This is a genomic window from Paracoccus lichenicola (assembly GCF_009708075.1).
In the GTDB taxonomy this organism is placed as follows: domain Bacteria; phylum Pseudomonadota; class Alphaproteobacteria; order Rhodobacterales; family Rhodobacteraceae; genus Paracoccus; species Paracoccus lichenicola.
On the sequence record NZ_WMBT01000009.1, the window covers coordinates 56,295 to 158,043 of the forward strand.

Here is a 101,749-nt window from a genome sequence, read left to right on the forward strand (position 1 = left end):
GCGGCGATGCCCAAGGGGCGGCGATCACGGCGCCTGCCGGGGACGATCCGGCGGCGGCCCTGCGCGCGATGCTGGCGCCAGGGGCTGCCATCGACGTGATCGCGTCGGGCTGGCCGGGGTCCGCGCCGGTGCGGGTGCCCTGCCCGCCCCCGCCGCCCCTGCCTGCTCTGGCACTTGATCCCCGTGTCACGCTGCACGCGCTTCCGGGCCTGGTGCAGGACCGCCCGGCGGATCTGATCGGCGCACAGGCAACCCGCATCGCCGGGCATCTGGCCCGCCATCCCGACTTTGACGGCGTGCTGTGCCTGCCGGGCCAGCAGACAGTCTGGGCGCATCTCAGCGCGGGCGAGGTCGTCAGCTTTCGCAGCTTTCTGACGGGCGAGTTGCTGTCGGCGCTGACCGCCTCGATGCCGGACGGTGCAAGCGCAGGCTTTGCCGAAGCCGTGCAGGACGCACTGTCCCGCCCGGCGGGGCTTGCGGCGGAACTGTCCTCGGCCCGGGCGCGGCTGGCGATGGGGCTGACGACCCCGCCTGCGGCCCACGCGCAGATGGCGGGCCTGCTGATCGGGGCCGAGCTTGCGGCGGCCCGGCCTTGGTGGCTGGGCCAGCCGGTCACCGTCATCGGCCACGGCTGGCTGGCCGACCGCTATGCCGAGGCTTTGGTGACGCAGGGCCTTGCGCCCGCCATGGCCGACCCGACCCGCGCGCTGCTGGACGGCTTTCGCGCCGCGCGCCGGGCGCTCTGACCGGAACCCGCGCCGCCCCTTGCCGTTCTGTTGCCGACACCCAAGGCCAGGAGCGCCGCGATGACCGAGACCACGCCCGACCTGTCCTGCGACGTGGCGATCATCGGGGCGGGGACCGCGGGGCTTGCGGCGGAACGCGCGGCGCGGGCCGCAGGGGCCAGGACGCTGCTGATCGACGACGGCTTCCGGGGGACATTGTGCGCCAGCGCCGGCTGCATGCCGTCCAAGCTGCTGATCGCGGCGGCGCGCGCCCATGCCGGCCTGGACAGGGCGCGCATGATGGGCATCGACATTCCGGCTGCGCGGGTGGATGGCCGCCGCGTGATGGAACGCCTGCGGACCGAACGCGACCGCTTCGTGCAGGGGGTCAAGGACAGCTATCGCGACCTGCCCCCGGGCACCTGCCTCGACGCCCGCGCCCGCTTCGCCGCGCCCGACCGGCTGGACCTGGACGACGGGCGGCAGGTCGCGGCGCGGGCGGTGGTGATCGCCACAGGCTCGGCGCCCGTGATCCCCAAGCCCTATCGCGACCTCGGACCGCGCGTGCTGACCAGCGATTCGCTGTTCGAGCTTGAGGATCTGCCACGAAGCCTGGCCGTGATCGGCGCGGGACCGCTGGGCGCGGAACTGGCGCAGGCCATGGGCCGATTGGGCGTCCGGGTGGCGATGTTCGACAAAGGCGACAGGCTGGCCGGGATCCGCTGCGACCGGGTTCATGACGCCTTTCGCGAGATCTACGGCATGGATGTCGCCCTGCATCTTGGCTGCGCGCCCCGGCCTTCGGTCCAGGGGGACACGATCCGATTGGAGTGGGACGGCGGGACCGAGGCGTTCAGCCATGTTCTTGTGGCGACAGGCCGCGCCCCGGCGCTGGATGGCCTGAACCTGGAGGCCACGGGCTTGTCCCTGGACGACAGAGGCGTGCCGGATTTCGACCGAATGACCATGCAGTGCAGCGACACGGCCATCTTCATGGCGGGCGATGCGGATGGCGATGCGCCCGTGCTGCACGAGGCCCGGCTGGACGGCACCATCGCCGGGACCAACGCCGCCCTCTGGCCCAAGGTCCAGCCCGCCGACCGCCCGCCCCTGTTCACCATCACCTTCACCGATCCGCCCCTTGCCGCCATCGGCGCGCCGCCCGACGAATGCGCCCTGAACGCCCATGCCAGCTATGCCGACCAGGGCCGTGCGCGGGTCGAGGGTAAGGCCGCCGGACTGCTGCGCCTTGGGGCCGACAAGACGGGCCGGCTGATCGGCGCGGACCTGGCGGTGCCGGGGGGCGATCACATGGCGCATCTTCTGGTCCTGGCGATCATTCGGGGCGCCAGCGCGGCGGATGTCCTGGACATGCCCTTCTATCACCCCACCTTGGAGGAAGGGCTGAAACCCGCCTTGCGCGATTTGTGCCGCCGGGCCAACCTGACGCTGCGCGACGACGGCAATCCCCCGGGGGCATGATGGCGGAACGACTGATCGACTTGGGCAACGGCTTCTGGAACATTCGCGGCACCCTGCGAATCGGCGGGCTGGTGAATGTAGGCACGCACAGTTCGCTGGTGCGGCTGTCCTCGGGGCGGTTCGTGTTCCTGGATTCCTATGGCTTCGGTCCCGACATCGCCCGGCAGGTCATGGCCTTGACCGACGAGGGCCGCGCGGTCGAGGCGGTGCTGAACCTGCATCCCTTCCACACCCTGCATTGCCAGGCGATGCACGCCATGTTCCCGCAGGCGCAGCTGTTCGGATCGGACCGCCACCGCCGCAAGTGGCCGGATTTGCCCTGGCAACCTGATCTGGTCGAATCGCCCGAAGTCGCCGCGCGCTTTCCTGACCTGCGCTTTTCGCTGCCGGACGGGATCGACTACATCTGCCAGAACGAACGCGTCCATGCCGGATCGCTGCTGGCCTTTCATCCCGCCAGCGGCAGCCTGCACGTGGACGACACGCTGAACGTGCTGCCGGTCCCCGGCCTGCTGCGCCGCCTGCTGCGGCTGCCCCGCGTCAGCTTTCACCCGACCCTGGGGCAGGCCCTCCAGGACCGCCCCGGCGCCGCGCAGGATTTCCGGAACTGGGCCGTGCGGATCGCCGAGGACTGGCGCGACACCCGCACCCTTTGCGCCGCCCATTCGGACACCTTGGCGATCCAACCGGGCAGCTTTCCCGACCATGTCCGCAAGGCGCTGGCCCGCGCCGAACCCGCCCTGAAACGGGCCGAGGCGAAGGGCCGCTAGTCCAGCCGCGCGATCAGCGACGAGGTGTCCCAGCGGCCCCCGCCCATCCGCTGCACGTCCTTGTAGAACTGATCGACCAGCGCGGTGACGGGCAGCGAGGCCCCGACCTCGTCGGCGGCGGCCAGGCAGATCGCCAGATCCTTGCGCATCCAGTCCACGGCAAAGCCATGCTCGAACTGGCCCTGGTCCATGGTCTTGTGGCGGTTGACCATCTGCCAGCTTCCGGCGGCGCCCTGGCTGATCACCTCGACCACCTGTTCGACCTCCAGCCCTGATTTCTTCGCAAAGGCCAGCGATTCCGACAGGGCCTGCACCAGCCCGGCAATGGCGATCTGGTTGCACATCTTGGTGATCTGGCCCGCGCCCACGTTGCCCATGCGGCGGCAGATCCTGGCATAAGCGTCGATCACCGGCGCGGCGCTGTCAAAATCCACCTGCGTCCCGCCGCACATCACCGACAGCTGGCCATTCTCGGCCCCCGCCTGCCCGCCTGAGACCGGCGCATCCACATAGCCAATCCCCACCACCTGCGCGGCCTGCGCCAGTTCCCGCGTCACCGCTGCCGATACGGTCGTGTGGTCCACGAAGACCGCGCCCGGCGCCATGCCGGCAAAAGCGCCGTCCGGGCCAAGGCAGACGGAGCGCAGGTCGTCGTCATTGCCCACGCAGGCCATCACCAGATCGGCCCCGGATGCCGCCTCGCGCGGGGTGGCGGCGCAGGACCCGCCATGGCGGGCCACCCAGGCCTCGGCCTTGGCGCGGGTGCGGTTGAACACCGTCACCTGATGCCCGGCGGCTTGCAGATGCCCCGCCATCGGCGCGCCCATCACGCCCATTCCCAGAAATGCCAGCCTTGCCATGTTCCCCTCGATCCATCATGCGGCGCGATCCGCCATCCGTTGAACTGGCCCCGCGCCTCGATTATGCAGCAACCCAACATTCCGGCGCGCCGTGGTCAAGCGCATCGGCACCCCCACAAGGACAGGCAGCGGACCGGCCCATGGATCATCTTCCGACATGCTGACCCTTTTCCGCTGGCTTCTGCGGCTGACCATCGGCCTGATCGTGCTGCTGGTCGCGGCGGTGATCCTGGCCTGGTATTTCGCCGTCCGGTCGCTTCCCGACTATGACGCCACGCTGCAGGTCCAGGGGATCTCGGCCCCGGTCGAGATCGTGCGATCGACCGAGAACGTGCCCCATATCTTCGGCCAGACGGACGAGGACGTGTTCTTCGCCCTGGGCCTGGCCCATGCCCAGGACCGGCTGTTCCAGATGACGCTGCTGCGCCGCGCGGCCCAGGGCCGCCTGGCCGAGGTCTATGGCGCGGGCGCCTTTCCCGCCGACGATCTGGCCCGGCGGCTGGAGCTTTACCGCAACGCGAGCGCCTCGCTCGATTCCCAGGACCAGGCGACGCAGGCGGCGCTGCGGGCCTATTCCGACGGGGTGAACCAGTGGATCGCCCAGGTCAACAAGGGCGCGCTTGGCCGCGGCGCGCCCGAGTTCTTCGTGCTGCCCCAGGACATCGCCTATTGGCAGCCCGCCGATTCGCTGGCCATCCTGAAGCTGCTGGCCGCCGCCGCCAGCAATTCGGCCGCCGAGGAGATCCTGCGCGCCCGGCTGTCGCTGACCTGGCCGGAACGCGGGACGGACCTGCTGGTCGGCGAGGGGAATACCCCCGCCATCCTCCTGCCCCGCTATGCCGACCTGTTCCCCGGCGCCCGCCTGGCCCCGCCCGAGGCGCGCCGCGGCCCGGCCCCCGACCGCGATGCCACGGATTTCCTACGCCCGGGCAGCGGGCTTGGCGCCAACGGCTTTGCCGCCGCGGCGGACCGGACGGCGGCGGGCGGCGCGCTGTTGGCCAATGATCCGCAGGCGCCGCTGGTTGCGCCTTCGATGTATTACCTCGCGCGGCTGCAACTGACCTCGGGCGGGGTGATTGGGGCGACCGTTCCCGGGATGCCAGTGGTGTTTTCCGGGCGCAATCCGCAACTGGCCTGGGGCATCGCGCCTGCCGCCATGGACGACGCCGACATCGCCATCGAGGAAATCCAGCCCGGCCGCGCTGACCGCTATCGCGGCGCGGGCGGCTGGACGGAATTCGCCACCCGGCGCGAGGTGATCCGCGTGCTGGACGAGCCGAACCGCGCCATCACCCTGCGCAGCAGCCGCAACGGCCCGCTTGTGCCGCTGCTGGATCCGGGGCTGGCGGATGTCACGCCCCTGGGCCATGTCGCGGCGCTGCGCTGGACAGGCCTGTCGGGCACCGACACCACGATGTCGGCGCTGATCGGGGTGATGCGGGCGACCGATACGGGCAGCGCGGCGACCGCGCTTGGCCGGGTCGTTGCCCCCGCCATGGCCGTGACGCTGGCCGGCAGCGACGGCATCCGCCAGGTGACGGTGGGCGCCATGCCGCAGCGGGCGGCCAACCACCCGACCGGCGGCGCGATGCCCGTGCCCGGCTGGCTGGCCGAGGGGGAATGGCAGGGCCTCGTTCCCGTGTCCGAGGACAGCCCGACCGAAGAAGGGCTGGCCTTCGCGACCGAGGAACGCGGCCCCCTGGCCCTGCGCCGCACCCGGCTTGCGCATCTGCTGAAGGACCGCGAGGTCCATTCCCGCGACAGCTTCATCGCGGCCCAACTGGATGTCGTCAGCCCGGCGGCCCGCGCGCTGCTGCCCCTGGTGGGGGCGGATCTGTGGTTCACGGGCGAACCCGCCGCCCCCGGCACGCCGGAACGCCAGCGCCAGGACGCACTGAACCTGCTGGCCGAATGGGACGGCGCCATGAGCGAGCACCTGCCCGAGCCGCTGATCTATGCCGCCTGGATGGGTGCGCTACAGGACCGCCTGATCCGGGACGAGCTTGGTCCGGTGGCCGACGACATCCGCAGGCTGCATCCGGGCTTTGTCGATTCCGTGTTCCGCAATCGGAGCGGCGCGGGCGCCTGGTGCGACATCGTGCAAAGCGCCCCGGCCGAGGATTGCACCACCATCGCCCGCCAGGCGCTGGACCGGGCCATCCTGGACCTGACGCAACGCTATGGCCCGGATGTGACCAGCTGGCGGTGGGGCGATGCGCATCAGGCGCGGCACGTGCATCCGGGACTGGGCCAGATCGGGGTGCTGGGCTGGATCGTGAACCTGCCGCAAGCGATCTCGGGCGGGACTTTCACGCTGTCCTCCACCACCATGCTGGGCACCGGCCCGAACCCGTTCGAGGCGGCAACCGGTCCCGGCTATCGCGGCGTCTATGACCTGGCCGATCCCGACAGTTCGGTGTTCATCATCTCGACCGGGCAGTCGGGCCATCCGCTGTCGCGGCATTACGACGATCTGGCGGGGCTGTGGCGGCGGGGCGAATACATCGGCATGTCGCTGGACCCGCAACTGGCGCGCGCGGCGGCAACGGGAATCATGACCCTGCAACCTGCGGCCCCGTAAGGGTCAGGAGGGCGCGATCCGGCGCCATCGGTGAAACAGGTCCGGCCCGATCCGGCGCGTCTCGGCCAGGGCAAAGCGGGGCGCGTCAGACAGCCTGTCAAGCCGCATCGGTCCCACGGCGGGCAACCCGTCGCCGCCCAGGGTGATGCCCGCCGTATAGCCGACGACCTGGTCCACAAGCCCCGCCCGCAGCAGGGAGGCGGCAAGCAGTCCGCCCCCTTCGCAGAAGACCCGGGTGATCCCCGCTTCGGCAAGCTGCGCCAAGGCATCGGCAGGCGGCGCGTCGATCCGCCACAGCGGCCCGTGCATCACCCCCTCGGGCGGCAGATCGGGCAGCGGACGCGAGGACAGCACCACCCGCACCGGCTGGCGCGGCGTCGTCAGGCCGCGGACGTTCAGCGACGGGCGGTCCGCATGGGCCGTGTTCCCCCCCACCATGACCGCGTCATGGGCCATGCGCATCGTGTGGACATGCAGCCGCGCTTGCGGTCCGGTGATCCACTGGCTTTCCCCGCCCGCCGTGGCGATGCGCCCGTCGAAACTGGTCGCCAGCTTCAGCGTCACGAAGGGCCGCCCCTGCTGGATGCGGGACAGGAAACCCGCCTGCAATTCGCGGGCCTCGGCCTCTCTCACGCCCTCGGTCACGGCAAGGCCCGCGTCGCGCAGGATGCGGTGGCCGCGCCCGGCCACGCGGGGATCGGGATCGGTCATGGCCGAAACGACGCGCGCGATGCCGGCGGCAACCAGTCCTTCGGCGCAGGGCGGCGTCCGTCCGTGATGGGCGCAGGGTTCCAGCGTCACATAGGCGGTGGCACCCCGCGCCAGCACCCCTGCCTGATCCAGGGCCATCCGTTCGGCATGGGGACGCCCGCCCGGCTGCGTCCAGCCCCGGCCGACGATGCGGCCCGCTTGCACGATCACGCAGCCGACAGCGGGGTTCGGCCAGACATTGCCCAGACCCCGCCGCGCCAGGCGCAGGGCATGGGCCATGTGGCGCAGGTCTTCCGGGGGCGTCACGGCTCAGTCGCCGGTCGGGGCGGGCCGCAGTTCGGACACGAACTTGTCGAAATCGCCCGCGTCCTGGAAGTTCTTGTAAACGCTGGCAAACCGGACATAGCCGACATTGTCGATGCGCGACAGCGCCTCCATGACGATCTCGCCGATCATCTTCGAGGGGATGTCGGTCTCGCCCGTGCTTTCCAGGCGGCGGACGATGCCGCTGATCATCTGCTCGATCCGTTCGGGTTCGACCGGGCGCTTCTGCATGGCGATGCGGATCGACCGGGCCAGCTTGTCGCGGTCGAAATCCTCGCGCCGGCCGCTGGACTTGACGACGACCAGATCGCGCAACTGCACCCGTTCATAGGTCGTGAAGCGCCCCCCGCAGGCGGGACAGAAGCGGCGGCGGCGAATGGCGACGTTGTCTTCGGCAGGGCGCGAATCCTTGACCTGCGTATCGACGTTTCCGCAAAACGGGCAGCGCATCCGGTTGTCCCCTTCGGTGCTCGGTCGTCCACTAGTATAGGCGGGCAAGCAGGGCTTGGGTAGCATTATCCAACGGACACAAGATGTTCCCTGCCCCGTCTGTGACCGGAATGCCGCGCCGTCACCCGGCCTGAAAGACCGCCGCCACCTCGCGTCGATGGGGCGCGCGGCGGTGTTCCACCAGATAGAGGCCCTGCCAGGTGCCCAGCATCATCCGGCCCCCGGCCACGGGGATTTGCAGGCTGACCGGCAGCACGGCGGCCTTCAGATGGGCGGGCATGTCGTCGGGGCCTTCGTCGCGGTGGCGCAGCCAGGACATGGACGGATGATCGGCGGGCGGCGCGATGCAGTCCAGCCAACCCAGCAGGTCGGTCTGAACGTCGGGATCGGCGTTTTCCTGGATCAGCAGCGAACAGGATGTGTGGCGCACCATCAGCGTCAGCAGCCCGTCCCCAGCCTGCAAGACGGACAGCCAGGCCGCCACGTCGCGGGTGAAGTCGTGGCAGGCCGGGCCGCGCGTCTGGATGGCGAAGACGCGGTTCATTCGGCAGCCTCGGGCGGGTCCAGCATCAGGGCGTCGCCGCCGTCGTGATCGGTGGCGATGCGCTTTTGCGTCCGCGCGCCCAGTTCGCGCAGCATCTCCACCTGGCGGATCACGTTGCCCGATCCCCGGCACAGCCGGTCCATGGCTTGCGTGTGCGCCCGCCCCGCCTGATCCAGGGCGCGGCCCACGGCGTCCATGGATTCGACGAAGCCCGCCACCTTGTCGTAAAGCTGGCCCGCGCGCTTGGCGATCTCGGTCGCGTTGGCCTCGCGCCGTTCGACGGCCCAGATATGCTCGATGGTGCGCAGGGTCAGCATCAGGGTCGTGGGCGTGGTCAGGCCCACGCGGCGCTCCATGGCGAAGCTGGCCAGGGTCGGATCGGCCCGCAGCGCCTCGGAGAACGCACCCTCGATGGGGATGAACATCAGGACGTAATCCACCGATCCGTCGTCCATCCGGTGATAGCCCTTCTCGCCCAGGGTCACGACATGGTTGCGCACGGCGGCGACATGGCGGCGCAGGGCGGCCTGAACCTCGGCCGGATCCTCGGCATTGACCGAGATCTCATAGTCCACCAGCGACACCTTGCTGTCGATCACCATGACCTTGGCGCGCGGCATCCTGACCACCATGTCGGGACGCCACCGCTTGCCGTCCTCGTCGGTCCAGCTGGACTGGGTGTCGTAATGCGTGCCCGCGATCAGGCCCGAATCCTCCAGCAGGCGCTCTAGCACCATCTCGCCCCAGGCACCCTGGCGCTGCTTGTCGCCTTTCAGCGCACGGGTCAGGTTCACCGCCTCGCGAGAGATGTCTTCGGACCGTTGGTGCAGGAATGCGATCTGTTCGCGCAGTCTCGCACCTTCCTCGTCCAGGATCTTGTTCCTGGCCTGCAATTCCGTCTGGAACCGATGCACCTGTTCGCGGAACGGGTTAAGCAGCGCGGACAGTTGGTCCCCCTGCGCCTTTTGCAGGTCGCCTTGCTGCACGCGCAGGGTTTCCGCCGCCAGCAGCTTGAATTGCCCGGTCATTTCCGCGCGCAATTCGCGCAGGGTCTGGATTTCGCGCGCGGCGGATTCGGCGTCCTTTTCGGCGCGCAGCCGCGCCTCGGCCAGTTCGGTGCGGGACGCGGCCAGCAGTTGGCGCGCCTGGTGCAGGGCGTCGGCAAGGCCGTCACGTTCCTCGGACAGTTCGGACAGGCGGGCGGTCTGGCCGTCCAGCCGCGCCTCGTGCTGGCCCGCGCGCAGGGCCAGGGCGCGGGATTCCTCGCCGAGATGAGAAAGCTGCGAGGCGAGATCCTTGGCGCGGGCTTCGGCAAGCCCGCACGCCTTGCGCCAGCCTGCGGCAAGGACCGCCAGGGCCGCAAGCGCCGCCAGGGCGGCGATCAGCAGGAGGCGAAGGGCGGCGGGATCTTCCAGAAGGCTTGGCATCGGCTCTCCACGAACAACTGGGGATAGTGTTCATGGTTTGTGCCGAACTTGCAAGCGGTTCGGCCCACGGTCCCGCCATAAGGACGGGGCCGTGGGATATGGGTCACTGGTCCAGGAAGGACCGCAGCTTGCGCGAACGCGACGGATGCTTCAGCTTGCGCAGCGCCTTGGCCTCGATCTGGCGGATGCGTTCGCGGGTCACGCTGAACTGCTGGCCCACCTCCTCCAGCGTGTGGTCGGTGTTCATGCCGATGCCGAAACGCATCCGCAGCACCCGTTCCTCTCGCGGGGTCAGGCTGGCCAGAACGCGGGTCGTGGTTTCCTTCAGGTTTTCCTGAATGGCGGAATCCAGCGGCAGGACGGCGTTCTTGTCCTCGATGAAATCGCCAAGCTGGCTGTCCTCCTCGTCCCCGATGGGGGTTTCGAGGCTGATCGGCTCCTTGGCGATCTTCATCACCTTGCGGACCTTTTCCAACGGCATCTGCAGCTTTTCGGCCAGTTCCTCGGGCGTGGGTTCCCGGCCGATCTCGTGCAGCATCTGGCGGCCGGTGCGGACCAGCTTGTTGATCGTCTCGATCATGTGGACCGGGATGCGGATCGTGCGGGCCTGGTCGGCGATGGACCGGGTGATGGCCTGGCGGATCCACCAGGTCGCATAGGTGCTGAACTTGTAGCCGCGCCGATACTCGAACTTGTCCACGGCCTTCATCAGTCCGATGTTGCCTTCCTGGATCAGGTCCAGGAATTGCAGGCCCCTGTTCGTGTATTTCTTGGCGATCGAGATGACCAGCCGCAGGTTCGCCTCGACCATTTCCTTCTTGGCCTGGCGCGCTTCCTTCTCGCCGCGCTGGACCTGAGACACGATGCGGCGGAATTCCTCGATATCGACGCCGACATACTGGCCGACCTGCGCCATCTCGTTGCGCAGCTCCTCGACCTTGTCGCGGGACCGTTCGAACAGCGCCTGCCAGCCGCGCCCCGCCTGCTGGGACATGCGGTCCACCCAGGTCGGGTCCAGTTCCGTGCCGCGATAGGCGTCGATGAATTCGCGGCGGTTGATGCGCGCGGCGTCGGCCAGCTTGACCATGCCGCTGTCGATGGTCACGATCCGGCGGTTGATGCCGTAAAGCTGATCGACCAGCGCCTCGATCCGGCTGCTGTTCAGGTGCAGTTCGTTGACCAGCCCGACGATGCGGGACCGCAGCACCTGGTAATCGGTTTCCGCGCTGGCCGAGAAGCTGTTGTCCTCGTTCAGCGTGGCCGACATGCGCTGGTCCTGCATCGCGGCCAGGGCTTCATAGTCGTTGGCAATCAGTTCCAGCGTTTCCAGGACCTTGGGCTTGAGGCTGGCTTCCATCGCGGCAAGCGACAGGCTGGCGCCGTCTTCCTCGTCCTCGTCATCCTCGGAGCGCATGGGGTTGCCGTCGGCGTCCAGCTCCTCGCGCTTTTGCGCGGAGTCGGACTGCACGCTATCCTCGGACAGTTCCTCCTCGTCCGCTTCCTCGTCGTCGAGCGACTGGCCGAAGGTCGTTTCCAGGTCGATCACGTCGCGCAGCAGGATCTCCTCGTCCAGAAGCTCCTCGCGCCACATGGTGATGGCCTTGAAGGTCAGCGGGCTTTCGCACAGGCCCGCAATCATCGTGTTGCGGCCGGCCTCGATCCGCTTGGCGATGGCGATCTCGCCCTCGCGCGACAGCAGTTCGACCGAACCCATCTCGCGCAGATACATGCGCACGGGGTCGTCGGTGCGGTCCAGCTTTTCGGTTTCCGAGGTGGACACCGCCACCTCGCGCGAGGTCGAGCCGACGACGGCCACGGCGCCACCCTCGGGTTCCTCGGCCGCATCGTCGTCCTCGATCACGTTGATGCCCATCTCGGACAGCATCGACATGACATCCTCGATCTGCTCGGACGAGGCGTGTTCGGGCGGCAGGGCCGCGTTCAGCTGGTCATAGGTGATATAGCCGCGTTCGCGCGCCTCGGCGATCATGCGCTTGACGGCCGCCTGGCTCATGTCCAGCGAATGCGCATTGTCGTCCTTGTCGGTCTTGTCGTGATCGTCGTCCTTGGCGGCCATCAACGGCTCCCTTCATCAGGCAGTGATTCGCGGAAACGGCGAATCACTGAACATATGGTCCATATTTAGCGCGGCGCATCTCCGAATCAAAGGGCGCGCGATGCGGCTGATTCGCGAAACCCGCGAATCACTTGCGGGTGGTCAGCGGCGCGGCGGTTTGCGCCAGATCTGGCCATCGACGAACTGGGACAGTTGGTCGGACAAGGCCTTCTGGTCCTTGTCCATGTCCTTCGCATCGTCGTCGTCGAACCGTTCGATCCGGTGACGGGCTTGTCCTATCTGACGAAAGCGCCATGTCAGCCCTTCGTCGGCCTCGCCGCTTATTTCATTCTCGGCCCGCAGGATTTCCTTTTCCGAAATCTTCCTGGCTTCCAGACGGTCCAGGGCCTCGTGCAGATAGGCGGACGCTTCGCCCGCGGTTTTCTCGGCTATCTGCATCGGGATCAAGTTGGGATCGGCTCGCAGCGTTTCAAGCCCCCGCCTGCCCAGGACGCTTCGGGTATTGCTCAGCAGATCGAACAGCAGGGCGGCCCGGTCGGGATGTTGCGGCGCAAGGCGTTCCAGGCGCGTTTCCACCTGTTCGATCAGTTCGGGATGCAGCGCGCAGATCAGCAGGCTGGCCCCCTCCAGCAGGGTGCTGGCGGCCTGGGGATCGGCGGCGGCGGGAATGGGCAGGACAGGACGCGGAGGTTTCGCCGTCCCGCCGCGCTTGCCGGGCTTCCAGTCCCCCCGCCGGGACGCGGTGCCGAACAGGTCCCACTGCTTGTTGCGCAGTTCCTTGGCGTAATGGTTGCGGGTCAACTCGTCGGGGATCTTCGCGACGGCATCGGCCAGCCGCTTTTCCAGCGCGGCCTTGCGTTCGGGGCTGTCGAAGTTCTGGCCTTCGGTTTCGCGCGCCCACAGCAGATCGACCAGCGGACGCGCCCCGTCCAGCAGCGCGCCCATCGCGCCCGGTCCCGCCCCCTTGATGAGATCGTCGGGATCCTGGCCCGCGGGCAGGATGACGAAGCGCAGCGCCTGCCCCGGCCCGGTCAGAGGCAGGGCCAGGTCGATCAGCCGCTGGGCCGCGCGCTGTCCCGCCGCATCGCCGTCAAGCGCGATCACGGGTTCGGGGCTGACGCGCCACATAAGGCGCAACTGATCCTCGGTGATGGCGGTGCCCAAGGGAGCCACCGCGCCCTCGAACCCCGCGCGGGCCAGGGCGATCACGTCCATGTAGCCTTCGGCCACGACCAGCCGCTGCCCCTTGGCGACGGCGGCGCGGGCGGGACCGAGGTTGTAAAGGTTGCGGCCCTTGTCGAACAGCGGCGTTTCCGGACTGTTGAGGTACTTGGCCCGCGCGTTCGGATCCATGGCCCGTCCGCCGAAACCGATGCAGCGGCCCTGCCCGTCCCGGATCGGAAAGATGATGCGGCCCCGGAACCGGTCATAGGCCGCACCGCCATCGTCAGGCTTGGCCGACATGCCGGATTCGACGATCAGCCCTTCGTCAAAGCCCTTGTCGCGCAACGCCTGGGTCAACGCCGTGCGGCTGTCGGGGGCAAAGCCGATCTCGAACCGGTCGAGCGCCGCCTGGTCCAGGCCACGGCGGGTCAGGTAATCGCGCGCCTCGGCAGCGGCACCGGTTTGCAATTGCAGGCGGAACCAGCGGCAGGCGGCCTCGGTCACGTCCAGCAGGCGGGTGCGGCGGTCGGTCTTTTCGCGGGCGCGGGGATCGGGTTCGGGCATCTGCAAGCCGGCCTCGGCGGCCAGCAGCTTGACGGCGTCGATGAACTCCATCCCGTCGGCCTCGCGCAGGAACCTGATGGCGTCGCCCTTGGCCTGGCAGCCGAAGCAGTAATAATAGCCCTTCTGGTCATCGCAATGAAAACTGGCGGATTTTTCCTGGTGGAACGGGCACGGCGCCCACCAGTCGCCCCGCCCCTGGTTCGACTTGCGCAGATCCCAAACCACCTTCTTCCCGATCACGCGGCTGATCGGGACGCGGTTGCGAATCTCGTCAAGGAAGCCGGGGGGCAGACTCATGGGGTGATTATCGCGCCGCGGGCGGCGTCAAGGAAAGGGGGTATTTGGGCAAGAAAGAAGCGGCAGTCAATGCGCCCCCACCGCGCCGCGCGCCAGGCCCCAGTAGATGTCGCCGATGCGCTGTCGGTCCAGCCGCCCGCCTTCGCGGTACCAGTTGGTCACCCCGGTCAGCATCGCGATCAGCGCCATCGTCGCCAAGCGCGGGTCGTCGATGCGCATGGCGCCCGCCGCCATCCCGTCGCGCAGGATGGTTTCCAGGGCGGATTCGTATTCGCCGCGCAGGGCGGCAATGCGGGCGAAGTTTTCCGGCGTCAGGTTGCGCAGCTCCATATAGGACAGGAAGACCGCATCGGCGTGATCCAGGCTGGTGTCGATGTGAAAGCGCACGAAGCGTTCCAGCCGCGCCAGGGGATCGCCCGCAACGTCGGACCAGGCGCCCAGCAGTTCCTGCATGTGGCTTTCCAGCAGGTCGAACAGCAGCGCCTGCTTGTCGGGGGTATAGGCATAAAGCGCCCCCGCCTGCACCCCCACGGCGGACGCGATCTGGCGCATCGACACGGCCGCGTAACCCTGCCGCGCGAACAGGCGGCGGGCATGGGTGCGGATCAGGGGGCCGGTGATCTCGGCGCGGGAACCTTGGGTGCGGGCCATGGGGGTCTTCTAGCGCGCGGTCCCGCCCCGGGAAAGCCCGTTGCCCCCCCGGATGGCGTATCCTAGGCTGCGGGTCATGAAAAATGCCCTGACCCTGATCGCCTGCGCCGCCCTTCTGTCCGGCTGCGGCGACGAGCCTTATCCAAGCCTGCTGCCGACCGACCGGATCCTGGCGGAACCCGTCCTGCCCGACCACGCGCCAGCCGCCACGTCCCCCGCCGCAGTCGATGCCGAGGCCGAGGCCCGCGCAGCCGCGCTTCGCAGGCGGGCCGATGCCCTGCGCGGCCCGGTGATCGAACCCGATGCGCTGGCGCGGATGCGGCCGCGGGATTGATTGCCCTTTGCCGCGTCTTCTGGTAAAAAAATTTGACCAAGCTGCGGAGGAGTTTCATGCCCGTCATCACCTCGATCGAAGATCTGAAGCGGATGCACCGCGCGCGCACCCCCAAGATGTTCTATGATTACGCGGAATCGGGCAGCTATACCGAACAGACCTTCCGCGAGAACACGACCGACTTCGCGCGCCTCAAGCTGCGCCAGAAGGTGGCGGTGGACATGTCGAACCGCAGCACGGCGTCCGACATCGTGGGCCTGCCCGCGGCGATGCCGGTGGCGCTGGCCCCGGTGGGCATGACGGGGATGCAGCACGCCGACGGTGAAATCCATGCCGCCCGCGCGGCGGAAAAGTTCGGCCTGCCCTTCTGCCTGTCCACGATGTCGATCTGTTCGCTGGAAGATGTCGCGGAACATACCGCCAAGCCCTTCATGTTCCAGCTTTACGTGATGAAGGACCAGGATTTCCTGGCCACCATCATCGAACGGGCGAAAAAGGTCAAATGCAGTGCCCTGGTGCTGACGCTGGACCTGCAAATCCTGGGCCAGCGGCACAAGGATCTGAAGAACGGGCTGTCCGCGCCCCCCAAGCTGACCCTGCCCACGCTGCTGGATCTGGCGACGCGCTGGCGGTGGGGCATGGGGATGCTGCAAACAAGGCGCCGCTTCTTCGGCAATATCGTGGGCCATGCCAAGGGCGTGGGCGATCCCTCCAGCCTGATGAGCTGGACGGCCGAGCAGTTCGACGAAAAGCTGGACTGGGACAAGATCTCCCGGATCCGCGACCTGTGGGGCGGCAAGCTGATCCTGAAGGGCGTGCTGGACCCCGAGGACGCCCGCATCGCCGCCGATTTCGGCGCGGACGCGATCATCGTCAGCAACCACGGCGGGCGGCAGCTGGACGGGGCGCTGTCATCCATCAGGATGCTGCCGCATATCGTCAAGGCGGTGGGCCACCGGGTGGAAATCCACATGGACAGCGGCATCCGATCAGGCCAGGACGTGCTGAAGGCCCTGGCCCTTGGGGCGCATTCGACCTGGATCGGGCGGGCCTGGCTGCATGGCCTGGGCGCCATGGGCGAGGCGGGCGTGACGAAGGCGCTGGAGATCATCCGCAAGGAACTGGACATCAGCATGGCGCTGTGCGGCGAACGCGACATCCGGGACATCGGGCCGCAGAACGTGATGATCCCGCGCGGCTTCCTGGACGAATACGACATCCCGCAGCCGATGGGGGCTTCACAAATCGCCCCCGTTGCCGTATAGGCCGCCACCTGCCGCCATGCACCCTTGGAGGATGGCGGCGTCCACCAACTGAGTTAGGAACATATCATGGCCAAAGAGATCCCTGATCTGGTGGCCGAGCCGCGCGCGGGGTCAGGCAAGGGGGCCGCCCGCCAAGCTCGCCGCGACGGCAAGGTGCCGGGTGTCGTTTACGGTGACCACAAGGATCCGGTGAACGTCCAGTTCGACTTCAACAAGCTGCTGACGCAACTGCGCGCCGGGCGGTTCATGTCCACGCTGTTCAACCTTCAGGTCGAAGGCCAGGACGATGTCCGCGTCATCTGCCGCGGCGTGCAAAAGGATGTCGTCAAGGATCTGCCGATCCACATCGACTTCATGCGCCTGCGCCGCACGTCCAAGGTGAACCTGTTCATCCACGTGGACTTCATCAACCACGACAAATGCCCCGGCCTCAAGCGCGGCGGCACGTTGGTGACGGTGCGCCCCGAGGTCGAGCTGGTCGTGACGGCGGGCGACATCCCCGATCACATCACCGTCGATCTGGAAGGCCTGAACGTCGGCGACACGATCCACATCAACGACGTGAAGCTGCCCGAAGGCGTGAAGCCCACCATCGACCGCAACTTCGTGATCGCCAACATCGCCGCGCCGTCCGCGCTGCGTTCGGGCGGCGACGACGAACCGGCCGAGGCTGCCGCCGCGGAGGAGTGATCCCCGCCGCCTTGCGCGACCCTTGGGGCGGTGCCGCTGGCGCCGCCCTTTCCGTTTTGCTAGTCGCTTTCCGCAGGAGGTCACATGGAACCAGTCCATATCATCGGCGCGGGCCTTGCCGGATCCGAGGCCGCCTGGCAGATCGCCCGCGCAGGCGTGCCGGTGATCCTGCACGAGATGCGCCCCGCCAAGGGCACCTTCGCCCACAAGACCGGCAACTGCGCGGAAATGGTCTGTTCCAACAGCTTCCGGTCGGACGACGACATGATGAACGCGGTGGGCCAGTTGCATTGGGAAATGCGCACGGCAGGCGGGCTGATCATGGCCATGGCCGACCGCCACAAGCTGCCCGCCGGGGGTGCGTTAGCCGTGGACCGCGAGGCCTTTTCCGCCGCCGTGACCGAGACGTTGCAGGCCGAGCCGCTGATCCGGATCGTGCCGGGCGAGATCACAGACCTGCCCCAGGACGGCAACTGGATCGTGGCGACCGGTCCGCTGACCTCGGACGCGCTGGCGCAGGCGATCCGGGCCGTGACGGGCACCGATGCCCTGGCCTTTTTCGACGCCATCGCCCCCATCGTCCATGCCGACACCATCGACATGTCGGTGGCATGGGAACAAAGCCGCTATGACAAGGGCGAAACCGAGGCCGAACAGCGCGCCTATATCAACTGCCCGATGACGCGCGAGCAATACGAGGCCTTTATCGACGCCCTTTTGGCCGCCGAGAAGACCGAGTTCCACGAGGGCGAGACCGCTGGCTATTTCGACGGCTGCCTGCCGATCGAGGTGATGGCCGAACGCGGGCGCGAAACCCTGCGCCATGGGCCGATGAAACCGGTGGGACTGACGAACGCGCACAAGCCGGACGAAAAAGCTTATGCAGTGGTTCAACTTCGCCGGGATAACGCCATGGGAACGCTGTACAACATCGTCGGCTTCCAGACCAAGATGAAATACGGCGCGCAGACCCAGGTGTTCCGCATGATCCCCGGTCTGGAGAACGCCAGCTTCGCGCGCCTTGGCGGCATCCACCGCAATTCTTTCCTGAACTCGCCCACGCTGCTGGACGACCGGATGCGCCTGCGCCAGCGCCCGAACCTGCGCTTCGCGGGCCAGGTCACGGGCGTCGAAGGCTATGTCGAAAGCGCCGCAATGGGCCTGCTGGCGGGACGCATGGCCGCCGCGCAGGCGCAGGGCCGCGACCTGCCGCCGCCTGCGCCGACGACCGCCATGGGCGCTCTGGTCCACCACATCACCGGCGGGGCCGAGGCCAGGACCTTCCAACCGATGAACGTGAACTTCGGCCTGTTCCCCCCGCTGGACGAGGCGCGCAGTGGCCGCAAGGGGCGCAAGGACCGATACCCCGCCTACACCCAGCGGGCCAAGGACGATTTCAGCGCATGGCTGGCAACGCAGTAACGCGGTTCGCGCCCTCGCCCACCGGGCTGCTGCATCTGGGCCATGCCTATGCCGCGCTTGTGGCGGAACGCGAAGCCAGCCCCGGCCAGTTCCTGCTGCGGATCGAGGACATCGACCGCGACCGCTGCCGCGCGGAATACGAGGAAGCCATCTACGAGGATCTGGCCTGGCTGGGCCTTGACTGGCAGCGCCCCGTGATGCGTCAATCCGACCGGATGGCGGCCTATCGCACTGCGCTGGTCCGGCTTGCGCCGCTGACCTATCCCTGCCGCTGCCGCCGCGGCGACATCCGCGCGGCGCTGTCGGCCCCGCAGGAAGGCGTGCTGCCCGCTGGTCCCGATGGGCTGGTCTATCCCGGCACCTGCCGGACGCGAAGCCTGACTGATGCCGGCCCGGACGACGTGATCCGCCTGGACGCGGCCCGCGCCTTCGACGCCCTGGGCATTGACCGCGTCGGCTTTCGCGACCAGGCGATCATGCCCGGCCACGACCACATCCTGACCCGTGACCAGTTCCTAAATGGCATCGGCGACGTGATCCTGTCGCGGCGCGGCATGGGCACGTCCTATCATCTTGCCGTGGTCGTGGACGATGCCGCGCAAGGGATCACCCTGGTCACGCGCGGAAAAGACCTCTTCGATTCAACATACATCCACGTTCTTCTTCAGAAGCTGCTTCAGCTTCCGACGCCGCTCTACCACCACCACCGCCTGATCCGCGACGATGCGGGCAAGCGGCTGGCCAAGCGCGACGACGCCCGCGCGATCCGCCATTACCGCGAGGACGGTGCGACCCCGCAGGACCTCCGCCGGATGCTCGCCCTCTGACCTGCTTTGGACCTCAAATATCCCGGGGGAGTCGCGCATGGCGCGACGGGGGCAGCGCCCCCTATTCCACCGGTTCCATGATCTCGACCTCTGCCCCCTCGCGGACGGCCGTGTAAAAGCAGCTGCGCCGGTTGGTATGGCAGGCGGGACCGGTCTGGCGCACCAGGACCAGCAGGCAATCGCGGTCGCAATCGACGCGCAGCTCGACCAGTTCCTGCACATGGCCCGAGCTTTCGCCCTTGACCCAGAACGCCTGCCGCGACCGCGACCAATAGGTGACGCGTCCGGTTTTCAGCGTCCGCGCCACGCTTTCGGCATTCATCCAGGCCATCATCAGGACCTCGCCGCTGTCCGCGTCCTGCGCGATGGCCGGGATCAGGCCGCTCGCGTCGTATTTCAGGCTGGCGGGGTCGAACATCGGGTTTCCTTTCGTCGGTCGCGTTCCTATCTAGGGCCAAGGCAACGCGTGGGAAAGACCGATGGCGGACAGCGACCTGATGCAGCTCTACTCGCGCAGGATCCTTGCGCTGACGACGACCATCCCGCATCTGGGCGTGCTGCCCGATTTCGACGGCAAGGCCATGCGCCGGTCGCCGCAATGCGGATCCTCGGTCACGGCCTATGTCGCGATGGACGGCGACCGGATCGCCGATTTCGCGCAAGAGGTGCGGGCCTGCGCGCTCGGCCAGGCCTCGGCCTCGGTCCTGGGACAGGCGGTCATCGGCCGCAGCCGGGACGAGATCGCGGCCGCCCGCGATACCCTGCGCGCCATGCTGAAAGCCGGCGGCAATCCGCCCCCCGCGCCCTTTGCGGATCTCGAGGCGCTGTTGCCCGCCCGTGACTATCCGAACCGCCATGCCTCGATCCTGCTGGCCTGGGACGCAACGCTTGAAGCGATCGACCACGCCGCCGCATGAAAAAGCCGGCCCCCGAAAGGGCCGGCAGGTGCGCGTGCAGGACATTTGACGAGCGCACAGGCGAAGCGCCGTCATCGCAACGCGGGGCAGAGTTCAGGCCTGCAGGATGGCAGGCAGCCACAAGACGATCACGGTCGTGGTGGCAAGGGCAATCACGCCCAACAGATCAGAAGCGAATTCACGGGACATCGGCAACTCCTGTTTTGTTGCCTGTTTGTTCTCATATTCGCGCCCTTCTGTAAAGAACATTTTAAGAACTTCCTAACCGACCGAGATCAGCCGGATCGCCTCGTCCTGGCTCATCAGCCACATCAACATGCGGACGGCCTGCCCGCGCGGGCTTTCCAGCGCCGGATCCCGGTCCAGCAGCGCCCGCGCATCCTGCCGCGCCACGGCCATCAGCCCGGCCTGATGTTCCAGATCGGCGATTCGGAACCGCGGCAGGCCCGATTGCGCCGTGCCGATCACGTCGCCCGCGCCGCGCATCTCCAGATCCACCTCGGCGATGCGAAAACCGTCCTCGGTATCGCGCAGGGTGGTCAGGCGCCGGGCGCCCGATTCGTTCAGCGGCGGGTGATACATCAGCAGGCAGGTCGAGGCGCCCGTCCCCCGCCCGACCCGTCCCCGAAGCTGGTGCAGCTGGGCCAGGCCAAAGCTTTCGGCGCGCTCGATCACCATGATCGTCGCCTGGGGCACGTCCACGCCCACCTCGATCACGGTGGTCGCGACCAGCAGTTGCGCGCGGCCCTGGGCGAAATCGGCCATGGCCGCATCCCGCTGGTCGGGCGGCATCTGGCCGTGGACCAGGCGCACCGCCTCGCCGAACTGCGCGCGCAGCGACTGGAACCGCGCCTCGGCGGCGGTCAGGTCGCTGTTCTCGCTTTCCTCGACCAGCGGGCAGACCCAATAGGCGCGCGCGCCCTGATCCAGCACCCGGCGCAGCCGCGCCGTCACCTCGTCCAGCCGCTGGTCGCTGATCATCACCGTGGTGATCGGCTGCCGCCCTGGCGGCTTTTCGTCCAGGACCGAGATGTCCAGATCGCCATACTGCGTCAGCGCCAACGACCGGGGGATCGGCGTCGCGGTCATGATCAGCATGTCGGGCGGCACCTGGCCCTTGGCCGACAGTTCCAGCCGCTGCGCCACGCCGAAGCGGTGCTGTTCGTCGATGATCGCCAGCCGCAGGTCGTGGAAATGCACGTCCTTCTGGAACACGGCATGGGTGCCCACCAGGATGTCGATGCGCCCTTGTGCCAGATCCTCGAGGATCTGCGCGCGCAGGTCGCCCTTGTCGCGGCCCGTCAGCGCAGCCAGCCGGATGCCCGCCGCCCGGGCCAGAGGCTCCAGCGCGCGGGCGTGCTGGCGGGCCAGGATCTCGGTGGGCGCCATCAGCACCGCCTGCCCGCCCGCCTCGACCGCGACAAGGGCGGCCAGCATCGCCACCAGCGTCTTGCCCGAGCCGACATCACCCTGCAGCAGCCGGTTCATGCGCCGGTCGCTGGCCAGGTCGGCGGCGATCTCCCCGATGGCGCGGCGCTGCGCGCCCGTGGGCGGCCAGGGCAGGCTGTCCAGGACCGCGCGCCGCAGCCGGCCATCGCCCCGGCTCGGCCGCCCCTTCAGGCGCCGCTTTTCCCGGCGCACGAGGGCCAGCGTCATCTGATGGGCCAGGAATTCGTCATAGGCCAGCCGCGCCCGTGCGGGGACATCGGGCGACAGGTCGCGCATCGCCTGCGGGTCATGCGCCTGCCGCAGCGCGGTCGCCAGGTCGGGCCAGCCGCGCTGCGCCATCAGCTGCGGGTCGATCCATTCCCCGACAGGCGGCAGGCGGGTCAGCGCGGCCTCGACCGTCTTGGCCATGACCTTGCGCGTCAGGCCGGCCGTCAGGGGATAAACCGCCTCGAACTCGGGCAAGGGCGGCTCGTCCTCTCGCAGGATGTGGTCGGGATGGACCATCTGCGCCAAGCCGTCGAACAGTTCGATCTTGCCGCTGACGATGCGGCGCGCGCCGGTGGGAAGCTGCGCTTCGATCCATTCCTTGCGGGGATGGAAGAAGACCAGCGTCAGGTCGCCCACGCCGTCGCCGCAATGGACGCGCCATGGCCGGCCCTTGACGGTCGGCGGGTGATGGCGGCCCACGGTGACGGCGACCGTCACGACCTCGGGCGCGCGGGCGTCGCTGATGCGGGCGATCCGGCGGCGGGTGATGCCGCTGGCCGGCAGGGTCAGGATCAGGTCGCGGGGCCGTTCGATCCCCATCTGCGACAGCGCCGCGCGGCTTTTCGGGCCGATCCCCGGCAGGGTATCGACATCGGAAAACAGCGGGAACAGCGCCGGGGGGCGGCCCTTGGGCTGCGTCATGCGCTGCCCGCGATGCGCAGCCACTCATCCTCGTCGATCACCTTGACGCCCAGGTCGGCGGCCTTTGCGGCCTTGGATCCGGCGCCCGGGCCGGCGATCAGCAGGTCGGTCCTGGCGCTGACCGATCCGGCGACCTTGGCGCCCATGGCCTCGGCCCGGGCCTTGGCCTCGGCACGGGTCATCCGCTCCAGCGTGCCGGTGAAGACCAGGGTCTTGCCGCTGATGGGGGTTTCCCGGGTCTGGCGCGATTCGGCGGGGACCACCTCGATCTGCGCGATCAGGCGGTCGATGCTGGCGCGCTCGGCCTCTTGCGTCAGGGTGGTGACGAGGGACTGGACCAGCACGGAACCGATGCCGTTGATGGCGGTCAGCTCGGACCAGTGGGGGCTGTCGGCCATGACCGTGCGGCGGGTCTTGTCGTCCGCCGCATGGGCAGGTTCGCGCGCCGCGGCATCGACGGCGGCGATGAGCGCGTCCCAGGTGCCGAAATGCCGGGCGAGGATCCCCGCCGCGACCTCGCCCACATGGCGGATGCCCAAGGCGAAGATCAGGCGTTCCAAGGGGATGTGGCGCTTGTCCTCGATCGCGGCGAACAGCTTCTCAGTGGACCTTGCGCCGAAGCCCTCGCGGTTCTTCAGTCTGGCGAGGTTGCGCGCGTCGCGTGCGGCCAGGGTGAAGATGTCGGCGGGTTCGCGGATCGGCAGGGTGGCGTCGGTGAAGAACATCTCGATCTGCTTGGCGCCAAGGCCCTCGATGTCGAAGGCGGCGCGGCTGACGAAGTGCTTCAGCTTCTCGACCGCCTGGGCGGGGCAGGCCATGCCGCCCGTGCAGCGGCGCACCGAATCGCCCGGTTCGCGGATCGCGGCGGATCCGCATTGCGGGCAGGTTTCGGGGAATTGATAGGGCTGGCTGCCCCCGGGCCTGCGCGACAGATCCACATCGGCGATCTTGGGAATGACATCGCCCGCGCGATAGACCTTAACCCAATCGCCTTCGCGGATGTCGCGCCCTTCTCGGATCGGGGCACCGGTGCTGTCGCGGCCTGCGATGTAATCCTCGTTGTGCAGCGTCGCGTTCGAGACCACGACCCCGCCCACCGTCACCGGCTCCAACCGCGCGATAGGCGACAGCGCGCCGGTGCGGCCCACCTGGATGTCGATCCGGTCCAGCCGGGTCCAGGCCGTTTCGGCCGGAAACTTGTGCGCGAGCGCCCATCGCGGCGTGGTCGAGCGATAGCCCAAGCGCGTCTGAAAGGACAGGTCGTTAACCTTATAGACCACGCCGTCGATGTCATAGCCCAGCGTGGCGCGCTGCTGCTCGATCCCGGCCCAGACGGCGATCATCCCGTCGGCATCATGGCACAGCCGCGTCAGGGGATTGGTCTGGAAGCCAAGCGCCGCCAGCCGCTGGACGGCGCCGATCTGCGTATCGGACAGCGGCTCGCTGAGCTGCCCCCAGCCATAGGCGAAGAACCGCAGCGGGCGTGAGGCGGTGACCGCCGGGTCGATCTGGCGCAGCGATCCTGCGGCAGCGTTGCGGGGATTGGCAAAGACGCGGCCGCCCTCGGTCGCGTTCAACCGCTGGAAATCGGTGTGGGTCATATAGACCTCGCCCCGCACCTCGAGCAGGGCGGGCGCGTCGCCCGTCAGCCGGTGGGGAATGTCGGCGATGGTGCGGGCATTGGCGGTGACGTTCTCGCCCACGGCGCCGTCCCCGCGCGTGGCGGCCTGGACCAGCACGCCGTTCTCGTATCGGAGGGACAGCGACAGCCCGTCGATCTTGGGTTCGGCGGTGAAGGCGGGCGTGTCCCGCAGCCCCAGGAAACTGCGGACGCGGGCCACGAAGTCGGTCACGTCCTCGGCGCTGAAGCCGTTTTCCAGCGACATCATGCGCTGCGCATGAACGACCTTGCCAAAGCCTTCGGCCGGCGCGCCGCCGACCTTCTGCGTGGGGCTGTCGGGCCGGGCAAGCTGCGGGAAGGCGTGTTCAAGGGCCAGCAGCCGCCGCTTCAGGGCGTCGTATTCGGCATCCGACAGGACCGGGGCGTCGAGGGTATGATACTCCTCGTTCGCCTGGGCGATTCGGGCCGAGAGATCGGCGATTTCGTCGGCGGCGCGCCCTTCGTCCAGCGTGGCCATGTCCACGCCGCCATCATGATCGGTGTCCGTCATCGCTGCCTCCGCCTTCCGTCTGTGCGTTCTATACGACGTTCGGCGAGGGGTTTTACAGGGGCCACGGCAGGCCGCCGCAGCCCGCCAGGGTCAGGCGCCGATCGCCAGACGTTCCACGCTGGGCGAAGGCTCGCGCAGGACATAGCCCCTGCCCCAGACCGTCTCGATATGGCTGTCGCCGCCGATCGCCTCGGACAGCTTCTTGCGCAGCTTGCAGATGAAGACATCGATGATCTTCAGTTCCGGCTCGTCCATGCCGCCGTAAAGATGGTTCAGGAACATCTCCTTGGTCAGCGTCGTGCCCTTGCGCAGGCTGAGAAGTTCGAGGATCTGGTATTCCTTGCCCGTCAGGTTCACGGTCTTGCCCTTGACCTGCACGGAACGCGCGTCCAGGTTCACCACGATCTCGCCCGTCTTGATGATGGCCTGGCTGTGGCCCTTGGACCGGCGGATGATCGCCTGGATGCGGGCCTGCAATTCCTCGCGGTTGAAGGGCTTGGTCATGTAGTCGTCGGCGCCGAAGCCGAAGCCCCGCAGCTTGCTTTCGGTGTCGTCCGAACCGGTCAGGATCAGGATCGGCGTATCGACGCGGGCCAGGCGCAGATGGCGCAGAACCTCCATCCCGTGCATGTCGGGCAGATCCAGGTCCAGCAGGATCAGATCATAGTCATAAAGCTTGGCGAGATCGATTCCCTCCTCGCCCATGTCCGTCCGAAAGACGTTGTAGCTTGCGGCGGTCAGCATCAGTTCGATGGCGCGTGCCGTACTGGGATCGTCTTCAACCAACAGAATACGCATAAAAGTTTACCCCGATTCGTGTCTAACCTGACCCAACCATCGGATCATAAGGTTAACATGTGGTTACCTTATGTTTAAATTGCAGAGATGCAATCTAAGGTTGCCGGAAACGCTGGATCGCGGTTATCTTCAATGCGGCCCGGCCGTGTTTCTGCATCGCCTTTGTCCAACCGTCGAGTTCCTCCTCGGACAGGCCATAGCGGCGCAGCGCCTCCTCCTTGCCGATCAGGCCGTGCAGGACGGCGTTCACGACCGTTTCCTTGCGGCTGGCGACCCATCGCGTGTCGTCCGGCGGCAGGTCGGCCACGGAGAGAACCCTGCCATCGGGCAGGATGACGGTTCGAGGGGCATCGGTTTTCTTCAAGAACATCCCACCTGTCCTATGTCGCGTGGGACGACAGTGACGGAAAGCCATTAATCCCGGATTGAGCATGGCAGCTTTTCAGGTCGTTCGGCGCTTGAGAATAGGCAGCATTTGCCTATATTTAGACGCAACCATTGCCCGAGACATGCCATGACGCTTCCCCACCGCGCCCCGGCGCGCGCTTCCGAATTGAACAGCCTGGGCTTTGCCAAGCCGCCTGCGCAGACGCGGGTGGTGGTGGCGATGTCGGGGGGCGTGGACAGTTCCGTCGTGGCGGCCAGGCTGAAGGCCGAGGGTTATGACGTGATCGGCGTCACCTTGCAGCTTTACGACCACGGCGCGGCGCTGGCCAAGAAGGGGGCCTGCTGCGCGGGGCAGGACATCCACGACGCGCGGCGCGTGGCGGAACGGATGGGTTTTCCCCACTATGTCCTCGATTACGAAAACAAGTTCCGCGAATCGGTGATCGACGAATTCGCCGACGCCTATCTGGCGGGCGCGACGCCGGTGCCCTGCATCCGCTGCAACGAGCGGGTCAAGTTCCGCGATCTTCTGGAAACCGCGCGCGACCTGGATGCCGATTGCATGGCGACCGGCCATTACATCCAGCGCAAGGACGGCCCGAACCGTGCCGAGCTGCACATGGCCGCCGATCCGAACCGCGACCAGAGCTATTTCCTGTTCTCGACCACGCAGGAACAGCTGGATTTCCTGCGTTTCCCCCTGGGGCACCTCGCCAGCAAGGCGGAAACGCGCGCATTGGCCGCCGAATACGGGCTGGCGGTGGCGGACAAGCCCGACAGCCAGGACATCTGCTTCGTGCCGAACGGCAACTATGCCGCCGTGATCGAGAAGCTGCGCCCCAATGCCGCCGAGCCGGGCGAGATCGTGGACATGGACGGCACGGTGCTGGGCCGGCATCGCGGCGTGATCCACTATACCATCGGCCAGCGGCGGGGGCTTGGCATCGGCGGCCTGGGCGATCCGCTGTATGTCGTGCGGCTGGACCCGGACCTGCGCCGCGTCGTGGTCGGACCGAAATCGGCGCTTGCCACGAGCGTGGTGCCCATCAGCGAGGTGAACTGGCTGGGCGATCAGCCCTTCGCGGGCGAGATCCCGGTGATGGTCCGCATCCGCTCCACCCGCCCCCCGCGTCCCGCGATCCTGCGACCCATCGACGCGACCCGGGCCGAGGTCGAGCTGCTGGACCCCGAGGAAGGCGTCAGCCCCGGCCAGGCTTGCGTGTTCTACGACCCCGACAGCACCCGCGTGCTGGGCGGCGGCTGGATCACGCTGCGTCGGCGGAAAGCTGCCTGATCCGCTGGATCATCGCGCGCAAGCCGTTCGACCGCTGCGAGGACAGGTGTTCGTCCAGGCCAAGCCGCGCCAGTGCGGCCTGCGCGTCGATCCGGTCCACCTCGGCCACCGGCACCCCGGAATAGAGCGCGTGCAGCACCGCGATTAGCCCGCGCACGATCATGGCGTCGCTGTCGCCCTGGAAGTCGAAACGGCCGTTCTCGATCCTGGGCATGATCCAGACCTGGCTGGCGCAACCCTCGACCTTGGTGGCGGGCACTTGCAGCGCCGGGTCCATGGGCGGCATGGCCCGGCCCAGTTCGATCACGTGGCGATAGCGTTCCTCCCAGTCGTCCAGGAAGTCGAAGGTCTCGGCGATGTCTTCAAAGGCTTGGGTTGCCATGGCGCGGTCCTTTTGTTTCCGTGGTTAGCGCGCCGCGCCCCCAAGGTCAAAGTGCCTTTATCCCCCTGCGGTTTTCGCCTAACAAACCGGAAACGCCCGAGGGATGGTGACATGAACAGACTGACCGCGCCCCTGCTGATCGCCGCGCTAGCCTTGTCCGGCTGCGGACGGCTTGGCGACAGCGGCTGGAACCCCCTGTCCTGGGGCAGCGCGCCGGCAAGGTCGCTTGAACCTAAGGGCGGCTATGCCGAGGTGTCGGACACCCGCCCCGACATCCCCCAGATCACCTCGGCCCGGTGGGAGCCGCTGAACGAAGGCCTCTTGCTGGTCGTGAACGGCTTTGCCCCGGTGCGCGGCTATTCCTCGGTCGCGCTGGTCACGGCGCGTCCGATGCCCGGCGACCGGATCTCGCCCGACGCGGATGGCGTGCTGCGGTTGCGGCTGGTGGGCGTCCCGCCCGCCCCCGGCAGCCCCGCCGCCCTGCCCGCCCGCCCCGGCGTGGACGAGATCACGGCGGCTATGGCGCTGTCGGCGGTGCAACTGTCGCGGATCGCGGCGGTCGAGATCGCAAGCGCAGGGAATGTGGTGACGCTGCGCCGGTAGGGTGCGTGATGTCACGCACCGTTTGCGGCGGAGTGGTGCGTGCGAGCACGCACCCTACGAAGGTCGAGGTAGGATGGGTTTTACCTCACCATTTCCAACGACGGTTCAGGACGCGGTGGGGTAGAACCCCACCCTACAGTTGCTATCTATTTTGCTAGGCGAACGGATTGATCGCGAGCAATCATTACGAATTTGGCTCGATCAGCAAATAATTTAGCAGAAAGTTCCTTGAACTTTTCTGGTGGTCGGCTTTCCTGAAAGGCTTCATATAGATATTTTAAGCAAGCAGCGTATGACCGGGAAAGTTCCTGTGCAGAAGTAACCAGTTCGATGGGCGCCCTCTGCATAATCAGGAGGTTTTCGTAATAGTTGACTCTCGCAAGCTTAGCACCAACTGATTGTAGTACATTTTCAGTTCGCACACCTGCGGGGTCTTCAATAATCGATGAACATGCTTCAGCGAGTTTGGCGCAAGTGCCCCTAATTTCTTCAGCAAGTTTGTATCGTGCATCAAGACGCTTCTGACGACCATAGACATAAACTGCAATGAACAGCGCTGTTAGAGACGCAATTGTGGCGGTGGCGACAGAAGCGACAGACTGAATAATCCTTGGGTCCAGTGAGAAGAACCAAGTAAGAAGTTTCACCTGCTCAGCCCACCCGCCACGCTCGGAACATCCCCCGCCGCGAACCCATAATGCCGCAGCCACCGCAAATCGCTCTCGAAGAACGCCCGCAAATCCGGGATCCCGTATTTCAGCATGGCGATGCGGTCGATGCCCATGCCGAAGGCGAAGCCCTGCCATTGGTCGGGGTCGATGCCGCCCGCGCGCAGGACCTTGGGATGGACCATGCCGGATCCGAGGATCTCCAGCCACGAATCTCCCTCGCCGATCTTCAACTGCCCGCCGGACCAGTCGCAGCGGATGTCCACCTCGGCGGACGGCTCGGTGAAGGGGAAATGGCTGGCGCGGAAGCGCAGTTCGACCTGGCCCACCTCGAAAAAGGCGCGGCAGAATTCCTCCAGCGTCCATTTCAATTGCGCCATGGAAATGTCGCGGTCGATGGCGAGGCCCTCGACCTGGTGGAACATCGGCGTGTGGGTCTGGTCCATGTCCATGCGATACACGCGGCCGGGGCAGATCACGCGGATCGGCGCGCCCTGGTCCTGCATGGCGCGGATCTGGACCGGGGACGTATGGGTGCGCAGCACATGCGGGGGGCGGTTGTCGCCGGGCGCGCGGTGCATGAAGAAGGTGTCGTGTTCCTGGCGCGCGGGGTGTTCGGGCGCGATGTTCAGCGCGTCGAAGTTGTACCAGTCCGATTCGACCTGCGGGCCTTCGGCGACCGCGAATCCCATGTCGGCGAAGATCGCGGTCACTTCCTCGGTCACCTGGCTGATCGGGTGGATCGTGCCCTGCGGGCGCGGGCGGCCGGGCAGCGTCACGTCCAGCCATTCGCCCGCCAAACGGGCTTCCAACGCCGCATCCTCCAGCGACAGCTTGCGGGCGCGGAGCGCCGCGTCCAGTTCGTCGCGCAGCTCGTTCAGGGCGCGGCCAATGGTCTGGCGTTCCTCGGGCGTCATGCGGCCCAGTTCGCGCATCTTCAGGCTGATCTCGCCCTTCTTGCCCAGGGCGGCAAGGCGCACCTCCTCGATGGCGGCGGGATCGGTGGCGCCGTTGATGCGGTCAAGCCATTGCTGGCGCAGGGGGGTCAGGTCGTCCATCGTCATGCCTCGTCCTTGTCGGGCATGGCGTTAGCATCTGCGGGGCCAGGGGGGAAGCCTTCAGCGCGGCTTCACGTCCAGCCAGACCCCGCCATGCGGGCGCAGCGTCAGGATCATGCGGGGCTGCGGGTCGCGGCCCGGGATGGCCGTGAAGCGGAAGCGGGCCAGAAGCGTGGACAGGATGATGACGGCCTCGTGCAGGGCGAAGCTGGCGCCGATGCAGATGCGCGGCCCGGCGCCGAAGGGCAGGAAGGCGTAGCGGTCGGGGGTCGTCAGGAAACGGTCTGGATCGAAGGCGTCGGGGCGGTCCCACAGCATGTGGTGGCGGTGCAGCGCATAGATCGGCAGCATCACCGTGTCGCCGGGCAGGACCTCGCGCCCGCACAGCCGGTCCGCCACCTGGGCCGTGCGCGACAGGAAGGCCGCGGGGGGATACAGGCGCAGCGTCTCGTTCACGATGCGCTGGATCAGGGGCAGCGCGGGCAGGTCGGCGGCGGTGGCGGCGCGGTCGCCAAGAACGGCCTGCGCCTCGGCTGCCGCGCGGTCCTGGATGGCGGGATCGAAGGCGCACAGGTAAAGCGCCCAGGCCAGCGTCAGGGCGGTCGTCTCGTGTCCCGCCACGATGAAGGTCAGCAGGTTGTCGCGCAACTCGTCCCGCGTCATGGCGCGGCCGGTTTCGGGATCGGCGGCGTGCAGCAGCAGATCCAGCAGGTCGGGCGCCCCTTCGGCCCGGGGCGCGGCGGCGCGGGCGTCGATGGCGCGGTCCGCGATCTGCTTCATCCGGCCAAGGCCCGGGCGCGCGAACATCCGCCCCGGCCGCGGCACCCAGCTGGGCAGGCCCAGCACGTCCAGAAGCGAGACCTTGCCCGTCTGGGCGATATAGCCGTCGATGGCATGATGCACCGCGTCCCGGTCAAAGGCCTGGTCGCCCGACAGGGTCACGTCGGAAATCACCTCGAAGGTCGCGGCCACCGTTTCCTCGAACAGATCGACCGGGCCTCGGGCGGCGGACAGGCGGCGGCTGGAGGCCTCGGCCGCGGCGGTCATGACCGGGCCAAGCGCCTCGACATGGCGCAGGGCAAAGGCGGGGGCCACCGCGCGGCGCTGCCAGCGCCACTGGGCACCTTCGGCCACGAACAGGCTGTCGCCAATGGCGGGTTCAAGCATCAGCTTGGTGACGATGGACTTGGGATAATCCTCGACCCGGTCCTTGAGGATGTGGCGCAGCGTGGGCGGGTCCATGACCATGTGGAACCGCACCCCCGTCTTGCCCGAGACGATGGGCTGGCGCGTCGCGATGGCGGGGATCAGTTCCAGCAGGTTCCGCCGGGCGGTCAGGGCGGTGCCCAGGATGCCCAACGGCTGGCGGGCCAGCGCGACCTTGACGGGGTCGCGGGCGGGACGGCTGGTGAAGGTGTCGGGGGCGTGCATATCCCAAGGATAGGAAGCGCGCGGCCCCGAAACAACGGCACCCATGAAAAAGGCCGGCGCGTTCTGCACCGGCCCCTGTCGTTGTCGCTGTCCCGAAGGGATCAGGCGGCGGCCTTGGCCTGCGCCACGATCGCGCCGAACGCCTCGGGTTCGTTCACGGCCAGGTCGGCCAGAACCTTGCGGTCAACCTCGATCCCGGCTTTCGCCAGCAGGTTGATGAAGCGCGAATAGGTCATTTCCGCGTCCACCAGGCGGACGGCGGCGTTGATCCGCTGGATCCACAGCGCGCGGAAGTTGCGCTTGCGGGTCTTGCGGTCGCGGGTGGCGTACTGGTTCGCCTTGTCCACGGCCTGCGTGGCGGTGCGGAAGTTGCGCGACCGGTTGCCATAATATCCTTTCGCCGCGTCAAGAACCTTCTTGTGGCGGGCGTGGGTGACCTTGCCGGATTTAACTCGTGCCATTGTTCAGTCCTCGCGATCAGCGGTTGTAGGGCATGTATTTCTTGACGATCTTGGCGTCAGCGTCCGATAGGACGGTGGTGCCGCGGGCGTCGCGAATGAACTTGATCGTGCGCTTGATCATGCCGTGGCGCTTGCCGGCCTGGGCGGATTTCACCTTGCCCGAAGCCGTGAACGAGAACCGCTTCTTGGCGGCCGACTTGGTCTTCATCTTCGGCATTTTCATCTCCTTCATCAGAGTGAACGCGCGACTCGGCAATGCCATGGTGGCCGGACGCACGGATAGGAAGCGCGCCGTATAAGCGCGCGTCACGGGTTTGGCAAGGCCTCAGGGTGCGGTCGCGCCGCCGGTCACGCGCGCCCAGGCCTGCGGGATCTGCTCTAGGCCGAAGGGCTGCGGTCCCAGCCAGGCGGCGGCAAAGATCGCCGCGATCCCCAGGACCAGCAGGATCGCCGCGGCACGCGGGGGCCGGGTCTGCAACAGCTGCACGACGGCCACGACGACCGAGATCAGGCACAGCGCGATGCCGCCAAGCAGCAGAAGATCAGACATGGAAAATCCCCGTGATGGTTTGCCTGGGTCCGCGCTTATTCCGGATCAGAGGCGAAGATCAAGCGTTCGTCGCAGGGCGCGATGCGGACGATGTTCGTCGTCCCCGGCACGTTGAAGGGCACGCCCGCGATCACGACGATCTGGCGGGACTCGTCGGCAAAGTTGAACTCGCGCGCGGCGCGGGTGGCGTTGACCACCGCCTCCTTGAAGCGGCTCAGTTGCGGGGTGATGACGCAATGCGTGCCCCAGGTCAGGCACATGCGGCGCAGCACCGATTCGACATGGGTCAGCGCGATGATCGGCACGCGCGGGCGTTCGCGGGCCACCAGGCTGGCGGTCTTGCCCGACTGGCTGAAGGCGCAGATCGCCGCGATGTCGGTCGTCTCGGCAATCTCGCGCGCGGCGGTCACGATGGCGTCGGCCACGGTGTGCAGCTTGTTCTGGCGCGAAGCCTCGATGATGGCGCGATAGTTGCTGTCGGCCTCGACCGAGCGGGCGACGCTGTCCATCGTCCGTACGGCCTCGATGGGATAGGAACCGGCGGCGCTTTCGGCCGACAGCATCACCGCGTCCGCGCCCTCGTAGATGGCGTTGGCGACATCGCTGACCTCGGCCCGGGTGGGCATCGGGCTGTCGATCATGGATTCCAGCATCTGCGTGGCGACGATCACCGGCTTGGCGGCAGACCGGCACTTGCGGACCAGACGCTTCTGGATCGGCGGGACCGAGTGGATCGGCAGCTCCACCCCCAGATCGCCCCGCGCGACCATGATGCCGTCGGACGCGGCCAGGATTTCCTCGAAGGCATCGACCGCCGCCGGTTTCTCGATCTTGGACAGGATCGCCGCGCGGCCGCGGGCCAGGGCGCGCGCTTCCTCGACATCCGCCGCGCGCTGCACGAAGGACAGGGCCAGCCAGTCCACGCCCAGTTCGCAGGCGAATTCCAGGTCGGCGCGGTCCTTGTCGGACAGCGCGGCCAGGGGCAGAACCACGTCGGGCACGTTCACGCCCTTGCGGTCGCTGATGGTGCCGCCGACAGTCACGGTGCAATCGGCGAAATCGGGACCGCATTCCTCGACCCGCAGGCGGATCTTGCCGTCATTGACCAGCAGGTTGCTGCCGGGCACGAGGGCCGCGAAAATCTCGCGGTGGGGCAGTTGCACCCGGTGGGAATCGCCAAGCGCCGGGTCCAGGTCGAAGCGGAAGCGGTTGCCCTCCTCCAGGTCGCAGGCGCCCGCGGTGAACTGGCCCACGCGCAGCTTCGGCCCTTGCAGGTCGGCCAGGATGGCGATGGGTCGGCCCGTTTCGGCCTCGACCGCGCGGATGGCGTCGTGGCGGGCGCGGTGGTCTTCGTGGCTGCCATGGCTCATGTTCAGGCGGAACACGTCGGCGCCGGTGTCGAACAGCGCGCGGATCATGTCCTTGGTGCTGGACGCCGGTCCCAGCGTTGCCACGATCTTCACATTGCGATGTCGTCTCATTCCGGCCGCCCTTTTTCCGTTTGCGCTAACTATGGTCCAGATCGCCCGCGGCTGCAACTGGCGTCCGGCAACACCATGGCATAGACATCCGGCGACATGAAGGATGACCGACCGATGACAGAGCGTGCCTTCTGGACCGAGGGCGAGGATCGCCCGTCCCGCTGGCTGATCACATGCGACCACGCGACGAACCGGGTGCCCGACTGGGTCGGGGATGGAACCCTGGGCATCGCGCCCGCCGACATGGCCCGCCACATCGCCTATGACGTGGGCGCGGCGGGGCTGGCGTCGCGGTTGGCCGTGCTGATGGACGCGCCCGTGATCCTTTCGGATTTCTCGCGCCTGGTGATCGACCCCAACCGGGGCGAGGACGACCCGACCCTTCTGATGCGGCTTTACGACGGCACGGTGATCCCGGCGAACAGGGATGCCGATGCGGCCGAACGCGAGCGGCGGCTGGACCGGCTGCACCGCCCTTATCACGCGGCCCTGGCCCGGCTGGCGGGTGCCCATCCCGCCCGCTGCATCTGCGCGATCCACAGTTTCACCCCGCAACTGCGCGGTCGCCCGATGCGGCCCTGGCAGGTGGGGATCCTGTATTCCTGGCAGGACGTGCGGCTTGGCCCGCCGCTGGTCCAGGCCTGCCGCGAGGCGGGCTGGATCACGGGCGAGAACCAGCCCTATGACGGCCATCTGGAAGGCGATTCGATCGACCGCCATGCGTTGAGGCACGGGCGGCCCAATGTGCTGATCGAGGTGCGCAACGACCTGATCGCGGACCAGGAGGGTCAGGCGGAATGGGCCGCGCGGCTGGCGCCGGTGATCGAGGCGACGCTGGCTGCGGCAGGGTTGTGACATGGTGGGGTTTCACCCCACCGCACCCCCTATCCGCATTTTGAATGCCCGCAATTCGGGCAGGTCATGCAGCCCTCGTTCATGCGCATCCCGTATTGGCCGCAGTTCGGGCAGGCCGGGCCAAGCGGGCGTTCGCCGACCGCCACGGCCTCGATGCGCGGGTCGGATTTCAGGCCCATCCCCTCGCCCGCCAGAAAGCCGATGGCGATCATGTGGCGCTCGATGACGCCCCCGATGGCCGCGAGGATCGAGGGCACATAGCGCCCGTTCATCCAGGCCCCGCCGCGCGGGTCGAAGACGGCCTTCAGTTCCTCGACCACGAAGCTGACATCGCCGCCGCGCCGGAACACGGCGCTGATCATGCGGGTCAGGGCGACGGTCCAGGCGAAATGCTCCATGTTCTTGGAGTTGATGAAGATCTCGAACGGGCGGCGGTGGCCTGACTGCACGATGTCGTTGATCGTGATGTAGATGGCGTGTTCGCTGGCGGGCCATTTCAGCTTGTAGGTCGCGCCCTCCAGCGCGGCGGGCCTATCCAGCGGCTCGGTCAGATAGACCACGTCGGCGCCCGCATCGGCCTGGGGCGCGGCCTCGGCCTTTTCGCTGACCGACAGCACGCTGCCGGTCACGTCGTTCGGGCGATAGGTCGTGCAGCCCTTGCAGCCCAGATCCCAGGCGGACAGGTAAACGTCCTTGAAATCCTCGAAGGAAATATCCGCCGGGCAATTGATCGTCTTGGAAATGCTGCTGTCCACCCATTCCTGCGCCGCCGCCTGCATGGCGACGTGATCCTGCGGCGCCAGGGTCTGGGCGTTCACGAAGTGATCCGGCAAGGGCGCGTCGCCATGCATGTCGCGCCACATCCGGACGGCATAGTCCACGACCTCCTCCTCGCTGCGCGAGCCGTCCTTTTGCAGGACCTTGCGGGTGTAGGCATGGGCGAAGACCGGCTCGATCCCCGAACTGACGTTCCCGGCGTAAAGGCTGATGGTGCCAGTGGGCGCGATGGAGGTCAGCAGGGCGTTGCGGATGCCGTGGGTGGCCACGGCCTCGCGCACGTCCGCATCCATCCGCCGCATGAAGCCCGAGGCGAGGTAAGCGTCCCGGTCGAACAGCGGGAACGCCCCCTTTTCCCGCGCCAGATCGGCGCTGGCCAGATAGGCCGACCGCGCGATGGCGTGCATCCAGTTCCGCGTCCGGTCCACCGCGTCCGGCGCGCCATAGCGCAGGCCCAGCATCAGCAGCGCGTCGGCCAGTCCCGTCACGCCCAACCCGATGCGGCGCTTGGCCTGGGCCTCGGCGGCCTGCTGCGGCAGGGGGAATTTCGATGCATCGACCACGTTGTCCATCATCCGCACCGCCACGCGGACCAGATCGTCCAGTGCGGCCATGTCCAGCCGGGCTTGGGGCGTGAACGGGTCCGATACCAGCCGCGCCAGGTTCACCGACCCCAGCAGGCAGGCGCCATAGGGTGGCAAGGGCTGTTCGCCGCAGGGGTTCGTCGCCGCGATGGTTTCCGCGTAGTGCAGGTTGTTCTGCCGGTTGATGCGGTCGATGAAGATGACGCCGGGTTCGGCGTAATCATAGGTCGCGCGCATGATCCGGTTCCACAGATCGCGCGCGGGGACGGTGCGATAGACCTTGCCGCCGAACACCAGGTCCCACGGACCGTCGGCCTTCACGGCCTCCATGAAGGCATCCGTCACCAGCACCGACAGGTTGAACATGCGCAGCCGCGCGCTGTCCCGTTTCGCCTCGATGAAGTCGCCGATGTCGGGATGGTCGCAGCGCATCGTCGCCATCATCGCGCCGCGGCGGCTGCCCGCCGACATGATCGTGCGGCACATCGAATCCCACACGTCCATGAAGGACAGCGGCCCCGAGGCGTCGGCGGCCACGCCCTTCACCTCGGCCCCCTTGGGGCGCAGGGTGCTGAAATCATAACCGATGCCGCCGCCCTGCTGCATGGTCAGCGCGGCTTCCTTCAGCGCCTCGAAGATGCCTGCCATGCTGTCCTGGATGGTGCCCATGACGAAGCAGTTGAACAACGTGACGGACCGGCCCGTGCCCGCCCCCGCCAGGATGCGGCCCGCGGGCAGGAAGCGGAAATCCTGCAGCGCGGCGTAGAAGCGGTCTTCCCATGCGGCGGGGTCGGCCTCGACCTGGGCCAGATCGCGGGCGACGCGGCGCCAGCTGTCCTCGACCGTCATGTCGATGGGGCGGCCCTCGGCGTCCTTCAGGCGGTATTTCATGTCCCAGATCTGTTCGGCGATGGGCGCGGCAAAACGGGTCATGACGGATCCCTTGGGGTTGCGAAGGTTCACCCTACCAGATATGGGCCAAACGCCTGCGCGATCAAGCGACAAGGCCCCGGCGCACGGCGTCCTCGCAGGCCATGGCCAGCGTCTTGCGCGTTTGGCCCGCAACGGGGACGGGATCGTGCAGGATCACCGTGACGCGCCCCTGCCGCCGTGCCGCCAGCACGGCCAGCAGATGCGGTCCCAGGTCCATGTCGCCCCACCAGCCATAAAAGCGCGGATCGGTCCCGGCGGGCGCCTGATAGACGGCGCTGACCGGCTGGATCGCCAGCCCCTCGGGCAGCGCGGGATCCAGGAAGCCCTGGAACAGCGTCGGCTTGAAGGGCAACAGGCGCCGCCCGTCGGTCGAGGTGCCCTCGGGGAAGAACAGCAGCCGGTGGCCTGCCCGGACGCGTGCCGCGAATTCGTCGGCCTGGGCGCGGGCCAGCCGGGGGTCGCGGACCACGAAATGGGTGTCGGTGACGCGGGTCAGGATGTTGATGCCGGGCCAGTCTGCCACCTCGGCCTTGCTGACGAAAAAGACCGGCATGGCGGCGTTCAGGACCAGGATGTCGAGCCAGCTTGAATGATTGGCGACCACCGCGCCGAGGCCGCGCATCGGCTTGCCCATCCGCCGCCAACGGATTCCCATGCAGGCCAGGGTCAGGCGGCAGACCATCTGCACATGCGGCCCGGTCCAGGGACGGCGCCGACCGTGGAACAAACGCTCCGCCCCGCGCAGCGGCAGGATCAGCAGCACGCCCGCCAGCAGCACCAGGACCGCGCCCCCGCCCCGCCGCAGGACGCGCAGCCAGGCGCGTAGGCCATGGGGGCGGGCCACAGGCGGCGGCACCGTGTCGCGCCAGGTGGCCTCGCCGCGTCCGGGACTCGCGTTCATTGCGGCTGCCAGCGGCTTTCATAGAACTGCCGGTGCTTGTCGGACATCGCGGCGGTGTCCATCAGCAGAAACACGTCGGTGGTGTTGAAGGCGCGGTCGATGAACGCCCCCTCACCCACCATCCCGCCAAGGCGCAGGTAAGCCTTGATCAGCGCGGGCATGGCGACCAGCGCCGCGCGCCGGTCCAGCCGGTCGGCGGGGATCAGGTCCATGCGGTGAAAGCCGGGCGGCAGGGCCTTGGGCCGCAGGCCGGCGGGCGCCAGATGGTGATGGTGCAGCCAACTGAGCGATTGCGCCAGCACCGCGGTATCGGTGCCATGAAAGCTTGCCACCCCGAACAGGATCTCGATCCCGTGGTCCAGCACGTAATCGGCCAGCGCGTTCCACATCAGGAACATGCCCGACCCGCCACGGACGGCCGGATCGACGCAGGACCGGCCCAGTTCCAGCACCGGGCGGCCGCATTGGCGCAAGGGTGCCAGATCGTATTCGGCATCGCAGTAAAAGCGGCCAAACCGCGCCGCGCGGTCGCCCGGCAGCAGGCGATAGACGCCGACCACATGATCCAGATCCCGGGCCGAGCGGCGGTTGTCGATCAGGCACAGGTGATCGACCACAGGGTCGAATTCGTCGCATTCCAGCCGCCGGCGGTGATCGACCAGAGGACCGTCGCCGCCCAGTTCCTCGACAAAGACGCGATAGCGCAGGCGCTGCGCGGCCAGCAGATCCCCTTCCGACACGGCCAGGCGGATGTCGAAGACGGACGGATCGGATTTCATGCGGGCAGCAAGGGCGGTCATGGTCATCGCATCCTCTCTAGGCGGCAGGCACCGGCATTGCAACAGCAACGACCGCGAGTCACGGCTTGCGCGGAACAATCAAAGGTTGCAATCGTGGGGGACGAGCCGCCTCAGCCTCCCTGTGACCAGACGATATCCAGTGACACCCGTTTTCCGTCGATGACCTGCTTTCCCGCCTCGGAAAAATTCACGGTGATGCGATCGCCGATGCGCGATTGCACCTGCCCCTCGCCCCATTCGGGCGCGCCGGGGTGGCGGACGATCATTCCGGGTTCCAGGATCTCGTTCACGGCGGCCCCCTCGTGTCTCAATTGAAAGGTAACGTTCCATGGTCCCGGATACAACGCACATCACGTCGGGCGAGCTGTCGCAGCTTCTGGCGTCGCGGCTGTGCCACGACATCGTCTCGCCCCTGGGGGCCATCGGCAACGGGGTCGAGCTGCTGGAGATGTCGTCCGACTTTCCCGGCATCGCGGCCTGCCCGGAACTGAAGCTGATCGCGGAAAGCGTGGCGGCGGCGCGCGCCCGCATCCAGGTTTTCCGGGTAGCCTTCGGGCAGGTGCAAGGCGATCAGCGCATCTCTCGCAACGGGCTGGCACAGCTGCTTGACGGGTTCTCCGCGCAGGGCCGGATGCAGATCCGACTTGATGCCCAAGGGGATTTCGCGCGGACCGAGATGCGGATGGTGATGCTGGCCATGATGTGCCTGGAAAGCGCGATCCCCTGGGGCGGCACGGTCACGGTCCTGCACGGCCCCGCCGGCTGGCGCCTGGTGGCCGAGGCCGAGCGGACCCGGCAGGACGCGGCCCTGTGGGCCTGGCTGGGGGGCGATGCGCCGCGCAACCCCCTGCCCTCGGAAGTCCACTTTCCCCTGCTGGCCGAGGCCCTGGCGCGTGCAGGCTGCCGCGCCCGGTGGGAGGTCGATGCGCAAGGGGCCGAGATCGCCTTCTGACCCGGCCCTGCGGCATCACGCCCGGATCGTGCCGTCGCCCGTCACCAGATACTTGAAGCTGGTCAGCTGCTCGGCCCCCACGGGGCCGCGCGCGTGCAGCTTGCCGGTGGCGATGCCGATTTCCGCGCCCATGCCGAACTCGCCCCCATCGGCGAACTGGGTCGAGGCGTTGCGCATCAGGATCGCGCTGTCCAGCCCCGCGAAGAACCGCTGCGCGGTCGCGTCGTTTTCCGTCAGGATCGCTTCGGTGTGCTGGCTGCCATGGCGGCGGATATGGGCGATGGCCCCGTCCACGCCATCGACCAGCTTGACCGCGATGATCATGTCCAGGAACTCGCGCCCGAAATCGTCAGGCTCGGCCATGACGGTGCCGGGGATTTTCGCCAGATCGCCATCCGCCCGGACCTCGACGCCTGCCTCCAGCAGGGCCTGGATCAGGGCGGGACCGCCGCGATAGGCACGGTCGATCAGCAGGCATTCCGCCGCGCCGCAGATGCCGGTGCGCCGCGTCTTGGCATTCAGGACCACGCGCCGCGCCTTGTCGGGATCGGCGTCGCCATCGACATAAACGTGGCAGATCCCCTCAAGATGCGCAAAGACCGGCACGCGAGCCTCCTGCTGCACCAGCCCCACCAAGCCCTTGCCGCCGCGCGGGATGATCACGTCGATCAGCCCCTGGGCTTGCAGCATCGCGGTCACGGCGGCGCGGTCGCGGGTGGGAACCAGCTGGATCGCGGCCTCGGGCAGGCCCGCCTGGCGCAGCCCCTGGACCATGCAGGCGTGGATCGCCTGGCTGGAATGCAGGCTTTCCGACCCGCCGCGCAGGATCACGGCATTGCCGGACTTCAGCGCTAGGGCGCCCGCATCGGCGGTCACGTTCGGGCGGCTTTCATAGATCACGCCGATCACGCCGATGGGGGTGCGGACGCGCTGGATGTGCAGCCCGTTCGGACGGTCCCATTCGGCAACGACCTCGCCCACCGGATCGGGCTGTTCGGCCACCGCGCGCATCCCGTCCTCGATCCCGCGCAGGCGGTCCGCGTCCAGCCGCAGCCGGTCCAGCATCGAATCGGCCAGCCCCTTGTCACGCCCGAACTGCATGTCCTTGTCGTTCGCTTCCAGGATCCCGGCCTGATTGCGGCGCAGGGCCTCGGCCGCGCCGATCAGGGCCGCGCGCTTCTGTTCCGCCGTGGCCTGCGCCAGGTCCACCGCAGCAGCCCGTGCCGCCTCGCCCATGGTGGCGATCAGCGCCGTTGCATCGTCATGATCGGTCATCGCACTCACCCCGCCTTTGCGCGACCAGATGGCCCATCCTGGTCCAGGCTTCAACCCGCCCCTTCATCTTCGCAAAAATATCCCGGGGGAGTCCGAAGGACGGGGGCAGCGCCCCCAGCGACGCTTCGATCAGGGAAGGGGAATGAATGGCGCGGTTGACGGGGCTCGAACCCGCGACCCCCGGCGTGACAGGCCGGTACTCTAACCAACTGAGCTACAACCGCGCTATATCATGGGCGACTGGTGTGTGTGGCGCGGTTGACGGGGCTCGAACCCGCGACCCCCGGCGTGACAGGCCGGTACTCTAACCAACTGAGCTACAACCGCACACTCACCACCCCGATCGCATCGCCCGCCGGGGTGAGGGGCGGTTTACGCAGACCGATCGCCCCCGTCAAGGGCGTGTCGGAAAAAATCGGCGGGGGCCGCGCGGATGGCTGATGCGCCCGCCGCAGCAGGGCGCGGGAACGCCGGTCGTCGTCGGTCCCGAGGTCGGCAGACCCCGCATGACCCGCGCGGCCAGCCATCCGAAGGCCTGGGCTTCCAGCATGTCGCCGTCCAGTCCCGCGGCCTCGACCGGCTGCACCGCGCAGGGCAAGACCTGTGCCAGCCGCCCCATAATCGCCGGGTTGCGCCGCCCGCCGCCGCAGACCAGCACGGCGGCAGGGACGGACGGCAACCAGCGCAAGCCCGCCGCGACCGCGCCTGCCAGGGCCGCAACCAGGGTGGCGGCGGCATCGGCATCGGGCAAGGGTTCCACGGCGGCGGCCAGACCCCTGAACTGGTCGCGGTCCAGCGACTTGGGCGGCGGGCGGTCGAACCACGGGTGGCGCAGGAAGTCGGCGACGATGGCCTCATCCGCCCGGCCCGCCACCGCCAGCGCGCCGTCCTGATCGTGGCTGCGCCGCAGCCTGCGCCGCATCAGGTCGTTGAGGGGGGCGTTGGCCGGGCCGGTGTCGAAGGCCAGGCAGGCGCCCGGGGCCTCGGGGGCAGGCGCGGTCGGATCGACCCAGGTGATGTTGCCCACCCCGCCCAGGTTCAGGAAGGCCACCGGCTGCGGCGGCAGCTTGCCCTGCCCCACGGCCCACCCGGCGCAGGCCCAGTGGAAGAATGGCGCCAAGGGCGCGCCCTCGCCGCCCTGCCGCACGTCCTCGCGGCGGAAATCCCAGACCACGGGCCGATCCGTGGCCCGCGCCAAAGCCGCGCCAGCGCCCGCCTGATGCGTGCCCCTGCCCTGCGGATCATGCGCCAGCGTCTGACCGTGATAGCCGATCAGGTCTGCCTCGGGGAAATCGGCGGCCATCGCGGCATGGCTTGCGACCGAGATCGTCGCGGCGTCCTCTACCCCCGCTTCGCCTGGCCAGCGGCCAAGCGCCCCATGCAGCACGGCGGCTTCGTTGTCGCTGTAACCGCGGAACCCGCTGCGCCCGAAGCCGCCGATCCGCACCCCGTCGGTCTCGATCACCGCCGCGTCCACCCCGTCCATCGAGGTGCCCGACATCATTCCCAGAACCCGGATCATCGCGCTTTTCCTTCCCTGCCGCAGCCGGTATATCCGCGCCGACCAGAAGGAAAAAGCCGATGACCCACAGCCCCAAGTCCGATTTCCTGCGCGTGATGACCGAACGCGGCTATGTCGCCGACTGCACGGACTTCGCGGCGCTGGACGGGGCGCTGCTGGACGGCCCGGTCACGGCCTATATCGGCTATGACGCGACGGCGGCGTCGCTGCATGTCGGTCATCTGCTGAACATCATGATGCTGCGCTGGTTCCAGAAGACCGGCAACCGGCCCATCACGCTGATGGGCGGCGGCACGACCAAGGTGGGCGACCCCTCCTTCCGGTCCGAGGAACGGCCCCTGCTGGATCAGGCCGCGATCCAGTCCAACATCGACGGGATGGCCCAGGTCTTCGCGCGCTACCTGTCCTATGGGGACGACGCGGCCCTGATGCTGAACAACGCCGAATGGCTGGACGGGCTGAACTATCTGGAGTTCCTGCGCGACATTGGGCGGCATTTCAGCGTGAACCGGATGCTGTCCTTCGAGTCGGTGAAATCCCGGCTGGACCGCGAGCAATCGCTGTCCTTCCTGGAATTCAACTACATGATCCTGCAGGCCTATGACTTCCTGGAACTGCACCGCCGTTATGGCTGCCGGTTGCAGATGGGCGGGTCGGACCAGTGGGGCAACATCGTCAACGGCATCGACCTGACGCGGCGGGTGGACGACGCGGTGATCTGGGGGCTGACCTCGCCCCTGCTGACGACCAGCGACGGGCGCAAGATGGGCAAGTCTGCGGGCGGGGCGGTCTGGCTGAACGGGGCGATGCTGTCGCCCTATGACTTCTGGCAGTTCTGGCGCAACACCACCGATGCGGATGTGGGGCGTTTCCTGAAGCTGTACACCGAACTGCCGGTCGAGGAATGCGACCGCCTGGGCGCCCTGCAGGGGTCCGAGATCAACGAGGCCAAGGTCCGCCTGGCGAACGAAGTCACCACCCTGCTGCACGGCGCCGAGGCCGCCGCCAGGGCCGAGGCCACCGCGCGCGAGGTCTTCGAGCAAGGCGGCGCGGGCGGCGATCTGGAGGTCGCGACCGTCAGCGCCGAGGCGCTGTCGGGCGGGCTGACCGTGGCGCAACTGCTGGTCCAGACCGGGATCACCGCGTCGGGGAAAGAGGCCAAGCGCCTGATCGCCGAAGGCGGGCTGCGGCTGAACAACGAGGCGGTGTCGGACCCGCAGATGGCGGTGGATGCCGCGCTGATCGGGGACGGGCTGAAGGTGTCTGTAGGCAAGAAGAAGCACCGGATGGTGACCGTCGGCTGATGCACCCGCTGCATGGCAGCATTGCAGGGGCGATTCCGCAACGTCGCCCCGCTGGACACCCCGGCATACCGGCCCTATCTGTCGTTGCGGGAGGACTACTCCGACCGGAAGACAGGACAATGGCACAGAACACCGCACAACCCCTCAGCCTCAGCGCCCGCAAGTTGCAGGCCCAGGCTGATGCCGTGCTGGATCAGATGTTTGGCTACTTCACCCGCGAAGAAGCCCCGCGCGAGGCCGAAACCCGCCGCGCCGCCTGATCGCGACAGACCAGCACAGGATTTTCCGGGGGCGTTCGCGCCCCCTTTGCATGTCCGGACCTCAGCGCGCCACCGCCCGGGGATAACCGTTCGCCCGCAACCGCGTCAGTGCCGCCACCAGGGCCTGCCGATCCGCGAATGGCCCGGCCAGGATGGCTTTCGCGGCCTTGTCCTGCGAACGCTCGTGCCGCTGGGCGGTGCGGTATCCCATCCCGGACAAACGCCGCAGGGCGGCAAGGGCATTGGCCTCGTCGGCATAGATCCCGATCTGGACATAGCGTGCATGGGCGGGGATCATCTCGACTGATGCCGGGGCGGCGGTTTGCGCGGGTTCGGGGCGGCGGGCCACCACCGAGGCGGTCTTCGGAGGCTCGGTGCGCTGCGGACGAGACGCAGGCGGCTCAGCTTTCCGGGACAGCTTGGCGGGGCGTTCGGCGGGTGCCGGGACCGGAGCAGTCTGGGGCTGAACGGACGCGGTCTTAATCGCAGGTTCCAGCTCGGGCGCTATCATGCCGGGGCACAGGCCCTGCGTGACATCCCCGCCGATGATCGGCGCGGCGTCTTCCGCCGGGCGATAGCCCAAGCGCGCGCAAAGCCCATCGGGCGCGCGGCCTGCCAGGGCGCTGCGGATGCGGCCGTCCAGTTCGACCTGCCGGGCCAGCGTCCTGTCCAGCTGCGCCTGCGCGGGATCGGGCGCGACATCCCCCAGCGGCGCCGCCGCCGGGTTCGCCAGCAGGTCGCCGGACCGCAATCCTTCCGCCAGAACCGCCGTCAGAACCTCCTCGGGCGAAGGGGGATCGGCAGGCGCCTCGACCATCTCGGCGGGTTGGCTGGGGGGAAAGCCGCAGATCGGCGCGCCCTGCTTGTCCAGCCGGGGTTTCCAGTCCTCACCTTCTCGGACAAAGACACAGCCCGTGCGGTCGATATATTGCGCGCCCGGGAAATCCCCGGGCGGGGGCGGTTCGGGCATGGCCCAGACCCGCCCCGGCAGCAAGAGCACCAGCACCATCCAACCCAAGACCCGCATCCGCCACCCGCGATTCGACTTCATGCCCCAGCAATAGGGGCAAAGGCTGAACCCGCGGTTAACGGGCTATTTCGTCCCGAACATCCGGTCGCCCGCATCGCCCAGACCCGGCACGATATAGCCGTGATCGTCCAGCCGTTCGTCCAGCGCCGCCGTGAAGATCGGCACGTCGGGATGGGCCTGGCGCATCCGTTCCACCCCTTCGGGCGCAGCCAGCAGGCACAGGAAGCGCAGGTTGGTGGCCCCGCGCGCCTTGAGCATGTCGATGGCCGCGACGGACGAATTGCCGGTCGCCAGCATGGGATCGACGACGATGGTCAGGCGCGCGTCCAACTCCTTGGGAACCTTGCAGTAATATTCCACAGGTTGCAGCGTTTCGGGATCGCGGTACAGGCCCACGAAGCCCACGCGGGCGCCGGGGATCATCTCCAGGATGCCGTCCAGCAGCCCGTTCCCGGCGCGCAGGATCGAGATCAGCGCAAGCTTCTTTCCTTCCAGCGTGGGCGCGTCCATCTCGCACAGGGGGGTCTCGATGCGGGTAGTGGTCAGTTCCAGTTCGCGCGTGACCTCGTAGGCCAGCAGCAGGCTGATCTCTCGCAGCAGGCGGCGGAAACCGGCCGTGGACACGTCCTTCTGGCGCATGATCGTCAGCTTGTGCTGGACAAGCGGGTGGTCGATGACGGTCAGGTGCTGGCTCACGGGAACTCCTTCAAAAGCCGGTCGCGGGTCGCGGGGTCGCAGAAGGCGGCATCAGCGGCCCAGCGGTTGATCTGCGCGAATTCCGTATCGCCCCAACCGAAGGCATCGGCAAGCCGGTCGTATTCGCGGCGCATCGTCGTGTGGAAGAACGGCGGATCGTCGGTGGAGACGGTGACGCGCACGCCCGCATCGGCCAGCCGCGCGATGGGATGGGCGGACCAGGACGGATAGACGCCAAGCGCGACGTTGGATCCGGGGCAGACCTCCAGCGTGACGCCCTTGTCCGCCAGGTCGCGGACCAGGGCCGGATCCTCGATGGCGCCGACGCCGTGGCCGATGCGGGTGCAGCCAAGCGCCAGGGCGTCGCGGATGCTGTCCGGGCCGGCCCATTCGCCCGCGTGGCAGGTCAGGCCCAGGCCGGCTTCGCGCGCGCAATCGAAGGACCAAGCGTAATCGGTGGCGCGCCCCACGGTTTCGGCCCCGCCCATGCCGAAGCCCGTGACCCAATCGCCCGCCGTTTCCGCCACGCAGATGGCGGTTTTCCGGGCGCGGTCGGGGCCGAAATGGCGAATGGCGGTCAGGATGGCGCGGCTGTCGATGCCCTGGGCGCGCGCCTTGCCCGCGACCTCGGTCATCGCGGCCAGATGGTCGCGCCAAGCGGGCAAGTCGCCGCCGCCGCAGAACTCGGGCGAGACGAACAGCTCGGTATAGATCACGCCCTGTCCGGCAGACCGTTCCAGAACCTCGGCCAGCAGGCGGGCGTAATCCTGCGGGGTTTGCAGGACGCTGGTTGCGGCCTCGTAGCAGCGCAGGAAGCCGTCGAAGCCGTCATAGGCATAGTTGCCCTGCTCGTCGAAGACGCCGGTCAGGTCGGCGTGCTTTTCCGCCGCAAGGCCCCGGATGAAGGCGGGGGGCGCGGCGCCTTCCAGATGCAGGTGCAGCTCCAACGTCTTCACAGGAACGGCCTTCCATGATCGGGCGCAGGCAGGCCCAGATGCGCCAGGACCGAGGCGCCGATGTCGCTGAAGCCCACCAGACCCACCTGCCGCGCGCCGACGCCGTGCCCCAGGACCGGCACCCGCTCGCGCGTGTGGTCGGTGCCGTGCCAACTGGGGTCGTTGCCGTGATCGGCGGTGAAGATCGCCAGATCGCCGGGGTGCAGGGTCGCCAGGAACCGGCCCGCCACCCCGTCGAACCATTCCAGTTGCGCGGCATAGCCCGGAATATCGCGGCGGTGGCCGAAATTCGTGTCGAATTCGACGAAATTGGCGAAAGTCAGGCTGCCGGGTTCGGCCTGCGTCCCCAGGCGGATCAGGTGATCCGCCAGATCCGCGTCGGACTTGCCCTTGTGCAGATGGGTGATGCCGCGATGGCTGAAGATGTCGCCGATCTTGCCGATGGCATGGGTCACGCGGCCAGCGCCCTGGGCGATGTCCAGAATGGTGCGGCCCGGCGGCGCGATGGCGAAGTCGCGGCGGTTGCCGGTGCGGCGGAAGGTGCCGGGAGCCTCGCCTAGGAAAGGGCGCGCGATCACGCGGCCCACGCGCATCGCGTGCAGCGTGGGGGCCAGCGATTCGCACAGGCCGATCAGCCGGTCCAGGCCGAAGCGATCCTCGTGGGCGGCGATCTGCAAGACGCTGTCCACCGAAGTGTAGCAGATCGGCCAGCCGGTGCGCAGATGCTCGGCCCCGAAATCCTCGATCACCTGGGTGCCCGAGGCGTGGCAGTTACCCAGGATGCCGTCCGTCCCCGCCAGTTCGCAAATACGCGCGGTGACTTCGGGCGGAAAGGCGGGAATGGTGTCGGGAAAACAATGCCAGTCCCAGGGCACCGGAACGCCCGCGATTTCCCAATGGCCCGAGGGCGTGTCCTTGCCGCGGGAGATCTCGGTCGCTGCGCCCCAAAGCCCTTGCGGCGGCACCATCAGCCCGGGCGCGTCCTGCCCTGACGCCAACCGCACCGCCGCGCCCAGGCCAAGCCGCGCGAGGTTCGGCATGTGCAGCGCCCGCGCCTGCGCGATATGGGCGACGGTGTTGGCGCCGGTATCGGGCAGATCGCCGTTGAAGAACCCGTCCGCATCGGGCGCGCCGCCGATGCCCACGCTGTCCATCACGATCAGGAAGACGCGCCGGTCCGTCACGACGCGATCCGTTCGCGGACCAAGGGGCCGGGTTCAGTGCCCTCGCCCAGGCGATAGGCGGCGGTCACGGCGGCGATGGCGACCTCGGCTGCGGTGTCGTCGGCGGCGTGGACCAGGGCCAGGGGGCGGCCGGGACCGACCTCCTCGCCCAGCTTGGCTAGCATGGACAGGCCGACGCGGGGGTCGATCCCCTCGCCCGCCCGGACGCGGCCGCCGCCAAGCGCCACCACGGCGTGACCAAGCGCGGTCACGTCGATCTGGGCCACCGGCCCCTCGGGCGTGGGAACGGGGCGGATCACCGGGGCGGGCGTCAGGTGCGCATCGGGCCGGTCCAGCAGGTCGGCGGGGCCGCCCTGGGCCGCGACCATGCGGGCGAACACCTCGGCTGCCGCGCCGGAATCCAGCAGGTCCGCCAGGCCGCCGTCCCCCTGCCCTACCAGCCGCAGCACCTCGGACGCCAGCGCCAGCGTCAGGTCGCGCAGGGCGCCAGGTTCGCCCCGCAGCACGCGGATCGATTCGGCGATTTCCAGGGCGTTCCCGGCGCTGCGGGCCAGCGGCTGGTCCATGTCGGTGATCAGGGCTGATGTCGCGCAGCCCGCGCCGTTCGCGGTTTCCACCAGCGCCTGCGCCAGCCGTTGCGAGGATTCGGCCTTGCGCAGGAAGGCCCCCGACCCCGCCTTCACGTCCAGCACAAGCGCCTGCAACCCCGCCGCCAGCTTCTTGGACAGGATGGACGCGGTGATCAGGTCGATCGACTCCACCGTCGCCGATTCGTCACGGATCGCATACAGCCTGCGGTCGGCTGGGGCGAAATCACGGCTGGCCGCAACGATGGCGCAGCCCACGGTGCGGGTGATGCGGCGGAAATCATCCTCGGGCTGATCGACGCGGCATCCGGGGATCGCCTCCAGCTTGTCCAGGGTGCCGCCGGTATGGCCCAGGCCGCGGCCCGAGATCATGGGCACGAACATCCCCCGCGCCCCCAGCAGGGGGGCCAGCACCAGGCTGACCGCATCGCCGATGCCGCCCGTGGAATGCTTGTCCACCACCGGTCCCGGCAGATCCCAGTGCAGCACATGCCCCGAATCGCGCATCGCCCGCGTCAACGCCACACGGCCCGGCACACCGATGCCCTTGACCAGCACCGCCATGGCAAAGGCCCCGGCCTGCGCGTCGCTGATGGATCCGTTCGCCAGGCCCTGCGCGATCAGCGCCGCGCCCGGACCGTCCAGGCCGCGGCCGTCGCGGACCGCCGCGATGACGGGACGGGGATCGGTCATTCCGCCTTCGCCATGTGCCCGGCGTCGAAGCGCCCCGGCAGCAGTTCGCCAACCGTGGTGGCCAGCGTCGCGCCCTCGGTCGTGGCCAGCAGCACGGGCGTATCGTGCCGCCCGAACTCCGCCAGCTTCTGCCGACACCCCCCGCAGGGCGGCACGGGCGAAGGGCTGTCGGCGATCACCGCGACCTCGATCAGTTCCGTCTCGCCCCCAGCGACCATGGCGGCGATGGCCCCGGCCTCGGCACAGGTGCCTTCGGGATAGGCCACGTTTTCCACGTTGCAGCCGCGATAAACGGCGCCTGACGCCCCCCGGATGGCAGCGCCCACCTTGAAGCGGGAATACGGAACATAGGCCATTTCGCGCACTGCGCGGGCGGCATCCAGCAGCGACATCCGGTTCTCCTGTAATCGTTGCGACAGTTTCGCGCAGGGATGCGGCCGACGCAAGGTGATGGCTTCTGTTCCCTGCCTGCAGAATGGTTTAACGGTGAACCAGTTCGTACGCGAGGGGGCAAAGATGGAAGAACGCAGGCAGGACAACGCCCGGCAAGAGGCGCTGGATTATCACGAATTCCCGCGCCCGGGCAAACTGGAGATCCGCGCGACCAAGCCGTTGGCCAACGGCCGGGATCTCAGCCGCGCCTATTCCCCCGGCGTGGCCGAGGCCTGCCTGGAGATCAAGGCCGACCCCGCCACGGCCAGCCGATACACGTCGCGGGGCAACCTGGTCGCGGTCGTGTCGAACGGCACGGCGGTGCTGGGCCTAGGCAATATCGGCGCGGCGGCGTCCAAGCCCGTGATGGAAGGCAAGGCCGTCCTGTTCAAGAAGTTCGCCAACATCGACTGCTTCGACATCGAGGTGAACGAATCCGACCCCGAGCGTCTGGCCGACATCGTCTGCGCGCTGGAACCGACCTTCGGCGCGATCAACCTGGAAGACATCAAGGCGCCCGACTGCTTCATCGTGGAAAAGCTGTGCCGGGAACGGATGAACATCCCGGTCTTTCACGACGACCAGCACGGCACCGCCATCGTCGTGGGCGCGGCGGCCACCAACGCGCTGCATGTCGCGGGCAAGCGGTTTTCCGACATCAAGGTCGTCTCGACCGGCGGGGGCGCGGCAGGGATCGCCTGCCTCAACATGCTGCTGAAGCTGGGGGTCAAGCGCGAGAACGTCTGGCTCTGCGACATCCACGGCCTTGTCTACAAGGGCCGGGTCGAGGACATGACCGTCCAGAAGGCCGCCTTTGCCCAGGACACCGACGCCCGCACCCTGGCCGAGGTGATCGACGGCGCCGACCTGTTCCTGGGCCTCTCCGGTCCCGGCGTGCTGAAGCCCGAGATGGTGGCCCGGATGGCCCGACGCCCGATCGTCTTCGCGCTGGCCAACCCCACGCCCGAAATCCTGCCCGACGCCGTGCGCGCGGTCGCCCCCGATGCGATCATCGCCACGGGGCGCAGCGATTTCCCGAACCAGGTGAACAACGTCCTGTGCTTCCCCTTCATCTTCCGGGGCGCGCTGGACGTGGGCGCGACCACCATCAACGCCGAGATGGAACTGGCCTGCATCGAGGGCATCGCGGCCCTGGCCCGCGCCACTACCGCCGCCGAGGCCGCCGCCGCCTATCGCGGCGAGACGCTGACCTTTGGTCCCGAATACCTGATCCCCAAGCCCTTCGACCCGCGCCTGGTCGGCGTGGTCAGTTCCGCCGTGGCCCGCGCCGCGATGGAAACGGGCGTGGCGACGCGCCCCATCGCCGACCTGGAAGCCTACAAGCGCAAGCTGGACAGTTCGGTCTTCCGCTCCGCCCTCATCATGCGCCCGGTGTTCGAGGCCGCGGCCACCGCCACCCGCCGCATCGCCTTCGCCGAGGGCGAGGACGAACGCGTGCTGCGCGCCGCCAATGCGATGCTGGAGGAAACGACCGACGTGCCGATCCTGATCGGCCGCCCCGAGGTGATCGCCACGCGCGCCGAACGCGCCGGCCTGCCGATCCGCCCCGAACGCGACTTCGAGATCGTGAACCCCGAAAACGACCCCCGTTACCGCGATTACTGGGAAACCTATCACCAGCTGATGGCCCGGCGCGGGGTCAGCCCCGACATCGCCCGCGCGATCATGCGCACCAACACCACCGCCATCGCCGCCGTCATGGTGCATCGCGGAGAGGCCGACAGCCTGATCTGCGGCACCTTCGGGCAATACAGTTGGCACCTGCGCTATATCCGCGAGATCCTCGCCCGCGACGGGGTGGCCCCCATCGGCGCGCTGTCGATGATCATCCTGGAAGACGGGCCGCTGTTCGTCGCCGACACGCAATGCCACGACGACCCGACGCCGCAGCAGGTGATGGAGACGGTGATGGGCGCCGCCCGCCATGTCCGCCGCTTCGGCCTGACGCCCAAGATCGCGCTGTGCTGCCATTCGCAGTTCGGGAACCTGGACACCTATACCGGCCGCAAGATGCGAGAGGCCCTGGCCCTGCTGGACGCCCGCAAGCCCGACTTCATGTATGACGGCGAGATGCACGTGGACTCGGCCCTTAGCCCCGAACTGCGGGAACGGATCTTCCCCGGATCGCGGTTGGAAGGCGTGGCGAACGTGCTGGTCTTCGCGGGCACCGACGCGGCATCGGGCGTCAGGAACGCCCTGAAGATGCGCGCCAACGGGTTGGAGGTCGGGCCGATCCTGATGGGCATGGGCAACCGCGCCCATATCGTCACCCCCTCGATCACCACGCGCGGCCTGCTGAACATGAGCGTTCTCGCGGGAACCCCGGTCGCCCATTACAGTTGATCTTGCGCCGGGCGATTCGGCTTGAGGATCGCCCGCCTTGCCGCACTTGCATTGCCGCGTTTGCAAACCAAGCGGCCCCGCATGACCTGGTTTGCAGCCTTTTCCGGTTTGCAAAGGGTTCCGGCATCAATCTGCTACATTTTGCCACGCGCTTCTCACCTGTTCCGCTAACATCGTTGCGCGGACCCCTGCCGCTTGCGTAACACAGGCGGCAGGAGTGAGGAGACACCACCATGTCGTATCGCGACACCTATGCCGCCTGGCAGGCGGACCCCGAAGCCTTCTGGCTGGACGCCGCCCGCAAGATCGACTGGGACCGCCCGCCAAGCCGCGCCTTCTTCGACAGGGGACCGGCGGGGGAATGGTTTGCAGACGGCACGCTGAACGCCTGCTGGAACGCCGTGGACCGCCATGTCGAGGCCGGGCGCGGCGACCAGCTGGCCATCATCCACGACAGCCCGATCACCCGGTCCTATCGCGGCATCACCTACCGCGAACTGCGCGACCGGGTCGCCAGCCTTGCCGGCGCCCTGCGCGCCAAGGGCATCGAAAAGGGCGACCGGGTCATCATCTACATGCCCATGGTCCCCGAGGCGCTGGAGGCGATGCTGGCCTGCGCCCGCCTGGGCGCGATCCATTCCGTCGTCTTCGGCGGCTTCGCGGCCCACGAACTGGCCGTGCGCATCAACGACGCCACGCCCAAGGCGATCATCGCCGCATCCTGCGGGTTGGAGCCGGGGCGCATCGTTTCCTACAAGCCGCTTCTGGACCGCGCCATCGACGAGGCTGTTCACAAGCCCGATTTCTGCGTGATCTTTCAGCGCGAACAAGAGGTTGCGCATCTCATCGAAGGCCGCGACGTGGCCTGGCACAGCTTTCAATACGGCGTCGAACCGGCGGACTGCGTACCGGTCGAGGGCAATCATCCGGCCTATGTCCTCTATACCTCGGGGACGACAGGCCAGCCCAAGGGCGTGGTGCGCCACACCGGCGGGCATCTGGTCGCGCTCGCCTGGTCGATGAAGAACGTCTATGACATCGACGCGGGCGATGTGTTCTGGGCGGCGTCCGACGTGGGTTGGGTCGTGGGCCACAGCTATATCTGCTATGGCCCGCTGACCGTGGGCGCGACCACCATCGTGTTCGAGGGCAAGCCCGTGGGCACCCCCGACGCCGCCGCCTATTGGCGGGTGATCCAGAACCACCGCGTGAAAAGCGTCTTCAGCGCCCCCACCGCGATCCGCGCCATCCGCCGCGAAGACCCGGACGGCACGCTGATCGGCGACTATAACCTGCGCCATTTCAAGACGCTGTATCTGGCGGGCGAACGCGCCGACCCCGACACCATCCAATGGGCCGAGGAAAAGCTGCGCGTTCCCGTGATCGACCATTGGTGGCAGACCGAAACCGGCTGGCCCATCGTGTCGAACCCCGTGGGGATCGAACTGCTGCCGGTCAAGCATGGCAGCCCCTCGGTCCCGCTGCCGGGCTATGACGTGCAGGTGCTGGACGAGGCGGGCCACCCGGTGCCCCCCGGCACCCTGGGCGCGGTGGCGATCAAGCTGCCCCTGCCGCCGGGCACCCTGCCGACCCTGTGGAACGCCGAGGACCGGTTCACCAAGTCCTATCTGTCGCATTTCCCCGGCTATTACGAGACCGGCGACGCGGGCTACATCGACGAGGACGGATACCTCTACATCATGGCCCGCACAGACGACGTGATCAACGTCGCGGGCCACCGCCTGTCCACCGGCGCGATGGAGGAGGTTCTGTCCGCCCATCCCGCCGTTGCCGAATGCGCGGTCATCGGCGTGGCCGACAGCCTGAAGGGCCAGATGCCGGTCGGGTTCCTGTGCCTGAAGAAGGGCACGAACACCCCCGACACCCAGGTCGTGAAGGAAGTCGTCGGCATGGTCCGCGACCAGATCGGCCCGGTCGCGGCCTTCAGGACCGCTTGCGTCGTGGACCGCCTGCCCAAGACCCGTTCGGGCAAGATCCTGCGCGCCACGATGGTCAAGATCGCGGACGGCCAGCCCTTCAAGACCCCCGCAACCATCGACGATCCGGCCGTCCTGGACGAGATCGCCACCGCCCTGCGCGCCGTCGGATATCCGCAGCACGCCTAACAAAGATTTGCAGAACCAAGGCGCTGCCTCCGCGTTCAGGTGCCGGAGGCACGCATGACCGAAAAACACCTACCCGTCATCGATCACATCCATCTGCGCTCGGTGCATCTCGACCAGGCCATCCTGTTCTACCAGGCCGCTTTCGAGGCCCTGGGCCGGGGCGACGATGTCAGGATCGGCCGGGACTGGCTGGAACTTGACGGCTTCTATCTGGACCAGGCCGACGCCCATGCCCCGCCCAGCCGGATCCACCTGGCCTTCATCGCCCATTCGCGCGAGCAGGTTCAGGCCTTCCACGCCGCCGGGTTGAAGGCGGGGGGCAGGGACAACGGCGCGCCGGGCTTGCGCGACTATCACCCCGGCTATTATGCGGCCTATCTCTGCGATCCCGACGGCAACAATATCGAGGCGAAGTTCGACGAACGCGCCGCCTAGCCCAGATCCGCGCCCAGACCCTGCATCAGGGCCACGAAGTCCGGGAAGGACGTGGCGATGGGCGCGCCGTCGTCGATGGACACCGGTGCCTCGGCGGCAAGACCCAGCACCAGGAAGGACATGGCGATCCGGTGGTCCAGATGCGTGACCGCCGTGCCGCCGCCCGGAACGCGGCCCCTGCCGTGAACGGTCAGGCTGTCCCGGGTTTCCGCGACCGTCACGCCATTGGCTTCCAGCCCCCGCGCCATGGCGTCGATCCGGTCGCTTTCCTTGACGCGCAGTTCCGCCACGCCGTTCATCACCGTCACGCCTTCGGCGAAGGCGGCGATCACAGACAGGATCGGGAATTCGTCGATCATGCTGGCCGCGCGTTCGGCGGGAACGGTGACGCCCTTCAGGGGGCCATGCCGGACAACCAGGTCGGCCACCGGCTCGCCCCCTTCCTCGCGCGGGTTCTCGAAGGCGATGTCCGCGCCCATCTCCAGCAGCGTCACATACAGCCCGTCGCGCGTCGGGTTGCGGCTGACGCCCGGCACGCGGATCTCGGATCCCGGCACGATCAGGGCGGCGGCGACCGGAAAGGCCGCGCTGGACGGATCGCGCGGCACGGCGACCGGCTGCGCCCGCAGTTCCGGGCGGCCTTGCAAGGTGATGACATGGCCGTCAGCGGTCGTCTCGGTGCGGATGTCGGCGCCGAAACCGGCCAGCATCCGTTCGGAATGATCGCGGGTCGGTTCGGATTCGATCACCACCGTCTCGCCCGGCACGTTCAGGCCCGCCAGCAGGATCGCCGACTTGATCTGCGCGCTGGCGACCGGGGTGCGGTAACGCACGGGCAGCGGATCGGCCACCCCTTCGATGGTGATCGGCAGGCGGCCCCCTTCGCGCGCGGTGATCTGCGCGCCGAACAGCGCCAACGGGTCGGTCACGCGCGCCATCGGGCGGCGCGACAGGCTGGCGTCGCCGGTGAAGGTGGCGGCGATCGGCGTCGTAGCCATCGCGCCCATGATCAGCCGCACGCCGGTCCCGGAATTGCCGCAGTCGATCACGCCCTCGGGTTCGGAAAACCCGCCCACGCCCACGCCATGCACGGACCATTCGCCGGTCCCCAGCCGTTCGACCTGCGCGCCAAAGGCCGCCATCGCCTTGGCCGTGTCCAGCACGTCCTGGCCTTCCAGAAGGCCGGTGATCCGCGTCTCGCCCACCGACAGCGCGCCCAGGATCAGCGCGCGGTGGCTGATCGACTTGTCGCCCGGAACCGTCGCGACCCCGCGCAGGGCGCCGCTGCGGCGGGCGGTCATGGGGCGAGGCTCGGACGAATGGGACATGGGCACACCTGTTGATTGCGCGGGTCTTTTACCGCTGGCGCGCGGCCTCTGCCACCCCTAGAACGGCGGGACGGAGGCCCCCATGAACGAACTGGATACGCTGCGGGCGCTGGCGGATGCCGGCAAGGCCAAGGAAATGCTGGCCTATCACAAGGCGGCGCGGACCTATCTGGGGGTGACGAACCCGCAGATCGACGCGTTGGTGGCTGATTGGCGCGCGGGTCTGGACGTAGAAGGCCGGGTGGCCCTGGCCCGCGCCTTGTGGGACAGCGACATCCACGAGGCCCGCATTGCCGCGGCCAAGCTGCTGACGCAGGCCCGCATCCGCCCCGACGAGGCCGCGTGGGCGCTGATCGCCGGGTGGGTGCCGGATTTCGACGGCTGGGCCATCGCCGACCACGCGATGATCGCCGGGCAAAAGCGGCTGGTGGCCGATCCCGCGCGGCTGGATCAGGTGGAAGCCTGGCTGGACCACCCGAACCCGTGGACCCGCCGCGCGGCCCTGGTGGGCACCCTGCCCTGGGCCAAGATGAACAACCCCAAGCCCGGCGATTTGGCGCAGCGAGAACGCGTGCTGGACTGGGCCGCGCGGCTGGCGGACGACCGCGACCCCTTCATCCAGAAGGCCATCGCCGGGTGGCTGCGCGACCTGTCGAAACGCGACGCGCCCCGCGTCCGGGCCTTTCTGGCCGATCACGGGGCGCGGATGAAGCCCGTCGCGCGCAAGGAAGCCCTGCGGCTGGTTCAGGAGCGATAGACCTCGATCGTCGGCAGGTCGGTCAGCGACACGCCCAGCAGTTGCAGCGCGGGCAGCGATACCTGCGATCCGCCGCTGGCCGGGCCGTCCAGCGGGATCAGATCGACCTTGGCCGACTTGCCGGTCGCGGGATTGACGATCCGCCCGATGCCGCGTTCGCTGACCAGAGGCGTCTTGATCCAGAACCCGCCCTCGGTCGGATCGCCCAGCGAGGCGATGGTGCTGCCCAGCTTCGTCTCTGCCGCCTGCGCGGGTTTCGCGGCGGCGGCGCGCTGCTCGGGCGTGGTCGTGTCCAGTTGCGCCACTGTTGCCCGCGCCGCCGGGCGCGGCGCGGGCGCGCGGGTGACGGCGGCCGCGGCGGCCACCTGTTCCGTGGTCATCCGCGTCTGCGGCGCCGCGGCAGGGCGGCTGGCCGTCATCGCCCCCTGGGTGCAGCCCGCCAGCAGGCCCGCGGCCAGGATCAGCGTCGGCAGGGCGGTGGTGATGCGCATAGATTGTTCCTTCTGTCTCGTCGCCGTTACCCTAGCCCGCAGGTCGCGATCCCGTCCAGCCGGTCGCCGCTTGTCTGTGGCCCCCTGCGCGCCTAGATTAACGCCATGCAACAGGCGGCCCCCCTCATCGACCCTTTCGCGCGGCCGATCACCTATCTGCGGGTGTCGGTCACGGACCGCTGCGATTTCCGCTGCGTGTATTGCATGGCCGAACACATGCAGTTCCTGCCCAAGGCCGAGCTGCTGACGCTCGAGGAACTGGACCGCCTGTGCAGCGCCTTCGTGGATCTGGGCGTTCGCAAGCTGCGCATCACCGGGGGCGAGCCGCTGGTCCGTCGCAACATCATGTCGTTCTTGCACGCCATGTCGCGCCACCTGGGCGCGGGCCTGGACGAACTGACCCTGACCACCAACGGCAGCCAGCTTGGCCGATACGCCAGCGAACTGGCGGATTGCGGCATTCGGCGCGTGAACGTGTCGCTGGACACGCTCGACCCCGACAAGTTCGCCGCGATCACCCGCTGGGGCCGGTTGCCGCAGGTGCTGGACGGCATCCGCGCCGCCGCCGCCGCAGGGCTGCGGGTCAAGATCAACGCCGTCGCGCTGAAGGGCGTCAACGACAGCGAATTGTTCGACCTGGTCCGCTGGTGCGGCGACCAGGACCACGACCTGACCTTCATCGAGGTCATGCCCATGGGCGATCTGGGCAACGAGGATCGGCTGGACCAATACTGGCCCCTCTCCGACCTGCGTGCGCGGCTGGCCGAACGCTTCACGCTGCTGGACCTTGCCGAGCGAACCGGCGGCCCCGCCCGCTATGTCCGCCTGCTGGAAACCGGGCAGAAGATCGGCTTCATCACGCCGCTGACCCACAATTTCTGCGAAAGCTGCAACCGCGTGCGCCTGACCTGCACGGGCGAATTGTTCATGTGCCTGGGGCAGGAAGACCGCGCCGACCTGCGCGCGCCGCTCCGGGCGTCAGCGGAAGATGCGTTGGTCAAGGACGCCATCCGCGCGGCCATCGCCCGCAAGCCCAAGGGCCACGACTTTGACTATTCCCGCCAGACGGTCGCCGGCCAGATGTCCCGCCACATGAGCCACACCGGGGGGTAGGGTGCGTGCTTGCACGCACCGTTGCCTTGTCCGTGGTGCGTGCAAGCACGCACCCTACTCGGCGGCGGTCTGCGTGGCCTCCGCCTCGATCTTCTCCGCCCGCTCCTCGACCAGCCGCACGATGTGGTCGATCATCTGGTCGTTTGTCATCTTGTGGCTTTGCCGCCCGGCCAGATAGACCATGCCGCTGCCCGCCCCGCCGCCGGTAAAGCCGATGTCGGTCATCAGCGCCTCGCCCGGGCCGTTGACCACGCAGCCGATGATCGACAATGACATGGGCGTCTTGATGTGCTCCAGCCGTTTCTCCAGCGCCTCGACGGTTCTTATCACGTCGAAGCCCTGCCGCGCGCAGGAGGGGCAGGATATGATCTGCACGCCCCGCGTCCGCAGACCCAGCGACTTGAGGATCTCGAACCCGACCTTGACCTCCTCGACCGGATCGGCCGACAGGCTGACGCGGATCGTGTCGCCGATGCCCATCCACAGCAGGTTGCCCAGGCCGATGGCCGATTTGACCGTGCCGCCGACAAAGCCTCCGGCCTCGGTGATGCCCAGATGGATCGGCGCGTCGGTCGCGTCTGCCAACTGCTGATAGGCGGCGGCAGACAGGAACACGTCGCTGGCCTTCACGCTGATCTTGAATTCGTGGAAATCGTTGTCCTGCAGGATCTTGATGTGATCGAGACCGCTTTCGACCATCGCATCTGGACAAGGCTCGCCGTATTTCTCCAGCAGGTGCCGTTCCAGCGATCCGGCGTTGACGCCGATGCGGATCGAACAGCCGTGGTCCTTGGCGGCCCGGATCACCTCGCGCACGCGGGTCGCATCGCCGATATTGCCGGGATTGATGCGCAGGCAGGCCGCGCCCGCCTCGGCCGCCTCGATGGCGCGCTTGTAGTGGAAATGGATGTCGGCCACGATCGGCACCGGGCTTTCGCGGCAAATCTCGCGCAGCGCCCGCGTGGTTTCCTGGTCGGGCGCCGAAATCCGCACGATGTCGGCCCCGGCGTCGGCGGCGCGGATCACCTGGTCCAGCGTCGCGCGCACGTCATGGCCGTCGGTGTTGGTCATGGTCTGCACGCTGATCGGCGCGTCGCCCCCTACGGGGACGTTGCCCACCATGATCTGCCGGGATTTCCGCCGCTCGATGTTGCGCCAGGGACGGATGGGGTTCAGCGACATGGAGGCCTCCGTGGTTCGCCCCTTGCAGATAAGCCATCCCGGCCAAGGCGGCAACCGCCGCACGGGGCTTTGATCGCCCTCAGGCAGGCAGACGCAGCGCTGTCATGACGGATGCCAGAGTGCTGCGCGGCAGCATCAGCAGCATCTTGCCCTCGATCCGCAGGGTGACGACCCCGTTCGCCATGTTGGACGTGCCGACCCGCCCGCCGGGCGCGAACTCGATCCCCTCGATGGGCCATTCCAGGCCCGTGCTGATCCCGCGCGCAGGCCCCATCGGATACAGCGACACCCGCGTCCCCGGCATCAGCGGCAGGGTCAGCCGGGGCGGCGCGACAAAGACCACGTCGTCGGATGCCAGCAGGATCACGAAGGGCCGGGGGGTCGAGGCCATGGTGGTCAGCGCCGACAGCGTGTGGTCCAGCCGCAGCCCCGCGAAACCCACCGCCATCACGAAGGGCGCGGCGATGCGGGTCAGGCATTTGGTGAAATCGGTGCTGTCCTGCTCGGCCACGTGATGGATGCGCCCCGCCGGGATCAGCTTCCTCGCACCCGGGGTGATGCTGTCCAGATCGCCGATCACCCAGTCGGGCGTCCGGCCCAAGGCAAGCGCCCGGTCCGCGCCTCCATCCGCCGCAACCAGCGTCGGCGCCACCGCAAGCGCGGTCTGCAGGTCATAGGGCGTGGCCGTGCCCCCGCCGATCACCGTCACCCCCCGGTCCGAGATGACCAGCGGCGGAATCATTCCCCGCGCCCGACGCCGGAAAAGACCCGCTTGAAGGGCAGGATCCACAGGATCCCCAGCACCACGTAGATGGCGACCTCGACCAGGATCGGCTGGCGGCCAAAGCGCGCGTCCATCCAGTTGACCAGCGTCACCGCCGCCACGACATAAAGCGGCATCCCGACCACCAGGATCAGCAGCGACAGCCTTTTGCGGGTCTTCAGGTTCATCCGCCGCCTCCCTGTTCACCTTTGTCCAAATATCCCACGGGGGTCCGGGGGTGTGAAACCCCCGGGCTGCCGTCTCAATCCGCGAAAGGATCCGTCACCAGGATCGTATCGTCCCGCTCGGGACTGGTCGAGAGCAGCGCGACCGGGCACTGGATCAGTTCCTCGACCCGGCGCACATACTTGATCGCCGCCGCCGGAAGATCGGCCCAGCTGCGCGCGCCTTGGGTGGATTCCCGCCAGCCTTCCATTTCCTCGTAGATCGGCGTGACCCTGGCCTGCAAGGCGGCGGCGGTCGGCAGGTAATCGTATTTCACCCCGTCGATCTCGTAGCCCACGCAGATCTTCAGCGTCTCGAACCCGTCCAGCACGTCCAGCTTGGTCAGGGCGATGCCGTTCACGCCGCTGATCGCGCAGGTCTGGCGCACCAGAACCGCGTCGAACCAGCCGCAGCGGCGCTTGCGTCCCGTGACGGTGCCGAATTCATGCCCGCGTTCGCCAAGCCGCTGGCCGTCCGCGTCGTGCAATTCGGTCGGGAACGGCCCTTCGCCCACGCGGGTGGTATAGGCCTTGACGATCCCCAGCACGAAGCCGATGGCCGACGGCCCCATGCCCGTCCCCGATGCCGCCATCCCCGACATGGTGGTGGAACTGGTGACATAGGGATAGGTGCCGAAGTCGATGTCCAGCAGCGATCCCTGCGCGCCCTCGAACAGGATGCGCTTTCCGGCCTTGCGGGCATCGGCCATGATCTTCCAGACCGGTTGGGCATAGGGCAGCAGCTTCGGCGCCACCTCCATCAGCCTGGCCTTCAGCGCGGCCCGGTCGATGGGTTCCGCGCCAAGCCCCTGGCGCAGCGCGTCGTGATGGGCCAGCAGCCGGTCCAGGCGCGCGTCCAGCGTCTCCTCGTCGCCCAGATCCGCCACGCGGATCGTGCGGCGACCCACCTTGTCCTCGTAGGCCGGACCGATGCCGCGCCCGGTGGTGCCGATCTTGCTGGCACCCGCCGCTTCCTCGCGCAGCTTGTCCAGATCCTGGTGCAAGGGCAGGATCAGCGGCGTATTTTCCGCGATCATCAGGTTGTCGGTGGAAATGCTGACGCCCTGCGCCGTCAGCCGCTCGATTTCCGAAAACAGCGCCCAGGGGTCCAGCACGACGCCGTTGCCGATCACGGCCAGCTTGCCTTCCCGCACGATGCCCGAGGGCAGCAGCGACAGCTTGAAGACCTTTCCGCCGATGACCAGCGTGTGCCCGGCGTTGTGGCCGCCCTGGAAGCGGGCGATCACGTCGGCCCGCTCGCTCAGCCAATCGACGATCTTGCCCTTGCCCTCGTCGCCCCATTGCGCGCCGACAACCACCACATTGGCCATGAACGGTCCTTCCATCTGCCCGGAAAATGTCCGGTGCAGGGTCTAGCGCAAGGGCGGGCCGGGGGAAAGCCGGGATTTGCCGCCCTTTCCCTTTCCCCCCGCAGCGATTAGGTTCACCGGCGAACTGGACAAGGTGCGGGCATGTCGTTTTTCACCAAACTGCGCGAGCGGCTGACGGGATCTTCGTCGAAGATCGGCGCGGGCCTTGACGGCATCGTGGACGCCGCGCCCGAGGCTGCCCCCGCCCCGGCGCCTGTCCCCTCGGGCGGGATCGTCGGCCGCCTGTTCGGCACCGCCCCTGCAAAACCCGAGGAACCCCGCCGCGCCCTGGACGACGAGATGCTGGAGGAGCTGGAGGACATGCTCGTCCAGGCCGACCTGGGCGTCGATACCGCCTTGCGCGTGACGGCCAACATCGCCGAGGGGCGGATGGGCCGCCGCCTGTCGTCCACAGAACTTAAGGAACTGCTGGCAGGCGAGATCGCGCGCATCATGACCCCGGTCGCCCGCCCCCTGCCCCTTTACCCGAAAAAGCCGCAGGTCGTGCTCGTCGTGGGCGTCAACGGCGCGGGCAAGACCACCACCATCGGCAAGCTGGCCAGCCAGTTCCGCGCGGCGGGCAAGTCGGTGATGATCGCAGCGGGCGACACTTTCCGCGCCGCCGCCGTGGAACAGTTGCAGATCTGGGGCCAGCGGGCGGGCGTTCCCGTGATGGTCGCGGCGCAGGGCAGCGATCCCGCCAGCCTCGCCTTCGACGCCATGACGCGGGCCGAGGCCGAGGGCACGGACCTGCTGATGATCGACACGGCGGGCCGGTTGCAGAACCGCCAGGACCTGATGGAGGAACTGGCCAAGATCGTCCGCGTGATCCGCAAGAAGGATCCGACCGCCCCCCACAATACCCTGCTGGTGCTGGACGCGACCACCGGCCAGAACGCGCTCAATCAGGTGGAAACCTTCCGCCAGTTGGCCGACGTGTCGGGCCTGGTGATGACCAAGCTGGACGGCACCGCGCGCGGCGGCGTGCTGGTGGCGCTGGCCGACCGCTTCGGCCTGCCCATCCATGCCATCGGCGTGGGCGAACAGATCGACGACCTGGACGCCTTCGACGCCAACGACTTCGCCCGCGCGCTGGTCGGGCTGTAAGACCCGTCCAACCGCAAGCGACAAGGGCCGGATGCGGGTCATCCGGCCCTTTGTCCCGTCAAAGGCTGTCCTCGATGGGCGAGCCGTCCTTTTCCTGGAACAGTTGCGCCGCATTGGCGGCATTGGCTGACAGCCACAGCTTGCCCCCATCGACCGAGGCGACATCCGCCAAGGGCAGGTAGTGGTGATGGTCCTTCGACTGGCCATGCGCCTCGTCCTTGCGGGTCAGCTTGATGCGGTCGCCGTCCATGTGGTCCACCTTGCCCACATGCACGCCGTCGGCGCCCACGACTTCCATATGTTCCTTGATCTGGCTTGCATCGACCATCGCGATTTCTCCGCTTTCCGCCGCCTCCGTGGGCGGCACGGCGATAACGTCCGGTCTTGGCGATTCGATCCGTGCCGCGGGCAAGGCAGCCTTACTTCCCTGTCAAAAGGGACAGGAACGCCCGGACCTCGGCCGTTTCGGAGGCGGCGCGGTTGGCGAACAACGTTGCCTGGCTGGCAAGGATCAGGGCATCGGAAAGGATTTTCAGGTGATTGGCCCGCAGGGTTTCACCGGAACTGGTGATGTCCGCGATCGCCTCGGCCGTCTGGTTGGCAACGGTGCCCTCGGTCGCGCCCTGCGAATCGACCAACTGGTAATCGGCGACCTCGTGGCCCGCCAGCCAGGCGCGGACCAGGCGGTGATACTTGGTGGCGATCCGCAGGCGGAAGCCGTGCGCCGCGCGGAAATCTCGGGCAATGGCGGCGAAATCGTCCAGGTTCTCGCAATCGCGCCAGCAGTCGGGCACGGCCAGGATCAGGTCGGCATGGCCGAACCCCATCGGCGCCACTTCGGCCACGTCGGACCGCCAACCGGCCAGCTTTTCGCGCACCAGATCGGTGCCGGTCACGCCAAGCTCGATCCGGCCTGCCGCCAGTTCGCGCGGGATTTCCCCGGCAGACAGCAGGACCAGAGACACCCCGTCCGCGCCCTGCACCCGGCCCGCGTATTCGCGGTCCGACCCGCTGCGCGACAGGGCCACCCCGCGCGCGGCGAACCAGTCGAAGGTCTGTTCCATCAGCCGCCCCTTGGACGGCACGCCCAGCCGGATCATGCGGCCTCCAGTTCGGCAATCAGGCCCGGGCGGATGATGCCGCCCACGGCGGGGATCGCGCGCCCGCCGCGCCCCAGCACGGCGGTCAGCGCGTCGTATCGCCCGCCGGTCGCGACCGGGGGCCAGCCTGCGCGCCCTTCCGCCAGAAAGCTGAAGGTGAAGCCGTCGTAATATTCCATCGTGCGGTGGCCGTGGCTTGCGTCGAACAGGATGGTTTCAGGCGCGACGCCCAGGTAGGCCAGCATCCCCGCCCGTTCCTCGACACGCCCGATGGCGGGTGTCAGATCGGGCCAGTCCCGCGCCAGGTCCGACAGTTGCGCCAGGGCGTCCGGCATGGGCGCGCTGATGGCGAACAGCCGGTCCAGCCGCGCGGTCCAGACCGGATCCAGCGGCGCGGCATCCTGATCGGCAATCAGCCGGGCCATGCGCCGCTCCATCTCGGCCTCGGACCGCAGCCCGGCCCAGGGCGCGGCGCTTTCGGCGAACCTGCGCGGCGCGGCTGGCTGAGAGAACCGCTTCAGCAGCCGCCCGAACCGCCCCGGCCGCCAGACATGATGCAGCAGCGCGTCGCGCCGGGCCTCCGACAGCGGCAGCGCGCGCACGGCATCCATCACCAGGCCCATGTCGCCCGTCACCGCGCGCAGGCGGTATGGCGCCAGAAGCCGGTGGAACAGCGCGAAGACCTCGGCATCCGCCTGGCGGTCATGGGCGAACAGCTCGAACCCGGCTTGCAGATATTCGTTGTCGCGCGGATTGGCCGGGCGCTCCTCGCCCGGATCCTGCTTGCGGAACACCTCGCCCAGATAGCAGTAACGCGCGGGTTCCGCGCCCCCCGCCATGTGCATCTGGACGACCGGCACGGTGAAATCCGGGCGCAGCATCACCTCGCCCCGCAGTGGATCGGTCGAGGTATAGGCGCGGGCGCGGATATCCTCTCCATACAGATCCAGCAGCGTATCGGCGGGCAGCAGGATGTCGGGCGCGACCTCGGCCGCGCCCGCCTGCCGGAAGGCGGAAAGGAAGCGTTGGCCGATGGCCTGCTTGTCGCGCTTGGGGATCATCCGATGATCCGGCGGACTTCGGCGACCAGATCGGCGCGGGGAACCTCGGTCTGGGCGGGCTGCGCCTTCCATTCGTCCAGGCTCGCATCAGTGGCAATGCGCGCGCCCAGGACCAGATCCTTGACCTGTACGACACCGCGCGCGGCCTCGTCCCCGCCCTGGATGATCGCCACCGGCGCGCCGCGCTTGTCGGCGTATTTCAACTGGTTGCCGAAGTTCTTGGGGTTGCCTAGATACACCTCGGCCCGGATGCTCGCCGCGCGCAATTCCGCCGCCATGGCCTGGTAATCCGCCATTCGGTCGCGGTCCATGACGGTGACGACCACCGGGCCGACAGCCTCGGCCCCCGCCAGCCCCTTGGCCCGCAGCGCCGCCAGCAGCCGGTCCACCCCAATAGACACACCGGTCGCGGGCACCTTTTGGCCCGTAAAGCGTTCCACCAGCCCGTCATAGCGCCCGCCGCCTGCGACCGAGCCGAACTGCCGCTTGCGGCCCTTTTCGTCCAGGATCTCGAAGGTCAGTTCGGCCTCGAAGACCGGGCCGGTGTAGTAGCCAAGCCCCCGCACGACGGATGGGTCGATGACCGCCCGATCCTCGGCCAGGCCCAGGGCGGCCAGCATCCCGGCGATCTCGGCCAGTTCGTCCACGCCCTCGGCCCCGATGGCCGATGCGCCCACCGCCGCGCGCAGGTTGTCCAGCGTTGCCGTGTTGTCCGCCCCTTTCGAGGTCAGGAAGGCCAGCACCGGAGCGGCCTGCGCCTCCGACAGCCCCACCCCTTCGATCATCGCGCCGCTGTCGTCCTTGCGGCCCGTGGTCAGCAGCGCCAGAACGCCCTCGCGGCCTACCTTGTCGAACTTGTCGATCTGGCGCAGCACGTCCTCGGCCTGATTGGCGCGAACCTCGGCCGCTTCCAGCACGCCGTTCAGAACCTTGCGGTTGTTGATCCGCACGATGTAATCGCCGCGCGCGATCCCCACGGCCTCCAGCGCATCGGCCAGCATCGCGCAAATCTCGGCATCCGCGGCGACCGAGGCCGCCCCGACCGTATCCGCGTCGCATTGATAGAACTGCCGAAACCGCCCCGGCCCCGGCTTCTCGTTCCGCCAGACCGGACCCATGGCATAGCGCCGGTAAGGCGAGGGCAAGTCATTGCGGAACTGCGCCGCCACCCGCGCCAGCGGTGCCGTCAGGTCGTATCGCAGCGCCAGCCAGTCGCCCGATCCGCCGCCGGGCACGGCTTCCTCTTGCCAGGCAAAGACCCCGGCATTGGGGCGGTCCACGTCGGGCAGGAACTTGCCCAGGGCCTCGACCGTCTCGACGGCGCTGGTTTCCAGGGGATCGAAGCCATGGTGGTGATAGATTTCGGCGATCCGGTCCAGCATCGCCTTGCGTTCCGTCACGTCTGCGCCGAAATAGTCGCGAAAGCCCTTGGGCGTTTCCGCCTTGGGACGGGGCTGTTTTTTCTGATCTTTCGCCATGGTCCTGCCTTTCCGGCCAATCCGTGGCTGCCTTAACCGAAGGGGCCGATATGGACAAGGATACCGAACCGCGATTTCAGCAGCTTGAAGAAACGCTGGCGCACCTGACCCGCGTAACCGACGAGTTGCACGAGGTCATCGCCCGCCAGGACGCCGAGATCGCCCTGCTGACCCGCCGGGTCGAGATGCTGCTGCGCTTCGCCGCCGAACAGCAGGCCGACACCGAAGGCCAGATCCCGCTCGCCGATCAGCGCCCGCCGCATTGGTAAGCCGAATCTTCTGTGCACAAATATCCTCTGGGGGTCCGGGGGCGAAGCGCCCCCCGGCTTGCGGCGCTACCCCCGCATCCGCCGGAACAGCGCAGCCAGATGCTCGGTCGAGGGATCATGCCCCGGCGCGCCTTCGCCCTTCAGCAGAGGCTCGACTTTCAGCGCCAGTTCCTTGCCCAGCTCCACCCCCCACTGGTCGAAGCTGTTTAGCCCCAGGATCACGCCTTCCACGAACACCCGGTGTTCATACAGCGCGACGATCTGGCCCAGGGTGAAGGGCGTCAGCTTCTCGATCAGCAGCGTGGTGGACGGGCGGTTGCCGGGGAACACGCGGTGGCGGGCCTGGCGGTCCAGTTCGGCGCCTTCCAGACCCTTGGCCCGCATCAGCGCGCGCGCCTCCTCCAGGCTGCGGCCGCGCATCAGCGCCTCGGACTGGGCGAGGCAGTTGGCGGCCAGCAGGACGTGGTGGTGGGCCAGGTCGTCTTCGTGACCCTTGGCGGCCAGGATGAATTCGCAAGGCACGGGCGTCGTGCCCTGGTGGATCAGCTGATAGAAGGCGTGCTGGCCGTTGGTGCCCGGCTCGCCCCAGACCACGGGGCCTGAGGGCAGGTCCAGGTCGGACCCGTCCATCGCCACGCGCTTGCCGTTCGATTCCATCTCGAGCTGTTGCAGATAGGCGGGCAGGCGCAGCAGGCGGTTGTCATAGGGCAGCAGGGCGCGGGTCGGATAGCCGCAGATCTGGTGGTGCCAGATGCCCACCAGGGCCAGCAGCACCGGCAGGTTTTCCACCAAGGGCGCGGCGCGGAAATGCGCGTCCATCGCGGCGGCGCCTGCCAGGAATTCGTCGAACCGCTCGTCCCCGATGGCCAGCATCAAGGACAGCCCGATCGGACCCCAGACGGAATAGCGCCCGCCCACCCAATCCTCGAACCCGAAGACGCGCGCGGGGTCGATGCCGAACTCCGCCGTCTTGCCCGTGGCCGAGGACAGCGCCACGAACTGCGCCGCCGGGTCCGTCACCACGCGGCCCATCCAGTCGCGCGCGGTCCGGGCGTTGGTCATCGTCTCGATGGTGGTGAAGGTCTTGGAGGCCACGATCACCAGCGTCGTCGCCGGGTCCAGGCCCTTCAGCGTGTCGGCAATGTCGGCGCCGTCCACGTTGCTGACGAAATGGCAGCGCGGCCCGTCGTGATAAGGTGCAAGCGCCAGCACGGCCATGTAGGGGCCAAGGTCCGACCCGCCGATGCCGATATTGACCACATCGGTGATGGCGCCGCCCTGCCCCGTGAAGGCGCCGGACCGCACGTCGCGGGCGAAATCGGCCATGCGGTCATGGGTTTCGCGCACGGCAGGCATCACGTCCTGGCCGTCCACCACCACGCTGCCGCGCAGGTTGCGCAGGGCGGTGTGCAGGACCGCGCGGCCCTCGGTCTCGTTGATCCTTTCGCCGGTGAACATCGCCTCGCGCCGGCCCGCCACGTCCGCGCCTTCCGCCAGTTCGACCAGCAGGTCGCGCGCGCCCGCGTCGATGGCCGTCTTGGACCAGTCGAAGACCAGGCCGTCGGCCTGCGTGCAGAAGGCGCGGGCGCGGTCGGGATCGGCGTCGAACAGGTCGGCGATGCGGGTCGCGCCCTGGGCCTGGCGATGGGATTTCAGGCGGGTCCAGATGTCGGTCATGGGGGAAGGCTCCTATTCGGCCCAGTGAACGGTGGCGTTGTCCAGAAAGGCGCGGATCGGCGCCTGGATCGGGTCCAGGGTTTTCGCCCGCTCCAGCGCCTCGCGCTTTTCCGGTCCCATGATCAGGACGTGGACATTCATCGCATCGGCCAGCGCCGGGCGGGTCAGGGTGATGCGCGGCTCCTCGGCCCCTTCGGCGCGGATCGGCAGGACCAGGGGGGCGTCGGATGCCAAACCCTCGGCCAGGCGGTCGGCGCCGGGGAACAGGCTGGCGGTGTGCATGTCGTTGCCCATGCCCAGCAGGACCACGGTGATCGGCAAATGCGGGCGGATCGCCTCGGCCAAGGCCGGGGCAGCCTCGTCCGGGGTGTCCGTGCCGGTGTAAAGGTCGATATAGTTCGCCGCCGCCGCCCGGTCGCGCAGCAGGTGGCGGCGCAGCAACCGTCCGTTCGACCGCTTGTGGTCGCCGTCCACCCAGCGTTCGTCGCCCAGGAACACCGTCACCCGGTCCCAGTCGATGTCCGCGCCGCTCAGCGTCTCGAACACCGGCGTGGGCGAAGTGCCCCCGGGCACGCACAGGCTGGCGGTGTCGCCCGTGCGCAATTGCTGCGCCAGTTGCGAGGCGATCTGGTCGGCCAGGGACAGGGCCAGCATCTCGCGGTCGGGGTATTCCTTGAAAGCCATGGTCATGCGCGGATTTCCCTCCATCGGCGGTTGTCGCGATGCAGCAGGCGCAACGCTTCCTCGGGGCCGGAAGATCCCGCGTCATAGGGTTCGGGGCGCCGCTTGCCGTCTTCCCAGGCCGAGATGATGGGATCGGTCCAGGCCCAGGCGGCCTCGACCTCGTCCCCGCGCATGAACAGGGTCTGGTTGCCCCGGATCACGTCCATGATGAGGCGTTCATAGGCGTCGGGCATGTCGCTGCCGTCCGCGCCAAGCGCTTCGGCGAAGGACATGTCCAGCGGCACCTGCACCAGCCGCATCCCGCCCGGTCCCGGTTCCTTGATCATCACCTTGAGGTTCATGCCCTCGTTCGGTTGCAGGCGGATGACAAGCTCGTTGGCCTTGGGCGCGCCGCTGTCGTCGAAGATGGAATGGGGCGGCTCGCGGAACACCACGGCGATCTCGCTGGTCCGCGCCCGCAGCTTCTTGCCGGTGCGCAGGTAGAAGGGCGTGCCCTGCCAGCGCCAGTTGGAAATGCAGACCTTCATCGCGACATAGCTTTCGGTCCGCGAATCGGGGTTTTCGGAATCCTCCAGATAGCCGGTCGATTTGCCGTCGGCCTGATACTGGCCGCGCACGATGTCGCCGGGTTCCACGGGCTGCAAGGCGCGGATCACCTTCAGCTTCTCGTCCCGCACGGCGTTGGGGTCGAAGTGATAGGGCGGCTCCATCGCGATCAGGCACAAAAGCTGCATCATGTGGTTCTGCACCATGTCGCGGATCGCGCCGGACTTGTCGTAATAGCTGCCGCGCCCGGCCACGCCCACGGTTTCGGCGACCGTGATCTGGACGTGATCGACGTATTGGGAATTCCACAGCGGCTCGAACAGGACGTTGGCAAAGCGGACGGCCATCAGGTTCTGGACGGTTTCCTTGCCCAGGTAATGGTCGATGCGGTAAATCTGTTCTTCCCGGAAATGGCAGGCCAGCGTCGCGTTCAGCGCGCGCGCGGTTTCCAGGTCGCGGCCAAAGGGCTTTTCCACCACAATGCGGCTGTTTTCATCCGCGATGCCGTGGCTGGCCAAGCGGCTGGCGATGTCCCCGAACAGCGCGGGCGCGACCGAGAAATAAAAGGCATGGACCACGCCGGGCCGCATCCGCGATTTCAGGTCGGCCCAGCCACCGTCCCCCTTGGCGTCGATGGGGGTATAGCCCAGCAGGTTCAGGAACTGCGCCAGCCGGGGATCGTCGGGCTTGATGCCGCCGAATTCCACGACGGCCTTCGCGGCCTCGGCCCGGAAGGCGTCGTCGTTCTGGTCCGTCCGCGCCGCGCCGATGATGCGCGCGCTGTCGGGGAACTGGCCCGCGACAAAGCGGCGGAACAATCCGGGCAGGATCTTGCGCTGCGCCAGATCGCCGGTGGCACCAAAGATCACCAGATCGAAGTCATCGACCGGAATGACGCGCGAAACCATGCTGTTCTCCTTGCGGGTGGGCATCGCCATATCTGTTGTTAGCGTTAACAGCAATGTGCTTCAACCTTTCACTGCCTTGGCAAGGCGGGGAAGTCGGCAGCGTCTGAGCATTTCGGTGGCAGTCATGTCGCTGCCCATGACGGCTGCCTTGTCGCGTGCAGTCCTGACGGCCGCCGTGACGGCCACCGGATCGGCGGCGAACAGATCCAGCAGGAAGGCATCGGGATGAAGGGCGCGCAGGCCAAGGCCCGCCATCAGGGCCTGCGGGAAATCGCGCAGGTTGGCGGTGACGATCAGTTTCGCCTCGCCCGCCAACGCGGCCTCGACCACATGGCGGTCGGCGGGGTCGGGGAAATCCCCGTCGATGGCGCGGATGCCGTCGTCCGGGACTTCGGCGGCGGGAAAGCGGTCGCGCAGCAGCGCGATTTCCGCCCCCGCGACCGCGTCCTGATCCGGCCCAAGCCGCGCTGCCGCATGACGCCATTCGGCCAGGATGCGGGGCGACCACAGCGGCGCGTAAAGCCCCGCCCCTGCCAGATCGGCCAGGATTTCCCGCAAGATTGTCGGGAACAGGACATTGGCATCCAGGACCGCGCGCATCAATCCAGCCGGAAGAACAGCGCCTTGAGGTATCCGGTTTCCGCAAGCTGCGGCAGCGTCGGATGATCCGGCCCGGCCTGGCCCGTGTGGATCAGCACCCCCCGCCGCCCGCCGCGCCCGATGCCCCGTGCGCTGACATTGCGGAAGGCCGTCAGGTCGGCGGCATGGGAACAGCTGCACAGCACCAGATAGCCGCCGGGCGCCACCAGCGGCGCCGCCAGCTTGGCCACCCGTTCATAGGCGCGCAGGCCCGCATCAAGCGCCGGTTTCGAGGGCGCGAAGGCGGGCGGGTCGCAGACCACCAGATCAAAGCGGCGGCCTTCCTCGGCCATCCGCTCCATCGCCTTGAAGGCGTCGGATTGCACGGTTTCCAGGCGGTCGGCGGCGCCCATGCGCCCTGCCCCGCCCTTGGCCAGGTCCAGCGCCGCCGCGCTGCCGTCCACGCATGTCGCATGGGCCGCGCCTGCCGCCAGTGCCGCCAGGGCAAAGCCGCCCACATGGCTGAACACGTCCAGCACCGTGGCCCCCTTAGCCAGCCGCTGGGCAAAGGCCTGGTTCGGCCGCTGGTCGAAGAACAGCCCGGTCTTCTGCCCGCCCAGCAGGTCGGCCAGATAGGTCGCGCCGTTCATCGGCACCGCTACGGGTTCGGATGGGGTATGGCCGCGCAGAACCTCCATCCGCTCCTCTAGCCCTTCAAGCCCCCGCGCGCGGCCCTGGCCGTTCAGGATCACGGTCGTCACGCCCGTCACCTGGACCAGCGCCTCGGCGATCTGATCGGCCATCCGGTCGGCCCAAGCGGCGTTGGGCTGGATCACCGCCGCATCGCCGAAACGGTCGATCACCAGGCCAGGCAGCCCGTCGGCCTCGGCATGGACCAGGCGATAGAAGGGCGCGTCATACAGCCGTTCCCGCATCTGCAAGGCCCGCGCCAGCTTGGCGCTCAGCCATCCGCCGTCGATCACCGCCTGCGGATCGGCATCCATGACCCGGCCCACGATCTTGGACTGGGGATTGACCGTCACCACGGCCATCGCATTGCGCTCCGCATCCTCCAGCACTGCAAAGCCGCCCGCGGGAATGTTGCGGCTGCGGCGGTCCAGCACGGCCTCGTCGGCGAAAACCCAGGGGAATCCGTGGCGGATCGCCTGGGGCTTGGATTTCGGGCGCAGGCGCAGCACGGGCAGATCGGTCATCGGGTTCATCCTTTTCGCGCCCCGGATCTGGCATGGCGCCCCGTCCGGCACAAGACCGCCGCCCCGTCAAAGCCGCAGCCGCGACAAGCGTTATTGAACCGTTAACGCTAACAGCGTATATTGTTGCCAAGAAGGAGCCAGCCATGACCCTGCACGCCACCATCGACCGCGTCACCGACCGGATCCGCAGCCGGTCCCGGACCACGCGCGAAGCCTACCTGACCAAGATCGCCCGCGCCGCCGCCGACGGCCCGCGCCGCGCCCATCTGAACTGCGGCAACCAGGCCCATGCCTATGCCGCGATGCCCGACAAGGACGACCTGGCCCTGTCGCGCAAGCCCAACATCGGCATCGTCACCGCCTATAACGACATGCTGTCGGCCCATCAGCCGTATGAGCGTTTTCCCGACCTGATCCGCCGCGCGGGCAACGCGGCAGGCGCCACCGTCCAGGTCGCGGGCGGCGTTCCCGCCATGTGCGACGGCGTGACGCAAGGCCGCGCGGGGATGGAGCTGTCGCTGTTTTCCCGCGACGTGATCGCGCTGGCGGCGGGCGTGGCGCTGTCGCACGACTGCTTCGACGCGGCGGTCTATCTGGGCGTCTGCGACAAGATCGTGCCGGGCCTGGTCATGGCCGCCGCGACATTCGGCCATGTGCCCGCGGTGTTCCTGCCCGCCGGTCCCATGCCCTCGGGCCTGCCCAATAACGAGAAATCCCGCGTCCGCCAGCAATTCGCCGCAGGCGAGGTCGGCCGCGACGCCCTGATGGCGGCCGAGATGGCGTCCTATCATTCCCCCGGCACCTGCACCTTCTACGGCACCGCCAATTCCAACCAAATGCTGATGGAGTTCATGGGCCTGCACCTGCCGGGCAGCAGCTTCGTGAACCCCAACACCCCCCTGCGCGACGCCCTGACCGTGGCGGGCGTCCAGCGCGCCGCCGCGATCACGCGGCTTGGCAACGACTATCTGCCCGCGGGCGAGGTTCTGGACGAAAAGGCCTTCGTGAACGGCATCGTGGGCCTGATGGCGACCGGCGGGTCCACGAACCTGGTGATGCACATCCCCGCCATGGCCAAGGCGGCGGGTATCCTGATCGACATCCAGGATTTCCACGACATCTCCGAAACCGTGCCCCTGATGGCCCGCGTCTATCCCAACGGGTTGGCCGACGTGAACCATTTCCACGCGGCGGGCGGCATCGGCTACATGATCGGCCAACTGCTCGACGCCGGGCTGCTGCACCCCGATGTCAAGACGATCCACGGCACCGGCCTGGACGGCTACACGTCCGAGCCGAAGCTGGACGGCGAGGCCATCCGGTGGGAGGAAGGATCCCGCGACACCCTGAACGACCGGATCCTGCGTCCCGCGCACGACCCCTTCGCCAAGACCGGCGGGCTGAAGCAACTGGGCGGCAACCTGGGCCGGGGCGTCATCAAGATCAGCGCCGTGGCCGCCGAGCGTCATGTCATCGAGGCCCCCGCCCGCGTGTTCAGCGACCAGGAGCAGGTCAAGGACGCCTTCAAGGCGGGCGAGTTCACGGAGGACACGGTGGTCGTCGTCCGCTTCCAGGGACCGCGCGCCAACGGGATGCCCGAACTGCATTCGCTGACGCCGATCCTGGCCGTCCTGCAGGACCGGGGTTTGAGGGTCGCGCTGCTGACCGACGGCCGCATGTCCGGCGCCTCGGGCAAGGTTCCCGCCGCCATCCACATCTCGCCCGAGGCCTCGGTCGGCGGTCCCCTGGCCCGGGTCCGCGACGGCGACCTGATCCGCCTGGACGCCGCTTCCGGCACCATCGACTGCCTCGCCCCGGATTTCGACGCCCGCCCCGCGGCGGTGCATGACCCGGTCCCCAGCAGCGAGGGCATGGGCCGCGAACTGTTCGCCGCCTTCCGCGCGGTCGCAGGCCCCGCCACCGAGGGCGCAGGCGTGGTGGTCTGACGCTTGGACCTTGGCAATCCGTTTGCCAGGGTTTACCCAAGCCCCACGGAGCAGTGGCCGAGCGGTCTAAGGCAGCGGTCTTGAAAACCGCCGGGCCAGTGATGGTCCCGTGGGTTCGAATCCCACCTGCTCCGCCACTTGCACATCGCAAAAGCGTTCTCGCAATCCGGCCGCGGCCGGATTTTTTTATTAAAGGCTTTTCCAGTTTGGCTGAGTACTGGCGTTCACGCCAGAAGGCCCCAACGCCCGCGTCAAGCTGGTAACAAAGCGAGATAGAACTCGATCCGCTCTGGGAACTTGGTGTGGCCCTGCCATGCACAAAGCGGATTACGTCCGGGTGCCCCCGTTCTGCGGTTGTGCCAACCGCAATGCTGCCATGCAGCATCGGCGGTTGCGGTGGGCAGCCGGAAGGACGACCTTGAGAGACAGGGGGGAAACGGCTTTGTCTTTCGCAAGGAGTTTCCGCACGGTGATCATCGCTTCCGCTCACCACAGGCCTGCCGGGTTTTCGGCTGCCTTGCCGCCATCTCCGCCTTGCGCAGCAAGCCGCTTCACCACGATGCCGGATAAACCCCGGGCGCAGGCACCGGCCTGGATCGTGATCCGGTGTCGCACCGCAGCCTGCTGTCCAGACGCCTAAACCGGCAAGCCCATTGACCATTCCGCAGGGACCGTTTGCGCCACGCCGCCATCCTGGACCCTGCCCTTATCAAGAAGGAACCTGACAATGAAAACCATCCTGATCTCTGCCTTTGCCGCGCTGGCCCTTGCGGCCCCTGCCGTTGCCGAAGTCGCCGTGCTGTCCGCCCCGTTCCAGGCGGCAAGCCTTCATGCCGGCGCGCTGGACATGGCCGCCTATCGCACGGATCTGCCCGACGGGGCGCATGAAGTCACCGCCATGTTCCGCGGCCGCGGCAACCAAGAACCGCAGCGTGTCGTGATGCGCCTGGACGGCCAGGACGAGGTGCAGTTCTCGATGCCGGGCGAGCCGCAGACGCTTTATACCTTCGCGGACAAGGGCGATGTGGTCGAGATTTCGGCCCAGGGTGCCGCAGTGCAACTGGCCACGCGATAAGGCGCGGGCCTTCATGCATCATTCAAAGCGCTGATCCCTGCGGGTCGGCGCCGCGCCCGAAAGCGTGGTTCACGCTCCCCCGGACGCCACCACCACCCGCGTTCCCCCCTCCTCGCAGACCCTGCGCAGGCCTTCCGGCACCGGCCGGTCGATGAAGACCGCGTCCAGTTCGGCCAGCGACACCACCCGGATCGGGGCCTTCTGCGCCAGCTTGGCCGAATCCGTCACCAGCCAGCGTTCGCGCGCCTGGCGCAGGATCGCGCGGCTGACGCGCACCTCGGCCAGGTCGAAGTCGAGGATGTCGCCGTCCTCGTCCAGGGCCGAGCAGCCGATGATGGCGAAGTCGGTCTTGAAATTCGCCATGAACTCGCTGGTGAGATCCCCCACCAGCCCGCCGTCGGACCGGCGCAGCAACCCGCCCGCTACCAGAACCTCGCAACTGTCGTTGGCGGCCAGGATGTTGGCCACGTTCATGTTGTTCGTCACCACCGTCAGGTTCCGGTGGCGCAGCAACGCGCGGGCCACGGCCTCGGTCGTGGTGCCGATGTTCAGGATCACGGAACTGTTGTCAGGGATCTGGGCGGCGCAGGCGCGGCCGATGGCGGCCTTGGCGTCCTCGTTCATGCGCCGGCGTTCCTCGTAGGCAATGTTGCTGGCGCCGCTGCGCAGGATCGCGCCGCCATGGACGCGGTCCAAGACGCCCTGGTCGGCCAGTTCCGCCAGGTCGCGGCGGATCGTCTGGGGCGTCACCTCGAGGCGCGCCGACAGATCCTCGACGCTGGCCCGGCCCGAGGCGCGCACGAGTTCCAGGATCTGCATCTGCCTGATGTTCATCCGCCCTGCCCTTCCCGTGCCGTTCTTCCAGAAGACCGCGCGCCGCCCGTCTGTCAAGCGAAAGAAAGTGCGCGCAAACGAACATCCATGTTGACAGAATGGGTGCGCGGATGTTCGACTTGTCTTCGGAGAGAGGGGGCGGGCGATGTCGGCAACGACGGATCTGTTCGTCATAGGCGGCGGGATCAACGGCACGGGGATCGCCCGGGATGCTGCCGGGCGGGGTCTTTCCGTGCGTCTGGCGGAACAGGGCGACCTGGCCGGGGCGACCAGCAGCGCATCCACCAAGCTGTTCCATGGCGGGCTGCGTTACCTGGAATTCCTGGAACTGCGCCTAGTGCGGGAATCGCTGCGCGAACGCGAGGTGCTGTTGCGCGCGATGCCGCATATCGCCTGGCCGATGCGTTTTGTCCTGCCGCTGGATCCGCGGATGCGCTTTGCCGGAGATTCGCCGGTGTCGCGGCTGTTGTCGATCGCGATGCCCTGGGCGCGCGGCCATCGCCCGAACCTGGTGATCCGGGCGGGGCTGTTCCTGTATGACACGCTTGGCGCGCGGGAAATCCTGCCCGGCACCTCGGCGCTGGATCTGCGCGGCGCGCCTGAGGGTGCGCCGTTGCAGGACCGGCTGGTGCGGGCCTATGAATATTCCGACGCCTGGGTGGACGATGCCCGCCTGGTGGTGCTGAACGCGCGCGACGCGGCGGCGCGCGGGGCCGACATCATCGTCGGCACCCGCGTGACCGAGGCCCGGCGCGAGGGCGAGGGCTGGAGGGTCCGCCTTTCCGACGGGCGCGGCTTCCGGGCGCGGGTGCTGGTGAATGCCGCCGGTCCCTGGGCGGGGCAGGTCATCCGCGACGTGGCGCATCTGCCCTCGACCGAGCGGGTGCGGCTGGTGCGCGGCAGCCATATCGTCACGCGCCGGCTGTTCGACCACGACAAGGCCTATTTCCTGCAAGGCCGCGACGGGCGGATCGTCTTTGCCATTCCCTATCAGAACGACTTCACCCTGATCGGCACCACCGACGTGGACCACGACGGCCCGCCCGACCAAGCGGTCTGCACGCCCGAGGAGGTCGCCTATCTGTGCGACTTCGTGTCCGGATATTTCCGGCGGCCGGTGACGCCTGCGGACGTGGTCTGGACCTATTCGGGCGTGCGGCCGCTTTACGACGACGGCTCGTCCTCGGCCACGGCGGCGACGCGCGATTACGTGCTGTCGCTGGACGCGGACGGCCCGCCCTGCCTGCACGTCTTCGGCGGCAAGATCACCACCTATCGCCGGTTGGCCGAGGCCGCGATGGCGAAGCTTGCCCCCCATCTGCCCGGCGCGGGCGGGCCTTGGACCGCGGGCGTCCCCCTGCCCGGCGGCGATTTCCCGGTGGACGGCGCGGGGGCGCTGACGGACGCCCTGCGGCGCGACCATCCCTTCCTGACCGCCGGCTGGGCGAACCGTCTTGTGCGCGCCTATGGGACCGAGGCTGCGCAGGTCTTGGGGGGCGCAAAGACGGCCGCCGACCTGGGGCGCGACTTCGGCGCGACATTGACCGAATCCGAACTGCGGTGGATGATCCGGCAGGAATGGGCGCGCGACGCGCAGGCGGTGCTGTGGCGGCGGTCCAAGCTGGGCCTGCGGCTGTCGCCCGAACAGGTCGCGGCGGTCGAGGATTACATTGCCAGCGAAAGGGTCGCCGCATGACGCTGGAGCTTCGGGGCGTTTCCAAGGAAGTCGCAGGCCAGGCCTGGACCCATCCCACGGATCTGGTGCTGGCGCCGGGCAGCATGAACGTGCTGCTGGGACCGACGCTGTCGGGCAAGACCACGCTGATGCGGCTGATGGCGGGGCTGGACCAGCCCACCGCCGGGCGGATCCTGTGGCAGGGCCGGGACGTGACCGGCCAGCGGGTGCAGGACCGGGGCGTGGCGATGGTTTACCAGCAGTTCATCAACTATCCATCCATGACCGTTTACGACAACATCGCCTCCCCCCTGCGCCTGCAACGCGTGGCACGGGCCGAGATCGACCGCCGCGTGCGTGAAACCGCCGCGATGATGCGCCTCACGCCCTTCCTGGACCGCCGCCCGCTGGAACTGTCGGGCGGCCAGCAGCAGCGCACGGCGCTGGCGCGCGCCCTGGTCAAGGGTGCCGGGCTGGTGCTGCTGGACGAGCCGCTGGCGAACCTCGACTACAAGCTGCGCGAGGAACTGCGCGCCGAGATCCCCCGCATCTTCGAGGCGTCCGGCGCGATCTTCGTCTATGCCACCACCGAACCCGAGGAGGCGCTGCTGCTGGGCGGCAACACTGCGACCCTGTGGGAAGGCCGGGTGACGCAGTTCGGTCCCACGCCCCAGGTCTATCGCGCCCCGCAGGACGCCGTGACGGCGCGCGTCTTTAGCGACCCGCCGATGAATTTCAAACCTGTCGTTGTGACGGGCGGAGAGGCCGCGCTGGACGATGCCCGCTGGCCGGTCGATGTCCCGGACGGCCCCTATACCGCAGGCTTTCGCGCGGCCCACCTGACGCTGGACCAGACCCCGCGCGCCATTCCCTTGGCCGCCCGCCTTGACGCGACCGAGATCACCGGGGCCGAGACCTATCTGCACCTGCTGCACGGGCAGGACCGCTGGGTCGGTCTGGTCCCCGGCGTGCGCCGGCTGGCGCAGGGACCGCTGACGGTGTGGCTGGATCCGGCTCATGTCTATCTGTTCGACCAGTGCGGCAGGCTTGCCCGCGCCGCCCCCTATGCACGGGCGGCATGATGGCGCGGATCACCCTGGACAACCTTGCCCACAGCTACAGCCCCGCGCCCAAGGGGGATGCCGACTGGGCGCTGAAGCCCATGTCGCTGACCTGGCGCGACGGCGGGGCCTATGCGCTGCTGGGTTCCTCGGGCTGCGGCAAGACCACGCTGCTGAACATCATCTCGGGCCTTCTGCACCCCTCGCGCGGGCAGGTGCTGTTCGGCGATCGCGACGTGACGACCCTGCCCACGGCGGACCGCAACATCGCGCAGGTGTTCCAGTTCCCGGTCGTCTATGACACGATGACGGTGCGCCAGAACCTTGCCTTCCCGCTGAAGAACCGGGGCCTGCCTGCGGACCGGATCGCCGCGCGGGTGGCCTCGGTTGCCCGCATGATCGGGATGGAGGACAGGCTGGACCGCCGCGCGCGGGGCCTGACGGCGGATGCCAAGCAGAAGATCAGCCTGGGCCGCGGCATGGTCCGCCAGGACGTGAACGCGATCCTGTTCGACGAGCCGCTGACGGTGATCGACCCGCAGATGAAATGGGAGCTGCGCACCCAACTCAAGGCGCTCCACCGAGAATTCGGCCACACGATGATCTATGTCACCCACGACCAGACCGAGGCGCTGACCTTCGCCGACGAGGTGGTGGTCATGTCCGAGGGCCGCGTCGTGCAGGCCGGCACGCCGCAGTCGCTGTTCGACGCGCCCGCCCATACCTTCGTGGGCTATTTCATCGGCTCGCCCGGCATGAACCTGCTGGATGCGCAGATCGCGGGCGCCACCGCCTTCGTCGATGGAACCGCGATCCCGTTGGCTGCCCCGTATGCCCCGTCCGCAGGACGCGTGCAGATCGGCATCCGCCCCGACGCCGTGCGCCCCGCGACCGAGGGCCTGCCCTTCCATCTGGTCCGGGTCGAGGACGTGGGCCACCACCGCATCCTACGCGGCGAGGTGGCGGGCACGCCCTTCAACGTCGTGGTCCCCGAGGGCGAACCGATCCCCGCCGGTTTCGACCGCATCGCGCTGGATCCGGCCCGGATCGGCGTCTTCGTCGATGACTGGCGCATCGAACCCCGGGAAAGGGCCGCATGATGGACAAGCCTGTCAACAACCGCGCCTGGTTCCTGGTCCTGCCGGTGCTGATCGTGGTCGCCTTTTCCGCCGTGATCCCGCTGATGACGGTGGTGAACTACTCGGTGCAGGACACCTTCGGCAACAACCAGTTCTTCTGGAACGGCCTCGGCTGGTTCCAGGAGGTGCTGGAGTCGGACCGCATCCACGCGGCCCTTGGCCGGCAACTGCTGTTTTCCGCCATCATCCTGGCCATCGAGATCCCGCTGGGCATCTTCATCGCGCTGAACATGCCCAAGCGCGGCTTCTGGGCCAGCCTTGTCCTGGTGCTGATGGCCCTGCCCCTGCTGATCCCGTGGAACGTGGTGGGCACGATCTGGCAGGTGTTCGGGCGCGTGGACATCGGGTTGCTGGGGCATACGCTGGCGGCGATGGGCTTCGACTACAACTATGTGAACGATCCGGTGGACGCCTGGGCCACGATCATCGTCATGGACGTGTGGCACTGGACCAGCCTTGTCGCGCTGCTCTGCTATGCGGGCCTGCAATCCATCCCGGATGCCTATTACCAGGCCGCCCGCATCGACCAGGCCAGCCGCTGGGGCGTCTTCCGGTATATCGAGTTGCCCAAGATGGGGGGCGTGTTGCTGATTGCGGTGCTGCTGCGCTTCATGGACAGCTTCATGATCTATACCGAGCCTTTCGTCGTCACCGGCGGCGGTCCCGGCAACGCCACCACCTTCCTGTCCATCGACCTGGTGAAGATGGCGATCGGGCAGTTCGACCTTGGCCCGGCGGCGGCCTTCAGCCTGATCTATTTCCTGGTGATCCTGCTGATTTCCTGGGTCTTCTACACCGTCATGACCGCACAAAGGGAAACGCCATGACGCGCGCATCCCGGGGTTCTGCGGTGGTGATGACGCTGTATCTGCTGTTCCTGCTGGTGCCGATCTACTGGCTGCTGAACATGAGCCTGAAGACCAATGCCGAGATCACCGGCGCCTTCAGCCTGTATCCCCTGAACCCCACGCTGGCGAACTACCGCACGATCCTGACGGACCCCAGCTGGTACATGGGCTATGTCAACAGCCTGATCTATGTGGTGATGAACACGGCGCTGTCGCTGGCCGTGGCCCTGCCCGCCGCCTATGCCTTCAGCCGCTATCGCTTCCTGGGCGACAAGCACCTGTTCTTCTGGCTGCTGACGAACCGCATGGCCCCGCCCGCCGTCTTCGCCCTGCCCTTCTTCCAGCTTTATTCGGCGGTCGGGCTGTTCGACACCCATATCGCGGTGGCTCTGGCGCATTGCCTGTTCAACGTGCCGCTGGCCGTCTGGATCCTGGAAGGCTTCATGTCCGGCGTCCCGCGCGAAATCGACGAGACCGCCTATATCGACGGCTATTCCTTCCCGCGCTTCTTCGTGCGGATCTTCATGCCCCTGATCGCCAGCGGCATCGGCGTCGCGGCCTTCTTCTGCTTCATGTTCAGTTGGGTGGAACTGCTGCTGTCGCGCACCCTGACCTCGGTGAACGCCAAGCCCATCGCGGCGACGATGACGCGGACGGTCAGCGCAAGCGGCCTCGACTGGGGCGTGCTGGCCGCGGCGGGGGTGCTGACGATCCTGCCGGGCGCGCTGGTGATCTGGTTCGTGCGAAACTACATCGCCAAGGGCTTTGCCCTGGGGAGGGTGTGATGCGCAACCGTTCCCTTGCCATGGGCTTCACCCTCGCCGCCCTGCTGATGCTGGGCCTGCTGGCCTGGCTGGTCCTGCGGGTTCCGTCCGAGGACGGCGTCCGCGAATGGACCGGCAGCCTCGATCCCGGCGGCTGGATGGCCTGGACCTTTCCGGCCGCGCTGTTCTTCTGGGTGATCGCCGCGCTGCTGCTGGCCTTCACCTGGGCCGCCATCCGGTTCCCCGAGACGCCGCGCAGGGGCGCGCTTCGCATCTGGACCACCCGGGGCGACCGGCTGTTTATCAGCCTGCTCGGCTCGGCCTTCATCAACCTCGCCTGGCTGGGCTTCGGGGGAACGCCCGCCTGGGGAGGATTGATCCTGTCACTGATCTACGCCGCGGCGGTGTTCCGCTGGGTGTGAAACCGGGCCGCAAAGGCCCATCCTGGGGAGGAGACACGAATGAGACTGCACCTGACGACGGCCATGGCGCTTGCGCTGATGGTCACGGGCGCGCAGGCCGGCATCGAGGAGGCCAAGGCCTTCCTGGACGCCGAGATCGGCGACATGTCGAGCCTGGACCGCGCCGCGCAAGAGGCCGAGATGCAATGGTTCATCGACGCCGCCCAACCCTTCGCGGGGATGGAGATCAAGGTGGTGTCCGAAACCATCACCACCCATGAATACGAGGCCAAGACCCTCGCCCCCGCCTTCACGGCGATCACCGGCATCAAGCTGACCCACGACCTGATCGGCGAAGGCGACGTGGTGGAAAAGCTGCAAACGCAGATGCAGTCGGGCGAGAACATCTATGACGCCTATGTCAACGACAGCGACCTGATCGGCACTCACTGGCGCTACCAGCAGGCACGAAACCTGACCGACTGGATGGCGAACGCGGGCAAGGACGTGACGAACCCGAACCTCGACATCGACGACTTCATCGGCAAGTCCTTCACCACCGCGCCGGACGGGAACCTGTACCAGCTGCCCGACCAGCAGTTCGCGAACCTGTATTGGTTCCGCAAGGATTGGTTTGACGACGAGACGAACAAGGCCGAGTTCAAGGAAAAATACGGCTATGACCTGGGCGTGCCCGTCACCTGGTCGGCCTATGAGGACATCGCCGAGTTCTTCACAGGCCGCGAGATCGACGGCAAGACGGTCTTCGGCCACATGGATTACGGCAAGAAAGACCCCTCGCTTGGCTGGCGCTTCACCGATGCGTGGCTCTCGATGGCGGGGAACGGCGACAAGGGCATTCCGAACGGCTTGCCGGTGGACGAATGGGGCATTCGCGTGGATGAAAACAGCCGCCCCGTCGGCAGTTGCACGGCGCGCGGCGGCGACACCAACGGCCCGGCGGCGGTCTATGCGATCCAGAAATACCTGGACTGGATGACCAAATACGCGCCCCCCGCCGCGCAGGGCATGACCTTCAGCGAAAGCGGCCCGGTGCCCAGCCAGGGCGAGGTGGCGCAGCAGATGTTCACCTATACCGCCTTCACCGCCGATTTCGTCAAGGAAGGCCTGCCCGTCGTGAACGAGGACGGGACGCCCAAATGGCGCTTCGCCCCGTCCCCCCACGGCGCCTATTGGCAGGACGGCATGAAGCTGGGCTATCAGGACGCGGGGTCGTGGACGCTGCTGAAATCGACGCCCGACGACCGCGCCAAGGCGGCCTGGCTTTACGCGCAGTTCGTGACCTCGAAGACGGTGGACGTGAAGAAAAGCCATGTCGGCCTGACCTTCATCCGCCAGTCCACGCTGGACCACCAGTCCTTCACCGACCGCGCCCCCAAGCTGGGCGGGCTGATCGAGTTCTATCGCAGTCCCGCCCGCCTGCAATGGTCGCCCACCGGGACCAACGTGCCGGATTATCCCAAGCTTGCCCAACTGTGGTGGCAGGCCATCGGCGACGCGGCCTCGGGCGCCAAGACCGCGCAAGAGGCGATGGACAGCCTGTGCGCGGAACAGGAAAAGGTGATGGAGCGGCTGGAACGCGCGGGCGTGCAGGGCGACATCGGTCCCAAGCTGGCCGAGGAGCATGACCTGGAATGGTGGAACGCCTATGCCAAGGAACACGGCGGCATCGCGCCCCAGCTGAAGCTGGAGAACGAGGATCCGCAGCCCGAAACCATCAGCTATGACGAGCTGGTGAAAAGCTGGCAGCAATAGCGGGACCGCAGCCATAGGGGAACCCGGGCTTCCCGGGTTCCCTCCGTCATCCAGCGGCGGTCCGATCGCCCGCCTGTCGGGGCATGACCCTGCGACACTCTTGCAGCTTCACGGCCTGCAAGCGAATATCCGCGCATCTCTGCCAGGCGGAACCCGTTCGGCCCGGCAAACGATTCCGGCAAGACGCGCGATCAGGACAGACAGATGAATATCGAAAGGCCCGCCGGCACCTGGCTGCCTGCCACCGACAGCCAGGTCGCGCGACAGATTGCGGGTCGCGACTGGTCGGCCACAGGCCTGGGTCCGCTGGAAACCTGGCCCGTATCCCTGCGCGCCGTCCTGTCGGCCATGCTGACCTGCCCGACGCCGATGTATCTGGCCTGGGGACCGGATCTGGTGTCCTTCTACAACGACGCCTATCGGCCGATCCTGGGTTACCGGGAAGCCCACGCGCTTGGCTGCCGCTTCCGGGATCTGTGGGCCAGCATCTGGGACGACATCGCCCCCCTGGTTGATGGCTGCCTGCGCGGCGAAAGCCAGCGGATGGTGGACATGCGGCTTGACCTCAGCCGCAAGGGCGCGCCCGAGGAAAGCTATTGGACCTTTACCTATTCGCCCGTCTTCGACGATGGCGGGCGCATCTGCGGCCTGCTTTGCGTCACGAACGAGACGACGGCCCGCATCCTGGCCGAACGCGCACGCGCCAAGGCGGACGAACGGCTGGTTCTGGCGATGTCGGCGGGCAACAGCATCGGCATCTGGGATTGGGACGTGATCGAGGATCGCGTCACCTCGGACAACCGCTTTGCCACGCTTTACGGCGTCGATGCGACGGTCGCCGCAGGGGGGACCAGCATCGGGGAATTCTTCAAGGGCATCCACCCCGACGACCGCGCAAGGGTGGAAACCGAGATCGCCGACACGATCCGCAGGGTCGGGTCGTTCGGTTCGGAATATCGCCTGCTGCGGGCGGACGGGACGGTGTGCTGGGTATCGGCGCAGGGACGCTGCATTCCCGGTCCCGACGGGACCTGCGTCCGCCTGCCCGGCGTCAGCCATGACATCACTGCCCGAAAGGAAGCCGAACTGAAGCTGCGCGCCGCCAAGGAGGAACGCGAGTTCGTTCTGGAACAGATCGGCCACCAGCGCATGTTGACCGACCCGCGCGAGATCCTGCACAGCGCGTCCGAGGCCCTGGGCAGGCGTCTTGGGGTGAACCGCGTCGGCTTCTATCGGCTGACCGGTCCGGACAGCATCTGCCACGAGGCGTCCTGGACCGACGGCACGCTGAAACCGCTTGCCGGGATCCAGGCGACGAATTTCTATGGCGACCACGCCGATGCCGAACGCCGCGCGGGCCGCGCGCTGATCTTCGGCGACAGCCGCCAGGATGCCGGGGGCGCGCTTGCGCCCTATGCCGCCGATGGCGTCCTGGCGGGCATCTGCGTGCCCCTGCTGACCGACGGGCACTGGGCGGCAGGCATCTATCTTCACCAAGCCGCCGTGCGCAACTGGTCCGAGCCGGAGATCACCCTGACTAAGGAAATCGTCCAGCAGACCTGGCTGGCCATGGAGCGCGCCGAGGCGCTGCGCAGCCTCAACCGCCGCGTCGAGGAGCAGGAGGCCGCCCTTGCCCAGCGAGAGATCGTCCTGCGCGAGGAGTTCGAGCGCCGCGAGGCCGCCGAACGCCAGTTGCGCCAGTTGCAGAAGATGGAGGCCGTGGGCCAGCTGACGGGCGGCATCGCGCATGACTTCAACAACATGCTGGCCGTGGTCATCAGCGGGCTGAACCTGACGCAGCGCCAGCTGGCGCGGGGCAACAGCGATGTGGGTCCCTATGTCGAGGGCGCGCTGGAGGGCGCGAACCGCGCCGCCGCCCTGACACAACGGCTGCTGTCCTTTTCCCGCCAGCAGCCCCTGGAACCGGCGGTGGTCGATGCCAACGGGCTGCTGACCGGATTGTCGGACATGCTGTCGCGGTCGCTGGGCGAGACGGTCGTGCTGGAAACACGCCTGCAGCCGGATCTGTGGGCCGTCAAGGTCGATCGCAACCAGCTGGAAAACGCCATCGTCAACCTGGCCGTCAACGCGCGCGACGCCATGCCCGACGGCGGGCGTGTCGTGCTGCAAACGGCGAATGCCCATCTGGACGGCGACCAGGTCCGCCTGTCCGGGATGGAGCCGGGCGACCATGTGCGCATCCGCGTCCTGGACACCGGCACCGGCATGACGCCCGAGGTCCTGTCCAAGGCCTTCGATCCGTTCTTCACCACCAAGCCCACCGGGCGGGGCACGGGACTGGGCCTCAGCCAGGTGTACGGCTTCATCCGCCAGTCGGGCGGGCATGTTGCGATCACGTCGCAGGTCGGGCAGGGCACGACCGTGGATCTGTATCTGCCGCGTTGCCTGGAAGGCGCCGTGCAGGCACCGCACGACCAGGCGGCGGACGTGCCCCCCGGCCGGCCCGAGGACGTGATCCTGGTGGCCGAGGACGAGGACCGCGTGCGCAGCTTCACCGTTTCCGCATTGCAAGACCTGGGATACACGGTGCTGGAAGCGGCTTCCGGCCCTGCCGCCCTGGCGATTCTGGAAGCGCGGGGGGACATCCGGCTGTTGTTCACCGATGTCGTCATGCCGCAGATGACCGGTTCGCAACTGGTCGAACAGGCACAAGCGATGCGCCCCGGCCTGGCGGTCCTTTACACCAGCGGCTATACCGGCAAGTCGCTGGAAACCGAGGACCGGGTCAGGGCCGGCGGAAACTTCCTGCCCAAGCCCTTCAGCTTCGACCAGCTGGCGCGCAAGATCGACGAGGCGCTGTCCCGCCCGGCGGCGGACTAGCGCCCCCGCTTGGACCGCTTGTTGCCGCCGCGCTGCCCTGCCCTGCCCGCCGTGGACCGGCCCGAGGCCTTGACGGCTTCCTCGGCCGCCTCCTCGATCACCGACTGGCGCGCCAGGGGATCGTCGGCCACGGCCAGTTCCACGGCCTCAAGCCGCTTGACCTCGTCGCGGATGCGGGCGGCTTCCTCGAATTCCAGGTTCTCGGCGGCCTTGCGCATCTGGCCGCGCAAGGCGTCCAGATGGGCTTGCAGGTTCGCGCCCACCATCGGGCGGTCCAGCCTGGCGGTGACGCGCGCCTGATCGGTATCGCCCTGCCACAGGCCCGCCAGCACGTCCTCGACGTTCTTGCGAACGGTTTGGGGCGTGATGCCGTGTTCGATGTTATAGGCCATCTGTTTCTGCCGGCGGCGTTCGGTTTCCGCCATGGCGCGTTCCATGCTGCCGGTGATGCGGTCGGCATAAAGGATCACCCGCCCTTCCACGTTGCGCGCCGCCCGCCCGATGGTCTGGATCAGCGAGGTTTCCGACCGCAGGAAGCCTTCCTTGTCCGCGTCTAGGATCGCCACAAGGCCGCACTCCGGGATGTCCAGCCCCTCGCGCAGCAGGTTGATGCCCACCAGCACGTCGAAGGCGCCAAGGCGCAGGTCGCGCAGGATCTCGATCCGCTCGATCGTGTCGATGTCGCTGTGCATGTAGCGGATGCGGATGCCCTGTTCGTGGAAATATTCGGTCAGATCCTCGGCCATGCGCTTGGTGAGCGTCGTGACCAGCGTCCGTAGCCCCGCCTTGCTGACGGTGCGGATCTCGTCCAGCAGGTCGTCCACCTGCATCTCGACCGGGCGGATCTCGATCTGCGGATCCAGAAGGCCGGTGGGGCGGATGATCTGTTCGGTGAAGACGCCGCCGGTCTGGTCCAGTTCCCATTGCGCGGGGGTGGCCGAGACGAAGACCGATTGCGGGCGCATGGCGTCCCATTCCTCGAACTTGAGCGGGCGGTTGTCCATGCAACTGGGCAGGCGGAAGCCGTGTTCGGCCAGCGTGAACTTGCGCCGGAAGTCGCCGCGATACATGCCGCCGATCTGCGGCACGCTGACGTGGGATTCGTCGGCAAAGACGATGGCGTTGTCGGGGATGAACTCGAACAGCGTGGGGGGCGGCTCGCCCGGGGCGCGGCCGGTCAGGTAGCGGGAATAGTTCTCGATCCCGTTGCAGACGCCGGTGGCCTCCAGCATCTCGAGGTCGAAGTTGGTGCGCTGTTCCAGACGCTGGGCTTCCAGCAGCTTGCCTTCGTCCACCAGCTGCTTCAGGCGCCCCTGCAATTCCGCCTTGATGCCCTTGATGGCCTGCTGCAACGTCGGGCGCGGCGTGACGTAGTGGCTGTTGGCATAGATGCGGATCTGGCGGAAGTTGTCGGTCTTCTGCCCGGTCAGCGGATCGAATTCGGTGATCGCCTCAAGCTCGTTCCCGAAGAAGTCGAAGCGCCAGGCGCGGTCTTCCAGGTGGGCGGGCCAGACCTCGACCACGTCGCCCTTGACGCGAAAGCCGCCGCGCTGAAAGGCCGCGTCCAGGCGGCGGTATTGCTGGGCGACAAGCTGGGCGATGAATTCGCGCTGGTCATAGCTGTCGCCCACGACCATGTCCTGCGTCATGGCCGAATAGGTTTCGACCGAGCCGATGCCGTAGATGCAGGACACCGAGGCCACGATGATCACGTCGTCGCGTTCCAGCAGCGCGCGGGTGGCCGAATGGCGCATCCGGTCGATGGCCTCGTTGATCTGGGATTCCTTCTCGATATAGGTGTCCGACCGCGGCACATAGGCCTCGGGCTGGTAATAGTCGTAGTAGCTGACAAAGTATTCGACAGCGTTGTCGGGGAAGAAGCCCTTGAATTCGCCGTAAAGCTGGGCGGCCAGCGTCTTGTTGGGGGCCAGGATGATGGCGGGGCGCTGCGTCGCCTCGATCACCTTGGCCATGGTGAAGGTCTTGCCCGTGCCGGTCGCCCCCAACAGCACCTGGTCGCGTTCGCCCGCCTGCACGCCCTGGGCCAGTTCGACGATGGCCGTCGGCTGGTCGCCTGCGGGTTCGAAGTCGGTTTTCAGCACGAAGCGCCGCCCGCCTTCCAGCTTGGGGCGGGTGACTTCGAGGGGACGCGCGACGGGCGCGTTGGTGTTGTTGTGACCCATGGGCACCCTTCATGCGGCAGAGTCTGTAAGGTGTGGCGCCGCGCGCGAAAGTCAACCGGGGCTGCTGACGGAATGTGGCAGCAGGGGGCGCTCGCGCCCCCTCTTGGCCTGCGGCCAATTCACCCCCTGAGGATATTTAGATGAAGAAGAAGCGGCTACCTCTTGAACCGTGCCGGGTCCAGTTCCGCCCAGCCTTGGCCGCCGTCCAGTTCCTCGGCCAGGATTTCCGCCGTGACCGGGCCAAGGGTGAAGCCCTGGTGGCCGTGGCCGAAATGCGCCCAGAGGTTCGGCTGGTCGGGGACACGGCCGATCACCGGCAGCATGTCGGGGATGCAGGGGCGGCGGCCGGTCCAGGGTTCGGCCTCGACCGGGGCACCGATGTCGAACAGCTCGCGCGCGGCCTTTTCGCCGTGCTTGAGTTGCGGCGGCGCCAGGCGCGGATGGCTGGTCAGTTCGGCGGCGGTGGCGATGCGCAGGCCCCGGCGCATGGGCGACAGCACGACCGAGTTGCCGAAGTCGGCAATCGGGTGGTTCGGCGGCGTTTCCATGCGGTAATGGCGATGATAGCCGCGCTTGAAGACCATCGGCACCCGCAACCCGAAGCGTTGCAGAAGCATGGGCGACCAGGGGCCAAGCGCCACGACGGCGTGTTCGCCCTGCACCTCGGCCACGCGCCAGGCGTTGCCCGCGCGGTGCAGGTCGCCCGCGTCGGCGTTGACGATCCGCCCGCCCTGACGCTCGAACAGCGCCGCATAGGCCGCGACCAGCCCGCCGGGGTCGGAGCAGGTCCAGGTGTCGGTCCAATGGGTCGCGCCCTCGACCTCTATCTTGATGGCGGGTTCCAGGGCGCGGAGCGCCTTGCCGTCCATCAGTTTCGCCTCGACCCCGAATTCGTCCAGGAACCGCTTGGCGGTGACGCGGGCCTTTTCCATGCGGGCGGGGGTGCGGTGCACCTCGATATAGCCGTCGCGGCGGATGATGTTGTCGGCGCCCGCCGCCTGGACCAGAGGCGCGTGGCGGTCGGTCGATTGGCGGATCAGCTTGCCCCAGGTCAGGGTCGCGCGCCGGTGCCCCGCGGGCAGCGAGTTCAGCGCATAGGTCCAGACCGCGCTGATCTGCGACATCAGGCCCGGCAGGTTCCATTTCACGTCATAGCCCCGGCCAAGCGCGATCTGGATCAGCGCGCCCGGCGCCAGCGGCATGGCATAGGGTTCCACGGCCTCGGTCTGGATCAGGCCCGCGTTGCCATAGCTGGTTTCGCGTCCCGGCACGCCGCGTTCGATGATCGTCACCTGATGACCGCGCGCCTGCAAGGCCAGTCCGGTCGTGACGCCGACCATGCCCGCACCCAGAACCAGAACCTCTGCCATAGCCGTCCCCTGATGACCTTTAGGTCAGGGATGCAGACATTTCCCTATCGGGCAAGAGGATCTTCGGCGACCCCCAGGAACTTTGCAAGATTCAGGCGAAAAGCTCTCGGCAGAAGGTTAAACCTTCGACTAGGGCGTCCACTTCCTGCTTGGTGTTGTACATGGCGAAGGACGCCCGGGCACTGGCGGTGATTCCGAAGAACTCCATCAGCGGCATGGCGCAATGGCTGCCCGCGCGCACGGCGATGCCGCGCTTGTCCAGGATCGTGGACAGGTCATGGGCATGGGCGCCCTGCATGGTCATGGAAAAGATCGCGCCCTTGTCCGGCGCATCGCCCTGGATTTGCAGCCAGTTGAGGCTGCGCAGCCGCTCGCGGGCGTAATCGCGCAAGCCCCGTTCATGGGCGGCGATGTTGTCCATCCCCAGGTCCATCATGTATTCCAGTGCCGCGCCCAGGCCGATCTGGTTGACGATGCCGGGGGTGCCCGCCTCGAACCGCAGGGGCGGGTCGGTATAGTCGATGGCCTCGCGCGTGACCGTGCGGATCATGTCGCCGCCGCCCATGAAGGGCCGCATCTCGGCCTGGCGGTCGCGGCGGATCCACATCGCGCCCGACCCCGAGGGGCCGTAAAGCTTGTGCCCGGTGATGCAGTAGAAATCGACGCCGAGCGCGGCCAGATCGACCGGCATGTGAACCGCCGCCTGGCTGCCATCGACCAGCACCGGAACAGCGGTCCCGCGCGCGATGGCGCCGACATCGACGATGGTGCCGGTGACGTTCGACATGTGCGTGACGGCGATCAGCCTGGTGCGCGGCCCCACGGCGGCCAGCACCTTTTCCGCAGGCAGGCTGCCGTCGGGTTCGGGTTCCACCCATTTCAGCACCACGCCCTGCCGTTCGCGCAGGAAGTGCCAGGGCACGATGTTGGCGTGGTGTTCCAGCACCGACAGCACGATCTCGTCCCCTGCCTGCAGGCGGGGCGCGGCCCAGCCATAGCTGACGAGGTTGATGCCTTCGGTCGATCCGCTGGTGAAGATCACCTCGTCTTCATGGGGGGCGTTCAGGAAGCGGGCGATGATGGCGCGGACGCGTTCGTAGTTGTCGGTCGCCAGGTTCGACAGGAAATGCAGGCCCCGGTGAACGTTGGCGTATTCGCCCTCATAGGCGCGGGTGATCGCGTCGATCACCTGGCGGGGCTTTTGCGCGCTGGCGCCGCTGTCCAGGTAGACCAGGGGGCGCTTGTTGACCTGCCGCGACAGGATCGGGAAGTCGGCACGGACGGCATCGACATCAAAGCTCATTGCGGCATCTCCGGCATGATCCCAAGGGCGGCGGCAAGAAGGGACAGGACGAAGCCTGCCACGAAGGCGGTCCCGATCAGGCCCATCGTGACCTTCAGGCTGCTGTGAAAGCCGTGCAGCGCCTTGGTGAACTGCACGGTCAGCCACAGGAACAGGGCCATCGCCGCGATGCCCAGAAGCCCGGCGGTGGAAGGAAGGACCAGCGACAGCACGATCTGGGCGGCCTGGACCAGCAGCAGCAGAACCTCGATCCAGACGGTCAGCAGCAGCGCGTCCTCGAACCGGCCCGCGCCGCCGAACATCCGGCCGACGCCGGACATCAGGCCCGCCGCGATCACGATGGCGACCATCTGCATGACCGCCAGGACCATCGGCTGCCGGCTCAGCATGATGACCTGCGCGCCGTCCTCGGACGGGGCGCTGAACATCGCGCCCGCCAACCAGGCCAGCAGGGCCGAGACGGATACGGCGGCCAGCAGCGCCATCCAGCGCGCCTGGACCGGCCAGTTCTGCCCCATCAGCACCTGCGCCGCCCCTTGGGGATTGCGGAAGGACAGGCCGACCAGCGCCTTGAAGTCGTCGAACGTCATTTTCGCCTCGCCAGCGCCGCGATGCCGGCGCCCCAGATCATCAGAAAGCCCGCCCCGCAGATCGCCTGCACCACCGCGAGCGCCGGTCCCGGCCCGACCAGCCCGGCGACAAGCCCGGCCAGCAGCATCGCGGGCGCCACGGCCAGCAGCGCCCAGAACAGCGCCAGGCGCGAATCCTCTTGCGTCAGGTGCCAGGGGGTCAGCCGGGACAGCAGCGTCACCAGGGACGCGACCGCATAGGCCAGGACCGGCATCAGGAACATCACCGCCAGCAGCGCGCCCCCCATCCGTGCCTCGAACGGGACCGATGGGTCAAGCTGCGCCAGCCGCGCATGGGCGGGCGCCTGCGCGACCAGGAAGACCAGCATGGCGGCCATCAGCACCACCAGCTTGACCCGTTCAGGCATGGCGGAAAGGCCCCGCACCACCCGGCGCGGGGCCACCCAGCTTTGCAGCACGCGCGGGGCAATGCCGCCCGATGCCGTCACTGAACCGCGTTCAGGGTCAGCCACAGGTCAAGCCGTTCATAGATGCAGTCGCGGATCCCTTCGTCCTCGACCTCGGCCAGGGCATCGGCCAGGAAGGACAGGACCAGGAACACGATGGCGCGTTCACGCGGCACCCCGCGAGAGCGGAGATAGAACAACGCTTCCTCGTCGATCGCGCCGGTGGTCGAGCCGTGAGAGCATTTCACGTCGTCGGCATAGATTTCCAGTTCCGGCTTGGCGAGAAACTGGCTGCGTTCGTCCAGCAGCAGGGCCTGGCTGATCTGGTAGCCATCGGTCTTCTGCGCGCCGGGCTTGACCAGGATCTTGCCCTGGAACACGCCCGTGGCGCCGTTCTTCAGCACCTTCTTGAAGACCTGGCGGCTTTCGCAGCGTTCGGCCCCGTGGGTGATGAAGACGGTGTCGTCCTGATGGAAGGGCGCCTTGCCGCCATCTCCCAGAACCGCCGCCGCGATATGGGCCACGGCGTCGTCGCCCGCGATGTCGATCACGGCCTCGTTGCGCATGGTCGTGCCGTTCACCGACAGGGTGAAGGACTTGAACTGCGCCCTGGCGGCAACACGGGCGAAGATGTGGCCGATGCCGACCTTGGCGTCGGCCGCGCGTTTCGACGCGACATGGTGGAAGCGCGCGCCGGGGGCGAGATCGACCTCGATCACGCCGTTCGACCGCGCGCCCGACATGCCGGTTTCCAGCAGCGTCAGTTCCGCGCCTTCCTCGACGCGGATGACGTGATGCCACACCGCGTCCGCGCTGTCCGAGGCGCGGCGGTGGATCACATGGACCGGCTTGGCGGGCGTCGCCGTCACGCGGATCAGCAGCCCGTCGTGCGCGGCGGCCGTGTTCAGCGTCGCGAAGGGCCGCTTGACCGGCTTCTGGCCCGCCGCTTCCAGCACACCGTAAAGATCCGCCGCCCAGCTTTCCGCCGCATCGGCCTGGGCCAGGGTGGCGATCTCAACACCCTCCAGCGCCAGGTCGTCCGAGGCCGCCTCGTCAAAGACGCCATCCACGAAGACCAGCGTCAGCTTGTCCAGCCCGTCGAACAGCGGCGTTTCCTGCGTATCCGGGACCGCCAGCGCGGCAGGCGCCGGGGCGTTGAAGGGACGCGGGTCGGTATAGCGCCAGTATTCGTCGCGCGGACCGGGCAGGCCCATGTCCTGCAACCGCGCCAGCGCATCGCGCCGCGCCGCTGCCGAGAAGCCGCCTTGCGGCAGGCTCAGCGCCGCCAAGCGCGCGTCAAGCACATTGGCGGGATGACGCGCGCCCTCGATCGTCGGGGTCTGGTCCTTTGCCTTGACTGCCGTGTCCGCCATCAGCCGGCCTCCGCCAGCAGGTCGCCATAGCCTTCTTCCTCGACCTGCAAGGCCAGTTCCGGCCCGCCGGTCTTCAGGATCCGGCCATTCGCCATGATATGCACCACGTCCGGCTGGATGTGGTTCAGCAGGCGCTGGTAATGCGTGATCACCAGAAAGCTGCGGTCGGGGCTGCGCAGCGCGTTCACGCCGTCCGACACCAGCCGCATCGCGTCCACGTCCAGGCCCGAATCCGTTTCGTCCATGATGCACATGCGCGGTTCCAGCATGGCCATCTGCAGGATCTCGTTGCGCTTCTTTTCCCCGCCGGAAAAGCCCACGTTGACCGGGCGCTTCAGCATGTCGGGGCTGATATGCAGGTCGGCGGCCTTGGCGCGCACCAGCTTGAGGAAATCGCCCGAGGACAGTTCCTCCTGCCCGCGCGCCTTGCGCTGCGCGTTCACGGCGGTGCGCAGGAAGGTCATGTTGCCGACGCCGGGGATTTCCACCGGATACTGGAAGGCCAGGAACAGGCCGGCGGCCGCGCGCTCCTCGGGTTCCATGTCCAGCAGGCTTTCGCCGTTCAGCGTAGCGGACCCTTCCGTCACCTCGTAACCGTCGCGGCCCGACAGGACATAGGACAGCGTGGACTTGCCCGACCCGTTCGGCCCCATGATCGCATGGACCTGACCGGCCGGAACCTCGAGGCTGAGGCCCTTGAGGATCTGCTTGTCCTCGCTTTCAAGTTTCACATGCAGGTTGTCGATTTTCAGCATCTTTTCCTCATCGGATGGTGGCGGCGGTGCCTGCGGCACCATCATCAGTTCATGCGGCCTCAGCCGACCGAGCCTTCCAGCGAAATGGCGACCAGCGCCTGCGCCTCCATGGCGAACTCCATGGGCAGGGCCTGCAACACCTCGCGGCAGAAGCCGTTGACGACCAGGGCCACGGCTTCTTCCTCGTCCATGCCGCGCGACCGGCAATAGAACAGCTGGTCGTCATCGACCTTGGAAGTCGTGGCCTCGTGTTCCACGCGGCTCGAGGTGTTCTTGACCTCGATATAGGGCACGGTATGCGCCCCGCACTGATCGCCGATCAGCAGGCTGTCGCACTGGGTATAGTTGCGGCTGTTGGTGGCGCGCGGGTGCATCGTCACCAACCCGCGATAGGTGTTCTGGGCGCGGCCTGCCGAGATCCCCTTGGACACGATGCGCGACCGGGTGTTGCGGCCCAGATGGATCATCTTTGTGCCGGTGTCGGCCTGCTGCATGTTGTTGGCGATGGCGATGGAATAGAACTCGCCCTGGGATTCGTCGCCACGCAGGATGCAGGACGGGTATTTCCAGGTGATCGCGGACCCGGTTTCGACCTGCGTCCACATCACCTTGGCGCGGGCCTCGCGGCAGTCGGCGCGCTTGGTGACGAAGTTGTAGATGCCGCCCCGGCCTTCCTCGTCGCCCGGATACCAGTTCTGGACGGTGGAATACTTGACCTCGGCATCCTCCAGCACGACAATTTCTACGACCGCCGCGTGCAACTGGTGGGTGTCGCGCTTGGGCGCGGTGCAGCCTTCCAGATAGCTGACATGGCTGCCCTTGTCGGCGATGATCAGGGTGCGCTCGAACTGCCCGGTGTTTTCGGCGTTGATGCGGAAATAGGTGGACAATTCCATCGGGCAGCGGACGCCCTTGGGAATATAGACGAACGACCCGTCGGAAAACACCGCGCTGTTCAGCGTCGCGAAATAGTTGTCCGACTGCGGCACGACGGACCCAAGGTATTTCTTCACCAGCTCGGGATGCTCGCGGATCGCCTCGGAGATCGAGCAGAAGATCACGCCCGCCTTGGCCAGTTCGTCCTTGAAGGTCGTGCCCACCGACACGCTGTCGAAAACGGCATCGACGGCCACGCGGCGGCCATCGGCGCGACCATCCTCGGTCGTCTCGACCCCGGCAAGGATCAGTTGCTCCTTCAGCGGGATGCCCAGCTTTTCATAGGTCGCCAGCAGCTTGGGATCGACCTCGTCCAGGGACTTGGGCTTGACCGCCATGCTTTTCGGGCGGGCATAGTAATACTGGTCCTGATAGTCGATCACCGGATAGTTCAGCATCGCCCATTTCGGTTCCGTCATGGTCAGCCAGCGGCGATAGGCTTCCAGCCGCCATTCCGTCATCCATTCCGGCTCGTTGTTCTTGGCCGAGATCAGGCGGACGATGTCTTCGTTCAGCCCCTTGGGGGCATAGTCCATCTCGATCTCGGTATCCCAGCCGTATTTGTAGCTGCCCATGTTCTGCACGGCTTCGACCGTTTCGCGGTCAACGCCCTCGCGCACGTCAAGATCGGTGGTAGCGTTCATCCCTTGTCCTTCCTCGGGCCGGGCCTGCCGCCTAGCCGTTCCGTTCGCGCCAACGTGAATACGCGCTTTCCCACGCATCCGCAAATCGGTTCACCTGATCGTCGCCCATATCAGGGCTTATCGAGATCCGAATTGCCGATTGCGCGGCCTTGTCGTCGAAACCCATGGCCTGCAGAACGCCGCTGGCGCGGACCTTGCCCGACGAACAGGCCGACCCGGCCGAGATCGCGAAGCCCGCCAGATCCATCTGCATGACCTGGGTTTCACCCTTCCAGCCCGATGTAAGAAGGCAGGTCGTGTTCGGCAAGCGCCTGGTGCCCTTTCCGGCAACGATTGCGCCCGGCGCCGCGGCCAGCAGCCGGTCTTCCAACGCATCGCGGCGGGCGGCGACCTGATCCCACAGTCCCGCCTCGAGTTCACGCTGCGCGGCGGTCGCGGCGGCGGCAAAGCCCAGGATGCCCAGCAGGTTCTCGGTCCCGCCCCTGCGGCCCTGTTCCTGGCCCCCGCCCCGGATCAGCGCGGGCACGTCGGTGCCGCGCCTGACCACCAGCGCGCCGATCCCCTTGGGGCCGCCCAGCTTGTGCGCGCTGACGAAACCGGCGGTGATGCCCAGCCAGTTGAAGGCGAAGGGCACCTTGCCGAAGGCCTGCGTCAGGTCGCTGGACGCCAGGCCCTGCGGCAAGTCCTGGATCACGCCTGTTTCATTGTTCGCCAGTTGCAAGCTGGCCTGCGCGGGGTCCGGCACCGTGACGATGCCGTCCCTGTCCACCGCCAGATCCCCTTCGCACCAGACCTTGACCGCGCTGTGTTCGACCGGCGCGCAATGAATGCCCCTGCCCGCCAGCACCATCGCCGCAGCCTCGGTCGTGCCCGAGGTGAAGATCACGTCCGCGCCCTCGGCGCCCAAGGCCGCCGCCAGTTCCTCGCGCGCGCGTTCCATCGCCATCTTGGCCGCGCGCCCTTCGGTATGGACGGAGGAGGGGTTGCCCACGATCTCCATCCCCTCGCGCATCGCGGCCTTGGCTTCCTCGCGCAGGGGGGTGGTGGCGTTCCAGTCCAGATACGTCCTCATCCGATCGCCCCCGCGATCCTTTGCGCCAGCCTGCGGGCGACGGCGTCCTTGGCCATGCGCGGCCATTCCTCGGCGCCCTCCTCGGTGATGACGGTCACGGCGTTTTCCGTGCCGCCCATGATGCCGGTGCCCTCGCTGACATCGTTCGCCACGATCCAGTCGCAGCCCTTGCGCAGGCGCTTGTCGGTGGCGTGGGCGATCACGTCGTTGGTTTCCGCCGCGAAGCCCACCACCAGCCGGGGGCGACGGCTTTCCGCCAGGCTGATCCAGGCGAGGATGTCGGGGTTCTCGGTCATCTCCAGCACGGGGGCCTTGCCGGTGCCGTCCTTCTTCATCTTCCTGGCCGACGAGTTGCGGATCCGCCAATCTGCCACCGCCGCCGCCATCACCGCCGCGTCGGCAGGCAGCGCGGCCTCCACCGCGTCGCGCATCTGCCGGGCGGTCTGGACGCGGATCACCTCGACGCCCTCGGGCGGGGGAACCTCGGCCGGGCCGGTGACGAAGCTGACGCGCGCGCCCATGTCGCGCAGCGCCGCCGCAATCGCCGTCCCTTGCGCGCCCGAGGACCGGTTGGCGATGTATCGCACCGGGTCGATGGGTTCATGCGTCGGACCCGAGGTCACGATCACATGCCGCCCCGACAGCGCGCCCGTACGGACCTGCGCCTCGGGCAGCAGCTTCAGCGGCTGCGGGGTCAGTTCGTCGCGGATGGCCTGGACGATCGCTTCGGGTTCGGACATGCGGCCAGTGCCGTATTCGCCGCAGGCCATGTCGCCGTCCTCGGGTCCGACGAACCCGATGCCGTCGTCGCGCAAAGTCCGCAGGTTCCGCTGCGTCGCCGGATGGTGCCACATGCGCACGTTCATCGCGGGCGCGACCAGCACCCGCTTGTCGGTCGCCAGCAGCAGGGTGGACGCCAGGTCGTCCGCCAACCCATGCGCCATCTTGGCCAGCAGGTCGGCGGTCGCGGGCGCCACCACGATCAGGTCGGCGTTGCGGGACAATTGGATGTGGCCGATCTCGGCCTCGGACGCGATGTCCCACAGGCTGTCATGCGCGGCCTCTCCGGCCAGCACGGACAGGGTCATGGCGGTGGTGAACTGCGCCCCCGCCTGCGTCAGCACCGGGGTCACGGCGGCGCCCTCGGCGCGCAGCAGCCGGATCAGCGCCGGGGCCTTCATGGCCGCGATGCCGCCGCCCACGATCAGCAGGATGCGTTTTCCGTTCATCTCGACCCCTTGGCGAACCGCATCAAAGACATAGCCGTCCCGCCCCCCGGTCGCAAGCAATCGCCGCCCGTTAACCTTTCCTTAAACCGGTCCCGTTAACCATCCTCGGAACGCAAAGGGGAAGCCATGGTCGCAATCGCCTATTCCGTCGCCTTCGAGGGGATCGAGGCGCGGCTGGTCGAGGTTCAGTGTTCCGTCGCGGCGGGCCTGCCGGGCTTCGCCATCGTGGGCCTGCCCGACAAGGCCGTCAGCGAGGCGCGCGAGCGGGTGAAGGCCGCTTTCGGTGCCTTGTCCATCGCCATGCCGAACCGCCGCCTGACGGTGAACCTGTCCCCCGCCGACCTGCCCAAGGAGGGGTCGCATTTCGACCTGCCCATCGCGCTCGCGATCCTGGCCGCGCTGGAGATCATCCCCGGCGAGGAACTGTCGCGCTGCGTGGCCCTGGGGGAACTGGCGCTGGACGGGCGGCTGGTGGCGGTGACGGGCGCCCTGCCCGCCGCCATGGCCGCGGCCGAGGATGACCGGGCGCTGATCTGTCCCCGCGCCTGCGGACCCGAGGCCGCCTGGGTCGATGCCGTCCCGGTCCTGGCCCCCGCCACGCTGCGCGAGGTGATCGACCACCTGACCGACCGCGCGCCCATCGCCCGCGCGCAGCCCGGCATGATCGACGGCGCCGTGGCGCGGGGTTGCCTGTCCGAGGTCAAGGGCCAGGAACGCGCCAAGCGCGCTCTGGAAATCGCCGCCGCAGGCCGCCATCACCTGCTGATGGTCGGTCCCCCCGGCGCGGGCAAGTCCATGCTGGCCGCCCGCCTGCCCGGCCTGATGCCGCCCCTTGGCGCGGCCGAGGCGCTGGAAACATCCATGATCCATTCGCTGGCGGGCACCCTGGACGACGGCGGCATATCGCGCCGCGCGCCCTTCCGCGAACCGCACCACACCGCGTCCATGGCCGCCATCGTCGGCGGCGGACGCGGCGCGAAACCGGGCGAGATCAGCCTGGCCCATAACGGCGTCCTGTTCATGGACGAATTCCCCGAATTTCCCCGGCAGGTTCTGGAAACCCTGCGCCAGCCGATCGAAACGGGCGAGGTCGTGGTGGCCCGCGCCAATGCCCATATCCGCTATCCCTGCCGCTTCCTGCTGATCGCCGCCGCCAATCCCTGCCGCTGCGGCTATCTGGCCGATGCCGCCCGCGCCTGTTCGCGCGCGCCGACCTGCGGGGGAGACTACATGGGCAAGATTTCCGGCCCGCTGATGGACCGCTTCGATCTGCGGCTGGAGGTTCCGGCGGTCAGCTTCCTGGACCTGGAACTGCCCTCGGGTGGGGACACCTCGGCGCAGATCGCGGCGCGGGTTGCGGCGGCCCGCGACGTGCAGGCCGCGCGGTTCCGCGACCATCCGCAGGTCCGCGTGAATGCCGAGGCCTCGGGCAGCCTGCTGGACCGGATCGCCGCGCCGGACGAGGAAGGCCGGGCGCTGATCCTGAAGGCATCCGAACGCCTGGGCCTGACTGCGCGCGGCTATCACCGCATCCTGCGCACCGCGCGCACCATCGCCGACCTGGCCGGGTCCGTGTCCGTCCGCGCGCCGCACCTGGCCGAGGCGATCAGCTATCGCCTGCCCTTCGTCGCGGGCGGTTGAGGGCGGCGGCTGATTGCGCGTCCTGCAAGGCGGGGCTATGGCGGGCCGACCCTGACGACGGACCCGACCATGCCCCCACGCAGCGCCCGGATCGGCGGCATCCTGACCGCCCTCGCCCTGCTGGCGACGATCCCGCATGAATACGGCGCGGGCCAAGGCTTTGCCCTTGTCGCGGCGGTTCTGCTGATCGGCGCCCTGGCGCTGTTCTCGCTGACGGCGAAGCTGTCGCGGCTGGCCTTTGTCGCGGTGGGCATCGCGCTGGCGGCCTGGGCCGCCGCGACGCGGCCCGACTGGGCGCAGGCCACGCTGACGGCGCTGACGCGCGGCGGATTCATCATCGCGCTGTTCGCCTCCCTCTCTGCCCTGCGCAGCGCCGCCATCGGATCGCAGGCGATCCTGGACTGCGGGCGCTTCCTGGCGCGCCAGCCGCCGGGGCGGCGCTATCTGGCGCTGACGGTCGGCGGGCACCTGTTCGGGCTGATCCTGCTTTACGGATCCATCTCGCTGCTAGGCGGGCTTGCCGCCGAAAGCACCGCGAACGAGGCGGACCAGGAACTGCGCCGCCACCGGCTGCGGCGGATGCTGGTGGCGATCCAGCGGGGCTTCGCCTCGACACTGTGCTGGTCGCCCATGGCGCTGTCGATGGCCGTCACCCTGTCGGTCGTGCAGGGCGCGTCCTGGCCCGGCGCGGTCGGGCTGTGCCTGGTCAGTTCCGTTCTGATGATCGGCATCGGCTGGGCTTTGGACGCGGTGTTCAAGCCGACCCTGCGCACCCCGCCCCCGCCGCGCGCGGTTGAGACCGACCGCTGGCTGGCCCGCCTGCGCCCGCTGCTGGTGCTGCTGGGCATCGTCGTGGGCGGGGTCTTCGCGCTGCACCTGGCGACCGGCGTCGTCGTCACCGGCGCGGTGATGACCGTGGTGCCGCTGGTCGCGATGGCCTGGATCCTGATCCTGCCGCCCCTGCCCGGCGAACGCGCGGCCACCCTGGGCGCGCGCATGGGCCAGTTCGCCACGCGCGATCTGGCGGGCTATCGCGGGGAAATCATCCTGCTGTTCATGGCGGGCTTCATCGGCAGCCTGGGATCATGGCTGCTGGTGCCGATCATGCAGGCGCACGGCCCGGACCTGTCGGCGGTGCCGCCGCTGCTGATCCTGGCCGCGCTTGTCTGGATCATCCCGCTGACCGGACAGATCGGCATGAACCCGATCCTGGCCGTATCGCTGCTGGTGCCGCTGCTGCCCGCGCCTGCGGCCCTGGGCATCCACCCGACGGCCATGGTCGTGGCCATCACCGGCGGTTGGGCGATCAGCGGCAACACATCGCCCTTCACCGCATCGGTCCTGCTGGTCGGCAAGCTGGGCGGGGTCGAGGCGCGCCATGCCGGGACGCGGTGGAACGGGCTTTACGCGGTGGCCGCGGGCGCGGCGCTGACCCTGTGGGTGCTGATCGCCGCGGCCCTGCTCTAGGCGCGCTTACTCGATTTCCACCAGCAGGTCCTTGGCGTCGATCTGTTCGCCGGGGCGGACGTGGATGGCCTTCACCACCCCGTCGCGGTCGGCGTGCAGGCCGGTTTCCATCTTCATTGCCTCGATGGTCAGCAGCAGG

The 101,749-nt window shown here is 67.8% G+C and carries 96 protein-coding genes and 3 tRNA genes (1 of these 99 running past the window's edge); 36 read left to right on the forward strand and 63 right to left on the reverse strand.

The genetic code is table 11. The features are described 5' to 3' along the window. The 3 genes in view from GIY56_RS13775 to GIY56_RS13785 are tightly spaced (at most 60 nt apart) and all read left to right on the forward strand, a layout consistent with a single transcriptional unit that may run on beyond the window. On the forward strand, positions 1-746 hold the 3' portion of the coding sequence (locus GIY56_RS13775; RefSeq protein WP_154765422.1) for a 2-dehydro-3-deoxygalactonokinase. 55 nt of this gene lie to the left of the window's left edge; the window shows 746 of its 801 coding nt (coding positions 56-801); its start codon lies beyond the left edge, outside the window; the stop codon is at positions 744-746. Positions 747-806: 60 nt separating this feature from the next. Continuing rightward, positions 807-2,207 carry a dihydrolipoyl dehydrogenase gene (locus tag GIY56_RS13780; protein WP_154765423.1) on the forward strand — a complete coding sequence of 467 codons (1,401 nt, stop codon included), beginning with the start codon at positions 807-809 and terminating at the stop codon, positions 2,205-2,207. Further along, on the forward strand, positions 2,204-2,977 hold the full coding sequence (locus tag GIY56_RS13785) for a hypothetical protein (RefSeq protein WP_230312537.1): 774 nt from the start codon (positions 2,204-2,206) through the stop codon (positions 2,975-2,977). Before GIY56_RS13780 ends, GIY56_RS13785 begins: the two co-directional genes overlap by 4 nt. Here GIY56_RS13785 and GIY56_RS13790 read toward each other — a convergent pair. Then, the gene (locus GIY56_RS13790; RefSeq protein ID WP_154765424.1) at positions 2,974-3,837 is read right to left on the reverse strand and encodes an NAD(P)-dependent oxidoreductase; all 864 of its coding nucleotides are present in this window, start codon (positions 3,835-3,837) and stop codon (positions 2,974-2,976) included. The genes GIY56_RS13785 and GIY56_RS13790 overlap by 4 nt on opposite strands. Positions 3,838-3,994: 157 nt before the next feature. On the opposite strand from GIY56_RS13790, the gene GIY56_RS13795 reads away from it, so the two are divergent. Next, entirely contained in the window at positions 3,995-6,418 is a 2,424-nt protein-coding gene (locus tag GIY56_RS13795; protein ID WP_154765425.1) for a penicillin acylase family protein, read from the forward strand. A 3-nt stretch (positions 6,419-6,421) separates the two neighbouring features. Here GIY56_RS13795 and ribD read toward each other — a convergent pair whose 3' ends face one another. From ribD to GIY56_RS13830, 7 genes are all read right to left on the reverse strand, one after another. Beyond that, complete coding sequence (ribD, locus tag GIY56_RS13800) at positions 6,422-7,408, reverse strand: bifunctional diaminohydroxyphosphoribosylaminopyrimidine deaminase/5-amino-6-(5-phosphoribosylamino)uracil reductase RibD (RefSeq protein WP_154765516.1); 987 nt, start codon at positions 7,406-7,408, stop codon at positions 6,422-6,424. A 30-nt stretch (positions 7,409-7,438) separates the two neighbouring features. Then, the gene (gene nrdR, locus GIY56_RS13805; protein WP_154765426.1) at positions 7,439-7,903 is read right to left on the reverse strand and encodes a transcriptional regulator NrdR; all 465 of its coding nucleotides are present in this window, start codon (positions 7,901-7,903) and stop codon (positions 7,439-7,441) included. A gap of 121 nt (positions 7,904-8,024) precedes the next feature. Continuing rightward, positions 8,025-8,447 (reverse strand): secondary thiamine-phosphate synthase enzyme YjbQ, encoded by a 423-nt coding sequence (locus GIY56_RS13810; RefSeq protein WP_154765427.1) that lies wholly within the window; start codon positions 8,445-8,447, stop codon positions 8,025-8,027. Beyond that, a complete protein-coding gene (rmuC, locus tag GIY56_RS13815; protein ID WP_154765428.1) occupies positions 8,444-9,874 on the reverse strand; it encodes a DNA recombination protein RmuC in 1,431 nt (476 codons plus the stop codon). The genes GIY56_RS13810 and rmuC overlap by 4 nt, the downstream gene beginning before the upstream one ends. A 103-nt stretch (positions 9,875-9,977) precedes the next feature. Further along, positions 9,978-11,951, reverse strand: coding sequence for an RNA polymerase sigma factor RpoD (gene rpoD / locus GIY56_RS13820; RefSeq protein ID WP_154765429.1), 1,974 nt, complete (start codon positions 11,949-11,951; stop codon positions 9,978-9,980). Positions 11,952-12,092: 141 nt separating this feature from the next. After that, positions 12,093-13,976, reverse strand: a complete 1,884-nt coding sequence (gene dnaG / locus GIY56_RS13825; RefSeq protein WP_154765430.1) for a DNA primase — start codon at positions 13,974-13,976, stop codon at positions 12,093-12,095. Positions 13,977-14,042: 66 nt separating this feature from the next. After that, on the reverse strand, positions 14,043-14,627 hold the full coding sequence (locus tag GIY56_RS13830) for a TetR/AcrR family transcriptional regulator (protein ID WP_154765431.1): 585 nt from the start codon (positions 14,625-14,627) through the stop codon (positions 14,043-14,045). 76 nt (positions 14,628-14,703) lie between these two features. Between GIY56_RS13830 and GIY56_RS13835 the strand changes: the two genes are divergently transcribed. From GIY56_RS13835 to gluQRS, 5 genes are all read left to right on the forward strand, one after another. Next, positions 14,704-14,961: a hypothetical protein gene (locus GIY56_RS13835; protein ID WP_154765432.1), complete on the forward strand. Its 258-nt coding sequence runs from the start codon at positions 14,704-14,706 to the stop codon at positions 14,959-14,961. A gap of 56 nt (positions 14,962-15,017) precedes the next feature. After that, positions 15,018-16,226: an alpha-hydroxy acid oxidase gene (locus GIY56_RS13840; protein ID WP_154765433.1), complete on the forward strand. Its 1,209-nt coding sequence runs from the start codon at positions 15,018-15,020 to the stop codon at positions 16,224-16,226. A 66-nt stretch (positions 16,227-16,292) separates the two neighbouring features. Continuing rightward, on the forward strand, positions 16,293-16,916 hold the full coding sequence (locus GIY56_RS13845; RefSeq protein ID WP_154765434.1) for a 50S ribosomal protein L25/general stress protein Ctc: 624 nt from the start codon (positions 16,293-16,295) through the stop codon (positions 16,914-16,916). Between the two features lie 84 nt (positions 16,917-17,000). Continuing rightward, positions 17,001-18,338 (forward strand): methylenetetrahydrofolate--tRNA-(uracil(54)-C(5))-methyltransferase (FADH(2)-oxidizing) TrmFO, encoded by a 1,338-nt coding sequence (gene trmFO / locus GIY56_RS13850; protein WP_154765435.1) that lies wholly within the window; start codon positions 17,001-17,003, stop codon positions 18,336-18,338. Then, a complete protein-coding gene (gene gluQRS / locus GIY56_RS13855; RefSeq protein WP_154765436.1) occupies positions 18,320-19,165 on the forward strand; it encodes a tRNA glutamyl-Q(34) synthetase GluQRS in 846 nt (281 codons plus the stop codon). Before trmFO ends, gluQRS begins: the two co-directional genes overlap by 19 nt. A 61-nt stretch (positions 19,166-19,226) precedes the next feature. On the opposite strand, the gene hisI is transcribed toward gluQRS, so the two are convergent. After that, the gene (hisI, locus tag GIY56_RS13860) at positions 19,227-19,583 is read right to left on the reverse strand and encodes a phosphoribosyl-AMP cyclohydrolase (RefSeq protein ID WP_154765437.1); all 357 of its coding nucleotides are present in this window, start codon (positions 19,581-19,583) and stop codon (positions 19,227-19,229) included. A gap of 61 nt (positions 19,584-19,644) precedes the next feature. Between hisI and GIY56_RS13865 the strand changes: the two genes are divergently transcribed. Next, positions 19,645-20,082 carry an iron-sulfur cluster assembly scaffold protein gene (locus GIY56_RS13865; protein ID WP_154765438.1) on the forward strand — a complete coding sequence of 146 codons (438 nt, stop codon included), beginning with the start codon at positions 19,645-19,647 and terminating at the stop codon, positions 20,080-20,082. A 93-nt stretch (positions 20,083-20,175) separates the two neighbouring features. Here GIY56_RS13865 and GIY56_RS13870 read toward each other — a convergent pair whose 3' ends face one another. The 5 genes from GIY56_RS13870 to sciP form a co-directional block, all read right to left on the reverse strand. After that, positions 20,176-20,331: a hypothetical protein gene (locus tag GIY56_RS13870; RefSeq protein WP_154765439.1), complete on the reverse strand. Its 156-nt coding sequence runs from the start codon at positions 20,329-20,331 to the stop codon at positions 20,176-20,178. Positions 20,332-20,343: 12 nt separating this feature from the next. Then, on the reverse strand, positions 20,344-22,440 hold the full coding sequence (gene recG, locus GIY56_RS13875) for an ATP-dependent DNA helicase RecG (protein ID WP_154765517.1): 2,097 nt from the start codon (positions 22,438-22,440) through the stop codon (positions 20,344-20,346). After that, the gene (ligA, locus tag GIY56_RS13880) at positions 22,437-24,611 is read right to left on the reverse strand and encodes an NAD-dependent DNA ligase LigA (RefSeq protein ID WP_196053636.1); all 2,175 of its coding nucleotides are present in this window, start codon (positions 24,609-24,611) and stop codon (positions 22,437-22,439) included. Before ligA ends, recG begins: the two co-directional genes overlap by 4 nt. 90 nt (positions 24,612-24,701) lie before the next feature. Next, positions 24,702-25,409 carry a response regulator transcription factor CtrA gene (ctrA, locus tag GIY56_RS13885; RefSeq protein ID WP_154765440.1) on the reverse strand — a complete coding sequence of 236 codons (708 nt, stop codon included), beginning with the start codon at positions 25,407-25,409 and terminating at the stop codon, positions 24,702-24,704. A gap of 94 nt (positions 25,410-25,503) precedes the next feature. Next, complete coding sequence (gene sciP / locus GIY56_RS13890) at positions 25,504-25,779, reverse strand: CtrA inhibitor SciP (RefSeq protein WP_154765441.1); 276 nt, start codon at positions 25,777-25,779, stop codon at positions 25,504-25,506. A gap of 144 nt (positions 25,780-25,923) precedes the next feature. Between sciP and mnmA the strand changes: the two genes are divergently transcribed. Further along, positions 25,924-27,090, forward strand: coding sequence for a tRNA 2-thiouridine(34) synthase MnmA (gene mnmA, locus GIY56_RS13895; RefSeq protein WP_154765442.1), 1,167 nt, complete (start codon positions 25,924-25,926; stop codon positions 27,088-27,090). On the opposite strand, the gene GIY56_RS13900 is transcribed toward mnmA, so the two are convergent. Continuing rightward, positions 27,062-27,472 carry a SufE family protein gene (locus GIY56_RS13900; protein ID WP_154765443.1) on the reverse strand — a complete coding sequence of 137 codons (411 nt, stop codon included), beginning with the start codon at positions 27,470-27,472 and terminating at the stop codon, positions 27,062-27,064. The two genes, mnmA and GIY56_RS13900, sit on opposite strands and share 29 nt — an antisense overlap. 111 nt (positions 27,473-27,583) lie before the next feature. Between GIY56_RS13900 and GIY56_RS13905 the strand changes: the two genes are divergently transcribed. Further along, the gene (locus GIY56_RS13905; protein WP_154765444.1) at positions 27,584-28,075 is read left to right on the forward strand and encodes a hypothetical protein; all 492 of its coding nucleotides are present in this window, start codon (positions 27,584-27,586) and stop codon (positions 28,073-28,075) included. Between the two features lie 146 nt (positions 28,076-28,221). On the opposite strand, the gene GIY56_RS13910 is transcribed toward GIY56_RS13905, so the two are convergent. The 7 genes from GIY56_RS13910 to pyk form a co-directional block, all read right to left on the reverse strand. Next, positions 28,222-28,722 carry a hypothetical protein gene (locus GIY56_RS13910; RefSeq protein WP_154765445.1) on the reverse strand — a complete coding sequence of 167 codons (501 nt, stop codon included), beginning with the start codon at positions 28,720-28,722 and terminating at the stop codon, positions 28,222-28,224. Continuing rightward, entirely contained in the window at positions 28,719-29,801 is a 1,083-nt protein-coding gene (gene pheS, locus GIY56_RS13915; protein ID WP_154765519.1) for a phenylalanine--tRNA ligase subunit alpha, read from the reverse strand. The genes GIY56_RS13910 and pheS overlap by 4 nt, the downstream gene beginning before the upstream one ends. Positions 29,802-29,861: 60 nt before the next feature. Beyond that, positions 29,862-31,232: a cytochrome P450 gene (locus GIY56_RS13920; protein WP_154765446.1), complete on the reverse strand. Its 1,371-nt coding sequence runs from the start codon at positions 31,230-31,232 to the stop codon at positions 29,862-29,864. A gap of 101 nt (positions 31,233-31,333) precedes the next feature. Beyond that, the gene (gene rplT, locus GIY56_RS13925; protein WP_103171045.1) at positions 31,334-31,693 is read right to left on the reverse strand and encodes a 50S ribosomal protein L20; all 360 of its coding nucleotides are present in this window, start codon (positions 31,691-31,693) and stop codon (positions 31,334-31,336) included. A 16-nt stretch (positions 31,694-31,709) separates the two neighbouring features. Further along, on the reverse strand, positions 31,710-31,910 hold the full coding sequence (rpmI, locus tag GIY56_RS13930) for a 50S ribosomal protein L35 (protein WP_130989495.1): 201 nt from the start codon (positions 31,908-31,910) through the stop codon (positions 31,710-31,712). Between the two features lie 108 nt (positions 31,911-32,018). Beyond that, entirely contained in the window at positions 32,019-32,243 is a 225-nt protein-coding gene (locus GIY56_RS13935; protein WP_154765447.1) for a hypothetical protein, read from the reverse strand. A 35-nt stretch (positions 32,244-32,278) separates the two neighbouring features. Next, entirely contained in the window at positions 32,279-33,724 is a 1,446-nt protein-coding gene (pyk, locus tag GIY56_RS13940; RefSeq protein WP_154765448.1) for a pyruvate kinase, read from the reverse strand. A gap of 114 nt (positions 33,725-33,838) precedes the next feature. Here pyk and GIY56_RS13945 point away from each other — a divergent pair, with 114 nt between their 5' ends. Further along, positions 33,839-34,579 (forward strand): N-formylglutamate amidohydrolase, encoded by a 741-nt coding sequence (locus GIY56_RS13945; protein WP_154765449.1) that lies wholly within the window; start codon positions 33,839-33,841, stop codon positions 34,577-34,579. 29 nt (positions 34,580-34,608) lie between these two features. Here GIY56_RS13945 and GIY56_RS13950 read toward each other — a convergent pair whose 3' ends face one another. The 4 genes from GIY56_RS13950 to GIY56_RS13965 all read right to left on the reverse strand — a co-directional run bounded on the left by GIY56_RS13950 (position 34,609) and on the right by GIY56_RS13965 (position 38,864). After that, complete coding sequence (locus GIY56_RS13950; RefSeq protein WP_154765450.1) at positions 34,609-36,873, reverse strand: adenosylcobalamin-dependent ribonucleoside-diphosphate reductase; 2,265 nt, start codon at positions 36,871-36,873, stop codon at positions 34,609-34,611. Between the two features lie 61 nt (positions 36,874-36,934). After that, positions 36,935-37,774, reverse strand: a complete 840-nt coding sequence (locus GIY56_RS13955; RefSeq protein ID WP_154765451.1) for a lysophospholipid acyltransferase family protein — start codon at positions 37,772-37,774, stop codon at positions 36,935-36,937. Continuing rightward, positions 37,771-38,553 (reverse strand): GNAT family N-acetyltransferase, encoded by a 783-nt coding sequence (locus GIY56_RS13960; RefSeq protein ID WP_154765520.1) that lies wholly within the window; start codon positions 38,551-38,553, stop codon positions 37,771-37,773. The genes GIY56_RS13955 and GIY56_RS13960 overlap by 4 nt, the downstream gene beginning before the upstream one ends. Positions 38,554-38,684: 131 nt before the next feature. Next, positions 38,685-38,864 carry a DUF3553 domain-containing protein gene (locus tag GIY56_RS13965; RefSeq protein ID WP_328288557.1) on the reverse strand — a complete coding sequence of 60 codons (180 nt, stop codon included), beginning with the start codon at positions 38,862-38,864 and terminating at the stop codon, positions 38,685-38,687. A 38-nt stretch (positions 38,865-38,902) separates the two neighbouring features. On the opposite strand from GIY56_RS13965, the gene GIY56_RS13970 reads away from it, so the two are divergent. Beyond that, a complete protein-coding gene (locus GIY56_RS13970) occupies positions 38,903-39,526 on the forward strand; it encodes a histidine phosphotransferase family protein (RefSeq protein WP_154765452.1) in 624 nt (207 codons plus the stop codon). Between the two features lie 15 nt (positions 39,527-39,541). Here GIY56_RS13970 and GIY56_RS13975 read toward each other — a convergent pair whose 3' ends face one another. The 4 genes from GIY56_RS13975 to GIY56_RS13990 form a co-directional block, all read right to left on the reverse strand. After that, positions 39,542-40,801 carry a glutamate-5-semialdehyde dehydrogenase gene (locus GIY56_RS13975; protein ID WP_154765453.1) on the reverse strand — a complete coding sequence of 420 codons (1,260 nt, stop codon included), beginning with the start codon at positions 40,799-40,801 and terminating at the stop codon, positions 39,542-39,544. Positions 40,802-40,948: 147 nt separating this feature from the next. Next, positions 40,949-41,025: transfer RNA gene (locus GIY56_RS13980), tRNA-Asp, on the reverse strand. Between the two features lie 26 nt (positions 41,026-41,051). Beyond that, positions 41,052-41,128: transfer RNA gene (locus tag GIY56_RS13985), tRNA-Asp, on the reverse strand. A gap of 67 nt (positions 41,129-41,195) precedes the next feature. Then, positions 41,196-42,323 carry an anhydro-N-acetylmuramic acid kinase gene (locus GIY56_RS13990; protein ID WP_154765454.1) on the reverse strand — a complete coding sequence of 376 codons (1,128 nt, stop codon included), beginning with the start codon at positions 42,321-42,323 and terminating at the stop codon, positions 41,196-41,198. 59 nt (positions 42,324-42,382) lie between these two features. Between GIY56_RS13990 and tyrS the strand changes: the two genes are divergently transcribed. Then, positions 42,383-43,627, forward strand: a complete 1,245-nt coding sequence (gene tyrS, locus GIY56_RS13995) for a tyrosine--tRNA ligase (protein WP_154765455.1) — start codon at positions 42,383-42,385, stop codon at positions 43,625-43,627. 119 nt (positions 43,628-43,746) lie between these two features. Further along, complete coding sequence (locus GIY56_RS14000) at positions 43,747-43,887, forward strand: hypothetical protein (protein ID WP_154765456.1); 141 nt, start codon at positions 43,747-43,749, stop codon at positions 43,885-43,887. A gap of 61 nt (positions 43,888-43,948) precedes the next feature. Here GIY56_RS14000 and GIY56_RS14005 read toward each other — a convergent pair whose 3' ends face one another. From GIY56_RS14005 to GIY56_RS14030, 6 genes are read right to left on the reverse strand one after another with little or no spacing between them, the layout of a single operon-like run. Next, complete coding sequence (locus GIY56_RS14005; RefSeq protein ID WP_154765457.1) at positions 43,949-44,938, reverse strand: SPOR domain-containing protein; 990 nt, start codon at positions 44,936-44,938, stop codon at positions 43,949-43,951. Positions 44,939-44,980: 42 nt separating this feature from the next. Next, a complete protein-coding gene (upp, locus tag GIY56_RS14010) occupies positions 44,981-45,613 on the reverse strand; it encodes a uracil phosphoribosyltransferase (RefSeq protein ID WP_328288558.1) in 633 nt (210 codons plus the stop codon). Next, entirely contained in the window at positions 45,610-46,569 is a 960-nt protein-coding gene (locus GIY56_RS14015) for an adenosine deaminase (RefSeq protein WP_328288559.1), read from the reverse strand. The genes upp and GIY56_RS14015 overlap by 4 nt, the downstream gene beginning before the upstream one ends. Beyond that, on the reverse strand, positions 46,566-47,753 hold the full coding sequence (locus tag GIY56_RS14020) for a phosphopentomutase (protein WP_328288560.1): 1,188 nt from the start codon (positions 47,751-47,753) through the stop codon (positions 46,566-46,568). Before GIY56_RS14020 ends, GIY56_RS14015 begins: the two co-directional genes overlap by 4 nt. Then, positions 47,750-49,033 (reverse strand): thymidine phosphorylase, encoded by a 1,284-nt coding sequence (locus GIY56_RS14025; protein ID WP_154765459.1) that lies wholly within the window; start codon positions 49,031-49,033, stop codon positions 47,750-47,752. Before GIY56_RS14025 ends, GIY56_RS14020 begins: the two co-directional genes overlap by 4 nt. Next, on the reverse strand, positions 49,030-49,452 hold the full coding sequence (locus GIY56_RS14030; RefSeq protein WP_328288563.1) for a cytidine deaminase: 423 nt from the start codon (positions 49,450-49,452) through the stop codon (positions 49,030-49,032). Before GIY56_RS14030 ends, GIY56_RS14025 begins: the two co-directional genes overlap by 4 nt. 97 nt (positions 49,453-49,549) lie before the next feature. On the opposite strand from GIY56_RS14030, the gene GIY56_RS14035 reads away from it, so the two are divergent. From GIY56_RS14035 to GIY56_RS14045, 3 genes are all read left to right on the forward strand, one after another. Then, the gene (locus tag GIY56_RS14035) at positions 49,550-51,829 is read left to right on the forward strand and encodes an NADP-dependent malic enzyme (RefSeq protein WP_154765461.1); all 2,280 of its coding nucleotides are present in this window, start codon (positions 49,550-49,552) and stop codon (positions 51,827-51,829) included. 233 nt (positions 51,830-52,062) lie between these two features. Continuing rightward, positions 52,063-53,955, forward strand: a complete 1,893-nt coding sequence (locus GIY56_RS14040) for a propionyl-CoA synthetase (RefSeq protein ID WP_154765462.1) — start codon at positions 52,063-52,065, stop codon at positions 53,953-53,955. Between the two features lie 54 nt (positions 53,956-54,009). Then, entirely contained in the window at positions 54,010-54,390 is a 381-nt protein-coding gene (locus GIY56_RS14045) for a VOC family protein (protein WP_154765463.1), read from the forward strand. On the opposite strand, the gene aroA is transcribed toward GIY56_RS14045, so the two are convergent. Beyond that, the gene (aroA, locus tag GIY56_RS14050; protein ID WP_154765464.1) at positions 54,387-55,718 is read right to left on the reverse strand and encodes a 3-phosphoshikimate 1-carboxyvinyltransferase; all 1,332 of its coding nucleotides are present in this window, start codon (positions 55,716-55,718) and stop codon (positions 54,387-54,389) included. The genes GIY56_RS14045 and aroA overlap by 4 nt on opposite strands. A gap of 82 nt (positions 55,719-55,800) precedes the next feature. Between aroA and GIY56_RS14055 the strand changes: the two genes are divergently transcribed. Further along, complete coding sequence (locus GIY56_RS14055; protein WP_154765465.1) at positions 55,801-56,475, forward strand: DNA alkylation repair protein; 675 nt, start codon at positions 55,801-55,803, stop codon at positions 56,473-56,475. On the opposite strand, the gene GIY56_RS14060 is transcribed toward GIY56_RS14055, so the two are convergent. After that, entirely contained in the window at positions 56,463-56,966 is a 504-nt protein-coding gene (locus tag GIY56_RS14060; RefSeq protein WP_154765466.1) for a hypothetical protein, read from the reverse strand. The two genes, GIY56_RS14055 and GIY56_RS14060, sit on opposite strands and share 13 nt — an antisense overlap. A gap of 105 nt (positions 56,967-57,071) precedes the next feature. On the opposite strand from GIY56_RS14060, the gene moaA reads away from it, so the two are divergent. Continuing rightward, positions 57,072-58,079, forward strand: a complete 1,008-nt coding sequence (gene moaA / locus GIY56_RS14065; RefSeq protein WP_154765467.1) for a GTP 3',8-cyclase MoaA — start codon at positions 57,072-57,074, stop codon at positions 58,077-58,079. A 54-nt stretch (positions 58,080-58,133) separates the two neighbouring features. Here moaA and ispG read toward each other — a convergent pair whose 3' ends face one another. The 4 genes from ispG to GIY56_RS14085 all read right to left on the reverse strand — a co-directional run bounded on the left by ispG (position 58,134) and on the right by GIY56_RS14085 (position 61,579). Beyond that, positions 58,134-59,261, reverse strand: coding sequence for a flavodoxin-dependent (E)-4-hydroxy-3-methylbut-2-enyl-diphosphate synthase (gene ispG, locus GIY56_RS14070; protein ID WP_154765468.1), 1,128 nt, complete (start codon positions 59,259-59,261; stop codon positions 58,134-58,136). Positions 59,262-59,340: 79 nt separating this feature from the next. Further along, on the reverse strand, positions 59,341-60,003 hold the full coding sequence (locus GIY56_RS14075) for a thiamine diphosphokinase (protein WP_154765469.1): 663 nt from the start codon (positions 60,001-60,003) through the stop codon (positions 59,341-59,343). Continuing rightward, a complete protein-coding gene (locus GIY56_RS14080; RefSeq protein WP_154765470.1) occupies positions 60,000-60,212 on the reverse strand; it encodes a DUF2842 domain-containing protein in 213 nt (70 codons plus the stop codon). The genes GIY56_RS14075 and GIY56_RS14080 overlap by 4 nt, the downstream gene beginning before the upstream one ends. 74 nt (positions 60,213-60,286) lie before the next feature. Beyond that, the gene (locus GIY56_RS14085) at positions 60,287-61,579 is read right to left on the reverse strand and encodes an adenylosuccinate synthase (protein ID WP_154765524.1); all 1,293 of its coding nucleotides are present in this window, start codon (positions 61,577-61,579) and stop codon (positions 60,287-60,289) included. Between the two features lie 141 nt (positions 61,580-61,720). Here GIY56_RS14085 and ftsY point away from each other — a divergent pair, with 141 nt between their 5' ends. Continuing rightward, positions 61,721-62,725, forward strand: coding sequence for a signal recognition particle-docking protein FtsY (ftsY, locus tag GIY56_RS14090; RefSeq protein ID WP_154765471.1), 1,005 nt, complete (start codon positions 61,721-61,723; stop codon positions 62,723-62,725). Between the two features lie 58 nt (positions 62,726-62,783). On the opposite strand, the gene GIY56_RS14095 is transcribed toward ftsY, so the two are convergent. Genes GIY56_RS14095 through hisS form a run of 4 tightly spaced genes read right to left on the reverse strand, consistent with a single transcriptional unit; the run spans position 62,784 to position 66,364 of the window. Further along, a complete protein-coding gene (locus GIY56_RS14095) occupies positions 62,784-63,092 on the reverse strand; it encodes a DUF2171 domain-containing protein (RefSeq protein ID WP_328288561.1) in 309 nt (102 codons plus the stop codon). 52 nt (positions 63,093-63,144) lie between these two features. Beyond that, positions 63,145-63,825, reverse strand: coding sequence for an ATP phosphoribosyltransferase (hisG, locus tag GIY56_RS14100; RefSeq protein WP_154765472.1), 681 nt, complete (start codon positions 63,823-63,825; stop codon positions 63,145-63,147). Further along, a complete protein-coding gene (locus GIY56_RS14105) occupies positions 63,822-64,883 on the reverse strand; it encodes an ATP phosphoribosyltransferase regulatory subunit (protein WP_407946980.1) in 1,062 nt (353 codons plus the stop codon). The genes hisG and GIY56_RS14105 overlap by 4 nt, the downstream gene beginning before the upstream one ends. Then, positions 64,883-66,364 carry a histidine--tRNA ligase gene (gene hisS, locus GIY56_RS14110; RefSeq protein ID WP_154765474.1) on the reverse strand — a complete coding sequence of 494 codons (1,482 nt, stop codon included), beginning with the start codon at positions 66,362-66,364 and terminating at the stop codon, positions 64,883-64,885. Before hisS ends, GIY56_RS14105 begins: the two co-directional genes overlap by 1 nt. Positions 66,365-66,414: 50 nt before the next feature. On the opposite strand from hisS, the gene GIY56_RS14115 reads away from it, so the two are divergent. Beyond that, positions 66,415-66,633, forward strand: a complete 219-nt coding sequence (locus tag GIY56_RS14115; RefSeq protein WP_154765475.1) for a SlyX family protein — start codon at positions 66,415-66,417, stop codon at positions 66,631-66,633. A gap of 66 nt (positions 66,634-66,699) precedes the next feature. Here GIY56_RS14115 and pgi read toward each other — a convergent pair whose 3' ends face one another. The 5 genes from pgi to GIY56_RS14140 are packed head-to-tail and all read right to left on the reverse strand — an operon-like array spanning position 66,700 to position 72,241. Continuing rightward, positions 66,700-68,310, reverse strand: a complete 1,611-nt coding sequence (gene pgi / locus GIY56_RS14120; protein WP_154765476.1) for a glucose-6-phosphate isomerase — start codon at positions 68,308-68,310, stop codon at positions 66,700-66,702. A 12-nt stretch (positions 68,311-68,322) separates the two neighbouring features. After that, on the reverse strand, positions 68,323-68,994 hold the full coding sequence (gene pgl / locus GIY56_RS14125; protein WP_154765526.1) for a 6-phosphogluconolactonase: 672 nt from the start codon (positions 68,992-68,994) through the stop codon (positions 68,323-68,325). A 2-nt stretch (positions 68,995-68,996) separates the two neighbouring features. Then, positions 68,997-70,448 carry a glucose-6-phosphate dehydrogenase gene (zwf, locus tag GIY56_RS14130; RefSeq protein ID WP_154765527.1) on the reverse strand — a complete coding sequence of 484 codons (1,452 nt, stop codon included), beginning with the start codon at positions 70,446-70,448 and terminating at the stop codon, positions 68,997-68,999. Positions 70,449-70,508: 60 nt separating this feature from the next. Then, the gene (locus tag GIY56_RS14135; protein ID WP_154765477.1) at positions 70,509-71,048 is read right to left on the reverse strand and encodes an RSP_2648 family PIN domain-containing protein; all 540 of its coding nucleotides are present in this window, start codon (positions 71,046-71,048) and stop codon (positions 70,509-70,511) included. Continuing rightward, positions 71,048-72,241: an RSP_2647 family RNA methyltransferase gene (locus tag GIY56_RS14140; RefSeq protein WP_154765478.1), complete on the reverse strand. Its 1,194-nt coding sequence runs from the start codon at positions 72,239-72,241 to the stop codon at positions 71,048-71,050. The genes GIY56_RS14135 and GIY56_RS14140 overlap by 1 nt, the downstream gene beginning before the upstream one ends. A 143-nt stretch (positions 72,242-72,384) precedes the next feature. Between GIY56_RS14140 and edd the strand changes: the two genes are divergently transcribed. The 3 genes from edd to GIY56_RS14155 all read left to right on the forward strand — a co-directional run bounded on the left by edd (position 72,385) and on the right by GIY56_RS14155 (position 75,262). Further along, positions 72,385-74,187 carry a phosphogluconate dehydratase gene (gene edd / locus GIY56_RS14145; protein ID WP_154765479.1) on the forward strand — a complete coding sequence of 601 codons (1,803 nt, stop codon included), beginning with the start codon at positions 72,385-72,387 and terminating at the stop codon, positions 74,185-74,187. Between the two features lie 47 nt (positions 74,188-74,234). Continuing rightward, positions 74,235-74,324 (forward strand) — tRNA-Ser (locus GIY56_RS14150). A 590-nt stretch (positions 74,325-74,914) separates the two neighbouring features. Further along, entirely contained in the window at positions 74,915-75,262 is a 348-nt protein-coding gene (locus GIY56_RS14155) for a hypothetical protein (protein WP_154765480.1), read from the forward strand. Positions 75,263-75,331: 69 nt separating this feature from the next. On the opposite strand, the gene GIY56_RS14160 is transcribed toward GIY56_RS14155, so the two are convergent. Beyond that, entirely contained in the window at positions 75,332-76,096 is a 765-nt protein-coding gene (locus tag GIY56_RS14160) for a DeoR/GlpR family DNA-binding transcription regulator (protein WP_154765481.1), read from the reverse strand. A 145-nt stretch (positions 76,097-76,241) separates the two neighbouring features. Here GIY56_RS14160 and glpD point away from each other — a divergent pair, with 145 nt between their 5' ends. The 8 genes from glpD (at position 76,242) to GIY56_RS14200 (ending at position 86,601) form a co-directional block, all read left to right on the forward strand. Further along, positions 76,242-77,792 (forward strand): glycerol-3-phosphate dehydrogenase, encoded by a 1,551-nt coding sequence (glpD, locus tag GIY56_RS14165; RefSeq protein WP_154765482.1) that lies wholly within the window; start codon positions 76,242-76,244, stop codon positions 77,790-77,792. Beyond that, a complete protein-coding gene (locus GIY56_RS14170; protein ID WP_154765483.1) occupies positions 77,789-78,853 on the forward strand; it encodes an ABC transporter ATP-binding protein in 1,065 nt (354 codons plus the stop codon). Before glpD ends, GIY56_RS14170 begins: the two co-directional genes overlap by 4 nt. Then, positions 78,853-79,932: an ABC transporter ATP-binding protein gene (locus GIY56_RS14175; protein WP_154765484.1), complete on the forward strand. Its 1,080-nt coding sequence runs from the start codon at positions 78,853-78,855 to the stop codon at positions 79,930-79,932. Before GIY56_RS14170 ends, GIY56_RS14175 begins: the two co-directional genes overlap by 1 nt. Further along, the gene (locus tag GIY56_RS14180; protein WP_154765485.1) at positions 79,932-80,798 is read left to right on the forward strand and encodes a carbohydrate ABC transporter permease; all 867 of its coding nucleotides are present in this window, start codon (positions 79,932-79,934) and stop codon (positions 80,796-80,798) included. The genes GIY56_RS14175 and GIY56_RS14180 overlap by 1 nt, the downstream gene beginning before the upstream one ends. Beyond that, entirely contained in the window at positions 80,795-81,604 is an 810-nt protein-coding gene (locus GIY56_RS14185) for a carbohydrate ABC transporter permease (RefSeq protein ID WP_154765486.1), read from the forward strand. The genes GIY56_RS14180 and GIY56_RS14185 overlap by 4 nt, the downstream gene beginning before the upstream one ends. After that, positions 81,604-82,005 carry a DUF2160 domain-containing protein gene (locus tag GIY56_RS14190; RefSeq protein ID WP_154765487.1) on the forward strand — a complete coding sequence of 134 codons (402 nt, stop codon included), beginning with the start codon at positions 81,604-81,606 and terminating at the stop codon, positions 82,003-82,005. Before GIY56_RS14185 ends, GIY56_RS14190 begins: the two co-directional genes overlap by 1 nt. A gap of 39 nt (positions 82,006-82,044) precedes the next feature. Further along, positions 82,045-83,760, forward strand: coding sequence for an ABC transporter substrate-binding protein (locus GIY56_RS14195; RefSeq protein ID WP_154765488.1), 1,716 nt, complete (start codon positions 82,045-82,047; stop codon positions 83,758-83,760). Positions 83,761-83,964: 204 nt separating this feature from the next. Continuing rightward, positions 83,965-86,601 carry an ATP-binding protein gene (locus tag GIY56_RS14200; RefSeq protein WP_154765489.1) on the forward strand — a complete coding sequence of 879 codons (2,637 nt, stop codon included), beginning with the start codon at positions 83,965-83,967 and terminating at the stop codon, positions 86,599-86,601. Here GIY56_RS14200 and uvrB read toward each other — a convergent pair. From uvrB to coaBC, 10 genes are all read right to left on the reverse strand, one after another. Next, on the reverse strand, positions 86,598-88,784 hold the full coding sequence (gene uvrB / locus GIY56_RS14205) for an excinuclease ABC subunit UvrB (protein ID WP_154765490.1): 2,187 nt from the start codon (positions 88,782-88,784) through the stop codon (positions 86,598-86,600). The genes GIY56_RS14200 and uvrB overlap by 4 nt on opposite strands. 155 nt (positions 88,785-88,939) lie before the next feature. After that, positions 88,940-90,154, reverse strand: coding sequence for an NAD(P)/FAD-dependent oxidoreductase (locus tag GIY56_RS14210; protein WP_154765491.1), 1,215 nt, complete (start codon positions 90,152-90,154; stop codon positions 88,940-88,942). Positions 90,155-90,245: 91 nt separating this feature from the next. Beyond that, complete coding sequence (locus GIY56_RS14215) at positions 90,246-91,457, reverse strand: cysteine desulfurase (protein ID WP_154765492.1); 1,212 nt, start codon at positions 91,455-91,457, stop codon at positions 90,246-90,248. Beyond that, positions 91,454-92,047 (reverse strand): Yip1 family protein, encoded by a 594-nt coding sequence (locus GIY56_RS14220; RefSeq protein WP_154765493.1) that lies wholly within the window; start codon positions 92,045-92,047, stop codon positions 91,454-91,456. Before GIY56_RS14220 ends, GIY56_RS14215 begins: the two co-directional genes overlap by 4 nt. Then, a complete protein-coding gene (locus tag GIY56_RS14225) occupies positions 92,044-92,559 on the reverse strand; it encodes a hypothetical protein (RefSeq protein WP_328288562.1) in 516 nt (171 codons plus the stop codon). The genes GIY56_RS14220 and GIY56_RS14225 overlap by 4 nt, the downstream gene beginning before the upstream one ends. Continuing rightward, on the reverse strand, positions 92,532-93,866 hold the full coding sequence (locus GIY56_RS14230; protein ID WP_154765494.1) for a SufB/SufD family protein: 1,335 nt from the start codon (positions 93,864-93,866) through the stop codon (positions 92,532-92,534). The genes GIY56_RS14225 and GIY56_RS14230 overlap by 28 nt, the downstream gene beginning before the upstream one ends. Further along, entirely contained in the window at positions 93,866-94,621 is a 756-nt protein-coding gene (sufC, locus tag GIY56_RS14235) for a Fe-S cluster assembly ATPase SufC (RefSeq protein ID WP_154765495.1), read from the reverse strand. Before sufC ends, GIY56_RS14230 begins: the two co-directional genes overlap by 1 nt. Before the next feature lie 59 nt (positions 94,622-94,680). Further along, complete coding sequence (gene sufB, locus GIY56_RS14240) at positions 94,681-96,201, reverse strand: Fe-S cluster assembly protein SufB (RefSeq protein WP_154765496.1); 1,521 nt, start codon at positions 96,199-96,201, stop codon at positions 94,681-94,683. A gap of 31 nt (positions 96,202-96,232) precedes the next feature. Further along, positions 96,233-97,273, reverse strand: coding sequence for a cysteine desulfurase family protein (locus tag GIY56_RS14245; protein WP_154765497.1), 1,041 nt, complete (start codon positions 97,271-97,273; stop codon positions 96,233-96,235). Then, the gene (gene coaBC, locus GIY56_RS14250; RefSeq protein ID WP_154765498.1) at positions 97,270-98,502 is read right to left on the reverse strand and encodes a bifunctional phosphopantothenoylcysteine decarboxylase/phosphopantothenate--cysteine ligase CoaBC; all 1,233 of its coding nucleotides are present in this window, start codon (positions 98,500-98,502) and stop codon (positions 97,270-97,272) included. The genes GIY56_RS14245 and coaBC overlap by 4 nt, the downstream gene beginning before the upstream one ends. 126 nt (positions 98,503-98,628) lie before the next feature. On the opposite strand from coaBC, the gene GIY56_RS14255 reads away from it, so the two are divergent. Next, on the forward strand, positions 98,629-100,143 hold the full coding sequence (locus GIY56_RS14255; protein ID WP_154765499.1) for a YifB family Mg chelatase-like AAA ATPase: 1,515 nt from the start codon (positions 98,629-98,631) through the stop codon (positions 100,141-100,143). A 69-nt stretch (positions 100,144-100,212) separates the two neighbouring features. Further along, positions 100,213-101,610 (forward strand): hypothetical protein, encoded by a 1,398-nt coding sequence (locus GIY56_RS14260; RefSeq protein ID WP_154765500.1) that lies wholly within the window; start codon positions 100,213-100,215, stop codon positions 101,608-101,610. A 6-nt stretch (positions 101,611-101,616) separates the two neighbouring features. Here the strand turns inward: GIY56_RS14260 and GIY56_RS18950 are convergent. Next, the coding region (locus GIY56_RS18950) for a biotin/lipoyl-containing protein (RefSeq protein ID WP_407946982.1) at positions 101,617-101,749 on the reverse strand (133 nt) is incomplete at its 5' end.

What these genes read in the sequence shown, in the direction of transcription:
- GIY56_RS13780 (WP_154765423.1), top strand. Translation starts at nt 807, where the DNA reads ATGACCGAGACCACGCCCGACCTGTCCTGCGACGTGGCGATCATCGGG.
- GIY56_RS13785 (WP_230312537.1), top strand. Translation starts at nt 2,204, where the DNA reads ATGATGGCGGAACGACTGATCGACTTGGGCAACGGCTTCTGGAACATT.
- GIY56_RS13790 (WP_154765424.1), bottom strand. Translation starts at nt 3,837, where the DNA reads ATGGCAAGGCTGGCATTTCTGGGAATGGGCGTGATGGGCGCGCCGATG.
- GIY56_RS13795 (WP_154765425.1), top strand. Translation starts at nt 3,995, where the DNA reads ATGCTGACCCTTTTCCGCTGGCTTCTGCGGCTGACCATCGGCCTGATC.
- ribD (WP_154765516.1), bottom strand. Translation starts at nt 7,408, where the DNA reads ATGGCCCATGCCCTGCGCCTGGCGCGGCGGGGTCTGGGCAATGTCTGG.
- nrdR (WP_154765426.1), bottom strand. Translation starts at nt 7,903, where the DNA reads ATGCGCTGCCCGTTTTGCGGAAACGTCGATACGCAGGTCAAGGATTCG.
- GIY56_RS13810 (WP_154765427.1), bottom strand. Translation starts at nt 8,447, where the DNA reads ATGAACCGCGTCTTCGCCATCCAGACGCGCGGCCCGGCCTGCCACGAC.
- rmuC (WP_154765428.1), bottom strand. Translation starts at nt 9,874, where the DNA reads ATGCCAAGCCTTCTGGAAGATCCCGCCGCCCTTCGCCTCCTGCTGATC.
- rpoD (WP_154765429.1), bottom strand. Translation starts at nt 11,951, where the DNA reads ATGGCCGCCAAGGACGACGATCACGACAAGACCGACAAGGACGACAAT.
- dnaG (WP_154765430.1), bottom strand. Translation starts at nt 13,976, where the DNA reads ATGAGTCTGCCCCCCGGCTTCCTTGACGAGATTCGCAACCGCGTCCCG.
- GIY56_RS13830 (WP_154765431.1), bottom strand. Translation starts at nt 14,627, where the DNA reads ATGGCCCGCACCCAAGGTTCCCGCGCCGAGATCACCGGCCCCCTGATC.
- GIY56_RS13835 (WP_154765432.1), top strand. Translation starts at nt 14,704, where the DNA reads ATGAAAAATGCCCTGACCCTGATCGCCTGCGCCGCCCTTCTGTCCGGC.
- GIY56_RS13840 (WP_154765433.1), top strand. Translation starts at nt 15,018, where the DNA reads ATGCCCGTCATCACCTCGATCGAAGATCTGAAGCGGATGCACCGCGCG.
- GIY56_RS13845 (WP_154765434.1), top strand. Translation starts at nt 16,293, where the DNA reads ATGGCCAAAGAGATCCCTGATCTGGTGGCCGAGCCGCGCGCGGGGTCA.
- trmFO (WP_154765435.1), top strand. Translation starts at nt 17,001, where the DNA reads ATGGAACCAGTCCATATCATCGGCGCGGGCCTTGCCGGATCCGAGGCC.
- gluQRS (WP_154765436.1), top strand. Translation starts at nt 18,320, where the DNA reads ATGGCTGGCAACGCAGTAACGCGGTTCGCGCCCTCGCCCACCGGGCTG.
- hisI (WP_154765437.1), bottom strand. Translation starts at nt 19,583, where the DNA reads ATGTTCGACCCCGCCAGCCTGAAATACGACGCGAGCGGCCTGATCCCG.
- GIY56_RS13865 (WP_154765438.1), top strand. Translation starts at nt 19,645, where the DNA reads ATGGCGGACAGCGACCTGATGCAGCTCTACTCGCGCAGGATCCTTGCG.
- GIY56_RS13870 (WP_154765439.1), bottom strand. Translation starts at nt 20,331, where the DNA reads ATGTTCTTTACAGAAGGGCGCGAATATGAGAACAAACAGGCAACAAAA.
- recG (WP_154765517.1), bottom strand. Translation starts at nt 22,440, where the DNA reads ATGACGCAGCCCAAGGGCCGCCCCCCGGCGCTGTTCCCGCTGTTTTCC.
- ligA (WP_196053636.1), bottom strand. Translation starts at nt 24,611, where the DNA reads ATGACGGACACCGATCATGATGGCGGCGTGGACATGGCCACGCTGGAC.
- ctrA (WP_154765440.1), bottom strand. Translation starts at nt 25,409, where the DNA reads ATGCGTATTCTGTTGGTTGAAGACGATCCCAGTACGGCACGCGCCATC.
- sciP (WP_154765441.1), bottom strand. Translation starts at nt 25,779, where the DNA reads ATGTTCTTGAAGAAAACCGATGCCCCTCGAACCGTCATCCTGCCCGAT.
- mnmA (WP_154765442.1), top strand. Translation starts at nt 25,924, where the DNA reads ATGACGCTTCCCCACCGCGCCCCGGCGCGCGCTTCCGAATTGAACAGC.
- GIY56_RS13900 (WP_154765443.1), bottom strand. Translation starts at nt 27,472, where the DNA reads ATGGCAACCCAAGCCTTTGAAGACATCGCCGAGACCTTCGACTTCCTG.
- GIY56_RS13905 (WP_154765444.1), top strand. Translation starts at nt 27,584, where the DNA reads ATGAACAGACTGACCGCGCCCCTGCTGATCGCCGCGCTAGCCTTGTCC.
- pheS (WP_154765519.1), bottom strand. Translation starts at nt 29,801, where the DNA reads ATGGACGACCTGACCCCCCTGCGCCAGCAATGGCTTGACCGCATCAAC.
- GIY56_RS13920 (WP_154765446.1), bottom strand. Translation starts at nt 31,232, where the DNA reads ATGCACGCCCCCGACACCTTCACCAGCCGTCCCGCCCGCGACCCCGTC.
- rplT (WP_103171045.1), bottom strand. Translation starts at nt 31,693, where the DNA reads ATGGCACGAGTTAAATCCGGCAAGGTCACCCACGCCCGCCACAAGAAG.
- rpmI (WP_130989495.1), bottom strand. Translation starts at nt 31,910, where the DNA reads ATGCCGAAGATGAAGACCAAGTCGGCCGCCAAGAAGCGGTTCTCGTTC.
- GIY56_RS13935 (WP_154765447.1), bottom strand. Translation starts at nt 32,243, where the DNA reads ATGTCTGATCTTCTGCTGCTTGGCGGCATCGCGCTGTGCCTGATCTCG.
- pyk (WP_154765448.1), bottom strand. Translation starts at nt 33,724, where the DNA reads ATGAGACGACATCGCAATGTGAAGATCGTGGCAACGCTGGGACCGGCG.
- GIY56_RS13945 (WP_154765449.1), top strand. Translation starts at nt 33,839, where the DNA reads ATGACAGAGCGTGCCTTCTGGACCGAGGGCGAGGATCGCCCGTCCCGC.
- GIY56_RS13950 (WP_154765450.1), bottom strand. Translation starts at nt 36,873, where the DNA reads ATGACCCGTTTTGCCGCGCCCATCGCCGAACAGATCTGGGACATGAAA.
- GIY56_RS13955 (WP_154765451.1), bottom strand. Translation starts at nt 37,774, where the DNA reads ATGAACGCGAGTCCCGGACGCGGCGAGGCCACCTGGCGCGACACGGTG.
- GIY56_RS13960 (WP_154765520.1), bottom strand. Translation starts at nt 38,553, where the DNA reads ATGAAATCCGATCCGTCCGTCTTCGACATCCGCCTGGCCGTGTCGGAA.
- GIY56_RS13970 (WP_154765452.1), top strand. Translation starts at nt 38,903, where the DNA reads ATGGTCCCGGATACAACGCACATCACGTCGGGCGAGCTGTCGCAGCTT.
- GIY56_RS13975 (WP_154765453.1), bottom strand. Translation starts at nt 40,801, where the DNA reads ATGACCGATCATGACGATGCAACGGCGCTGATCGCCACCATGGGCGAG.
- GIY56_RS13990 (WP_154765454.1), bottom strand. Translation starts at nt 42,323, where the DNA reads ATGATCCGGGTTCTGGGAATGATGTCGGGCACCTCGATGGACGGGGTG.
- tyrS (WP_154765455.1), top strand. Translation starts at nt 42,383, where the DNA reads ATGACCCACAGCCCCAAGTCCGATTTCCTGCGCGTGATGACCGAACGC.
- GIY56_RS14000 (WP_154765456.1), top strand. Translation starts at nt 43,747, where the DNA reads ATGGCACAGAACACCGCACAACCCCTCAGCCTCAGCGCCCGCAAGTTG.
- GIY56_RS14005 (WP_154765457.1), bottom strand. Translation starts at nt 44,938, where the DNA reads ATGAAGTCGAATCGCGGGTGGCGGATGCGGGTCTTGGGTTGGATGGTG.
- GIY56_RS14025 (WP_154765459.1), bottom strand. Translation starts at nt 49,033, where the DNA reads ATGACCGATCCCCGTCCCGTCATCGCGGCGGTCCGCGACGGCCGCGGC.
- GIY56_RS14035 (WP_154765461.1), top strand. Translation starts at nt 49,550, where the DNA reads ATGGAAGAACGCAGGCAGGACAACGCCCGGCAAGAGGCGCTGGATTAT.
- GIY56_RS14040 (WP_154765462.1), top strand. Translation starts at nt 52,063, where the DNA reads ATGTCGTATCGCGACACCTATGCCGCCTGGCAGGCGGACCCCGAAGCC.
- GIY56_RS14045 (WP_154765463.1), top strand. Translation starts at nt 54,010, where the DNA reads ATGACCGAAAAACACCTACCCGTCATCGATCACATCCATCTGCGCTCG.
- aroA (WP_154765464.1), bottom strand. Translation starts at nt 55,718, where the DNA reads ATGTCCCATTCGTCCGAGCCTCGCCCCATGACCGCCCGCCGCAGCGGC.
- GIY56_RS14055 (WP_154765465.1), top strand. Translation starts at nt 55,801, where the DNA reads ATGAACGAACTGGATACGCTGCGGGCGCTGGCGGATGCCGGCAAGGCC.
- GIY56_RS14060 (WP_154765466.1), bottom strand. Translation starts at nt 56,966, where the DNA reads ATGCGCATCACCACCGCCCTGCCGACGCTGATCCTGGCCGCGGGCCTG.
- moaA (WP_154765467.1), top strand. Translation starts at nt 57,072, where the DNA reads ATGCAACAGGCGGCCCCCCTCATCGACCCTTTCGCGCGGCCGATCACC.
- ispG (WP_154765468.1), bottom strand. Translation starts at nt 59,261, where the DNA reads ATGTCGCTGAACCCCATCCGTCCCTGGCGCAACATCGAGCGGCGGAAA.
- GIY56_RS14075 (WP_154765469.1), bottom strand. Translation starts at nt 60,003, where the DNA reads ATGATTCCGCCGCTGGTCATCTCGGACCGGGGGGTGACGGTGATCGGC.
- GIY56_RS14080 (WP_154765470.1), bottom strand. Translation starts at nt 60,212, where the DNA reads ATGAACCTGAAGACCCGCAAAAGGCTGTCGCTGCTGATCCTGGTGGTC.
- GIY56_RS14085 (WP_154765524.1), bottom strand. Translation starts at nt 61,579, where the DNA reads ATGGCCAATGTGGTGGTTGTCGGCGCGCAATGGGGCGACGAGGGCAAG.
- ftsY (WP_154765471.1), top strand. Translation starts at nt 61,721, where the DNA reads ATGTCGTTTTTCACCAAACTGCGCGAGCGGCTGACGGGATCTTCGTCG.
- hisG (WP_154765472.1), bottom strand. Translation starts at nt 63,825, where the DNA reads ATGATCCGGCTGGGCGTGCCGTCCAAGGGGCGGCTGATGGAACAGACC.
- hisS (WP_154765474.1), bottom strand. Translation starts at nt 66,364, where the DNA reads ATGGCGAAAGATCAGAAAAAACAGCCCCGTCCCAAGGCGGAAACGCCC.
- GIY56_RS14115 (WP_154765475.1), top strand. Translation starts at nt 66,415, where the DNA reads ATGGACAAGGATACCGAACCGCGATTTCAGCAGCTTGAAGAAACGCTG.
- pgi (WP_154765476.1), bottom strand. Translation starts at nt 68,310, where the DNA reads ATGACCGACATCTGGACCCGCCTGAAATCCCATCGCCAGGCCCAGGGC.
- pgl (WP_154765526.1), bottom strand. Translation starts at nt 68,994, where the DNA reads ATGGCTTTCAAGGAATACCCCGACCGCGAGATGCTGGCCCTGTCCCTG.
- zwf (WP_154765527.1), bottom strand. Translation starts at nt 70,448, where the DNA reads ATGGTTTCGCGCGTCATTCCGGTCGATGACTTCGATCTGGTGATCTTT.
- GIY56_RS14135 (WP_154765477.1), bottom strand. Translation starts at nt 71,048, where the DNA reads ATGCGCGCGGTCCTGGATGCCAATGTCCTGTTCCCGACAATCTTGCGG.
- GIY56_RS14140 (WP_154765478.1), bottom strand. Translation starts at nt 72,241, where the DNA reads ATGACCGATCTGCCCGTGCTGCGCCTGCGCCCGAAATCCAAGCCCCAG.
- edd (WP_154765479.1), top strand. Translation starts at nt 72,385, where the DNA reads ATGACCCTGCACGCCACCATCGACCGCGTCACCGACCGGATCCGCAGC.
- GIY56_RS14155 (WP_154765480.1), top strand. Translation starts at nt 74,915, where the DNA reads ATGAAAACCATCCTGATCTCTGCCTTTGCCGCGCTGGCCCTTGCGGCC.
- GIY56_RS14160 (WP_154765481.1), bottom strand. Translation starts at nt 76,096, where the DNA reads ATGAACATCAGGCAGATGCAGATCCTGGAACTCGTGCGCGCCTCGGGC.
- glpD (WP_154765482.1), top strand. Translation starts at nt 76,242, where the DNA reads ATGTCGGCAACGACGGATCTGTTCGTCATAGGCGGCGGGATCAACGGC.
- GIY56_RS14170 (WP_154765483.1), top strand. Translation starts at nt 77,789, where the DNA reads ATGACGCTGGAGCTTCGGGGCGTTTCCAAGGAAGTCGCAGGCCAGGCC.
- GIY56_RS14175 (WP_154765484.1), top strand. Translation starts at nt 78,853, where the DNA reads ATGGCGCGGATCACCCTGGACAACCTTGCCCACAGCTACAGCCCCGCG.
- GIY56_RS14180 (WP_154765485.1), top strand. Translation starts at nt 79,932, where the DNA reads ATGGACAAGCCTGTCAACAACCGCGCCTGGTTCCTGGTCCTGCCGGTG.
- GIY56_RS14185 (WP_154765486.1), top strand. Translation starts at nt 80,795, where the DNA reads ATGACGCGCGCATCCCGGGGTTCTGCGGTGGTGATGACGCTGTATCTG.
- GIY56_RS14190 (WP_154765487.1), top strand. Translation starts at nt 81,604, where the DNA reads ATGCGCAACCGTTCCCTTGCCATGGGCTTCACCCTCGCCGCCCTGCTG.
- GIY56_RS14195 (WP_154765488.1), top strand. Translation starts at nt 82,045, where the DNA reads ATGAGACTGCACCTGACGACGGCCATGGCGCTTGCGCTGATGGTCACG.
- GIY56_RS14200 (WP_154765489.1), top strand. Translation starts at nt 83,965, where the DNA reads ATGAATATCGAAAGGCCCGCCGGCACCTGGCTGCCTGCCACCGACAGC.
- uvrB (WP_154765490.1), bottom strand. Translation starts at nt 88,784, where the DNA reads ATGGGTCACAACAACACCAACGCGCCCGTCGCGCGTCCCCTCGAAGTC.
- GIY56_RS14210 (WP_154765491.1), bottom strand. Translation starts at nt 90,154, where the DNA reads ATGGCAGAGGTTCTGGTTCTGGGTGCGGGCATGGTCGGCGTCACGACC.
- GIY56_RS14215 (WP_154765492.1), bottom strand. Translation starts at nt 91,457, where the DNA reads ATGAGCTTTGATGTCGATGCCGTCCGTGCCGACTTCCCGATCCTGTCG.
- GIY56_RS14220 (WP_154765493.1), bottom strand. Translation starts at nt 92,047, where the DNA reads ATGACGTTCGACGACTTCAAGGCGCTGGTCGGCCTGTCCTTCCGCAAT.
- GIY56_RS14230 (WP_154765494.1), bottom strand. Translation starts at nt 93,866, where the DNA reads ATGGCGGACACGGCAGTCAAGGCAAAGGACCAGACCCCGACGATCGAG.
- sufC (WP_154765495.1), bottom strand. Translation starts at nt 94,621, where the DNA reads ATGCTGAAAATCGACAACCTGCATGTGAAACTTGAAAGCGAGGACAAG.
- sufB (WP_154765496.1), bottom strand. Translation starts at nt 96,201, where the DNA reads ATGAACGCTACCACCGATCTTGACGTGCGCGAGGGCGTTGACCGCGAA.
- GIY56_RS14245 (WP_154765497.1), bottom strand. Translation starts at nt 97,273, where the DNA reads ATGAGGACGTATCTGGACTGGAACGCCACCACCCCCCTGCGCGAGGAA.
- coaBC (WP_154765498.1), bottom strand. Translation starts at nt 98,502, where the DNA reads ATGAACGGAAAACGCATCCTGCTGATCGTGGGCGGCGGCATCGCGGCC.
- GIY56_RS14255 (WP_154765499.1), top strand. Translation starts at nt 98,629, where the DNA reads ATGGTCGCAATCGCCTATTCCGTCGCCTTCGAGGGGATCGAGGCGCGG.
- GIY56_RS14260 (WP_154765500.1), top strand. Translation starts at nt 100,213, where the DNA reads ATGCCCCCACGCAGCGCCCGGATCGGCGGCATCCTGACCGCCCTCGCC.